Annotated in this window: 64 protein-coding genes and 1 pseudogene; 42 read left to right on the top strand and 23 right to left on the bottom strand. The window is 58.9% G+C overall.

Features of this window, described 5'->3' with window-relative positions; genetic code table 11:
- The coding region (locus RYC17_RS22685) for a hypothetical protein (protein WP_316904540.1) at nucleotides 1–193 on the top strand (193 nt) is incomplete at its 5' end.
- Nucleotides 130–333: pseudogene (locus RYC17_RS22680) on the top strand (hypothetical protein). The gene RYC17_RS22685 and the pseudogene RYC17_RS22680, both read left to right, overlap by 64 nt.
- A 283-nt stretch (nucleotides 334–616) precedes the next feature.
- Here RYC17_RS22680 and RYC17_RS22675 read toward each other — a convergent pair.
- The 3 genes from RYC17_RS22675 to RYC17_RS22665 all read right to left on the bottom strand — a co-directional run bounded on the left by RYC17_RS22675 (nucleotide 617) and on the right by RYC17_RS22665 (nucleotide 3,022).
- Nucleotides 617–1,516, bottom strand: coding sequence for a hydroxymethylglutaryl-CoA lyase (locus tag RYC17_RS22675; RefSeq protein ID WP_122259846.1), 900 nt, complete (start codon nucleotides 1,514–1,516; stop codon nucleotides 617–619).
- An 18-nt stretch (nucleotides 1,517–1,534) separates the two neighbouring features.
- The gene (locus RYC17_RS22670; RefSeq protein ID WP_005743596.1) at nucleotides 1,535–1,927 is read right to left on the bottom strand and encodes a MerR family transcriptional regulator; all 393 of its coding nucleotides are present in this window, start codon (nucleotides 1,925–1,927) and stop codon (nucleotides 1,535–1,537) included.
- A 165-nt stretch (nucleotides 1,928–2,092) separates the two neighbouring features.
- Nucleotides 2,093–3,022 (bottom strand): LysR family transcriptional regulator, encoded by a 930-nt coding sequence (locus RYC17_RS22665; RefSeq protein ID WP_058401486.1) that lies wholly within the window; start codon nucleotides 3,020–3,022, stop codon nucleotides 2,093–2,095.
- Nucleotides 3,023–3,205: 183 nt separating this feature from the next.
- On the opposite strand from RYC17_RS22665, the gene RYC17_RS22660 reads away from it, so the two are divergent.
- Nucleotides 3,206–4,435 (top strand): acyl-CoA dehydrogenase, encoded by a 1,230-nt coding sequence (locus RYC17_RS22660; protein WP_316904539.1) that lies wholly within the window; start codon nucleotides 3,206–3,208, stop codon nucleotides 4,433–4,435.
- Nucleotides 4,436–4,461: 26 nt separating this feature from the next.
- Here RYC17_RS22660 and RYC17_RS22655 read toward each other — a convergent pair whose 3' ends face one another.
- Together RYC17_RS22655 and xthA are read right to left on the bottom strand one after the other, a co-directional pair.
- Nucleotides 4,462–5,805: a substrate-binding domain-containing protein gene (locus RYC17_RS22655; RefSeq protein WP_316904538.1), complete on the bottom strand. Its 1,344-nt coding sequence runs from the start codon at nucleotides 5,803–5,805 to the stop codon at nucleotides 4,462–4,464.
- A 132-nt stretch (nucleotides 5,806–5,937) separates the two neighbouring features.
- Entirely contained in the window at nucleotides 5,938–6,750 is an 813-nt protein-coding gene (xthA, locus tag RYC17_RS22650) for an exodeoxyribonuclease III (protein WP_316904537.1), read from the bottom strand.
- Between the two features lie 191 nt (nucleotides 6,751–6,941).
- Here xthA and RYC17_RS22645 point away from each other — a divergent pair, with 191 nt between their 5' ends.
- From RYC17_RS22645 to RYC17_RS22595, 11 genes are all read left to right on the top strand, one after another.
- Nucleotides 6,942–7,613 (top strand): GNAT family N-acetyltransferase, encoded by a 672-nt coding sequence (locus RYC17_RS22645; RefSeq protein ID WP_002553676.1) that lies wholly within the window; start codon nucleotides 6,942–6,944, stop codon nucleotides 7,611–7,613.
- Between the two features lie 59 nt (nucleotides 7,614–7,672).
- Nucleotides 7,673–9,397, top strand: coding sequence for an autotransporter assembly complex protein TamA (locus RYC17_RS22640; RefSeq protein WP_122259848.1), 1,725 nt, complete (start codon nucleotides 7,673–7,675; stop codon nucleotides 9,395–9,397).
- A 5-nt stretch (nucleotides 9,398–9,402) separates the two neighbouring features.
- Nucleotides 9,403–13,083, top strand: a complete 3,681-nt coding sequence (locus tag RYC17_RS22635; RefSeq protein ID WP_316904536.1) for a translocation/assembly module TamB domain-containing protein — start codon at nucleotides 9,403–9,405, stop codon at nucleotides 13,081–13,083.
- A 105-nt stretch (nucleotides 13,084–13,188) separates the two neighbouring features.
- Nucleotides 13,189–14,106 (top strand): LysR family transcriptional regulator, encoded by a 918-nt coding sequence (locus RYC17_RS22630; RefSeq protein WP_244395312.1) that lies wholly within the window; start codon nucleotides 13,189–13,191, stop codon nucleotides 14,104–14,106.
- A 90-nt stretch (nucleotides 14,107–14,196) separates the two neighbouring features.
- Nucleotides 14,197–14,697 carry a thiol peroxidase gene (gene tpx / locus RYC17_RS22625; protein WP_005743607.1) on the top strand — a complete coding sequence of 167 codons (501 nt, stop codon included), beginning with the start codon at nucleotides 14,197–14,199 and terminating at the stop codon, nucleotides 14,695–14,697.
- A gap of 152 nt (nucleotides 14,698–14,849) precedes the next feature.
- A complete protein-coding gene (locus RYC17_RS22620; RefSeq protein ID WP_010202672.1) occupies nucleotides 14,850–16,151 on the top strand; it encodes an MdtA/MuxA family multidrug efflux RND transporter periplasmic adaptor subunit in 1,302 nt (433 codons plus the stop codon).
- Nucleotides 16,148–19,258, top strand: coding sequence for an MdtB/MuxB family multidrug efflux RND transporter permease subunit (locus RYC17_RS22615; protein WP_058401492.1), 3,111 nt, complete (start codon nucleotides 16,148–16,150; stop codon nucleotides 19,256–19,258). The genes RYC17_RS22620 and RYC17_RS22615 overlap by 4 nt, the downstream gene beginning before the upstream one ends.
- A complete protein-coding gene (locus RYC17_RS22610) occupies nucleotides 19,255–22,362 on the top strand; it encodes an efflux RND transporter permease subunit (protein WP_058401493.1) in 3,108 nt (1,035 codons plus the stop codon). Before RYC17_RS22615 ends, RYC17_RS22610 begins: the two co-directional genes overlap by 4 nt.
- On the top strand, nucleotides 22,359–23,828 hold the full coding sequence (locus tag RYC17_RS22605; RefSeq protein WP_058409371.1) for an efflux transporter outer membrane subunit: 1,470 nt from the start codon (nucleotides 22,359–22,361) through the stop codon (nucleotides 23,826–23,828). Before RYC17_RS22610 ends, RYC17_RS22605 begins: the two co-directional genes overlap by 4 nt.
- Nucleotides 23,829–23,996: 168 nt before the next feature.
- Nucleotides 23,997–26,108 carry a putative bifunctional diguanylate cyclase/phosphodiesterase gene (locus RYC17_RS22600; RefSeq protein WP_316904533.1) on the top strand — a complete coding sequence of 704 codons (2,112 nt, stop codon included), beginning with the start codon at nucleotides 23,997–23,999 and terminating at the stop codon, nucleotides 26,106–26,108.
- A 102-nt stretch (nucleotides 26,109–26,210) separates the two neighbouring features.
- Complete coding sequence (locus tag RYC17_RS22595) at nucleotides 26,211–26,957, top strand: SDR family oxidoreductase (RefSeq protein WP_057401370.1); 747 nt, start codon at nucleotides 26,211–26,213, stop codon at nucleotides 26,955–26,957.
- 48 nt (nucleotides 26,958–27,005) lie between these two features.
- Here the strand turns inward: RYC17_RS22595 and RYC17_RS22590 are convergent, their stop codons facing one another.
- Nucleotides 27,006–27,164: a hypothetical protein gene (locus RYC17_RS22590; protein WP_080396312.1), complete on the bottom strand. Its 159-nt coding sequence runs from the start codon at nucleotides 27,162–27,164 to the stop codon at nucleotides 27,006–27,008.
- Between the two features lie 293 nt (nucleotides 27,165–27,457).
- Here RYC17_RS22590 and RYC17_RS22585 point away from each other — a divergent pair, with 293 nt between their 5' ends.
- The 3 genes from RYC17_RS22585 to glgB are packed head-to-tail and all read left to right on the top strand — an operon-like array spanning nucleotide 27,458 to nucleotide 35,044.
- Nucleotides 27,458–29,476, top strand: a complete 2,019-nt coding sequence (locus tag RYC17_RS22585) for an alpha-1,4-glucan--maltose-1-phosphate maltosyltransferase (protein WP_316904531.1) — start codon at nucleotides 27,458–27,460, stop codon at nucleotides 29,474–29,476.
- Nucleotides 29,477–29,495: 19 nt separating this feature from the next.
- On the top strand, nucleotides 29,496–32,822 hold the full coding sequence (gene treS, locus RYC17_RS22580; RefSeq protein ID WP_316904530.1) for a maltose alpha-D-glucosyltransferase: 3,327 nt from the start codon (nucleotides 29,496–29,498) through the stop codon (nucleotides 32,820–32,822).
- Nucleotides 32,819–35,044 carry a 1,4-alpha-glucan branching protein GlgB gene (gene glgB, locus RYC17_RS22575; protein WP_316904527.1) on the top strand — a complete coding sequence of 742 codons (2,226 nt, stop codon included), beginning with the start codon at nucleotides 32,819–32,821 and terminating at the stop codon, nucleotides 35,042–35,044. The genes treS and glgB overlap by 4 nt, the downstream gene beginning before the upstream one ends.
- Nucleotides 35,045–35,074: 30 nt before the next feature.
- On the opposite strand, the gene RYC17_RS22570 is transcribed toward glgB, so the two are convergent.
- On the bottom strand, nucleotides 35,075–37,753 hold the full coding sequence (locus RYC17_RS22570; protein ID WP_316904525.1) for an autotransporter outer membrane beta-barrel domain-containing protein: 2,679 nt from the start codon (nucleotides 37,751–37,753) through the stop codon (nucleotides 35,075–35,077).
- Nucleotides 37,754–38,005: 252 nt separating this feature from the next.
- Complete coding sequence (locus tag RYC17_RS22565; RefSeq protein ID WP_316904523.1) at nucleotides 38,006–39,199, bottom strand: MFS transporter; 1,194 nt, start codon at nucleotides 39,197–39,199, stop codon at nucleotides 38,006–38,008.
- Between the two features lie 164 nt (nucleotides 39,200–39,363).
- Here RYC17_RS22565 and RYC17_RS22560 point away from each other — a divergent pair, with 164 nt between their 5' ends.
- On the top strand, nucleotides 39,364–40,497 hold the full coding sequence (locus RYC17_RS22560; protein ID WP_058401500.1) for a lactonase family protein: 1,134 nt from the start codon (nucleotides 39,364–39,366) through the stop codon (nucleotides 40,495–40,497).
- Between the two features lie 63 nt (nucleotides 40,498–40,560).
- On the opposite strand, the gene RYC17_RS22555 is transcribed toward RYC17_RS22560, so the two are convergent.
- The 3 genes from RYC17_RS22555 to RYC17_RS22545 all read right to left on the bottom strand — a co-directional run bounded on the left by RYC17_RS22555 (nucleotide 40,561) and on the right by RYC17_RS22545 (nucleotide 44,119).
- Complete coding sequence (locus RYC17_RS22555) at nucleotides 40,561–42,150, bottom strand: ABC-F family ATPase (RefSeq protein ID WP_002553692.1); 1,590 nt, start codon at nucleotides 42,148–42,150, stop codon at nucleotides 40,561–40,563.
- Nucleotides 42,151–42,548: 398 nt separating this feature from the next.
- The gene (locus RYC17_RS22550) at nucleotides 42,549–43,397 is read right to left on the bottom strand and encodes a lipopolysaccharide biosynthesis protein (RefSeq protein WP_122281411.1); all 849 of its coding nucleotides are present in this window, start codon (nucleotides 43,395–43,397) and stop codon (nucleotides 42,549–42,551) included.
- A 587-nt stretch (nucleotides 43,398–43,984) separates the two neighbouring features.
- Nucleotides 43,985–44,119, bottom strand: coding sequence for a hypothetical protein (locus RYC17_RS22545; RefSeq protein ID WP_264674894.1), 135 nt, complete (start codon nucleotides 44,117–44,119; stop codon nucleotides 43,985–43,987).
- A 137-nt stretch (nucleotides 44,120–44,256) separates the two neighbouring features.
- Here RYC17_RS22545 and RYC17_RS22540 point away from each other — a divergent pair, with 137 nt between their 5' ends.
- The 14 genes from RYC17_RS22540 (at nucleotide 44,257) to RYC17_RS22475 (ending at nucleotide 56,559) form a co-directional block, all read left to right on the top strand.
- The gene (locus RYC17_RS22540; RefSeq protein ID WP_005732846.1) at nucleotides 44,257–44,958 is read left to right on the top strand and encodes a DUF3053 domain-containing protein; all 702 of its coding nucleotides are present in this window, start codon (nucleotides 44,257–44,259) and stop codon (nucleotides 44,956–44,958) included.
- Between the two features lie 96 nt (nucleotides 44,959–45,054).
- On the top strand, nucleotides 45,055–45,621 hold the full coding sequence (locus RYC17_RS22535) for a GNAT family N-acetyltransferase (protein WP_316904519.1): 567 nt from the start codon (nucleotides 45,055–45,057) through the stop codon (nucleotides 45,619–45,621).
- A 119-nt stretch (nucleotides 45,622–45,740) separates the two neighbouring features.
- The gene (locus RYC17_RS22530) at nucleotides 45,741–46,166 is read left to right on the top strand and encodes a DUF3830 family protein (RefSeq protein WP_316904516.1); all 426 of its coding nucleotides are present in this window, start codon (nucleotides 45,741–45,743) and stop codon (nucleotides 46,164–46,166) included.
- A gap of 115 nt (nucleotides 46,167–46,281) precedes the next feature.
- Nucleotides 46,282–46,725, top strand: coding sequence for a hemerythrin domain-containing protein (locus RYC17_RS22525; RefSeq protein ID WP_005743629.1), 444 nt, complete (start codon nucleotides 46,282–46,284; stop codon nucleotides 46,723–46,725).
- A gap of 49 nt (nucleotides 46,726–46,774) precedes the next feature.
- Nucleotides 46,775–47,134: a hypothetical protein gene (locus RYC17_RS22520; protein ID WP_005743630.1), complete on the top strand. Its 360-nt coding sequence runs from the start codon at nucleotides 46,775–46,777 to the stop codon at nucleotides 47,132–47,134.
- Nucleotides 47,135–47,480: 346 nt separating this feature from the next.
- Complete coding sequence (locus RYC17_RS22515; RefSeq protein WP_316904514.1) at nucleotides 47,481–48,332, top strand: transporter substrate-binding domain-containing protein; 852 nt, start codon at nucleotides 47,481–47,483, stop codon at nucleotides 48,330–48,332.
- A 63-nt stretch (nucleotides 48,333–48,395) separates the two neighbouring features.
- A complete protein-coding gene (locus RYC17_RS22510; protein WP_002553700.1) occupies nucleotides 48,396–49,058 on the top strand; it encodes an amino acid ABC transporter permease in 663 nt (220 codons plus the stop codon).
- Between the two features lie 9 nt (nucleotides 49,059–49,067).
- Nucleotides 49,068–49,730 carry an amino acid ABC transporter permease gene (locus tag RYC17_RS22505; protein WP_004665521.1) on the top strand — a complete coding sequence of 221 codons (663 nt, stop codon included), beginning with the start codon at nucleotides 49,068–49,070 and terminating at the stop codon, nucleotides 49,728–49,730.
- Nucleotides 49,727–50,512, top strand: a complete 786-nt coding sequence (locus RYC17_RS22500) for an amino acid ABC transporter ATP-binding protein (RefSeq protein ID WP_219171562.1) — start codon at nucleotides 49,727–49,729, stop codon at nucleotides 50,510–50,512. Before RYC17_RS22505 ends, RYC17_RS22500 begins: the two co-directional genes overlap by 4 nt.
- Nucleotides 50,513–50,552: 40 nt before the next feature.
- Nucleotides 50,553–50,939 carry a RidA family protein gene (locus RYC17_RS22495; protein WP_002553703.1) on the top strand — a complete coding sequence of 129 codons (387 nt, stop codon included), beginning with the start codon at nucleotides 50,553–50,555 and terminating at the stop codon, nucleotides 50,937–50,939.
- A 59-nt stretch (nucleotides 50,940–50,998) separates the two neighbouring features.
- Nucleotides 50,999–51,763, top strand: a complete 765-nt coding sequence (locus tag RYC17_RS22490; protein WP_004658792.1) for an IclR family transcriptional regulator — start codon at nucleotides 50,999–51,001, stop codon at nucleotides 51,761–51,763.
- 16 nt (nucleotides 51,764–51,779) lie between these two features.
- Nucleotides 51,780–52,985: an amino acid deaminase gene (locus RYC17_RS22485; RefSeq protein WP_316904512.1), complete on the top strand. Its 1,206-nt coding sequence runs from the start codon at nucleotides 51,780–51,782 to the stop codon at nucleotides 52,983–52,985.
- A gap of 28 nt (nucleotides 52,986–53,013) precedes the next feature.
- Nucleotides 53,014–53,937: a sugar kinase gene (locus tag RYC17_RS22480; protein WP_230018581.1), complete on the top strand. Its 924-nt coding sequence runs from the start codon at nucleotides 53,014–53,016 to the stop codon at nucleotides 53,935–53,937.
- Between the two features lie 129 nt (nucleotides 53,938–54,066).
- A complete protein-coding gene (locus tag RYC17_RS22475; protein ID WP_316904511.1) occupies nucleotides 54,067–56,559 on the top strand; it encodes a UvrD-helicase domain-containing protein in 2,493 nt (830 codons plus the stop codon).
- A 10-nt stretch (nucleotides 56,560–56,569) separates the two neighbouring features.
- Here the strand turns inward: RYC17_RS22475 and RYC17_RS22470 are convergent, their stop codons facing one another.
- The gene (locus tag RYC17_RS22470; RefSeq protein WP_002553708.1) at nucleotides 56,570–56,836 is read right to left on the bottom strand and encodes a DUF1652 domain-containing protein; all 267 of its coding nucleotides are present in this window, start codon (nucleotides 56,834–56,836) and stop codon (nucleotides 56,570–56,572) included.
- 389 nt (nucleotides 56,837–57,225) lie between these two features.
- Between RYC17_RS22470 and RYC17_RS22465 the strand changes: the two genes are divergently transcribed.
- Entirely contained in the window at nucleotides 57,226–58,305 is a 1,080-nt protein-coding gene (locus tag RYC17_RS22465; protein ID WP_005777506.1) for a polyamine ABC transporter substrate-binding protein, read from the top strand.
- 19 nt (nucleotides 58,306–58,324) lie between these two features.
- Here RYC17_RS22465 and RYC17_RS22460 read toward each other — a convergent pair whose 3' ends face one another.
- From RYC17_RS22460 to RYC17_RS22445, 4 genes are read right to left on the bottom strand one after another with little or no spacing between them, the layout of a single operon-like run.
- Nucleotides 58,325–59,038: an ABC transporter ATP-binding protein gene (locus RYC17_RS22460; RefSeq protein WP_058401509.1), complete on the bottom strand. Its 714-nt coding sequence runs from the start codon at nucleotides 59,036–59,038 to the stop codon at nucleotides 58,325–58,327.
- A gap of 3 nt (nucleotides 59,039–59,041) precedes the next feature.
- On the bottom strand, nucleotides 59,042–59,890 hold the full coding sequence (locus RYC17_RS22455; RefSeq protein ID WP_122259860.1) for an ABC transporter permease: 849 nt from the start codon (nucleotides 59,888–59,890) through the stop codon (nucleotides 59,042–59,044).
- Complete coding sequence (locus tag RYC17_RS22450; protein ID WP_058401511.1) at nucleotides 59,887–60,897, bottom strand: aliphatic sulfonate ABC transporter substrate-binding protein; 1,011 nt, start codon at nucleotides 60,895–60,897, stop codon at nucleotides 59,887–59,889. Before RYC17_RS22450 ends, RYC17_RS22455 begins: the two co-directional genes overlap by 4 nt.
- Nucleotides 60,812–61,189, bottom strand: a complete 378-nt coding sequence (locus RYC17_RS22445; protein ID WP_162492556.1) for a hypothetical protein — start codon at nucleotides 61,187–61,189, stop codon at nucleotides 60,812–60,814. Before RYC17_RS22445 ends, RYC17_RS22450 begins: the two co-directional genes overlap by 86 nt.
- 209 nt (nucleotides 61,190–61,398) lie before the next feature.
- Between RYC17_RS22445 and RYC17_RS22440 the strand changes: the two genes are divergently transcribed.
- The gene (locus RYC17_RS22440; RefSeq protein ID WP_011168719.1) at nucleotides 61,399–62,085 is read left to right on the top strand and encodes a hypothetical protein; all 687 of its coding nucleotides are present in this window, start codon (nucleotides 61,399–61,401) and stop codon (nucleotides 62,083–62,085) included.
- 19 nt (nucleotides 62,086–62,104) lie between these two features.
- On the opposite strand, the gene RYC17_RS22435 is transcribed toward RYC17_RS22440, so the two are convergent.
- Nucleotides 62,105–63,100, bottom strand: a complete 996-nt coding sequence (locus RYC17_RS22435; protein ID WP_057401354.1) for an aldo/keto reductase — start codon at nucleotides 63,098–63,100, stop codon at nucleotides 62,105–62,107.
- 181 nt (nucleotides 63,101–63,281) lie between these two features.
- On the opposite strand from RYC17_RS22435, the gene lexA reads away from it, so the two are divergent.
- From lexA to RYC17_RS22410, 5 genes are read left to right on the top strand one after another with little or no spacing between them, the layout of a single operon-like run.
- Nucleotides 63,282–63,899 carry a transcriptional repressor LexA gene (gene lexA / locus RYC17_RS22430; RefSeq protein ID WP_057401353.1) on the top strand — a complete coding sequence of 206 codons (618 nt, stop codon included), beginning with the start codon at nucleotides 63,282–63,284 and terminating at the stop codon, nucleotides 63,897–63,899.
- Nucleotides 63,899–64,519 carry a translesion DNA synthesis-associated protein ImuA gene (imuA, locus tag RYC17_RS22425; protein ID WP_057401352.1) on the top strand — a complete coding sequence of 207 codons (621 nt, stop codon included), beginning with the start codon at nucleotides 63,899–63,901 and terminating at the stop codon, nucleotides 64,517–64,519. The genes lexA and imuA overlap by 1 nt, the downstream gene beginning before the upstream one ends.
- Before the next feature lie 7 nt (nucleotides 64,520–64,526).
- Entirely contained in the window at nucleotides 64,527–65,942 is a 1,416-nt protein-coding gene (locus tag RYC17_RS22420; RefSeq protein ID WP_058401513.1) for a Y-family DNA polymerase, read from the top strand.
- Complete coding sequence (locus tag RYC17_RS22415; RefSeq protein ID WP_058401514.1) at nucleotides 65,939–69,034, top strand: error-prone DNA polymerase; 3,096 nt, start codon at nucleotides 65,939–65,941, stop codon at nucleotides 69,032–69,034. Before RYC17_RS22420 ends, RYC17_RS22415 begins: the two co-directional genes overlap by 4 nt.
- A gap of 55 nt (nucleotides 69,035–69,089) precedes the next feature.
- Nucleotides 69,090–69,941, top strand: a complete 852-nt coding sequence (locus tag RYC17_RS22410; RefSeq protein ID WP_316904508.1) for an urea carboxylase-associated family protein — start codon at nucleotides 69,090–69,092, stop codon at nucleotides 69,939–69,941.
- Nucleotides 69,942–69,945: 4 nt separating this feature from the next.
- Here RYC17_RS22410 and RYC17_RS22405 read toward each other — a convergent pair whose 3' ends face one another.
- Together RYC17_RS22405 and RYC17_RS22400 are read right to left on the bottom strand one after the other, a co-directional pair.
- On the bottom strand, nucleotides 69,946–70,875 hold the full coding sequence (locus RYC17_RS22405) for a magnesium transporter CorA family protein (protein WP_057401348.1): 930 nt from the start codon (nucleotides 70,873–70,875) through the stop codon (nucleotides 69,946–69,948).
- 4 nt (nucleotides 70,876–70,879) lie between these two features.
- A complete protein-coding gene (locus tag RYC17_RS22400; RefSeq protein WP_057401347.1) occupies nucleotides 70,880–72,466 on the bottom strand; it encodes a RimK family protein in 1,587 nt (528 codons plus the stop codon).
- Between the two features lie 93 nt (nucleotides 72,467–72,559).
- On the opposite strand from RYC17_RS22400, the gene RYC17_RS22395 reads away from it, so the two are divergent.
- The gene (locus RYC17_RS22395) at nucleotides 72,560–73,720 is read left to right on the top strand and encodes a GNAT family N-acetyltransferase/peptidase C39 family protein (protein ID WP_057407948.1); all 1,161 of its coding nucleotides are present in this window, start codon (nucleotides 72,560–72,562) and stop codon (nucleotides 73,718–73,720) included.
- A complete protein-coding gene (locus RYC17_RS22390; RefSeq protein ID WP_316904506.1) occupies nucleotides 73,717–74,619 on the top strand; it encodes a polysaccharide deacetylase family protein in 903 nt (300 codons plus the stop codon). The genes RYC17_RS22395 and RYC17_RS22390 overlap by 4 nt, the downstream gene beginning before the upstream one ends.
- 7 nt (nucleotides 74,620–74,626) lie before the next feature.
- On the opposite strand, the gene RYC17_RS22385 is transcribed toward RYC17_RS22390, so the two are convergent.
- The 4 genes from RYC17_RS22385 to RYC17_RS22370 form a co-directional block, all read right to left on the bottom strand.
- Nucleotides 74,627–75,886: a metal-dependent hydrolase family protein gene (locus RYC17_RS22385; protein WP_057403019.1), complete on the bottom strand. Its 1,260-nt coding sequence runs from the start codon at nucleotides 75,884–75,886 to the stop codon at nucleotides 74,627–74,629.
- Entirely contained in the window at nucleotides 75,883–77,193 is a 1,311-nt protein-coding gene (locus tag RYC17_RS22380) for an MFS transporter (RefSeq protein ID WP_057403020.1), read from the bottom strand. The genes RYC17_RS22385 and RYC17_RS22380 overlap by 4 nt, the downstream gene beginning before the upstream one ends.
- A 188-nt stretch (nucleotides 77,194–77,381) precedes the next feature.
- On the bottom strand, nucleotides 77,382–78,293 hold the full coding sequence (locus RYC17_RS22375) for a LysR substrate-binding domain-containing protein (RefSeq protein WP_058401521.1): 912 nt from the start codon (nucleotides 78,291–78,293) through the stop codon (nucleotides 77,382–77,384).
- Between the two features lie 24 nt (nucleotides 78,294–78,317).
- The gene (locus tag RYC17_RS22370) at nucleotides 78,318–79,223 is read right to left on the bottom strand and encodes a LysR substrate-binding domain-containing protein (protein WP_080394721.1); all 906 of its coding nucleotides are present in this window, start codon (nucleotides 79,221–79,223) and stop codon (nucleotides 78,318–78,320) included.
- Between the two features lie 154 nt (nucleotides 79,224–79,377).
- Here RYC17_RS22370 and RYC17_RS22365 point away from each other — a divergent pair, with 154 nt between their 5' ends.
- Nucleotides 79,378–82,425 carry an FAD-binding and (Fe-S)-binding domain-containing protein gene (locus RYC17_RS22365; RefSeq protein ID WP_316889780.1) on the top strand — a complete coding sequence of 1,016 codons (3,048 nt, stop codon included), beginning with the start codon at nucleotides 79,378–79,380 and terminating at the stop codon, nucleotides 82,423–82,425.
- The last annotated feature ends 150 nt before the right edge of the window (nucleotides 82,426–82,575 follow it).

Genomic DNA, 82,575 nt, shown 5'->3' with positions numbered 1-82,575 from the left:
GAGGGTGGGGGAGGGTCGGGAGGCAAAAGCAAACGCTGGAAAGCACGAAGGGGAGCCTGGGCTCCCCTTCAAGGTATGTCTCTATGCTCTTTTTTGTTTTTCGGGTGGCCTGTTGTTGTTTTTGGCGACCTGGCCCTTCACTGCTTTTTTGAGCGGTCCGCATGCGGGACCAAGAGCAAACGTATTTTTTTGAGCGCTGATCAAGCTTTCATCATGTGATCCAACCAGTTCGGGAGCTGCCTCAGGGCAGTTTTGTTGTTCTCTGTCTGGCTGCAGAACGACTTGCAAGGCAAGCAGTTCAGAAAAGCTGTCCACTTCAAAAAAATCTGTTAGCTACGTCTCTGTCCGTGTTGTTCTTGTTATGTCAGAGCCGGTACGTGTTGTTTTTATTGGGTTGCTGCGTGTTTTTATTTTTGTTGTACAAGTGATATAGCAGGACCCGTGCCAGTTTTTTAAAAGCCCCGTAATACCGGGAGCTGAACGTCTTTTTCGGGCATCGGGCCATCTGATTCGGTTGTCGAGTGTTTCCGTGTTACCCGTTTGACTCGACTGGACGCGGGGCAGGGTAACACTGTGTGACAAGTTGTCGCACCCTGTTACCGACAGGTGACAGTCGTTAAGCAGACAACCGGGCCTTGGCCACGCGCGAGCCATTGCTGCGTTGCAGCACGTCGCAGATGCGCTGGCCTGCGGCAATGACCTGGTCCAGATCAACCCCGGTTTCAATGCCCATGCCCTGCAACATGTACAGCACGTCCTCGGTGGCAACATTGCCGCTGGCACCCTTGGCGTACGGGCAGCCGCCCAGGCCTGCCACGGAACTGTCGAAGACCTGGATACCTTCCTCCAGGCTGGCGTAGATATTCACCAGCGCCTGACCGTAAGTGTCGTGGAAGTGCCCGGCAAGCTTGCCTCGCGGGATCTGCGCTGAGACGGCGTTGAACAGCGCTCGCGTGGCCCCCGGCGTGCCGGTGCCGATGGTGTCGCCCAACGAAACTTCATAGCAACCCATCGTGTAGAGTTCATTGGCGACGGCTGCGACCTGCTGAGGCGAGACACTGCCCTCATAAGGACAGCCCAATACGCACGACACATAACCCCGAACCTGCACACCATGCATCTGCGCCGCCGCCATGATGGGCGCAAAGCGCTCCAGGCTTTCGCTGATCGAGCAATTGAGGTTACGCCGGGAAAACCCTTCGGTTGCCGCTGCAAACACCGCAACCTCCCTGACACCCGCCGCCAACGCATCTTCGAACCCGCGCAGGTTGGGTGCCAGGGCAGAGTAGATAACGCCTTCACGCCGCTGGATATTTTCGAACACCTGGGCGGAGCCAGCCATCTGCGGCACCCATTTGGCCGAGACAAAACTACCGACTTCAATGTGGCTCAGTCCGGCTGCCGTCAGGTCATCCACCAGGCGCACCTTGTCGCCGATACTGATCGGTTGTGCTTCATTCTGCAGGCCGTCACGCGGGCCTACTTCAACGATATTTACCTTTTGTGGAAGAGACATGGCAGCGCCTTGTGGTAGTCAGTGTGAAGTGGCAGCAGTTTTATCGAGCGCAGCCCGGCAACGCTCTTCGGCGGTGTCCAGCTCCAGTTGCATTTGCCGGATGTCCAGCAATTGTTGTTCGAGCTGTTCACGGCGCTCGGCGATCTTGCCGAGCATGGTCTGCAACTGCTTCTGGTTGTCACCGGCAGGGTCGTAGAGCGAGATCAGTTCCTTGCATTCAGCCAGCGAAAAACCGATGCGTTTGCCGCGCAGGATCAGTTTCAGAGTGACTTTGTCACGGGCCGTGTAGATGCGCTCCAGTCCTTTGCGTTCAGGGCTGAGCATGCCTTGCTCTTCGTAAAAGCGGATGGCGCGGGTGGTGATATCCAGCTCACGGGCGAGCTCGGAAATGCTGTAGGTCTGACTGCTCATGGTGTCGCTCGGCGAGGTATGCAGTACTCAACCTACGGCTTGCTTTACGTAAGCGTCAAGCAGAAGTCGTGTTGTCAGGGCGCGCCAAGACGCGCCCGCCAGGTTAGAAATGACTTTAATAATTTTATATATTTAATTTAAAAACAATTACTTACTGTATTTATCTCATGCTTTATCGAGGCTCTGTTCCTGCGCCACGACTCGCTGTGAAAGCTCGATGATCTGCTCGCGCATCCAGCGGTTGGCTGGGTCCTGATCAGTGCTTTCATGCCAGTACAGATGGGTTTCGACCGAAGGCACATCGTTGACCGGCAGGTAGACATAGTGCAGATCGTTACGGCGGGCGAAGCGTTCCGGTATGGTCATGACCATATCGGTCTGCTGCAGGACCTGTGTCGCCATCAGGTAATGCTGCGAGCGCAACGCAATCCTGCGCTGAATGCCCATCTTGCCCAGCGCCAGGTCCACATGCCCCAGTCCGCTACGCCGACTGGAAATATGGATGTGTGCCTGGCTCATGTAATCATCCAGCGTCAGCGTGGCCTTGTTCGCCAGCGGATGCGCCTTGCGCATGCCGCACACATAGCGGTCTTCCAGCAGCTTGACGTGGCGAACCTGCGGGTCGGTATTGAGCGGTGCATCCACGGCGAAGTCGAGGCGCCCGGCAGCCAGCTCCTTGGTGGTTTCCCGCCGCTTGGACAGAAAGCTCTCGATGGTCACGGCAGGCGCTAGGCGCCGCAGGCGCTGGAACAGCGTCGGCAGGATCACGGCCTCGGTCAGGTCGGTCATGCTGATGCGGTAGTTCTTGTTGGCCTGCAACGGGTTGAATATACGGCTTTCCTGCACCGAAACCCTGAGCAATGAGAGTGCATTGCGCACCGGGCCGATGATGTTCTGTGCCATCGGTGTCGGCACCATGCCTTGAGCCGTTCGCACAAACAGCGGGTCGTTGAAGGTCTCTCGCAGCCGCGCCAGGGCGTTGGACACCGCAGGCTGGGTAATGCCGACGATCTGCCCGGCCCGGGTCAGATTGGCTTCGGTGTAGATGGCGTCGAAGACAATGAAAAGATTGAGATCGACCTTGCTCAGGTTCATTGATGGGCGCCTCGTGCTGTTATTTTGATTCGCTGTTCGGCAGGCTGGGGACGCCGCAGCGGTGATGGATCATATATCGGTTATGAATGTTTATACACGCCGAGAATAGATTAGATAAATGTACGGCGTTTCTCTAGCATCAGGATCATGCATTCGACACCCTGATCGAGAAGGTAGTGGCCCATGGATTTCGCGTATTCCCCGAAGGTGCAGGCATTGCGTGAGCGCGTCACTGCGTTCATGGATGCATACGTTTATCCGGCCGAGCCGGTTTTCGAACAGCAAGTGGCCGAAGGCGACCGCTGGCAGCCCACCGCGATCATGGAAGAACTGAAAGCCCGTGCAAGAGCCGAGGGGTTGTGGAATCTGTTTTTGCCGGAGTCTGCGCTCGGTGCCGGCCTGAGCAATCTGGAATACGCGCCGCTGGCGGAAATCATGGGGCGCTCGATGCTGGGCCCCGAGCCGTTCAATTGCTCTGCGCCTGACACCGGCAATATGGAGGTGCTGGTTCGCTATGCCAGCGAGGAACAGAAAGCTCGCTGGCTGGAACCGTTGCTGCGCGGCGAAATTCGTTCTGCTTTTGCCATGACCGAGCCCGACGTGGCGTCATCGGACGCCACCAATATGGCCGCGTGCGCCGAGCGCGATGGTGATGAATGGGTAATTAACGGTCGAAAATGGTGGACTTCCGGTGCCTGCGACCCGCGCTGCAAAATCCTGATTTTCATGGGCCTGAGCAATCCTGACGGGCCGCGCCATCAGCAACACTCGATGATTCTGGTCCCGGTCGACACGCCGGGCGTGAAGATTGTCAGGCCGCTGCCTGTGTTCGGCTATGACGACGCGCCCCACGGGCATGCCGAAGTGGTCTTCGATAACGTCAGGGTGCCGTTTGAAAACGTCTTGCTGGGTGAGGGGCGCGGCTTTGAAATCGCCCAAGGCCGATTGGGGCCAGGCCGCATTCACCACTGCATGCGCTCCATCGGCATGGCCGAACGGGCACTTGAGTTGATGTGCAGGCGCTCCGTCGACCGGGTTGCCTTCGGCAAGCCGCTGGCCAGGCTGGGTGGCAACATCGACAGGATTGCCGATTCGCGTATGGAGATCGATATGGCCCGCCTGCTGACTCTGAAGGCGGCCTACATGATGGACACGGCAGGCAACAAGGTCGCCAGAAGTGAAATCGCGCAGATCAAGGTGGTAGCGCCGAACGTGGCGCTGAAGGTCATCGATCGGGCGATCCAGATGCACGGCGGGGCGGGTGTTTCCAATGATTTCCCCCTGGCCTATATGTACGCCATGCAGCGCACACTACGTCTGGCGGACGGTCCGGATGAGGTGCATCGCGCCGCTGTCGGCAAATATGAACTGGGCAAATATCTGCCGGCGGACAGGGAACGCAGCCAGTCCTGATCTGGTAGCCGATAACTGCGCCCAGGCTACTGCACCCAGACTTCGACCCGACGGTTCTTGATCCGGCCGTCATCGATGTCATTGGTAGCTACCGGCATCTCATCCCCCAGGCCAACGATGTCGCGAAATGTCACGCCGCTTTTCAGCAGCTCGCGGCGCACCGCCATGGCGCGCAGCCTTGAGAGCAGGGCTGCGCGAGCCGGATCGCTTTTGGCATCACCAAAGCCGACCAGCGTGACATGTTGATTGAGCTGGTTGCTGGTTTTCAGGTACTCCGCCACCCGCTTGAGGTCCTGCTGCGCCTTGTTATCCAGCTTCGCACTGCCCTGGGCAAAGCGAAAGTTGACCGACAGCCGTTCGGCCTTGCGCGCCAGTACCTGATACTCCACAGGCATCTGCGCGGTAGGCTGCACCTTGAGTGCCTGCACGGTCTGCGCGACAAAGCCGCTCTGCGCCACGATGGCCTGACCCTCGGCGCTTTGCGCGAAACGGACCAGCGCCTGCGCCCAGCGTTGATGAGCTGAGGTGGGCACATAAAAGTAGAGCCGTCGCGACAGAGGATAGTCTTCGGTGGCAATCAGACTGACAGTCGGGAGCATGGGTCTGGAATCACCATCGGCAATGGCCACCGCTTTGGCACGCCTGATGGACGGTAGCCCGATAAAACCTATGCCATTGATGTCCTTGCTGACCTCGTCGGAAAGCTGCTCGCTGGATTCAAAGCGTGCGGCTGTGCCGGACAGGTTCTTGCCGTACTTTGCAAGTATCAGGTCCTTGAATGTTTCGTAGGTGCCGGACTTCTCATCGCGAACATAAAGATGAATGGCGCCCGGATTTCCGCCCACTTCTGCCCAGTCCCTGACTTCCCCGCTGAAAATACGCGCAAGCTGCAGCGTATCCAGCTGTCTTACCGGGTTACCTGGATGCAGAATCACGGCAACGCCATCGATGGCAATGGTTTGCTCGCTAGCTGCGCTTTTCAGGTCGCCCAGGCTGCTCAGGTCCTTGGCTTCCTGATCCTTGATAGGTCGGGAAGAGGCGGCGATATCGGCGTTACCTGCTTTGAGCGCAGTAAAACCGGTGCCTGAACCATGTGCGGCGATTTCGATGCTGACCGTCTGCCCTGTGGCGTTAGTGCCGACGACGCGCTGTTCATTCATGGCATTGCCAGCAACAGTCTGCACCGATTGCAGGCCTTGCTTGCGCATCAATCCCTCAACCAGCGCGGGGCCCAATTGAGCATTGATGGTGTTTGAGCCTTGAATGCGCAAGGCAGGTATTTCGCCCACGGGCAGCGGCAGTGCTGCCAGCGCAAGGGCGGGCAGGGTGGCGCTCGACAGAGTCAGCGCCGTTAGCAAAGCGCGCAGCATCGGCGTCACCATGAGTCACGGGAGGGTGCCGGGAGAATAAGACAGAAAGATTTCCGGAATATGACGATTGCTCGACCACTGCGCGCACGACCTGTTTCTGCATAAAGCCGGGTCGCGCGCGAGGGCGCTTTGTCAGTTCAGTTCCAGCCAGATCGGCGCATGGTCCGACGGCTTTTCCATACCGCGCAAATCGTAGTCCACCTCGGCGGCCTTGATGCGTGGCTGCAGGCCGGTAGAGGTCATGATCAGGTCGATACGCAGACCGCGCTTGGGTTCGTCTTCAAAGCCACGGCTGCGATAGTCAAACCAGCTGAATCGGTCGATGACCTCCGGGTACAGATAGCGGAAGCTGTCCACCAGGCCCCAGTTTTTCAAGCGTTCCATCCACTCGCGCTCTTCGGGGAGAAAGCTGCACTTGCCGGTTTTCAGCCAGCGCTTGGCGTTGTCTGCGCCGATGCCGATGTCGCAGTCCTGCGGAGAAATGTTCACATCACCCATCACGATCAGCGGCTGTTCATTGCTGAAACGGCTCTCCAGCAGGGTCTGCAGGTTCTCGTAAAAACGCTGTTTGGCTGGAAACTTGGTCGGGTGATCACGGCTCTCGCCCTGCGGAAAGTAGCCATTCATGATGGTGACCGGCTGCCCATTGCTGTCGGCATAAGTGCCCCAGATGAAGCGCTTTTGCGAATCCTCGTCGTCGCTTTCAAAGCCCTTGTGCAGAGCCAGCGGAGGGTTGCGCGATAGCAGGGCAACGCCGTAATGGCCTTTCTGGCCGTGGAAATGCACGTGATAGCCCAGCGCTTCGACTTCCGCGTGGGGGAATTGCTCGTCCGAAACCTTGGTTTCCTGAAGGCCGATTACGTCAGGTTGGTGTTTGTCGATCAGCGCCGCCAACTGATGAGGTCGAGCGCGCAGACCATTGATGTTGAACGAGACGATTTTCATAAAACAGCGGTCCTGAGCAAAAACAAACAGCGATGCTAGCTGACCTGTGGTTGCAGGACCAGCACCGTGTCAGACACCTTGCAAGCAGAGGCCCGGACAAATCGTTGGAACTGTTATCAAGTGCCATCACTCGAAAGCCTGCTTGCCAAAACTGCTGCGCCAGACGCAGTTCCGTTAACACGAGGCTTTTTATGTCCCTACCTGCTGCCATCACGGGTGAAGTTCGTCAACTCGACAGTGGTTATTCCCGTGAAACCCGCTCCTTGCTGTTCAGGGCCTATCGGCACGATCCGACGTTTGCCTATCTGTTCAATGCCGAGCGTGAGGGATATGAGCAACGCGTGTTGGCGACCATTCGCCAACTGGTCAAACAACACTTCCTGCAAGACCAGCCTGCACTCGGTCTGTTTCTGCAGGATCGGCTGGTCGGCGTAGCGCTTATCGCGCCACCGCAACGTCGTCTGGGTGTCACTGAAAGCTGGGCGTGGCGTCTGCGCATGGTGATGGACACCGGCCTGGGGTGCACCCAGCGTTATCTGGCTTATTACAACGCGGTGCTGGCCTGTGTGCCGTCCGAAACCGTGCATGTGCTGCCGTTGATAGGCCTGGACCCGGAATTTCAGGGTCAGAAGCTGGGGCAGGATTTGAGCGAACAACTGCTTGGGGCGTTGCACGATTGGTGCGCGGTGGATGAGCACTCTCAGGGCATCGTGGTAGACACGGGAAACCCTCGTTATCTCGAGTTCTATAAGCGACAAGGCTATGAGGAAATCGGCGAGATTGCGGTAGGACCTGTCCGAGAGCATGTGTTTTTTCACCCCAACCCTCAGGTTTCACTGCCGGTCCCTGACGTAACGGTCTGAATCTCCGACAATTCGTGGGCTTCCAGTGCGGCCCGTCGATCGTGTTAGCATCTACGCCCATGAAGCTTTTCAGACTATTCAGCAGCCTGTTTCTGATGACCATGAGTGCAGCGGCGCTTGCCCAGGCCCGCCTTGACGTCAGGATCAAGCCCGCCAACCCGGAACTCAAGGCCAACGTCGAAGGGTATGTGGGGGATTTGGGCGAGCGTGACGTTAAGGCATTGCGCAACTTCAGCCTGGGTGCCGAACAGCAGGCAGAGAAAGCGGCTCAGGCGCTTGGTTATTATCAGGCGCAGATCGACAGCGAGATCAAGGACGAAGACCAGCCACGTCTGGTGATCAATATCCAGCCGGGCGAGCCTATTCACCTGCGCAATGTGGTAATTCGCGTCGAAGGTCCGGCAGCATCGCTGAAAGCCTTTCGGGTCCCCAAAAGCGACGCGCTGAAAACCGGCGCGGTGCTCAATCATGGCAATTATGAAGATGCCAAACGCCTGATCCAGAATCAGGCGTCGCGTTACGGTTTTTTCAGCGGCCACTTTACCAGCCAGCGCCTGGCTGTCGACCCGCGAGCCGGGGTTGCCGACATCGAGCTGGTCTATGAAAGTGGTCCGCGCTATTCGCTGGGCAAGGTCAAGTTCAGTGGCAATGCGCCCTTCGATGACGATTTGCTCAAGCGCATGGTGCCTTTCAAGGAAAATACCCCTTACGACTCACAACTGATCGCCGAATTGACCCAGGCCATGCAGGGCAGTGGCTATTTTGAAGGCGTGCGGGTCGATGCCGCGCCTACGGCAGCTGAACATCAGGTCATTCCGGTGACCGTTCAGCTTGAAACCCGCAAGCCCCGCACCATGGGCCTTGGCCTGGGCTACTCGACCGATGTCGGCCCGCGTGGCAAAGCCAACTGGACCCGGCACTGGGCCAATCCACAGGGCCACAGCTACGGGTTCGAATCGGAAATATCCGCGCCTCGGCAGAATGTCGGCCTGTGGTACGACGTGCCGCTCGATCCGCCGTTGACCGATAAACTGCGTTATGCCGGTGGCTATCAATACGAAGAGATTGCTGGAACCGACAGCCTCAGCAAGCTGCTGACTGCCGGGCCTGAATGGCATAGCAAACTGCCCAGCGGCTGGGAGCGGGTCATCTCGCTGAAATGGCAGCGTGAAGAATACCGGCTGGGCGACGATTCGGGCCTGAGCACGCTGTTGATGCCCGGTATCAGTTATTCGTACCTGCGCAGCGATAACAGCATCGACCCCCACCAGGGCTACCGTTTGCAATTCGACACCCAGGTGGCCAAGGAGGGCATGTTGTCGGATGCCAATCTGGTGCATGCCAATGTGCTGCTCAAAGGGCTGACGACAGTCGCGCAGAATCATCGCTTTCTCGGCCGCGTGCAGCTGGGTGGCAACCTTACTGACGGTTACACCTCGATACCGCCGTCGCTGCGTTTTTTTGCCGGTGGCGATCAAAGCGTACGGGGTTATGACTACCAGAAACTGTCACCGACCAACTCTGACGGCGACCGCATTGGTGGGCGTTACATGTTTGCCGGGAGCGTCGAGTATCAGTACTCGATTGCGGATAAATGGCGGCTCGCGACCTTCATCGATCAGGGAAACTCATTCAACAGTCTGGACAAGCCAGACCTGAAAACCGGCGTCGGTTTCGGGGTGCGCTGGGTATCTCCGGTGGGTCCGTTGCGTCTCGACCTGGCGCACGCGCTGGATGACGAGGGTGGCATCCGCCTGCACTTCTCGATGGGGCCGGAACTTTGAACAGGATGAACATCAAGCGTGGTGCAACGATTGCCGGACTGAGCGTGATCGCGTTATTGCTGCTGGTGATCGTCAGCGTCGGTGTACTGCTTGGGACCCAGGCAGGCAGCCAATGGGCGCTGGCCCGCGTGCCCGGCGTGCAACTGGAAAACTTTCAGGGCCGCCTGGGCGGGCAGTGGAGTGCCGAGCGCCTGGTGTGGCAGCAAGGCGCAGACCGTGTCGAGGTGCACTCTGTCGACTTCGCCTGGACGCCCGCCTGCCTGCTGAAGATGACCTTATGCATTGATCGCCTGCACGCGGGGCAGGTACTGCTGCGTTTTCCTCCGAGCGGTGCGCCGAGCAACGAAGAACCTTTAAGCCTGCCAGCCGTCAAGTTGCCGCTTGCCCTGCAACTGGGTGATATACAGCTGGGCAGCCTGCAACTGGATGGCGTCGAACAGTTGCGCGACCTCAAGCTGGCGGCGCACTGGACCGCCGAAGGCTTGCAAATCGACAGCGCGCACCTGCAACGTGATGCGCTGGTGCTGGACCTCAATGGTCTGCTGAAGCCCGAGGGCGACTGGCCATTGAGCGTAAAAGGCCAACTGCAACTGCCGCCACAGGACGGTAAGCCCTGGACGCTGGCGCTGGATATTCAAGGTGACGTGCTCAAGACCCTGCAACTCAAGGCTGACAGCAGCGGCTATCTACCAGGGCAACTGACCGGTGAGCTGCAACCTTTGGCTGAGCATGTGCCAGCACGATTGAAACTGACTGCAGAACATTTCAAACCCAGCGCAGCATTGCCCGATACCCTGCAACTCGACCAGCTGCTGTTGACGGCCGAAGGCGATCTCGACTCGGGTTACCAGATCAACGGCACTGCCAGCCTGCCCGCAGAAAAAGGCCCTGTGGCGTTGTCGTTGCAGGGGCGTGCGGATGCCAACGGGGCAACCATTGCAGCGCTTGATCTGGCCGCCAACGATCAACAGCGTCTGGCCATCAACGGCACGTTGAACTGGCAGAATGGTTTCTCGGCTGATGCGAGCATCGACTGGCTGGATTTCCCCTGGCAGCGTCTGTATCCGCTGGAGTCCGAACCGCAAGTATCGTTGCACGCCTTCAAAGGTGAGATTTCCTACACCGACGGCAATTATCTTGGCAATTTCAACGCCAGCCTCAAAGGACCTGCTGGCGCGTTCACGCTGATCAGTCCCTTCAGTGGCAATTTGCAGGAAGTCCATCTGCCGCAACTGGAGCTGGTCGCAGGGCAGGGCAAGGCCAGCGGTTTCCTGAACCTGCAATTTGCCAATGGCGTTGGCTGGGACACTGCACTGGACCTGAGCGCGCTGGACCCTTCATTCTGGGTTGCCGAACTGCCCGGCACGCTGGCAGGGCCATTGCGCAGCAAAGGTCAATTGGTCAACGAGCAGCTCGAACTTACCGCCGACCTGGACCTCAAGGGACGTCTGCGTGGCCAGCCCGCGCTGCTGCAAGCCAAGGCTGACGGTCGTGATCAGCAGTGGAATGTCAGCAACCTGAACATTCGATTGGGTGACAACCGGGTTCAGGGTAATGGCAGTTTGCAGGAACGTCTCAAAGGGCAGCTGGACCTTGACCTGCCGCGTCTGGCTCAATTGTGGCCGCGCTTGCAGGGGCAGGCCAAAGGCAGGCTCGACCTGACGGGAACACTTCAGGCACCGCAAGGGCAACTGGCGTTGCAGGGCAGTCAGCTCGCTTTGCAGGACAATCGCCTGCAAAACCTGACACTCAATGCCCGTCTGGATCAGTCGCAGCGCGCGACCATCAACCTCAAGGGCGTTGGCATTCAGGCCGGCGACACCGGGCTGGGGACGTTGCTGGTGGACGGTCAGGGTACGCTCAAGGCGCAACAATTGAAGCTGGACCTGCAAGGGCCGTTGCTCAAGCTTGCTATCGCACTGGACGGCGGCCTGGACAAGGGCGACTGGCGCGGTCGGCTGGCCAGCGGCACGGTACAGAGCGGCGGACAGAACTGGCGTTTGCAGCAACCGGCGAAGATCGAGCGTCTGGCCAACGGTCGGCTGAACTTCGGTGCGCATTGCTGGCTGTCCGGTGCCTCCAGCCTGTGCGGTGGCGATCAACGAATGATGCCGGAGCCACGTTTGCGCTATCAGCTGAAGAATTTCCCGCTCGACAGCCTGGCGCAATGGATGCCAAAGGATTTTGCCTGGAAGGGCGCGCTGAATGCCGACGTTCAGCTTGATCTTCCGGCAGCAGGCCCCACCGGCAAGGTTACGATTGATGCCGGAGGCGGCACATTGCGGGTGCGCAGCAATGACCAGTGGCTGGACTTCCCGTATCAGACACTCAAACTCGACACCACACTGGCACCCAGACGTATCGATACGCGGCTGGATTTCGAAGGCGGCAAGCTGGGCCGGTTGCTGGTCAATGCGCAGATCGATCCGCTGGCCAAAGACAAGCCTCTGTCAGGCGATTTCGGTCTCTCCGGGCTGGACATCTCGGTAGCACGACCCTTTGCGCCAATGGTGCAGAAACTCAATGGCCGCCTGAACGGCAATGGTCGATTGTCAGGCAGCTTGCTGGCACCTCTGGTCAACGGCAGCGTGACACTTGAAGGCGGTGAAGTGGCGGGTGCCGAGTTGCCGATGGAACTGCATGACCTCAAGGTGCAGGCGTTGATTGCCGGGGAGAGCGTACAGCTCACCGGTGGCTGGAAAAGTGGCAGCACCGGGCAGGGGAGCATAGGCGGTCAGGTGGCCTGGGGGCAGAATCTGAACGTTGATGTGAGCCTCAAGGGCGCGCGTCTGCCGATCAATGTCGAGCCCTACGTGGAAGTTGAGGTAGCGCCTGACCTGAAAATTTCCATGCAGGGTGAGCGGCTGGCCATTTCCGGCAAGGTGCTGGTGCCCAAGGGGACGATCACCGTGCGTGAGCTGCCGCCGTCCACGGTCAAGCTGTCGGGCGATACGGTGATCGTCGGGCAGCAGACCGAGGAGGGCGCGCCACCGCTGGCAGTGGCCATGGATATCGATGTGGAGGTTGGTCAGGAAAAGCTCGCCTTCAGCGGTTTTGGGCTTACTGCCAATCTGGTCGGAAGGGTGCACATTGGCGACAACCTGGACACCCGTGGTGAGCTGAACCTGAACGACGGCCGTTACCGTGCCTACGGGCAGCGGCTGACCATCCGCAAGGCGCGCCTGCTGTTTGCAGGCCCTGTGGACCAGCCCTATCTGGATATCGAGGCCATTCGCCAGACAGATGATGTGATAGCAGGCATTCGTCTGACCGGCAGTGCCGAGCAACCCACCACTGAAGTGTTTTCCGAACCCGCGATGAGCCAGGAGCAGGCGCTCTCCTATCTGGTCATGGGCAGACCGCTGAGTACCTCGGGCGAAGACAACAACATGGTCGCTCAGGCTGCACTGGCGCTAGGCGTTGCCGGGAGCTCGTCGACCACCGGCAAGCTCGCGGACAATCTGGGTATCAAGGACTTCGAACTGGACACCTCGGGAACCGGTGACAAGACCAATGTGGTTGCCAGCGGCAAGATCACCGAGAAGCTCAGCCTGCGTTATGGCGTCGGCGTGTTTGAACCGGCCAATACCATTGCGTTGCGCTATCTGCTCAGCAAGCGCGTGTACCTTGAGGCTGCAAGCGGTGTTGCCAGTTCGCTGGATATTTTCTATAAAAGAGACTTCTGAATACTGGCCAGCGGCTGTAATGGCACTGGCCTGCGTTCAACCGGTTTACCCTGTTAAAACAGTGTGACCCATCACACGCTCTCTCTATTCAGGCTGCCGGTAATCATGGATCGATTCAACGCCATGCGCGTATTCACCCGTATCGTCGAGCTGGGCGGTTTCGCCAGGGCGGCCGAGAGCCTGCACATGCCCCGTGCATCCGTGACGATTCTGATCAAACAACTGGAAGCTCACCTGGGTGTGCAGCTCTTGCAACGCACTACGCGTCAGGTCAGCACCACGCCTGACGGCAAGGCCTATTACCAGCGCTGCGTAAGCCTGCTGGCCGATCTGGACGACGCCGAAGCGTCCTTCTCAGCGGCGGGTGCCGAGCCCAAGGGGCTGCTGCGTGTCGACCTGCCGGTGAGCCTGGGGCGCATGGTCGTGATACCCGCGTTGCCTGAATTTGCCCGGCGCTACCCGCAGATCCGACTGGAAATCGGCATGAGCGACAGACCGGTCGACCTGATCCGCGAGGGCGTGGACTGTGTCTTGCGCGCCGGAGCAGCACTGGACGAAACGCTGGTCGCAAGGCCGCTGGGCAGCCTGACCCAGATCACTTGCGCCAGTCGCGAGTACCTGCAGCGATACGGTACGCCGCTGAACCTGCCGGACCTCGCGCAACATCAGGTAATCGAATATTTCTCGACCAGCACCGGCAAACGCTATGGTCTGGAGTTCATGGCCGATGGCGTGGAGGTCGATCAAGCGTTGGCCTGTTCTATTTCGGTCAACAGTGCCGACGGTTATGTAGCGGCTTGCGAGGCTGGTTTCGGCCTGATACAGGTACCGCGTTACCATGTCGCCGCACAGTTGCGCAGCGGCATATTGGTCGAGGTGCTGCGGTTGCATCGTCCGCCGCCGCTGGCGTTGACGGTGCTTTACCCACCTCATCGTCAGTTGTCACGACGGATCAGGGTATTCGTCGATTGGCTGGTGGAATTATGTGCCCACCCAGATATCAGGGACAGACTGGTTTCCTGAGAAAATTCGGAATTATCCTATATAGGACACGGCACACTTTCGTGTTTAACTTCCGGTTCTTTTATTCATCTCAAAAAAGGAATGTGTTTCATGGCTCAAGTAACCCTCAAAGGCGGCCCTGTTCAAGTCAATGGCAAGCTGCCTGAAGTCGGCAGCAAGGCACCTGCCTTCACGCTGGTGGGTGAAGGTCTTGCCGACAAGACCCTGGCTGACTTCGCTGGCAAGCGCAAGGTGCTGAACATTTTTCCGAGCGTCGATACACCGACCTGTGCAACGTCGGTACGCAAATTCAACGCCCAGGCAAACGAGCTGAGCAATGCCGTTGTTCTGTGTATCTCTGCTGACCTGCCGTTTGCCCAGTCCCGCTTCTGCGGCTCCGAAGGTCTGGAAAACGTCAAGAACCTGTCTTCTTTCCGCGCTGCCGATTTCAGCGAGCATTACGGCGTTGCAATTGCAGACGGTCCACTGAAAGGTCTGACCGCTCGTGCGGTGGTTGTTCTGGACGAAAACGACAAAGTGCTGCACAGCGAACTGGTAACAGAGATCGCTAACGAACCCGACTACGACGCTGCATTGGCTGTGCTTAAGTAACTTTCCGCAACACTTCGACGGCCTGAATCCGCTCAGGCCGTTTTTTTGTTTGTGCTTCATACGTTTATCGAAAGTAAGCGCTTGGTAAAGGCGCTTTGCTTGTAACGCATCTGTGCTTATTGTTCAGCCTTCTGAAGAAGCCCCCACCTGTAATGGTTGATTTATTCATGCAATCGTCTGGCTCTCGTAAATCCCGTCGCTGGTTGATCAGTTTGTTGATCCTGTTGGTCATTGTTGCCCTGTGCTGGTGGCTCTGGCCTGCCTCCACTCCCGGCAAAGGGGCCGAGAGCAAGAAGCATGGTGCAGGTGGCATGGCGCGGCCTGGCTTCGGTGCATCGGCTGTCGCTGTCCCGGTGCGGGTCGCCCCGGCAACCGAAGGCGATTTCCCTATCTACTACAAGGCGCTTGGCACGGTAACGGCGATGAATACCATCAATGTGCGCAGCCGGGTGGCGGGAGAGCTGGTCAAGCTTTATTTCCAGGAAGGGCAGATGGTCAAGGCGGGTGACCTGCTGGCGGAAATCGATCCGCGCAGCTATCAGGTGGCATTACAGCAGGCCGAAGGTACGCTGGCCACCAATCAGGCGCTGCTCAAGAATGCTCAGCTCGACGTACAGCGTTACCGTGGGCTTTTTGCCGAGGACAGCATTGCCAAACAGACCCTCGACACTGCCGAGTCGCTGGTCAATCAGTACAAAGGCACGATCAAGACCAATCAGGCGGCCGTGGCTGACGCGAAGCTGAGTCTGGACTTCACACGCATTCGTGCGCCGATTGCCGGTCGTGTCGGCCTCAAACAGCTGGATGTCGGCAACCTGGTTGCCGCCAACGACACCACTGCGCTGGTGGTGATTACCCAGACCCAGCCCATTTCGGTCGCCTTCACGCTCCCGGAAAAGGACCTGTCGAAAGTCATTTCCCGCTACCGCACCGGCGACAAGCTGCCCGTCGAAGCCTGGGACCGTGGCGATACGAAAATGCAGGCTTCCGGTGTACTCGCCAGCCTCGATAACCAGATCGATGTGACGACCGGCACACTGAAGTTCAAGGCCCGTTTCGATAACGGTGACGAGATCCTGTTCCCCAACCAGTTCGTCAATGTGCGTCTGCGCGCCGATACGTTGAAACAGGTGACACTGGTGCCAACGGCTGCCGTGCAGTTCGGCACCGACGGGACCTTTGTCTATGTCCTGGACGGTGACAAGAAGGTCAAACTCAAACTGTTGAAGACCGGCCCGAGCGACGAGACATCGACGGTGATCACCGAAGGTCTGGCAGCCGGAGAACGGGTCGTGCTCGAAGGCACCGACCGTCTGCGCGACGGCGCTGAAGTCGAGGTCGTCAACGACAGCAAGGATGTACCGGCGGGTCCGGTTCAGAAGCTGCAGGGCAAGCCTGACAGCAAGACAGACAAGTCGGCAGCACTCGGCAAGGTGGAAAAACCAAACGTATGAACATGTCGCGCCTGTTCATCCTGCGTCCGGTTGCCACCACGCTGAGTATGCTGGCAATCGTCCTGGCGGGTCTGATCGCCTACACCTTGCTGCCGGTGTCGGCGCTGCCTCAGGTCGACTATCCGACCATTCGTGTGATGACGCTGTATCCCGGTGCCAGCCCGCAGGTCATGACCAGCTCCGTCACTGCGCCTCTTGAGCGTCAATTCGGGCAGATGCCTGGTTTGACCCAGATGGCCTCGACCAGCTCGGGCGGCGCGTCGGTCATTACCTTGCGTTTCAGCCTCGAAATCAACATGGATGTGGCTGAGCAGCAGGTGCAGGCGGCGATCAACGCGGCCACCAACCTTCTGCCTACCGATCTTCCGGCACCGCCGGTCTATAACAAGGTCAACCCGGCAGACACGCCGGTTCTGACCCTGGCGATTACCTCGAAAACCATGCTGCTGCCCAAGCTCAATGATCTGGTTGATACACGCATGGCGCAGAAAATCTCGCAGATCAGCGGCGTCGGCATGGTCAGCATTGCCGGCGGGCAGCGTCAGGCTGTGCGGATCAAGGTCAACCCGGAGGCGCTGGCCGCCAACAGCCTGAACCTGTCTGATGTGCGGACCCTGATCGGCGCGTCCAACGTCAACCAGCCCAAGGGCAATTTCGATGGGCCGACCCGGGTTTCGATGCTCGATGCCAACGATCAGCTGAAGTCTCCCGAGGAGTACGCCAACCTGATTCTGGCCTATAAGGATGGCGCCCCCCTGCGCCTGAAGGATGTGGCCGAAATCGTCGATGGTGCCGAAAACGAACGTCTGGCGGCCTGGGCCAATCGGAGTCAGGCAGTGCTGCTGAACATTCAGCGCCAGCCGGGCGCCAACGTGATCGAGGTTGTCGACCGGATCAAGACACTGCTGCCGTCAATCACCGAGAACCTTCCGGCCGGCCTCGACGTCGTGGTCCTGACGGACCGCACACAGACGATTCGCGCGTCGGTAACCGATGTTCAGCACGAGTTGCTGATCGCGATCATTCTGGTGGTCCTGGTCACGTTCCTGTTCCTGCGTCGCTTCAGCGCGACGATCATTCCCTCCATCGCCGTTCCGCTGTCACTGGTAGGCACCTTCGGCGTCATGTACCTGGCGGGCTTCTCGGTCAACAACCTGACACTGATGGCCATGACCATCGCGACCGGTTTCGTTGTCGATGACGCCATCGTGATGCTGGAAAACATCTCCCGGCATATCGAGGAGGGCGAAACACCTCTGCAGGCCGCCCTGAAGGGCGCGAAGCAGATCGGTTTCACCCTGATTTCCCTGACCCTGTCGCTGATTGCAGTCCTGATCCCGCTGTTGTTCATGGCTGACGTGGTCGGGCGACTGTTCCGCGAGTTCGCGATCACCCTGGCGGTCGCCATCCTGATATCGCTGGTGGTATCGCTGACCCTGACGCCCATGATGTGCGCGCGGCTGCTCAAGCGCGAGCCAAAGGAAGAAGAGCAGAGCCGTTTCTATCGCGCCAGCGGTGCCTGGATCGACTGGCTGATCAATATCTACGCGGGCGGGTTGCGCTGGGTGCTCAGGCATCAGCCACTGACCCTGTTGGCGGCATTGGTCACTCTGGCACTGACTGTGCTGCTGTACATCGTTGTGCCCAAGGGCTTTTTTCCGGTGCAGGACACCGGCGTGATCCAGGGTATTTCGGAAGCGCCACAGTCGGTCTCCTTTGCTGCCATGAGCCAGCGTCAGCAGGCGCTGGCTGACATCATTCTCAAGGACCCTGCGGTGGTCAGTCTGTCTTCCTACATTGGTGTTGACGGTGATAACGCAACGCTCAACAGCGGGCGTCTGCTGATCAACCTCAAGCCCCACGCAGAGCGTGACCTCACCGCATCCGAGGTGATCCAGCGCCTGCAGCCGGAGGTAGACAAGCTTTCGGACATCCGTCTGTTCATGCAGCCGGTGCAGGACCTGACCATTGAAGACCGGGTCAGTCGTACTCAGTACCAGTTCAGCATGTCATCGCCCGACGCCGAGCTGCTGACGCTGTGGAGCGAAAGGCTGGTAAAGGCGCTCGGCAAACGGTCCGAGTTGACGGATGTGGCCAGCGACCTGCAGGACAAGGGCCTGCAGGTGTATCTGAACATCGATCGTGATGCGGCCAGTCGGGTAGGGGTCACCGTTGCGAATATTACCGATGCGCTGTACGACGCATTCGGTCAGCGACAGATTTCCACCATCTATACCCAGGCCAGCCAGTACCGCGTGGTGCTGCAAGCCGCGTCGGGCAGTGAGCTCGGCCCAGCCGCACTTGAGCAGATCCACGTCAAGACCACCGATGGCGCACAGGTAAAACTGTCGAGCCTGGCACGCGTCGAGCAGCGTCAGGCACAGTTGGCCATCGCTCACCTCGGGCAGTTTCCGGCAGTGATGATGTCGTTCAATCTTGCGCCCGGCGTCGCATTGGGCAAGGCGGTGCAGGTCATCGAGCAGGTTGAGCAGGACATCGGCATGCCGATTGGTGTGCAGACCCAGTTTCAGGGCGCTGCCGAGGCATTTCAGGCATCGTTGTCGAGCACGTTGCTGCTGATTCTGGCGGCTGTAGTGACCATGTACATCGTGCTGGGCGTGCTCTACGAGAGTTATATCCACCCGATCACCATCCTCTCGACACTGCCGTCGGCAGCAGTGGGCGCCTTGCTGGCCTTGCTGATCAGCGGCAATGACCTGGGGATGATCGCGATCATCGGTATCATTTTGCTGATCGGCATCGTCAAGAAGAACGCGATCATGATGATCGACTTCGCGCTCGACGCGGAGCGCAACCGGGGTGTTGCTCCGGAAACGGCGATCTACGAAGCGGCGCTGCTGCGTTTCCGGCCGATTCTCATGACCACCCTGGCGGCATTGTTCGGCGCCATTCCGCTGATGCTCGCCAGCGGCTCAGGCGCAGAGTTGCGCCAACCGCTGGGGCTGGTGATGGTCGGTGGTCTGCTGGTCAGCCAGGTACTCACGCTGTTTACCACGCCGGTCATCTACCTGTATTTCGACCGTCTTGGCCGTCGCTGGAGTCGCAGGCCTGCCGACCCGGACCGACTGGAACGGGCTGACGCATGAACCTGTCAGCGCCGTTTATCCGTCGCCCGGTCGCGACCGTATTGCTAAGCCTGGCGATCATGCTGCTGGGCGCGGTCAGCTTCCGCTTGCTGCCGGTCGCGCCATTGCCGAACATGGACTTCCCGGTAATTGTGGTGTCAGCCAGTCTGGCGGGTGCCAGCCCCGAGGTGATGGCCTCCACTGTGGCCACTCCGCTGGAGCGTTCGCTGGGCAGTATTGCCGGGGTCAATACCATGACCAGCAATTCAAGTCAGGGCACGACACGGATCATTCTGCAGTTCGATCTCAATCGCGACATCAATGGCGCGGCGCGGGAAGTGCAGGCGGCAATCAATGCTTCGCGCAACCTGCTGCCCAGCGGTATGCGCAGCATGCCGACCTACAAGAAGGTCAATCCGTCCCAGGCGCCGATCATGGTGTTGTCGATGACGTCGACGGTGCTGGAGAAAGGTCAGCTCTACGACCTGGCATCCACCATCCTGTCACAGAGCCTGTCGCAGGTTTCGGGGGTCGGCGAAGTACAGATCGGCGGCAGCTCTCTGCCAGCGGTGCGTATCGAGCTGGAGCCACAGATGCTCTCCCAGTACGGCGTATCGCTTGACGACGTGCGTACCGCGATAACCGGTGCGAACGTACGGCGGCCCAAGGGTTTTGTGGAGGATGACCTGCATAACTGGCAAGTGCAGGCCAACGACCAGCTGGAAACCGCCAAGGACTATGCGCCGCTGATCATTCGCTACAAGGACGGGGCGACCTTGCGCCTCAAGGACGTCGCGAAGGTCAGCGATGCCGTGGAGGATCGCTACAACAGCGGGTTTTATAACAATGACCGGGCGGTGTTACTGGTCGTCAACCGGCAGGCGGGCGCCAACATCATTGAAACCGTGGCGCAGATCAAGGCGCAATTGCCAGCCCTGCGGGCTGTGCTGCCCGCCAGCGTAAGCCTCAATGTCGCGATGGACCGCTCGCCGGTGATCAAGGCGACGCTGCACGAGGCAGAGATGACCCTGCTGATTGCCGTGGTTCTGGTAGTGATGGTGGTGTTTCTGTTTCTCGGCAGCTTTCGCGCATCGCTGATCCCCACTCTGGCGGTTCCGGTATCGCTGGTGGGCACCTTTGCGATCATGCACCTGTTAGGTTTTTCCCTGAACAATCTGTCGTTGATGGCCTTGATCCTCGCCACCGGGCTGGTAGTGGACGATGCAATCGTGGTGCTGGAAAACATTTCCCGGCACATTCACAACGGTCTCGACCCGATGAAGGCGGCATTTCTGGGTGCCAAAGAGGTGGGTTTCACCTTGCTGTCGATGAACGTCTCGCTGGTGGCGGTGTTCATTTCCATTCTGTTCATGGGCGGGCTGGTCGAAAGTCTGTTTCGCGAGTTTTCCATTACCTTGTCGGTGGCAATCGTCGTCTCGCTGATCGTGTCCCTGAGCCTGACGCCGATGTTGTGCGCGCGCTGGCTGAAACCCCACGAGCCTGGCAAGGACAATGCCTTTCAGCGCTGGAGCGAGCGGGTCAACGACCGCATGGTCGCCGGCTATGACCGCTCGCTCGGCTGGGTCATGCGGCATCGCAGGCTGACACTGCTCAGCCTGCTGATTACCGTTGTGGTGAATGTCGCGCTGTATGTGGTGGTGCCCAAGACTTTTCTACCACAGCAGGACACCGGGCAACTGATGGGGTTTGTACGCGGTGACGACGGTCTTTCGTTCTCGGTCATGCAGCCGAAAATGGAAATCTTCCGCCGTTCGATTCTGGCAGACCCGGCGGTGGAGAGCGTTGCCGGTTTTATCGGCGGCAGCGGTGGCACCAATAACGCCTTCATGATCGTACGCCTCAAGCCGATTACCGAGCGCAAGCTGTCTGCCGAAAAAGTGGTCGAGCGCCTGCGCAAGAATATGCCGCATGTGCCCGGCGGCAGGCTGTTCCTGGCGCCTGATCAGGACCTGCAACTGGGTGGTGGTCGCGAGCAGACCAGTTCGCAGTATCAGTACATTGTGCAAAGTGCAGACCTGAGCAGCCTGCGGCTGTGGTATCCGAAGATCGTTGCGGCGCTCAAATCGATTCCGGAGCTGACGGCCATTGACGCCAGGGAAGGGCGCGGGGCGCAGCAAGTGACCCTGGTGGTCAATCGTGATACGGCCAAACGGCTGGGCATCGATATGAACATGGTCACGGCGGTCCTCAACAACGCCTACAGCCAGCGTCAGGTGTCGACGATTTATGACAGCCTCAACCAGTACAAGGTGGTCATGGAGGTCAACCCCAAATACGCTCAGGACCCGGTGACGCTGGAGCAGGTTCAGGTGATTACTGCCGACGGGCAGCGCGTGCCGCTGTCGAGCATTGCTCATTACGAGCGCAGTCTGGCGAACGATCGGGTTTCGCATGACGGTCAGTTCGCTGCTGAAAACATTTCCTTTGATCTGGCCGAAGGCGCCAGCCTCGACAAGGCAACGGTGGCTATCGAGCGCGCAATTGCCGCCATCGGGCTGCCGTCCGACATCATTTCCAAGATGGCCGGGACCGCCAACGCCTTCGCCTCGACCCAGAAAAGCCAGCCCTGGATGATTCTCGGTGCGTTGCTGGCGGTGTATCTGGTGCTGGGGATTCTTTATGAAAGCTACATCCATCCATTGACGATCCTCTCGACGCTGCCATCGGCCGGTGTGGGCGCATTGCTGACGATCTACGTGCTGGGCAGCGAATTCAGCCTGATCTCCCTGTTGGGGCTGTTCCTGCTGATTGGCGTGGTGAAGAAGAACGCAATCATGATGATCGACCTGGCCCTGCACCTTGAACGTGATCAGGGAATGACGCCGCAAGATTCGATACGCAGTGCATGCCTGCAACGCCTGCGCCCCATTCTGATGACCACGATGGCCGCCATTCTGGGTGCATTGCCGTTGCTGCTGAGTACCGCGGAGGGCGCTGAAATGCGCAAGCCGCTGGGCCTGACCATTATTGGTGGGCTGATCTTCAGCCAGATCCTGACCCTCTACACCACCCCGGTGGTTTACCTTTATCTCGACCGTCTGCGCCATCGTTACAATAAATGGCGTGGCGTGCGTACCGATGCTGCTCTGGAAACCCCGCTATGACCGAACGCCTGGCCTTTATATCCCGCCCGACAGGGCTGATTCGTCCACTCGCGCTGGGGCTCTGCGTTGTGCTGCTCAGCGCTTGCGCTGTCGGTCCGGATTACCAGAAACCGTCGATGGCCGCGCCTGCGCAGTTCAAGGCCGCTGAAGGCTGGCGTGCAGCTACACCCAGTGATGCGATGGCCAAAGGTGCGTGGTGGGAGGTGTACAGGGATCCGCAACTGAATGCGCTGGTCGAACGGCTCAATACCTCCAACCAGACCGTCGCCCAGTACGATGCGCAGTACCGGCAGGCACAAGCACTGGTGCGCAGCTCCAGAGGCGCATTTCTGCCGACACTGGACCTGACCACCGGCAAGACCCGCTCGGGGCAGGGCACAGGTACATCGAATACCGGTACGAATACCAGCGCCTCGGGAATTCGCAACAGTTACAACGCGCAGCTGGGCGTCAGTTGGGAAGCCGATGTATGGGGCAAATTGCGTCGCGGGCTGGAGGCTGACACCGCCAGTGCGCAGGCAAGTCTTGCGGACCTGGCAGCGATGCGCCTTAGCCTGCAATCGGAGCTGGTGCAGAATTATCTGCAATTGCGGGTCATTGACGAACAGAAACGCCTGCTGGAATCCACTGTGGACACCTATCAGCGCTCTCTGACCCTCACCCAGAATCAATACCGTGCCGGTATTTCAGGAAGTGACGCTGTCGCCCAGGCGCAGACACAGTTGAAAAGCACTCAGGCCGACCTGATCGATCTGGCCTGGCAGCGTGCGCAATTCGAGAATGCCATTGCCGTGCTGATGGGCATGGCGCCCGCAGACTTCAATCTGCCGGCCAGCACTTCGATTCCGCAATTGCCGCAGATCCCGCCAGGGCTGCCGTCCCAGTTGCTTGAACGCCGACCGGACATCGCCGCAGCCGAACGCTCGGTGATGGGCGCCAATGCCAACATCGGCGTCGCAAAGGCCGCTTACTACCCAGACTTCACGCTGAGCATGAGCGGCGGTTACAGTAGCAGTACGTTCGCCAACTGGATCAGCCTGCCCAACCGCTTCTGGTCGGTAGGGCCGCAGCTGGCGCTGACGTTGTTCGACGGTGGCAGGCGGACGGCGGAGGTCGATCGTACCGAGGCCGTGTATGACCAGACCGTCGCCCAGTACCGGCAGACCGTCTTGAATGGTTTTCAGGAAGTCGAAAATTACCTGGTTCAGCTCAAGGTCTATGAGCAGGAGGCCGCCGTGCGCCAGGAAGCGCTGGTGTCGGCGCGTGACTCGCTGCGCCTGACCAACAACCAGTACAAGGCCGGGCTGATCGGCTATCTTGACGTCGTCAACGTACAGGCCACTGCTTTGAGCAATGAACGCAGCGTGCTGAACGTCCTGCAAAGTCGCTTGATTGCCAGCGTCCAGCTGATTGCCGCATTGGGTGGCGGCTGGAATGCTGAAACGGGTTTGACCCTCAGGGAGTAAGTGCTTCACGGGGCAAAGGCGGTTTTTCTTGAACTGTTCGTGATAAATGAAAAATTAATAGCTAGTTGCCATCTTTTCGACCAGATACCGCGACATTTGGCAGCGATTGCGTACAATCATCCCCCGCAGTATCGGCATGGACGCGCTCATTGGGCTCCAGGTGCGTTTATGTTGATTGGCAGCTATACCCCGTCGCTCGTCGTGGTCTCCGTTCTCGTCGCAATTGTTGCTGCGTACACTGCTCTCGATCTGGTTGGCCGTATTATTTCGGCCAGGGGCCGCGCCGTTTATGTATGGATTGCGGGCGGCGCATTCGCAATGGGCGTTGGCAGTTGGTCGACGCACTTCATCGGTATGCTGGCATTCGTCCTGCCTATCGACGTTGGCTATGATGTGCCGCTGGCGCTGTTGTCCTTGCTGATTGCAATACTGTCTTCCGGTTTCGCGCTGTGGCTGGCCGCCCGGCCGCTGTTATCCGCCGCACAGATTGGCCTGGGTGGATTGTTGCTGGGGCTTGGCATCAGCGCCATGCATTACACCGGCATGGCGGCAATGCGCATGCAACCCGGCATCGAATACACGCCCTGGTTGTTCGCGCTTTCCCTGGCTATCAGCATTGCTGCCTCTGCGGCGGCGTTATGGATAGCGTTTCGTCTTCGCCAGCAACGGCCCAGGGTATACCTGATGCGCGCGGTAGCGGCAATTCTGCTGGGTACGGCCATTATCGGTATGCATTACACCGGGATGGCGGCGGCCACCTTTGCCGATGGCAGCTTTTGTGGTGCGTTGCCCGAGGGGTTGAGCAGCAATGGACTGGACCGAATTGTTCTGGTCGCCAGTCTTTCGATACTGGGGATCGCGCTGCTCAGTTGTATTCTCGACTCCCACCTCGAGACACGTACCGCTGTCCTGGCCAATTCCCTGACTGAAGCCAATCAGGAGCTTACTCACCTGGCTCTGCATGACAACCTCACCGGGCTGCCGAACCGTGTGTTGTTGACGGATCGCATCGAGCAGGCGATGAAGAAAGTCAGCGAGAGCGGCGGTTGCTTTGCGTTGATGTTCATGGACCTTGATGGTTTCAAACCGGTGAATGATGCGTTCGGCCACCATACCGGGGACTTGCTGTTGCGGCAGGTCGCTCTGCGTCTTCGTCACAACCTGCACCGGCACGACACCCTGGCAAGGATCGGGGGGGATGAATTCGTGCTGCTAGTCGAGCTGCATGACCCGCAGGATGCGTTGGCTGTCGCAACACGCCAGGTCAATGAAATAGGCAATCCGTTTACCATCGGCGAGCATCAATTGCAGATTTCGCTGAGTATCGGCATCTGCATGTACCCCGGCAATGGCAATACCCAGCACGAACTTCTGATCAACGCCGATGCCGCCATGTATCACACCAAAGCGGCCGGCAAGAACGGCTACAGCTTTTTCGATGCATCGATGAACAGCAACGCACGCAATCAGTTGCAGATGTCTCAGGACTTGCGCAAGGCGATCAAACACAGGCAGTTCTGTATCTATTACCAGCCCAAGTTCGACGCCTTGACCGGACTGCCCCTTGGCGCAGAAGCGCTATTGCGCTGGAACCATCCGGAACAAGGCGTAATGGGCCCCGACCAGTTCATCGCCATGGCAGAGAAAACCGGCCTGATCGTTCAGATCGGCGAGTGGGTACTGGACGAGGCTTGCCGACAGATGCGTGAGTGGTACACCCAGGGCTACGCGCACTGGCGCATTGCGGTAAACCTGTCAGCGCTGCAGTTCTGCCATGCGGGGCTGGTCACTGCGGTGGCGGATACGCTGGCCAGGCATCAGCTCCCGGCCAACTGCCTTACCCTGGAAATCACCGAGACTACGGCCATGCATGATGCCGATGCCAGCCTGGCGGTATTGCAGAGGCTGTCGGAAATGGGTGTGGATCTATCGATTGACGATTTTGGCACCGGTTACTCCAGCCTGATGTACCTGAAGCGCCTGCCCGCCAATGAAATCAAGATTGATCGAGGTTTCGTGCGTGACCTGGAGCATGACACCGACGATGCCGCCATCGTGTCGGCCATCGTTGCGGTGGGGCAGGCGTTGAACCTGCGGATTGTCGCCGAAGGCGTGGAAACCGCGGTTCAGAAGCGCTTCCTGACTCACTTGGGATGCCACTCCCTGCAAGGCTTTCTGCTCGGTTATCCTTTGCCGGCCGAGCAATTTCTCGACGAAATCCGTGCCGCCGAAGCGAAAGCGGCAGTTGACGTGCCCGATGTTGGGCAACCGGCTTTCTGAAGCGCATGGATGGCGCTGGACGGCAAAGGCTGGCACGATCAGAACCGTTTGGCTAACCTGCGGGTGTTAGCTGCGCCTTGATGCTGGCTTCTGAGAAAAATCATGGAAAAAGTCCTCGTTATTACCGGTGGCTCGCGCGGAATCGGCGCAGCCACTGCGCGTCTGGCCGCTGTACAAGGCTATCGGATCTGTATCAATTATCTGTCTGATCATGCCGCAGCCGAAAAGACGGCAGTGCAGGTCAGGGCTCTGGGTGCTCAGGCGATCACCTTGCAGGCCGATGTCAGCAACGAAGACGAGATCATGCGCCTGTTCGCCAGGGTCGATTCGGAACTCGGTCGCGTTACTCATCTGGTCAACAATGCAGGCACGCTCGCTCAGGCTTCAAGAGTCGAAGACATGTCCGAATTCCGCATGCTCAAAATGATGATGACCAACGTCGTCGGGCCGATGCTGTGCAGCAAACATGCCTTGTTACGCATGCTGCCGAGTCACGGCGGGCACGGTGGCAGCATCGTCAACGTATCCTCGCTCGCGGCCCGTCTGGGCTCGGCAGGCGAATATGTGGACTACGCAGCTTCGAAAGGCGCGCTGGACACGTTCACCATCGGTCTTTCCAGGGAAGTGGCCGGGGAGAATATTCGCGTCAACGCGGTGCGGCCAGGGTTCATCTTCACCGACTTTCACGCCCTGAGCGGCGATCCGTTCCGCGTCAGCAAACTCGAGGGCGCACTGCCAATGGGCCGTGGCGGTACGGCGGAGGAAGTGGCCGAGGCCATTCTCTGGTTGCTGTCGGACAACGCGTCGTATGCCACTGGAACGTTCATCGATCTGGCGGGCGGGCGCTGAAGGCGTGCATGATCCGGCAACCGCCTTCAGACACCGCTTACTGATTCGTCACACCGTTACAGGTGGCGCATTGGCGGGCGGATCGACTATCGGCGTTTGATTGGGTGGCGGCGTTGAGGGCGGTGGCTCCTGTTCGGGTACGGGCTCGGGCAGAACAGGGTCGTCGATGTTTGGATCAGGTACTTCTACTGGATTGGGTAGAGTCATGGTTGCAGCCTCCTTGTTGACCCTTTTTACGACCCCCCGGCCTGATTGATGATTCAATTGATTTGAACTGGATAACCCTTGCCCGATTCTTCTGCCCTGCGTTTGGCTCATGTTTAATGCGCCCGCCTGACAACCTCAAAACCTTTGAACTTTACCTTCGTTGACCGCTCGGAACCTAGGCAGCTGAATTCGACGAGTCTTCTGCATGTTGCGATTTTCCGCTGCCATACCGTCAATTTTTCCATTGCATGGAATGCACAGGAGCGTCCCTGGGGCGTGAGGAGTGATGCTCGATGAGTGAACAGCCATACGGTCCGGATTCCCTGGCCACTGATGTACCGCACCCAACCCAACCCTTGTCACTGACCCAGGCGCTGCAATTGCCCCGCATCGTGATCGAAGACACGTTGCCAGTGATCGACGGTGGCCTGTTTGCGGCCAAGGCGATCATCGGGCAACCGGTCACCGTTACCAGCAAGGTCTACGCCGACGGGCACGACAAGATGGCGGTCAATATCCGCTGGCGTGCTGCCGATGAAGACACTTGGCACAGCGCGCCAATGCACGAACTGGGCAATGACAGCTGGGTCGGTGAGTTCACCCCGACTTCGGTCAGCCGCTATGTGTTTCGTCTTGAAGCCTGGATCGATCAGTTCGGCAGCTATCGTTATGAACTGGACAAGAAGTTCGGCGCTGGCGTGCCTGTCGACCTGGAACTGGAAGAAGGGCGCATTCATCTGGTGCATGCCGCTGAACGCAGCCAGCACGAGCAGCGCCAGCAGATTGAAGGCCTGCTAGGCCAGCTGGAGCAGGGCGATAAAGACGAGAAGGTCGCGTTGCTGTTGCACAGCGAAACCGCAAACCTGATGAAGCTGGCCGATAATCAGGCCTTCTTGAGCCGTAGCGTTGAATTTCCGCTGGATGTGGAGCGTGAGCTGGCGCAGTTTGCCAGCTGGTACGAGCTGTTTCCTCGCTCGATCACTGACGACCCGGCGCGCCACGGTACCTTCAACGATGTCCATTCGCGTCTGCCGATCATCCGCGACATGGGTTTCGACGTGTTGTACTTCCCGCCTATTCATCCTATCGGCCGTGCCCATCGCAAGGGGCCGAACAACTCTCTGACCGCAGGGCCGGATGATCCGGGCAGCCCGTACGCAATCGGCAGCGAAGATGGCGGCCATGAAGCCATCCATCCGGAGTTGGGCAGCCGTGAAGACTTCCGTAACCTGGTGAAGGCTGCGGCCGATCACGGGCTGGAAATCGCATTGGATTTCGCCATTCAATGTTCGCAGGACCATCCGTGGCTCAAGCAGCATCCGGGCTGGTTCTCATGGCGTCCGGACGGCACGATCCGTTATGCGGAAAACCCGCCGAAGAAGTATCAGGACATCGTTAACGTCGATTTCTACGCGCCTGATGCCATTCCTGGTCTGTGGCTGGAATTGCGTGACATCGTTCTGGGCTGGGTGAATGAAGGCGTGAAGATTTTCCGCGTCGATAATCCGCACACCAAGCCGCTGCCTTTCTGGCAGTGGATGATCGGCGAGGTGCGCAATCAGCACCCTGAGGTCATGTTCCTTGCCGAAGCGTTCACCAAGCCTGCCATGATGGCGCGGCTGGGCAAGGTCGGTTACAGCCAGAGTTACACGTATTTCACCTGGCGCAACACCAAGGCAGAGCTGTCCGAGTATTTCACCCAGCTCAACGAAGTGCCTTGGCGTGACTGCTATCGCCCGAACTTTTTCGTCAACACACCTGATATCAACCCGCGCTTCCTGCACGAGTCCGGCCGTCCTGGATTTCTGATCCGTGCAGCGCTGGCCACCATGGGCTCCGGGCTGTGGGGCATGTATTCGGGGTTTGAGTTGTGTGAAGCGGCACCGATTCCCGGCAAGGAAGAGTATCTGGACTCGGAAAAGTACGAGATTCGCGTTCGGGACTATGCCGCACCGGGCAACATCATTGCCGAGATCGCCCAGCTTAACCGCATTCGCAGGCAGAACCCCGCGCTGCAAACCCACTTGGGCTTGAAACTGTATAACGCGTGGAATGACAACATTCTGTACTTCGGCAAGCGTTCAGCGAATGGTAGCAACTTCATTCTGATTGCCGTCAACCTTGACCCCTTCAACGCACAGGAAGCAGATTTCGAGCTGCCGCTGTGGGAAATGGGCCTGTCGGATGATGCGGCGACGTCGGGTGAAGACCTGATGACTGGACACCGCTGGACCTGGTACGGCAAGTATCAGCACACGCGTCTTGATCCATCACAACCGTTTGGAATCTGGCGTATCCAGGCTGCGCAATAACACTCCCAAGGAGTCAGTAATGGCCAAGAAGCCCGGTGACGCGACATTCATCAAAGACCCGCTCTGGTACAAGGATGCGGTGATTTATCAGGTTCATGTGAAATCGTTCTTCGATTCCAATAACGACGGGATCGGCGATTTCGCGGGCTTGATAGAAAAGCTCGACTACATTGCCGCGCTGGGGGTCAACACCATCTGGTTGTTGCCGTTCTACCCGTCGCCGCGCCGGGACGATGGTTACGATATTTCCGAATACCGCGATGTGCACAGCGATTACGGCACCATGGCCGATGCCAAGCGCTTCATCGCTCAGGCGCACAAGCGTGGCCTGCGGGTGATCAGTGAGCTGGTTATCAACCATACGTCCGACCAGCACCCGTGGTTTCAGAAAGCGCGTCATGCCAAGCCCGGCTCCAAGGCACGGGATTTCTATGTCTGGTCGGATACCGACCAGAAATACGACGGCACGCGGATCATTTTTCTCGACACAGAAACGTCTAACTGGACTTGGGACCCGGTCGCCGGTCAATACTTCTGGCACCGTTTTTACTCCCACCAGCCGGATTTGAACTTTGATAACCCGCAGGTACTGGATGCAGTGCTTGAAGTCATGCGCTTCTGGCTTGATCTGGGCATCGACGGCTTGCGTCTGGACGCTATCCCGTACCTGATCGAACGCGACGGCACCAATAACGAGAACCTTCCGGAAACCCATCAGGTGCTCAAGCGTATTCGCGCCGAGATCGATGCGAACTACCCGGACCGCATGCTGCTGGCCGAGGCCAATCAGTGGCCGGAAGACACCCAGCTGTATTTCGGCGACAGCAAGGGGCCGGATGGCGACGAATGTCACATGGCGTTTCACTTTCCGCTGATGCCGCGCATGTACATGGCGCTGGCGCAGGAAGACCGTTTTCCGATCACCGATATTCTGCGCCAGACACCGGAAATTCCGGAGAATTGCCAATGGGCGATTTTCCTCCGTAACCACGACGAACTGACCCTGGAAATGGTGACGGATCGTGAGCGTGATTACCTCTGGAATTACTATGCCGCTGACCGCCGCGCGCGGATCAACCTGGGTATCCGTCGACGCCTGGCACCACTGGTTGATCGGGATCGCCGCCGGGTCGAACTGTTGAACAGTATGCTGTTGTCGATGCCCGGCACGCCGACGTTGTATTACGGCGATGAGATCGGCATGGGCGATAACATTTATCTGGGTGACCGGGATGGTGTGCGTACGCCGATGCAGTGGTCGATCGACCGCAACGGCGGCTTTTCGCGTGCCGACCCGGCCAGCCTGGTATTGCCGCCGATCATGGACCCGATGTACGGCTTCCAGTCGGTCAACGTCGAAATTCAGGAGCGTGATCCGCACTCGCTGCTGAACTGGAATCGACGCATGCTGGCGGTGCGCAAACAGCAGAAGGCATTCGGGCGTGGCACGCTGAAAATGCTCTCGCCGTCGAACCGCCGCATTCTTGCGTACACCCGCGAGTACACGGCACCTGATGGTCACAGTGAAGTGGTGTTGTGTGTTGCCAACGTTTCCAGCGCCGCTCAGGCTGCAGAGCTTGAGCTGTCGGCTTACGCAGGCACAGTGCCGGTGGAAATGCTCGGTGGCAGCGCATTTCCGCCTATCGGGCAGTTAAGCTATTTGCTGACGCTCCCGCCGTATGGTTTTTACTGGTTTTTACTGGCTTCGGAGAATCAAATGCCCAGTTGGCACGTTGAACCCGCGCAGAGCATGCCGGACTTCCCGACCCTGGTGCTCAAGAAGCGCCTTGAGGAGTTGCTCGAAGAGCCGCTGCGCAGCACCATGGAAAAAACCTCACTGGCTGTTTATTTGCCAAAACGCCGCTGGTTCGCAGGCAAGGGCAAGGACATAGAGCAGGTCAACATCGCGTATGCAGTGCGTTTCGGCGATGAGGCGCACCCGGTGTTGCTCAGCGAGATAGAAGTGACTGCAGATGGCCAGACCGATCGCTATCAGCTGCCATTCGGCTTGCTCGCCGAAGACGACATCAGCAGTGCATTGCCACAGCAACTGGCACTTGCCAGAGTGCGGCGTAATCGTGATGTCGGGCTGATCACCGATGCGTTTACTCTGGAAACCTTCATTCGTGCAGTGATTCAGGGCATGCAGTCGGATACGGTCATCCCCTGTGCCGACGGCGAGTTGCGTTTCGAGCAGAGTTCGCAGCTGGCACCGCTCGCCCTCACCGCAGAGTCGGAAGTGCGCTACCTGTCTGCCGAGCAGTCGAACAGCTCGGTGGTCGTCGGTGGCAGCCTGGTGCTCAAACTGATTCGTAAAGTCAGTGCCGGGACGCACCCGGAGCTGGAAATGGGTGCTTTCCTGACCAATGCCGGCTTCAAGAATATCTCGCCGTTGCTGGGTTCGCTGGTGCGTGTCGGCAAAGACGGAAAACCTAATCTGCTGATGATTGCCCAAGGCTACCTGAGCAATCAGGGTGACGCTTGGGAGTGGACGCAGAACAATCTGGAACGCGCAGTACGCGATGAGTTGGCGCATGGCGTGTCCGGTCAGGAACAGCATTACAATGCGTTGCTGGAACTTGCGGACTTTTCGCGCAGCCTTGGCCAGCGTCTCGGTGAGATGCACCAGATTCTGGCGTCGCCTACCGACAACGCAGACTTTGCTGTTGAAGTCACCAGCAGTCAGGACAGCAAGGCCTCCGGAACCAGCGTCAATGCTCAGCTTGAGCGCGCCTTGCAACTGCTTGAGCAGCGCAAGGGCGATCTGGAGCAGGACGATCAGCAACTGGTCAGCGATTTGCTGGCCCAGCGCAAGCAGATTCGTCAGCGCGTCGAAGGTCTGGCCAAGCGCTCGGCAGGTGGCCTGCGCATTCGCGTGCATGGTGACTTGCACCTCGGCCAGGTGCTGGTGGTCAAGGGCGATGCCTATCTGATCGATTTCGAGGGTGAACCGGCCCGCGCACTTGAAGAACGCCGTGCCAAGCACAGCCCGTTCAAGGATGTCAGCGGTGTTTTACGCTCGTTTGACTACGCTGCCGCCATGGCGGTACGCAGCGCGCAAAGCGTTGATACCTCGCCTGAGGCCGCCGGTGCTCGCAAACGTGTCGCCGAGACCTACCTGGCGCAGGCGCGGGAAGCCTTTATCGAAGGCTACCGTTCGGCAACAACCGGAATGGCCCATGCCTGGAAAGATGCAAAAGGGGAGGGCGCCGCACTGGAATTGTTCACCCTTGAAAAAGCTGCTTATGAAGTGATCTACGAAGCCGAGAATCGTCCAGCCTGGTTGGCCGTACCCTTGCAAGGCTTGCGTGGGTTGCTGCAACCGTCTGATGGAGAGCCAATATGAATGCGCCTCACAAAACCGGCACAGCCCGCCGCGCGATTCCCGCTGCTGTGGACCTCGATGCGCTGATCCGCGCTGAACACCGTGATCCTTTCTCGATCCTGGGGCCGCACGGTGATGGCGGCAGCGGGCAATACGTTCGTGCCTATCTGCCCGCAGCGTTGAGCGTGCGTCTGCTGGCCAAGGATGATGGCCGCGAGCTGGGCGAGATGGAAATGAGCGAGGTGCCGGGGTTTTTCGTCGGTCATCTCGAGCAACCCCAGCCTTACCTTCTGAAGGTCCAATGGGCTGGCGGTGAACAAATCACCGAGGACCCTTACAGTTTTGGCCCGCTGTTGGGCGAGATGGACCTTTATCTATTCGCCGAAGGTAACCACCGCGACCTGAGCAGTTGCCTTGGCGCGCAAGTGACCAACGTCAATGGCGTGGACGGGGTTCGTTTTGCGGTCTGGGCGCCGAATGCCCGCCGAGTGTCGGTGGTCGGCAGTTTCAACAGCTGGGATGGTCGTCGTCACCCGATGCGCCTGCGTCACCCGACCGGCGTATGGGAGATTTTCGTCCCGCGTCTGCAGCCTGGTGAGGTCTACAAGTACGAGATACTCGGTGCCCACGGGATTCTGCCGCTTAAAAGCGACCCGATGGCACTGGCCACCACGCTGCCGCCCGATACGGCGTCAAAAATCTCTGCGCCGCTGAAGTTCGAGTGGAACGACCAGGAGTGGCTGCAATCACGAACAGGGCGTCACGACGTTGCCGCACCGCTGTCGATCTACGAACTGCACGCAGGTTCGTGGCAGATGGAGCAGCACGAGGACGGTCAATGGCGACAGTACAACTGGCGCGAGCTGGCTGACCGACTGATTCCCTACGTCAAGGAACTGGGCTTCACCCACATCGAGCTGATGCCGATCATGGAGCACCCGTTCGGGGGCTCATGGGGCTATCAGTTACTGGCCCAGTTTGCACCGACCGCCCGTTACGGTTCGCCAGAAGATTTCGCTGCGTTCGTCGACGCCTGCCATCGGGCTGAAATCGGCGTGATTCTTGACTGGGTGCCTGCGCATTTCCCGACCGATACCCACGGGCTGGCGCAGTTCGACGGCACCGCGCTGTATGAGTACGCCGATCCCAAGGAAGGCTTCCATCAAGACTGGGACACGCTGATCTACAACCTGGGGCGCACCGAAGTTCATGGCTTCATGCTGGCTTCGGCGTTGCACTGGCTCAAGCATTACCACATCGACGGTCTGCGCGTGGATGCGGTGGCGTCAATGCTGTACCGCGACTATTCGCGTAAAGCGGGCGAATGGGTGCCGAATCGCTTTGGCGGACGCGAAAACCTCGAGGCAATCGACTTTCTGCGTCATTTGAACGACGTAGTTGCGCTGGAAGCCCCAGGGACCATGGTGATTGCGGAAGAGTCGACCGCGTGGCCGGGTGTCAGCGAGCCGACCCAGCAGGGTGGGCTGGGCTTCAACTACAAGTGGAACATGGGCTGGATGCATGATTCGCTGCAGTACATGATGAAGGATCCGTTACATCGCAGGCACCACCACGGCACCCTGACTTTCAGCCTGGTGTATGCGTGGTCCGAGCGTTTCGTATTGCCTATTTCCCACGATGAAGTGGTACACGGTAAACATTCGCTGATCGACAAAATGCCTGGCGACCGCTGGCAGAAATTCGCCAACCTGCGCGCCTACCTTTCATTCATGTGGACGCACCCTGGCAAGAAACTGCTTTTCATGGGCTGTGAGTTCGGCCAATGGCGCGAGTGGAATCATGACGAGCAACTGGACTGGTACTTGATGCAATACGCCGACCACGTTGGCGTAAAGAATCTGGTCGGCGATCTGAATCGCCTCTATCGTCAGGAAAAGGCGCTGCACCAGCGCGATGCCGATCCAGCCGGCTTCCAGTGGCTGATCGGCGACGACCAGGCCAACAGCGTGTTTGCCTACCTGCGCTGGAGCAATGATGGCGAGCCGCTGCTGGTGGTGGCCAACATGACGCCAGTGCCGCGCCTGGATTACCGTGTAGGCGCGCCCGTATCAGGGGCATGGACTGAGTTGCTGAATAGCGACGCGCAAACCTACGCAGGTTCCAACATGGGCAATGGTGGGGAAGTGAACACCGAAGGCGAGCCAGCACATGGGATGGAGGCTTCACTGAAACTGAACCTGCCGCCGCTTGCCGTGCTTATCCTCAAACCGAAGAAAGACTGACCAGGGCGCATCCCCGCGCTGACGGTCGCATTACCACACCAGCCTGAAACCCAGGCTGGTGTTTACTCCCTCCGTTCCTTGTTCGCCCAGATCACCAAGGTAATCAGCGCTCCAGTGCAGACTGGCCTTGCTGCTCAATGTCGCTATCATCCTGGCGCCGATACTGCCCGTCGTTGATCGATGCTCGGTTCTTATCTGCTCTGCATGATCGAATGTCAGCGTGTCATGGCCGTCCTTGGTGTGCCAGAGGTTGGCTCGTAGATAAGGCTCTATCGGTGCGCTACTGAATTGATAGCGCCCCTTGAAACGCACGCCGATGCGCCCTGTGGTGTAAGCCTGACTGTCGAATCCGAGATGGGCAATGCCGTCATGCTGATCCTGAAGGTCTATGCGTTGGTAGATGATCTGTAGCTGAGGCTCTGCAACCCAGCGCTGTGAGAGTGGCAGCGAATACCCGGCCTCTGCAGACAGGCTCATCACATGGCCTTCAATGTCGACACCTGTGCCCCTGACAGAGCGGCTGCGGCCGTCCAGGCGAGTGCCCATCGCTACGGCGTCAACGTACCCGCCACCGGGCGTCGTCAGCGTCCAATAGGCCCCCAGGCTTTGCCCGCTCAGTTTCAGGTGCCCTGTTTCGTAGTTTCTGAAACCCTCAGCAAAACCCTGCACCTTGCCATCCAGACGGTTATGCGCGACGAACAGCCCGACGCGCTGGCTCCGCCCGTTTTCCAAGTGCCAGGCATACAGATCATGGCCGATCTGGTAGCCCTTGAATGAAGCGTCCAGGCCTGGGCTCACGTCTCCAGACCAGCGTTGCCTGAGGTCGCTGCCAAACACACGTGCCCATCCGGCAGGCGCCATGCCGTATTCAGTCAGTAGCGCCTGATCACCCTGGCGCTCATGAAAGGTGCCCAGTGAACTCAGCGCCAGGACCGCAGCGCTTGGCGCTGCCACTGAATAGTTGGCGACCTCGGGGCGGTACAACGCGATGGGCGCGGCTCCGCGAACGAGTTCCGGCAGTGGCGGTGTTCCGATCGCGGGCACTGGCAGTGTGGCTGCCGGGAGGACCGGGGCCGGGGTGGTCGGCGCAGGCTCAGGGTTTGGGAGCGGGGCGGGCACAGGTTGCGGTGTTGGTGTCGGCTCGGGAGCAGGTTCAGGAGTCGGCTCAGGTGTCGGCTGGGGTGTTGGCTGGGGAGTTGGCTGTGCAGGTTCGGGGAGGGGCTCGACAGGGGGCGGCGCTGGCGTTGGCGGCGCAATCACCGCAGAGCGCAGGAACCAGCTGTTCTCAGAGCCGGCAGTGGCGCCGCCCTTGAACAGGTAATACTGATAAGCGCCTGCAGACAGCGGATTTTGCAACGAAAAGGCGCTGCTATCGCTGGTTGCACCGTTGACGGCTTGTACCACTTCAATGCCGTTGCCAAGGGTCAGGGCACCCAGCCCACCCGCATTGCTGACGATCATGCGCGTAGAACCACTGATCCTACCCTGTGCCACCACCAGTCGGTCGCTGGCGGATGCATCATCGCCCAGTGCCGAGAGCAACAGCAGCCGCCCGTTGTGGCCGGTGTAATTGCCGTTCACCGTCAATGTGCCAGTGAGCGCGCGGCCTGCATCGCTCACGTCCAGCGTTCCGGCATTCTCTAATGAAGCGAGGGATGCGGCGTGGAAGGGCGCAATGCTGCCCGAGTTCGAGATCAGCGTACTGGTGGAGTCAATGTTCAGAACGCCGGTGTTACTCACGCCGTCACCAAGGACCAGCTTACCGGCCAGATTCAGCTGCGAGCCGTTACTCACGTTGACCGTCTCCCAGTTGGCATAGCGACCCGGCTGCGACGATACAGTGTTGTCGAAGGTCAGCACGTCGTTGCCAGGGCCACCGTCGAGCAGCGGGTTGGCGCTCAGGTAATATTCGCTCAGTTTGTACAGTCGCGCCGTATCATCGCCTTCGGCCATCAACACACTGCTGCGGGCGTAGCCGCTGTTCAGCCAGTTGAAACTGTCATTACCGGTGCTGGCGCGAACTTCACCGCGTATATCGCCACCGCTGAGGGTGATCTGGTCGTCGCCACCGCTGACGCTGACATTGCCGCCCACGGAGCCGCCCGATAGGGTGATCGTATCCCTGCCAAAGCCGGTTACCAGGTTGTTGATGATTGTGCCGCCGGACATTTCGAACACATTGTTGTCCAGCTTCATGTCGACGCGGCCAATGCTGCCGCCGGTCATCACCGCGACGTCGCCGTCCTCGAACGCGCGAATGATGGTGCCTCCGCTCATCAGGAAGGTATCTCGCCCGTCGCCCTGAGCCAGCGAGCTCAGCGTACCGCCGCTCATGAAAAAGTTGTCGGGATCGTCGCCCTGGTTCAGGCTGCCGCTGATCTCGCCCGCCGACAACGTGAATGAGTCGACCCCGGCACCTTGGGTGACGTTGCCCAGAATACGGCCTGACTGCATATCAACGTTGTCGACTCCTGCCCCGTAGCTGATATCGCCGGAGACCGTGCCTGTTCCGCCTGTTGGAAATATCAGAATGTGATCGCCGCTAAGGCCGATAAATGAACCGCTGATGCCACTGTCGCAGACTTGAACGCCGGGCGATGCCGAGGCCCCAAGTGCGCAGGCTCCCTCTGCACAGGACGGGATAATGGCCAACATCATGACCGGCAGGACATTACGGGTGTGGTACAGATGAATACAACGAATTTTCATGACAGCTCTCCCGGCCAGGCAGGCAGCAGGGAGGCAATCGAAACGGATCAAGGTGCCAGACTGCCACGCTCAGTGACGTCGCACCAAGGCTGGCGACGGTCGCTTTGCAGGCCTGTTTTCAAGGCCCGCAGTACGAAGTCAAGAGGTCGCTGGCCGATGCGTCAAGAAGTTGACCGACCGGTGGCGGGATTTAAACACTTGCTACCAACTATTGGAATTACAAGCAAAAAACTTATGCACTAAAGGTAGTGTTCATGCCGGATATGTTTGGTCAGCGGTACGGCGTGATAACCAGATTGTCAGCGCCAGCGCGCACACCGACAGCAACGCCGCGTAAAAAAAGATCCAGTCATAGCCCTGACCCAAGGCGATAGCCCCCATTACAGGGCCGGCAATTGCCAGGGCAATATCGAAGAACACTGCGTAGGCACTCAGGCCTGCGCCTCGGCTGGGGGTAGGCACGCTTTTGATCGCTTCCACGCCCAGCGCCGGGTAGACCAGCGACAGCCCCACACCGGTCAGCCCGGCCCCTGCCAGAGCAATGCCGCTGCTCGGTGAAAGCCAGAGCATCAACAGCCCGCAGATCTCCACAGCCATACAGACGATGGCCGCGTTATAGCCGCCGAGCCGGTTGATGGCGCCGATGAACAGCAGGCGGGCGAGGATAAAGCACACGCCAAACATGCTCAGGCAATAGGCCGCGCCTTCCCAGCCACGGCTCAGATAAAACAGGGTGATGAACGTGGTCAGCGTGCCGTAGCCGATAGAGGACAGCGTCAGTCCCAGACCATAAGGCGCGATACGGCCGAACACTGACCAATAGGGCAGGCGCTCACCGGCTACGACCGGCACCGATGGCTTGTTGCGGATCAGCCACAGCGCCAGCCCGGCCATCACCATCAAGGCGACCCCCAGGCTGTTGAAGCCCACGGTATCTATGACTACCACGCCCAGCGGTGCACCAATGGCTATCGCACCATAGGACGCGATGCCGTTCCACGAAATTGATCGGGCCGTGTGTTCAGATCCGAGCTTGCCGATGCACCAACTGATGGTGCCAACCCCGATAAGCCCTTGGGAAACGCCGAGAAACAGTCGCGCAACGATCAGAATCGACAGGCTCAGCGTGGCAAACTCCTGAAGTAGCGTTGCCAGTAACGTCATGCTGCCACTGATGACGATGCCCCACAGTCCGAACACGATAGAGCGCTTGCTGCCCAGCGTATCGGTCGCCCGGCCGGCAAAAGGTCGACTCAGCAGCGTTGCCAGGTATTGCGAGGCAATGGTCAGGCCGGCAATCAACGGACTGAAACCCAACTGGTCGTGAACATAGCCGGGTAGCACCGCAATAGGCAGACCGATGCACAGGAAGGCGATGAAGGTGTAGAAAACGATGGAAACGATTTGCAGGGTAATCGTCATGGAACCGGAGTGTGCGGCAGGCATTGGGCTCTTCGCTGGCAGGCGGTGGGAGTGCCTCATCATGGCGTGCACTGTGACTAAAAGAAAGCAGGCTAACGGTTTTATGCGGGCGGATTATCAGGCAGTTGCTGTTCTGCAGATATGGTCATAGGATGACTGATCACGCCACAATAATAAAAAGGTTTGCCATGAGAAATATTCTGTTGCTGGCCGCTGCAGTCGGTTGTTCGTTTGGCCTGCCTGCCCAGGCAGCCACGTTTGCTTACATATCCAGTCCCACCGACGGCCTTATATCCCAATACCGTCTGGATGAGCAAAGCGGCGCGCTCAGCCTGGTCGAGCAGACCAAGGCCGGAGATCAGGTCAATCCGATGGCCATCTCACCGGACGGCAAAGCGTTATTTGCGGCGCTGCGTTCCAAGCCTTATCAAGTGCTGAGTTTCAGCATCGAGCCTGCAACAGGGCATCTCAAGCCGCTGAGCCAGGCACCATTGGCCGAGAGCCTGGCCTACCTGTCTACCGATCGCAGCGGGCGCTTCCTGTTCGGCGCGTCGTATGGTGCCGATTTGCTCAGCGTCCAGCCCATCGATGCGCAACACCGCCCAAGCGACAGTATCCAGACCTACAAGACCGGCATGCATGCGCATTCGGTGCGCACCGACCCGAGCAACCGTTTTGCATACGCCGGTAATCTTGGTGTTGATCGTGTTCTGCAATACCGGCTGGAGCCAAAGGACGGCAAGCTTGTGCCCATTGGCGAGGGCTATGTTGCTGTTACCGAGAATACCGGCCCACGCCACTTGGCATTTTCGTCCGATGGCAAATTTCTGTACGTGGTCGGCGAAATGAGTGGCACCGTCACTGCGTTCGCGATTAACCAGAAAACCGGTGCGTTGAAGCAGACAAGCACGGCGGACGGTATCCCGAAACGCTTGAACCTGGCGCCGGGGCAGGCCCGCGATGCGCGCAACAATGATCTCAAGGATGACCCCACCCCGCGTATCTGGGCGGCAGACATTCGCCTCGCGCCGAATGGCAGGTTGCTGTTTATCAGCGAGCGCACTACCAGCAGCGTGTCGGTGTTCAAGGTCGAGCCTGCCAGTGGCAAGGTGACGTTTGTCGAAAACTATCCGGTGCAGGAAAAACAGCCACGCAACATCGCAGTGTCACCCAATGGGCGCTGGTTGCTGGTGAGCGGTGAGAAAAGCGACAAGGTCGGCAGTTACGCCATTGCGGCGAACGGTGCCTTGCAGCGGGTCAGCGAAGCGCCCTCGGGCAAGGGTGCGCTGTGGATTGAAATGCTCAGCCAGCCGGGCCAGTAGCGGTTTTGAAAATAAAAAGCCCTGTCACAAGACAGGGCTTTTTGCTGTAGCAGCCTGACAGGCTTAGAACGAAACGCCCTGGCTGCGCAGGTAATCGTCGTAGGTGCCGCTGAAGTCGATCACGCCGCTTGGGCTGAGTTCGATGATGCGGGTTGCCAGCGAGGACACGAACTCGCGGTCGTGGCTGACGAAAATCAGGGTGCCCGGGTAGTTTTCCAGCGCAAGGTTCAGCGCTTCGATGGATTCCATGTCCAGGTGGTTGGTCGGTTCGTCCATCACCAGCACGTTCGGTTTTTGCAGGATCAGCTTGCCGAAGAGCATGCGGCCCTGTTCACCACCGGAAATCACTTTGACCGACTTGAGGATCTCGTCATTGGAGAACAGCATGCGGCCCAGAGTGCCACGTACCATTTGCTCGCCGCCTTGCGTCCACTGGCCCATCCAGTCGAAGAGGGTAGATTCGTCTTCGAAATCGTGAGCGTGGTCCTGAGCGTAGTAACCGATTTCTGCTGCTTCGGTCCACTTGACCGTGCCTGCATCGGGTTGCAACTCGTTGACCAGGGTGCGCAGCAGGGTGGTCTTGCCGATGCCGTTCGGACCGATGATTGCAACACGCTCGCCGGCTTCGACCTGGAAACTGAAGTCCTTGAACAGTGTCTTGCCGTCGAAGCCTTTGGCCATGCGATCGACAATGACTGCCTGACGGTGCAGCTTTTTGGTCTGTTCGAAACGAATGAACGGGCTGACACGGCTGGACGGCTTGACCTCGGCCAGCTGGATCTTGTCGATCGCCTTGGCTCGGGACGTGGCCTGCTTGGCTTTAGATGCGTTGGCCGAAAAGCGGCTGACGAACGATTGCAGCTCGGAGATCTGCGCTTTCTTCTTGGCGTTGTCGGACAGCAACTGCTCGCGGGACTGGGTCGCCACGGTCATGTACTCGTCATAGTTGCCCGGGAACAGGCGCAACTCGCCGTAATCCAGGTCGGCCATGTGCGTGCACACGCTGTTCAGGAAGTGACGGTCGTGGGAGATGATGATCATCAGGCTGTTGCGCTGGGTGAGGATGTTTTCCAGCCAGCGAATGGTGTTGATGTCCAGGTGGTTGGTTGGTTCGTCGAGCAGCAGCACTTCCGGATCGGAGAACAGTGCCTGCGCCAGCAGAACGCGCAGCTTCCATCCGGGCGACACTTCGCTCATCGGGCCGTTGTGCTGCTCGATGCCGATACCCAGGCCCAGCAGCAGTTCGCCGGCACGGGACTCGGCAGTGTAGCCGTCCATTTCCGCAAACTCGGTTTCCAGCTCGGCCACGGCCATGCCGTCGTCTTCGCTCATTTCCGGCAGCGAGTAGATGCGGTCGCGCTCGGCCTTGACCTTCCACAGCTCTTCATGACCCATGATCACGGTATCGAGCACCGTGAATTCTTCGTAGGCGAACTGATCCTGGCGCAGCTTACCCAGTCGTACGTTCGGCTCCAGCATCACCTGACCGCCCGAAGGCTCAAGGTCGCCACCGAGGATTTTCATGAAGGTGGATTTGCCGCAGCCGTTCGCGCCAATCAGGCCGTAACGGTTACCGGCGCCAAACTTGACCGAGACGTTCTCGAACAAGGGTTTGGGGCCGAACTGCATCGTGATGTTAGCTGTGGAGATCAATTACTTTACCTATCAATAACTTGGGCAATAACTGGGGAGCGCTGGTGTCAGCGGGTGTCGGGTTCTAGACCCGACCGGAGCTGTTCAGCCTGCTCCGCCTGAGCATGAGCTGATCCAACGGGCATACGTCTACAGCAACGGCAGCCTGCCATGGCCGCGTTGCCGGGATATGAATGTGGGGGTTCATGCCAGACATTGGCGCGCATTGTCGCATAGGTCGGGCGGCAGTGACATGGTGGACGGTGCCGGATTGCCGAGTTGTCTGCGTTGCGGTTCGCTCAGGTGCCTGTCGGGTAGCATTGCTCAAGGCGTTTGCGCAGGGCAGAGGCAGGTGCGATTTCAAAGGAAGTCGCAGAAGAAATAGACAGGGTCGTCAAGTTGCCTGATCGGGAGGTCGTTTACGTTCGGCTGGCGTTGTAATGGGCGACGCTTACTTTAAGCCGGGCTTCATCAATGCTCAACTTGGGAATGATTTCATCTGGAACTCGCGAGCTGTCGGACAAATTGAACACCTGAAAATCATCCCCGACTACCTGTTTCGACATAAGTTCCAGTGACGGGAGAATTCTTGATTCGTAGTGCTGGTCCAGTCCACAAGGCGAGCACACGTCTGTCGACGATTCATAGAACCGGCCTGCAGACTGATTCATATCAAAGCCTACGAGAAAGACGCTATCAAAACCAAGGTGATAGGACAATTGCAAGGCGAGATACATGACCGTGCGGGCGTCGAAAAAGCCCAGTTCCAGGTTTTTGCTGAAGCCGATATCCCTGCTTCTATGACTCCATAAAGACAGTTTTCTGACCAGCGCATCTTCTCGTGAACAGAGCGCTGCAACCGTCGACAACCTCGGTGATTTCTTCAGCGCATAGGCGTGCCCGGAAGGCCTGGGAATGCCGGAGTTGAACTGGTCTTCCCACAGGCCGACATTCTCGCTTTCGCGCATTGCCGCGGCGAACAGCTCGGGCTGCTGGTTGGGAAAGTCCCGGTCAGTACACACGTAGAACAATGGCTTGATGTTCGTTCCTGCAAACATCGAGAACGCCCCGTTCATGGTAATCATCGGGGTGTCCGAAAAGTCTCGGATCGGAAAGTTTCTGGCAGATTGACCTGAACCAATCAGCAGAACCGGGCCTTTTCTGGTGCCTCTGCATTTGCCGAAATCAAGTACGCGGGTCGGCTTCGGAATGTGATCTTCAGCTGACTTTCGAAGATAAACCGCCGCATTGATGGATTGACTAGTCATGACTACCTCATGAGCACTAGTGGCAAATTAGTTAGGGTATTTGGCGCGCAATGCTATTGGCTGCTGGCCATTAGTTCAATATCAAAGAGTTTCAATAGCGTATCAAACTGGAAACATTAAGCCACAGGTTGGTGATTAATTTTTGAAGATTTTTTCTTGCGTTAGAGAATTTTTAGGATGTAATGCACGACCTGCAGTATTATTTAATACTAAATAGCCAGTATCAAGCTCGCGGTTAATGCACCTGCCGCTAGATGCGCTTAGTGCAATATTGCTGAGCATACATACAGGCTTCGCGCTGTACGAGGGGAGGGAGGCGGGAGAGGGTGAGGCTGCAAGGCCCGGCTATCACCGGGCCTCCTTGTTGTGGCGAATTTATTGATAGCTAATCAGATTTCCGTTCCTGCCGTTTCCTCCTGAACCAGCTCCCCAGCGCGTGGAAAGGGTGAATGAACATCGCAATCGCTCCGAGCAGAAAGACGATGGAGACAAGGATCAGGCCCAGGCCCTCGTGTGCAAACATAGTGATTGACTCCTGTTGTTCACTTTGTCGGTGCGCTGAAGACTAGTCGCTGAAACGTTTCACCTCATGAAGAAATGTTAATGAACTTTCCTGAAAAGGCTGCCAGGCGAGCTTTTTGCAGTGCTGATGCTGCTGCGCCGACACTCTGAAGTACCTGCGTTTGCTGACTCAAATAGCCGAAGGGGAGCGGGTTTTCCATGCGCCGTTCTGGTGATGAGGCGTCGCAAAATTCATCCGCCGCGGAACTAGATGAAGTGATGACGAGACTATAAGCACGCTCGCGTTCGTCAGGCCATGCCGATGAGCGCGCATTCTCATCACCCGGAGGTTCCTGACATGAAGTCCCTTTTCCGTCCAGTCTTGCTGCTGGCTGTTGCTTTACCCCTGTTGCTGACCGGCTGCGGGGATAAGGAGCCCGAGCAACGCACTGCGTTCACTCAGTTCCTGCAAACCCGAATTATCGACAAGCCAGGTGTGCACGTTCCCAAACTGACGGACGATGAAAAGAAAGCCTTTGGTGACTACAGCTCGCACTATGCCGTTATTTCCGACTTCGGCGCGGGTATGGACACCGCTGTACAGCCTCTCGCCGGCTTGATGCAGAAAGGATCCTTTCGTTCAGTAAGCGATGTCATTCAACGTCGCGCAGACTTGGCTGCCGTGCAGACAGGTCTGGATGAAGTCGGCGAGAAGCTGACCATCGAGCAGGGCAAGGCCGATGCGGCACATGCCAAACTCAAGCAGCCCGATGACTTGAAAGTCGTTTATGACAAGGCGTATGACAGGACTGTGAGCGTACCCGCCAACACGTTCCGTGAAGTCTTGCCGCAAATAAAGGGCACGTTTTCGAGTGGCCTGAAGGTTGCCGATTATGTGGACGCGCACAAATCGCAAATCGATATCTCCGGTTCGGCGATAACCGTCAAGGATCCGGTCGTACAGGCTGAACTCAACAAGTTGCTGCAAGAGCTGAACGAGCAGGGCAAAAACGCTCAGCAGGCTCAGGCGCGCCTGCAATCGCTCATGACCGGTCGCTGAGACTGATCTGGCGGCTTGCCCCGGCCTTGTTGCCGGGCCAGGCCGTATGTCGGGTATGATTCGCGTGTCTGTTTGCCTGACCCAGGGTCTGCCTGTTTGATAATCAAACCTCTCTTATCGACGATTGCCCTGCGTGAAGCAGTGCCCGCTGACGCTATATGCCTGAGCGCGCTGGGCATGCAGGTCTTTCTCGACACCTACGCAACGCAGGGCATCCGTGAGTCCATCGCACGCGAAGCCCTCGACGCGTTCTCCCCGCAGGCGTTTGCGCATCTGCTTGGCAAACCGGAAGCGCTCATTATCGTGGCTGAATCTCTAGGGCATCTGATCGGCTTCGCTCAGGTAACGCTGTGCGTCGATCACCCGATGCTCGGTGTATCAACGGCTGCCGAGTTGCAACGCCTCTATGTGCAGGAACGTTTCACTGGATGTGGAGCAGGGCGACTGTTACTCGAAGCCGCCGAGCAGCGCGCTACGGCCAGAAAGGCCGCGTTGATGTGGGCGACTGTCTGGGTTGGCAACCCGCGCGCGTTGGGGTTTTACCCGCGGCAGGGTTATGAAGTGAAAGGTTCGCCACGTTATGAGTTTCAGGGCGAAACGCATGAGAATAGGCTATTCGCCAAACTGCTCGGCGGGTCAGATCCGGCGCGGACTTCTGTTTGATTAACGATTGCAGCTGCCTGCCTCCCTGTGAGCGCAGCGGAACTCCGTGACGCCTCACAAGGCTCGCGTTTATCCTTGCGCATCATTCTGAGCATTGTTGCCTTCAAGGAGTCGTTGCAGTGACCACCATCAAAATTACCGCGGGCGGATACGAGTTTCTGGCCGAAGCCAATCCGGATGCGCCGCAAACGGTGGAAGCATTTCTCAAGCTGCTGCCTTATCGGCAGAAATTCATCCATGTGCGCTGGAGTGGTGAGGGCTGCTGGGTGCCACTGGATGATTATCAATTGAAGCTGGATGGCACGTTGATCGGTTTCGAGAACGCGACCAGTCATCCTTCTGTGGGCGACATTCTGTTCTATCCGGGCGGTTACAGCGAAACCGAGATTATCCTGGCGTACGGTTCGTGCTGTTTCGCCAGCAAGATGGGCCAGCTGGCCGGCAATCATTTTCTGACCATTACTCAAGGCAAGGAAAACCTGCGCAAACTGGGCGTCAAGACGCTTTGGGAAGGCGCTCAGGATGTGGTTTTCGAGCTGGCCTGAGCCTGCGGTTAGCGCGCAGTAGTCATTTGCCAGCATTTCTCGGAACTGCTGATCTTCGCCAGGGGTCTAGTCCACAATGCTTCCAGCTCCCGGAAGCCGACCTGGAGACAAGACCTTGAATATCTTTGAAGCATTGCGTGAAAGCCATGATCGTCAGCGCGGTTACGCCGACGCACTGATCCAGACCAGCGGCGACAGTGTCGAACGAGAGAAAGCCTACAAACAGCTCAAGGATGAGCTTCAAGCTCATGAGACAGCCGAAGAACGGTTTTTCTATATTCCCCTGATGGCCCACGACAATGGCGTGGACCTCAGCCGCCATGCCATTTCCGAGCATCATGAAATGGACGAGATGATGGAAGAGCTCGATGAAACCGAGATGTCCAGCCCGGCCTGGTTGGCGACTGCGAAAAAGCTGTCGGAAAAAGTGCATCACCACTTGAAGGAAGAAGAGCAGAAGTTCTTTCAGATGGCAGGCAAGTTACTTGATGAAAAGCAGAAAGAGAGCCTGGCTGGTGAATACGTGAAGGAATACGAAGAGCAATTGGCTGAGGGGTAACAGGCCCGTGCAGTGCTAGAATCGGCTTTTTTATCAGCGAAGGCACGACATGAAGTTTCTGTTTTTGACGAGCGCAACGGTGATTGCGGCAACGGTTCTGGCCGGGTGCGCAGCGCCTTCAAACTCGGCACGTGCGGCAGGGCCATTCAAGGTCCTGTCGAGTGCCAAGCAGGATGCCGCCGTTGCCCAGTGCATTCAGGTGACCTGGCAGAACGAAGCGATGTTTGGCACATCGTCAGATGTGTTCCTGCATGATCTTTCCGGTGGCGGCTTCACCGTTTTCACTACCGAATCCAGGTATTTCGCAGACGTACACGCCAAAGGTCCTGCCACTGCTGTCGAGTTCTACGCCCCGCAGGGCGATACCCAGGCCGCCTTGCGATCTGCTGCGATTGCTACCTGCCTCTGACTGAATCTCTTGCCAATGCTCCCGCATTGGCAAGTAGTTCGTGGCGCTTTGCCTCCTATCTTCACTGCGGCGCGACCATTGCGCCTGCACCAGTACTGCGTACTCGATAGCGCGCGCGCACAAGAGTGGGGCCTTACCACTCAAACGTGACAAATGGTAGCGATGCGCTCAAGCCGTAATATCACCCAGCCATCAACTCCTTCATCTCCAGCCTTTTGATTTGCCTCGACATTTTTATGCGGTGTTTTTCGCAGGCCTCGTATGGCACACTTTCTGCTGTCTATTCCGTTGTTACATACCATTGTCCGCTATAGCGGAATAAAAATACTTCGGCGGAGTCTATGTCATGCATCGCGGACCTTCTTTTGTGAAAGCTTGTGCATTTGTCCTTGTAGCCTCATTCACGCTGGCCAACGCGGCTCAGGCCGCCGAAGGCAGCAAGCTGGATGCAGTATTGAAACGTGGCAATCTGGTGGTGGGCACAGGCAGTACCAATGCCCCGTGGCATTTTCAGGGAGCGGACGGCAAGTTGCAGGGTTTCGATATCGACATCGGCAGGATCATCGCCAAGGGCCTGTTCAATGACCCGAGCAAGGTCGAGTTTGTGGTGCAGTCATCGGATGCGCGAATTCCCAACTTGCTGACTGACAAGGTCGACATCAGTTGCCAGTTCATCACCGTTACCGCCAGTCGTGCACAGCAGGTGGCGTTCACCTTGCCGTACTACCGCGAAGGCGTAGCGTTGTTGCTGCCTGCCAACAGCAAATACAAGGAGATCGACGACCTTAAAGCCGCGGGCGACGGAGTGACCGTTGCCGTGCTGCAAAACGTATATGCCGAAGAGCTGGTGCATCAGGCGCTGCCCAAAGCCAAGGTCGATCAGTACGACAGCGTCGACCTGATGTACCAGGCGATCAACTCGGGGCGCGCCGACACGGCCGCCACCGACCAGTCTTCAGTGAAGTACCTGATGGTTCAGAACCCTGGCCGCTACCGCTCGCCGGCTTTTGCCTGGAGCCCGCAAACCTACGCTTGTGCCGTCAAACGTGGCGACCAGGACTGGTTGAACTTCGTCAACACCGCCTTGCATGAAGCCATGACCGGTGTCGAGTTCCCGGCTTACGCCGCCTCGTTCAAGCAATGGTTTGGTGTCGATCTGCCTGTGCCTGCAATCGGTTTCCCGATGGAATACAAATAAGTCCACTCTGACCTTCAAGGGCAGGGCAGGCCATCGGGCTTTCCCTGCCAGGTACGGGCAAGCATGAATTATCAATTGAATTTTGATGCCGTATGGCGCGACTTTCCCAGCTTGCTGGCGGGGTTGGGCCTGGGGCTGGAACTGGCCCTGATCTCGATCGCCATCGGCTGTGTGATCGGGTTGGCAAATGCATTTGCGCTGCTGTCACGTTACAAGGCACTGCGAATTGTCGCGTCGATCTACGTCACCGTGGTGCGCAACACGCCCATTCTGGTGTTGATCCTGCTGATCTACTTCGCCTTGCCCGGGCTGGGCATTCGCCTGGACAAGCTGGCGTCGTTCATTGTCACGCTGTCGCTGTACGCCGGTGCCTATCTGACCGAAGTCTTCCGTGCCGGTTTGCTGAGCATCCACAAAGGTCAGCGCGAAGCAGGGTTGGCCATCGGTCTGGGCGAGTGGCAGGTGAGGGCATACATCATCGTGCCGGTGATGTTGCGCAACGTGTTGCCAGCGCTATCCAACAATTTCATTTCGCTGTTCAAGGACACCTCGCTGGCAGCCGCCATTGCGGTGCCGGAGCTGACCTATTACGCGCGCAAGATCAACGTCGAAAGCTACCGGGTGATCGAAACCTGGCTGGTGACCACTGCACTCTACGTAGTGGCCTGCTATGTGATCGCCATGCTGTTGCGCACCCTCGAACAACGTCTGGCGATTCGCCGCTAGGAGGCTGTCATGTATCAACCCCCTGGCTGGTTGCAGGAATTGTGGACCGCGAGAGAAGTGCTCTGGTCCGGCTTTTTGACCAGTATCCAGTGCTCGGCGCTGGCGATTGCTGCGGGCACGTTGATCGGCATGCTGGCCGGTCTGGTGCTGACCTACGGCGGATTCTTCGCACGGTTGCCGATCCGGCTTTATGTGGATCTGATTCGCGGTACGCCGGTGTTCGTGCTGGTGCTGGCAGTCTTTTACATGGTGCCAGCGCTGGGCTGGCAGATCAGCGCGTTTCAGGCTGGCGCAATAGGCCTGACGTTGTTCTGCGGCTCTCACGTATCAGAAATCGTGCGCGGTGCCCTGCAGGCCATTCCCGCTGGCCAGCTGGAGGCTGGCAAGGCGATCGGGCTGCGTTTCAATCAGTCACTGCGCTACGTGTTGTTGCCGCAGGCCATGCGCCAGATCCTGCCGACCTGGGTCAACTCCTCGACCGAGATCGTCAAGGCGTCGACGCTGCTTTCGGTGATCGGTGTGGCTGAACTGCTGCTCAGCACCCAGCAGGTGATTGCGCGCACGTTCATGACCCTGGAGTTCTACCTGTTTGCAGGTTTCCTGTTCTTTCTCATCAACTACGCCATCGAGCTTCTTGGGCGGCAAATCGAAAAACGGGTGGCATTGCCATGACACAGACTCATAACCCCGGCCCGGCGCTGCTCAGCATCGAGGGCCTGCATAAATCCTACGGCGCAGTGGAGGTGCTAAAGGGTGTCGATCTGCGCATGCAGAAAGGCAATGTCGTGACCCTGATCGGTTCCAGCGGCTCGGGCAAGACCACCTTGCTGCGCTGCGTCAACCTGCTGGAAGAGTTTCAGGGCGGGCATATCCGTCTTGAGGGGCAGGATATCGGTTACAGCGACGTAGACGGCAAGCGTACCCGTCATCCGGAGCGGGTTATTGCACAGCACCGGGCAATGACTGGCATGGCGTTTCAGCAATTCAACCTGTTTCCGCACCTCAGCGCCTTGCAGAACGTGACCCTGGGTCTGCTCAAGGTCAAGAAGATGCCCAAGGATCAGGCCATTGCCCTGGCGGAAAAGTGGCTGGACCGGGTCGGGCTGCTGGAGCGCCGCAATCACTTTCCCGGCCAGTTGTCCGGTGGTCAGCAGCAGCGGGTCGCAATTGCCCGCGCCATTGCCATGAATCCCAGCCTGATGTTGTTCGATGAAGTCACTTCTGCGCTCGACCCGGAGTTGGTCGGCGAAGTGCTGAGCGTTATCAAGGACCTGGCCGAGGACGGCATGACCATGCTGCTGGTGACTCACGAAATGCGTTTCGCCTATGAGGTTTCAGACCAGATCGTATTCATGAATCAAGGGCGCATCGAGGAGCAGGGGCCACCCAAGACGCTGTTCGAGCAACCGAAATCGACGCGCTTGAGCGAATTTCTCAAGAACATCCGTTTTTAACGTTTCACGACGTCCAATGCTTCAAGACAAGGAAAAACTCATGACTATTACCCGTTATGGCGCAGGCAGCACCGCTGGGGGTGGCCAGCCACGTCCATTCGCCCGAGCAGTCGAGGCCGACGGCTGGCTGCACGTTTCCGGCCAGGTGCCTGCGCAGGATGGCGAGATTATCGTCGGCGGTATCGTCGAGCAGACGCACCAGACCATGCGCAACCTGATCGCGATCCTCGACGAAGCCGGTTATGCGCTCGAAGACGTAGTACGGGTCGGCGTGTGGCTGGAAGACCCACGGGACTTCTGGAGTTTCAACAAGGTGTTCGGTGAATACTTCAGCCCCGAGCATGCACCGGCGCGCGCTTGCGTGCAGGCCAGCATGATGGTCGACTGCAAGGTCGAAATCGACTGTATTGCTTATAGGCGCAAGTAGCAGCTTCAAGCCAGAAGCCTCGGTTTATATGGCTTACAGCTCTACTTAAGGAATGAGTCATGACTGAAGACACAATCAAGCGCCGGGCACGTGGACTGGACCGGGCGTTCGATATTCTGGATTTCCTCAAGGAAAAGGCCAGACCCATGCGTCCCAACGAAATTGCCAGCGGAATCGGCAGCCCCAAATCGACGGTTTATGAGCTGGTGGCGTCGCTGCTGGAGCGGCGTATTCTGGAAACGGTCGGCAAGGACGGGCATGTCTACCTTGGCCGTCAGTTGTACTTTCTCGGTCAGGCGCACTTGCGCCACTTCGATTTCACTCGCGAGGCGGAAGTCTGCCTGGGCGAGATCGTCAGCCAGACGCGGGAAACCGCGCAGATGTGCCTGCTCAATGGCCGAAAATACACCGTTGCGCTGATGAAAGAGGGTGAGCGGCATTTCAGGATTTCCTCGGATATCGGTGAAAACGCGCCCATCCCGTGGACTGCTTCCGGACGTCTGCTGCTCAGCCACCTGAGCGATCAGCAGATCATCGACCTGATTGATCCCGACGATTTCATCCTCCCGGGTGGCGAGCGTTTGCCGCTGGAAACCTTTTTGCGGGAGATCCGCAAGGCAGGCGAAGAGGGCTTTTTCTCCTTCGATAGCGTGGCCGACACCTTCACGCACTGTTTCGCCGCGCCGGTGAAAAACGAGCACGGTCAGTGCATCGCAACCCTGTGCATTGTCGCGCCGCGTGCCGATGCCAAGACCCATTACGACGATTATCGGCGGGTGCTGATCGACAGCGCCAACGGCCTGGCTCGTCGAATCAACGAATAACTGCAGGAGATTACTGATGAGCACCGCCGTAATGGACAAGGGTATTGCGCAACCGGGTGACAGCCTGGTCACTGATGTCAGCCTGCCTGCACTGGTCATCCATCGTAAGGCGCTGGATCACAATATTCGCTGGATGCAACGTTTTGTCACTGACAGCGGTGCAGAGCTTGCACCGCATGGCAAGACCAGCATGGTGCCAGCGCTGTTTCGGCGACAGCTGGACGCGGGCGCATGGGGCATGACCCTCGCCACGGCGGTCCAGACCCAGGCCGCTTATGCGCATGGTGTACGGCGGGTGTTAATGGCCAATCAGCTGGTCGGCGCGCCGAACATGGCGGTGATTGCCGATCTGTTGGCTGACCCGATGTTCGAGTTTCACTGCATGGTCGATCACCCGGACAATGTCGCTGCACTGGGCCAGTTTTTCGCGGCACGCGGCCTGCGTCTGAACGTGATGATCGAATATGGCGTGCCCGGTGGACGCTGCGGCTGTCGCAGCGAAGCGCAGGTGCTGGCCCTGGCTGACGCTGTTCAGGCCCAGCCGGCGCTGGCGTTGACGGGTATCGAGGGTTACGAAGGCGTCATCCACGGCGACCATGCCATCGACGGCATCAAGGCGTTTGCCGCGTCGCTGGTACGCCTGGCTGTCGACTTGCAGGACAAGGGTGCCTTCGCTTTGGATCGCCCGATTGTCACTGCATCCGGCTCGGCGTGGTACGACCTGATCGCTGAAGCATTCGATGCCCGGGCCGTTCGCGAACGGTTCCTCAGCGTGCTGCGCCCCGGCAGTTATGTGGTGCATGACCACGGTATCTACAAGGATGCGCAGTGCTGCGTGCTGGACCGACGTGCCGAGCTGAGCGAAGCGCTGCGTCCTGCGCTGGAGGTCTGGGCGCATGTGCAGTCCATGCCGGAGCCGGGTTTTGCGGTGATCGCCATGGGCAAGCGCGACGTTGCCTACGATGCAGGGCTGCCCAACCCGCTGCTGCGTTACAAAGCGGGCGTGCAGCCTGCATCAGGCGACGACGTCAGTGCCTGCAAAGTGACTGCCGTGATGGATCAGCACGCTTTCATGACCGTCGCGCCCGGGTGCGAGTTGAAGGTTGGCGACATCATTTCCTTCGGTACCTCACACCCGTGTCTGACCTTCGACAAGTGGCGTTCAGGTTGTCTGGTTGATAATGACATGCGAGTGATCGAGCCTTTCAGCACCTATTTCTAGTTCCGGTATTGGCAGGAGTAATCGTCTCATGAGCCTTCCACGGGTCGCCCTTATCGGCGAATGCATGATCGAGTTGCAGCAGCATGCCGACGGCAGCCTGCGTCAGAGCTTCGGCGGTGACACGCTCAATACGGCGGTTTACCTTGCCCGATTGTTGGGTGAGCGGGCCAAGGTGGATTACGTCACGGCGCTGGGTGATGACAGCTTCAGCGATGCAATGTGCCGGATCTGGGCCGATGAGGGCATTGGTCTGGGCAAGGTGCAGCGCCTGCCGGGGCGTTTGCCCGGGCTCTACTGCATCCAGACCGATGCCAATGGCGAGCGCCGTTTTCTCTACTGGCGCAACGAAGCCGCCGTACGGGACTGTTTCATGACGCCCGCGGCCGAGCCGATTCTCGCGGCGCTGGCCAGCTACGACGTGCTGTATTTCAGCGGTATCACCCTGGCGGTACTTGGCGAGCAGGGCCGCGCCCGATTGCTGGAAGCGCTGGGCCGTGCTCGCCAACGTGGGGTCAGGGTTGCCTTCGACAATAACTATCGGCCTCGGCTGTGGGCCAGCGTGGAGCAGGCCCGTGAGGCCTATCAGGCATGTCTGCAGCATGTGGATCTCGCGTTGCTCACCGAAGACGATGAGCAGGCGCTCTATGGTTATGCAGACAGTGAGCAATTGCTGGCGGCCTATCGGGGTCGTGGCATCGGTGAGATCGTCGTCAAGCGCGGCGCGCAAAGTTGTCTTGTGGAAGCCGGCGGCGAGCGTTTCGACATTGCGTCGCAAAAGGTCGAGCGCGTCGTCGATACCACAGCAGCGGGGGATTCGTTCAGCGCTGCCTATCTGGCCGCCCGGCTCACGGGGGAACAGCCGCGACAGGCTGCCGAAGCCGGTCATCGCCTGGCCAGTGTAGTGATTCAGCACCCGGGTGCACTGGTGCCAAAATCGGTCATGCCAGTCTGATAGCACCTGCGACGGAACATGCAGTTGATCGGCTAACGCACTGACAGACAAGCATTTCGCTGGAACCTGCGCGCAAATCCGGCCACCATAGGCGACCTTTTTGCCTGCAAGCCATCCACCGGAGTCTGCGTGCCTGACGACCTTCCTTCTGCGCTTCCTCATGACCTGGATGTCGATCTCATGCCGCCTCGGCAACTGCCGTTTTTCAGGCGTCTGTTATCGCGCCTGATCGGCCGCGGCCTCACAGGGCTGGGTTCGCAGCATATGCCGTCGTGGTTCCAGGGCCATGCCGATGGCTATCTGAACGGGCACATAGAGGGCGTACGCGAGGGTTATGCCGACGGCTACCTGGATGGTGAAGAAGCGGGGCGTCAGGTGCTTGTCATCAACGATACTCGACCTGTCCGACATCGCGGCCCCAAGGCTGACGACCATCTGTTCGACGACTGGCGGCTGGCGCTCACGCCCGAACTGAAAAAGCGCATCAAGGCCGATGTCGCCGAAAAGCTCCCTGCGCATGCTCAGCCCAGCACGGCGCAGTGGAAGATGATTTTCAGCGATACGCCGTCTACCTACGTCATTGCCGGGGCGGGCGCAGGCAAATCCACATCGCTGGTGCTGCGCATTCTGCTGTTGCATCACTACCTGGGCTTTGAACTGAACGCGATGACAGTCGTGACCTTCACCCGTGAGTCGCGCAAGGACTTCATCGGCAAGCTGATCGAAGTGATGGCCTTGTGGGGGCATGTGACGGGGCAGAAACAGGCTCGTGACCTGGTTCGCACCTTTCATTCGCGTATTCTGCCGCTGGTGCGCAGCCTGCCGGGTTTTGAGCAGCTCAGGGCGTTCGAGAACCTGAGCAGCCAGTCATCCGGCCTGGAAGAGGCGGACAGCAATCCTTTCGACCTGCGGATCAACGACGCGCAGCGTCAGCAACTCAATCTCTGCTACCGCGACCTGTACGCCGGCAATGAGCGTTTCCGCGAAGTCATGGCGCCGCTGTATCGCCATGCCTTGCAGCTCAAGGAACTGGATCGCGACCATCCTGACGTACAGAAGCGTGTCGCGGTGACCGAGCTATCCTCGAAACGGGATGAGGAGTGGTGTGACACCGTCGAGGACTTGTGGATTCGCGCAGGAGCATGGCCTATAAAGGGCATTGAGCCTATGCGCCAAGCTGTTGAAATAAATGGATTTTCCTTTTGTTTTCACGGCTATATTGCCGAGCTGGATGCCTGGGTTGTGCTGGGCCTGGACGCCAGTGAAGACCAGCAACTCAAGCGGCCGGGTGCCAAATTGCCAGTGTGGGCCGAGGGGGTCATAAAGCGCACCCTGTTTCAAGCTTTCTGCAGTAAGCCTTTGATCTGGCTGGATAACTATCAGTCTGCCAGCAAGCTATTGCAGTCATTGGCGGGCGACGCAGTTGCCGGGCCCGGATTCGACTATCGGGTGAAGGGTGAGCTCGGTGCTGCGCCGCTACTGGACTGTTTTGTCACCGCCGCCAGCTTCATCGAGAACCTCGGGCTGGACGTACCCAATGCCGTGTCCGAGATGAGCTTTGCCAGCGACGACCCGGATCGTTTCTTCTTCGAAGCGCTGAGTCTTTTCTGGAAAGCTTTCGAAACGCACCTGCTGGCTCAGTCGCCTCCGATCATGACCTATAACCGGATGTTTGCGTTGTTCGGTGAAACATCGCCGGAAAACCTCAAACACGTCAGCGACCAGATGCTCAGACCGCTGTCGCATTTGATGATCGACGAGTTCCAGGATGTGTCGCCGCAGATCGTCTCATGGATACGCGCCAGCCTGCGCGAAATTCGGCGTCGTGGTCCCGCTCTGCATACAGGCCGGATCGCTCAGCATTCATCACTGCTGTGTGTCGGCGATGACTGGCAATCGATCTACGGCTGGCGCGGCAGTTCACCGAAGTATTTCATGGAATTCGCCAGGGAGTTTTCGTCTCCGGCGACCACCAGAGTCATGCTCAGTGACAACTTCCGCAGCCATCAGCACATTATCGATGCCGCCGAGCATGTCGTCCGGGCAGCTCCGGCGATTGCGGGCAAGAAGGCTCGTGCCAGCGGCATGCCGCAAGAGCTGCTGCCGGTCACGGTGCTGGATCGTGACGAGGACGAACTGGCCGTGCGTGTAGCCGAGCACTACAACGACGGTGACTCGATTCTGCTGCTTTACCGTAAAGGCAGCGAGAAAGCCCGGTTCTCGGAACGTTTGCAGGCATTGATCGATGCTGACGCGGCGATGGGCGCACAAGGCCGTCGCATCAGGACGCTGACTTACCACAGTTCCAAAGGCTTGCAGGCGGATGCCGTGTTTTTGTTGGGCGACTGCCAGCATCTGACCGTCTCGCCTTACAAGAATCAGGTTTACCGTTTGGCAGGGCTGGGTGATGCGAGCGATCTTCAGCCCTTTGATACAGCGCAGAAGGATGAAGTCTTGCGCCTGGCTTATGTCGCCATTACTCGTGCGGCGCGGCATTGCTATTGGTACATCGATCAAGGCACCGGCGGCGGGGAAAATGCCCAGATGCCTAAAGCTTCAGACAGAATTGCCCAGGACAAGCCTTTCTTCGAAGACTTGCGCGGTAAAGTCCGAACAGGCTGAGGCTGTCATCTCAGGAAAAACCGGCAACCTGTTGCTGCGTATGAGTGCCGAACAATTCCAGCTCATCCTCGATGGCCTCGATGATGCGCTCTACATCAGCGGCATTCATCACCGTGGAACACGGCAGGCCGGCGATGGCGACGACTGTCTCACCGCTGGCGCGGTCGAAAAGTCGTGCAATCATGCTGCCGGGAGCATCCATCGAGGCTTCAAAGCCTACCGGATGGAAGTGCCAGCGCATCAGTTGGCATGCATTGGGGAATGTGACTTTGTTCATGACAATGGCCCACCTTAATCAATCGAGCATTTCCCTTGCTCCAATGGGTAGGCAGACAGCCAGAATTCGTCCGGTAAAGCCATGATGACGAGACGATAATCAGCGCAGCGGATTATCGGTCAGTCGGGTTGCTTTCCAGCAGGATCGCTGAGCGGTCTGACGAGTACTGAAAATAGCATCTGCCCGCACTGTTCTGGAAAAATTTTTTATGACGCAGCACAAAAAAATCAATTATATGGCTGTCATCATCACAAGGTATCAATGGCCACGTTCCATGCATATGTCATTCGCTCCGAAGAAGGCCCCGCGGTTAACCGAATTTGCTTGACGAAGGTGGTTTTCATGCCCGGTCTGGGGCAAGCTATCGTTATTGACCCGAGGAGCTGAAAATGCTGAGAAAATCCCTTGCTGCACTGATGTTGCTGGCCTCGACCAGCCATGCGGCGGAGACGGTCAATATCTACAACTGGACGGATTATATCGCCCCGGACACTCTGAAAAACTTTGAAGCGGCCACCGGTTTCAAGACCTCTTACGAGACTTTCGAAACCAACGAGACGCTGAACACAAAGCTGATTGCTGGCCATTCCGGCTACGACCTAGTCTTTCCCTCCATTCATTTCATGGGCCGACAGATCGAGAACGGTTTGCTCAAGACCCTCGACAAACGGCAGCTTCCCAACTGGAAAAATCTCAACCCGGTCCTGCTCAAGGCACTGGAGGGCAGTGATCCGGGCAACCAGCACGGGTTTCCCTACCTGTGGGGCAGCACCGGGATTGGCTATGACATGGCGAAGGTCAAGGCCATTCTTGGCAAGGACACTCCGCTTGACTCATGGGATCTGGTGCTCAAGCCGGAAAACATGAAAAAGCTCGCCCAGTGTGGTGTCGCTTTTCTGGACAGCGCACCGGCGCTGATCCCTATCGCTCTGAACTACCTCGGCCTGCCACCGCACAGCGAGGTGCCGGACGACTACAAAAAGGCCAAGGCGCTGCTGGATGAGGTACGGCCGTATGTGCGCAATTTCAGTTCAGCCGACTATATTGGCGATCTCGCTACGGGCAAGATCTGTGTGGCAGTAGGCTACTCAGGGGATATTTCCCTGGCGCAGGAGCAGGCCCAAAAAGCGGGCAACAACATCACCATCAGCTATGTGGTTCCAAAGGAGGGCGCGCCAATGTGGTTTGACATGATCGCCATCCCGGCTGATGCCCCTGATGTCAAAGGTGCCTACGCGTTCATGAACTACCTGCTGCGCCCGGAAGTGATCGCCAACATTACCAATACGGTGCATTACGCCAACGGTAACGAAAAGGCCGACGCCCTGATCAATCCCGGCCTGTGGACGGATACCACTGTCTATCCAGACGCCGACATGCTGAGCCGCTTGTTCGTGATGTCTCAGGTCCCCGTTAATATCGAGGCGTTGCGCCAGGGACTCTGGAAAGAGTTCAAGGCCGACAAGTAAGGCTGCGAGGCGACCGACGTCAAATGATGTGGGCCTGATGCAGCTCGGTCAGTGCCTGAGCCTTCAGCCTGGCCAGTAGCGGATCGCGGCGATCTCTTGGTGTTTGCAGCCCGACCGGCAGTTGCTGGGTAATCGTACCGGGGCGGCTTCCCATCACTAATACCCGGTCGCTCAGGTACAGCGCCTCGTCGACATCGTGAGTCACCAGCAACAGGGTGATAGCGTGACGCTCGGCCAGTTGCAGCAGCAGGTCCTGAAGCTTCATTCGGGTAAACGCGTCCACTGCGCTGAAAGGCTCATCCAGCAGCAATACGGCAGGGTGCGAGTACAGACCGCGAGCGATGGCCACGCGTTGCGCCATGCCTCCGGACAACGCTTTTGGCAGAGCATCGGCGAAACCGGACAGGCCCACTTCATCGATCAATTGACCGACCCATCTACGGTCGTAGCCAGCATCGTCGCTGAAGCCGATATTCTGTTCGACGGTCAGCCAGGGCATCAGGCGCGGTTCCTGAAACACAAACGCGACTTCTCCCTCAATGTTGTCCACCGAGCCACGAAAGTCCTGCTCCAGCCCGGCGACAATTCTGAGCAGCGTGCTTTTACCGCAACCGCTTGGCCCCAGCAGGCTGACGATTTCACCTGACTGTAACGACAGATCGATGTCATGCAGTACGGTATTGCCAGCGAATGCCTTGCGGTCGACGCGTATGTTCATCAACGATTCCGACATTTATCAACCCTCGCGGCTTTGGCCGGTGAATGTGTCCCGCCAGGCCAGAAAGCGTTTTTCCAGGCCTGCCAACAGGCCATCGCTCAACTTGCCCAGTGTTGCCAGAACGATGATGGCCGCCAGCACGATGTCCGGGCGCGAGGTTTCGCGTCCGTCACTGAGCAGGTAGCCCAGGCCTTTGGTGGCCGCGATCAGCTCGGCGGCCACCAGAAACATCCATGACAGGCTCATGCCGCTGCGCAAACCGGTAAACAGGCCGGGCAGGGCGGCGGGCAGAAGAATACGCCGGGTCAGGCGATAGCGGCTGAAGCCATACATCTGGCCGACTTCCACCAGCTTTCGGTCAATGCCCCGAATTGCGGCCACGCCGTTGAGGTAGACCGGAAAAAACGCACCGATGGCAATCAGCACAATCTTGGATGTCTCGCCAATGCCCAGCCACAGCAACAGAAGCGGCACCCAGGCCAGGCTCGGGATGGAACGGAGCCCGGCGAGCGTCGGCTCCAGATACGCCTCCGCCTCACGACTGAGCCCCACCCACGCGGCAAATACCAAGGCCAGGCTTGCGCCGATCACAAAGCCGCTGAGCACACGCAACAGGCTGGCACTGATGTGTTTCCACAACGCACCATCGGCCAGATCGCGCAGTGTCAGCACGATCTCGCTGGGTGCTGGCATCTGGTAGGAGGGCAGCCAGCCGATGCGCACGATAATTTCCAGCAAAACAATGATTACAGCGGGGACTACCAGGCCTTTGAGCGGCGTTTTGTAGCGCTGCCAAAACGTGCGCTGCGCCTTGTCAGGCAAGGCCGCCTGCGCACAGGCAGGCAGTGACTTGTCTGGGCTGGTCATGGCGTTGCGATCACGGCTTTGGAAAACTCTGGCGTGATCAACTGATCGATCACTTGTTCGACGTTCACGCCTTTGCGCACCAGGTCCTCGGACACCAGAATCGGTGCTGCAGACTTGGATGCTTCTACATCTTTTTCGCTCAGTTGCGGGTTGCTCAGGTCTGTACGGGTCAATTGCAACCTGGCGACTTCCAGCGGCAGGCCTGACTCGGTCGCCAGCAGCCTGGCCAGCTCATCAGGATTTTTTACTGCCCATTCCCGAGCCTGCTCATAAGCGCTCAATACTGTTCTGATCGCCTGTGGATGCTCCTTGGCGTAGGTTTCCGTGACGCTCAGTACGCCATAGCTGTTGAAGTCCTTGTTGCGGTAAAGCAGGCGCGAGCCGGACTGTATTTCACTGGCCGCCATGTGCGGGTCAAGCCCTGCCCAGGCATCTACGTCGCCTTTTTCGAGGGCGGTGCGTCCATCGGGATGCTGCAGGTGCAGCAACTCGACATCATCCTTTTTCAGCCCGGCCTTCTGCAGCGCGCGCAAGGTGAACAGGTAAGGATCAGTGCCCTTGGTGGCGGCGATTTTCTTGCCTTTGAGTTCGGCAACCGATTGCAGGGGAGAATCCTTGCGCACCACCAGAGCCGTCCATTCTGCCCGGCTGTAGACATACACCGATTTGATCGGGCTGCCGTTGGCCCGGGCCAGCACCGCAGACAGGCTGGCCGACGAAGCAAAGTCGACGCTGCCACTGTTCAGGTATTCCAGCGAGCGGTTGCTGCCCTGGCTCAACACCCAGGTGACTTTCGCCTCCGGCAGGGCTTTCTCCAGCCAGCCAAAATGCTTGAGCGCCAGGCTGACCGGCGAATAATAGGCGTAATCCAGGCGGACTTCGGCAGGCGCGGTTTCAGCGGCCTGTGCTATTCCCTGCAGGCTAATCGCCAATGTGCAGGTCGTTAGCATCCAGCGAATCAGGGCTCGCGGCGTTTGCAACCAAAAAGAAATAGGGGGTTGTGGCATAGTGAGCGTCCAGATCGGGGAGACAAGGGCTGCAAGACTGGTTTGCATATTTCAAAAACAGCAGTCCAGAGAGCATGAAATTCACAAATGGAATATTGCATGCTCTGTGCCAAGGGTCCGGGTGCTTGAACAGCAAGGTATCAGGGCAATTTTCCAGTGTGAGTGATGTTGATCTGGCAGCAAGGTGTTGAACTGTTGTTGCCTGGTAAACAGTAAGGCTCACGGCCTGTTTTTCGACGATTTTCTGACAGTTTTTCTGCTTTTCGGGTGATTTTTTTCGCCAGGTTTGCAACAGAATCGTTTTTTGACACTCCTAATCGTCCACATTCTTAATTTCGAAACATGTGAGCACTAAGATTCGCGCGTGATCCATGAGTGTGCGCCCACTGCGCCCTTGTTTGACTGATCCGCAGAAATTCTTGGGGCGAGCTGCATAAGCCTGCGTATTCGCACCAGCCAGATGGCTGATCCCTTTCAAATGCGCACCGGACTCAGAAAATAATGAATATGCCGAAAATGCCTTCGATCACCCGACTCCAGCGCCGCATCGCATGGTGCTTCTTCCCATCATTACTGGTGGCTTCTGCCCTGGCCCTGTTCACCATGGGCAAGGGGGTTCATGCCGAGCCCAAGAACGGCACGCAGACACTGGTATTTCTTCGTCATGCCGAAAAACCGGCCATGGGGCTGGGGCAACTGAACTGCCAAGGGCTCAACCGGGCCATCGAACTGTCGGAGGTCTTGCCCAGGGAATTCGGCAAAGCTGACTTTATCTTCGCCGCCAACCCCAGCCGACACGTGGAGGAGGGTGAGGGCGACCTGTCCTACAGCTACGTGCGTCCGCTGATGACGGTAGGGCCCAGCGCAATCAAACTGGGTCTGCCCGTCAACCTCGACTTTGGTGCCAACGACACCGCAGACCTGGCCGATGAGCTGATGCGGGACAAGTACCACAACGCAGTTATCTACACCGCCTGGTCGCATGGCTACCTGCCGGAGCTGATCAACAAGGTTGCTGAAGAAGCGTCCGGCAAGAGCACTAACCTGCTGGATGACTGGACGAACGATGATTTCGACTCAGTGATTGTCGTCACCCTGAAATGGGTCGATGGCAAGGCCACGCTCGATTACAAGAATCAAAAACAGGGCCTCAACAACGGCACCGAGACCTGCCCTGAGGCGACCTGATCTCGAACCACAAACGTTTTCAGCCGTTGAGCGACTTCATCGACTCCGGGCTGTAACGCTCGCCCGACACGGCCCCTTGCGCCGGGAAGATCGCATCCAGTTGAGCCAGCTCATCGGTACTCAGCGTCAATGAAGCCGCTGCCACGTTGCTTTCCAGGTACTTGCGCTGTTTGGTGCCCGGGATCGGAACGATGTCGTCGCCTTGAGCAAGTACCCAGGCCAGCGCCAGTTGCGACGCGCTGACGCCTTTGGCCGCAGCCAGTGCCTTGACCTTTTCTACCAGTGCCAGATTGCGTTTGAAATTTTCGCCCTGAAAGCGCGGGCTGAAACGACGATAGTCATCGGCAGCGAAATCGTCCGGCGTGCGCAAGGCGCCAGTCAGAAAGCCACGGCCCAGCGGGCTGTAAGCCACGAAAGCAATACCCAGGCGACGGCAAGTGGCGAGCACATTGTCGTGCTCCGGATCGCGAGACCATAACGAATATTCACTTTGCACGGCCGCCAGCGGATGCACGTTGTGGGCTCTTTCGATGGTCGCTGCGCTGGCTTCGCAGATACCTATATGGCGAACCTTCCCAGCCTTGACCAGCTCGGCCATGGCACCGATGGTGTCCTCGATGGGCACATTGGGGTCGACACGGTGCTGATAGTAGAGATCAAGATAATCGGTATTCAGCCGTTTCAGGCTGGCATCGATGGACTGGTGAATGTACGCCGGGCTGCCATTCACGCCACGCGCATGCGGGTCATCGCCACGCACGATGCCGAACTTGCTGGCCAGGTAAATACCTTCACGCTTGCCTTCGAGAGCCCGGCCGAGCAACGTCTCGTTGGTATGCGGGCCATACATGTCAGCGGTATCAAAAAAAGTGATACCCAGTTCCAGCGCGCGGTGCAAGGTGGCGATGGATTCCTTTTCGTCGATGCCGGTGGTGTAGAAGTCCGACATTCCCATGCAGCCCAGTCCGATGGCAGAAACCTGCGGACCGTGGTGACCCAGTTGGCGCGTGATCACAATGAACTCTCCTGATCGTTGAAAGAGCCATCAAGTCTCTACGCTTTGGCTGGCGCAATAAACCGGGTGTTTCTTATTTCACTGTTGTGAAAATCCGAATAATCGACGTCTACGAAGCGCGAGAGCGTGCGGCGTCAATCCGACAAACCGTACTAGTCACAAAATCACCAGTGGAGTACAAATGTACTCCATGAGCACATTATCTCCCCGCCGCAGCGCAATCCTTACCTTCATCCGCGATCGCATCGCGCAGCAAGGGCAATCGCCGAGCCTGGCAGAAATTTCCGAGGCTTTTGGTTTTGCTTCGCGCAGCGTGGCGCGCAAGCACATTGTGGCCCTCACTGAAGCCGGTCTGATCGAGGTCGTAGCGCATCAGGCCCGTGGTATTCGCCTGCTCAACAGCGAGCCGCGGCCCGAATTGCTTGAACTTCCGGTATTGGGGCGCGTAGCTGCGGGCGCACCTATCGGGCCGGACCTCGATATTCACACCACACTGCATCTGGACCGCAGCACGTTTACCCGTGTGCCGGACTACCTGCTGCGCGTGCAGGGCGACTCGATGATCGAAGACGGTATTCTCGATGGCGATCTGGTCGGCGTGCACCGTAACCCGCAGGCCAGTGACGGGCAGATCGTCGTTGCCCGCCTGGACGGCGAAGTTACCATCAAGCGCTTGCAACGCAGTGCCGATCAGGTGCGCCTGTTGCCGCGCAACCCGGCCTACGAACCGATCATTGTCACGCCTGATCAGGACTTCGCCATCGAAGGCGTGTTCTGCGGGCTGGTCCGGCGCGAATGATGGGCGCGGTGGTCAGCCTTGACGCCTTGCTGGATGAGCGCAGGGTCTGGAAAGGCCGTCAGCAGAGCGCGCCGCAGGTCAGCCCGCACCCCAGTGGCCATGCATTGCTGGACAGCGCCTTGCCCACTGGCGGCTGGCCTGCTGCCGCCCTGACTGAAATCCTCATCCCGGCCAATGGCAGTGGGGAGTTGCGTCTGCTGTGGCCAAGCCTGGCGAGGTTGTCTGCGATCGCTGAGCGCATTGTGCTGGTTGCACCGCCCTACATTCCGTACCCGCAAGCCTGGCTGGCCGCCGGGGTCGATCTGCGCCAGCTGGTTGTCATCGAGGCAGGCCCGCGCGATGCCCTGTGGGCTGCCGAACAGTGCCTGCGTTCCGGCAGTTGTGGCGCGGTCGTGTGCTGGCCCGGCATGGTCGATGACCGTGCGCTGCGACGTTTGCAGGTGGCTGCCGAAACCGGGCAGACCCTGGCGTTTGCCTGCCGCCCGCAGCAGGCCGCCGCCAACCCGTCACCGGCGGCCCTGCGCATCGCTGTCGACACCCGACCCGCACAATTGCGGGTGCTCAAGTGCCGTGGCGGGCTTGCGCCGCCTTTCCCCATTCCATTTTCGACCGACGCTTGAGGTTCTTATGCTCTGGGCCTGTGTCTTGCTGCCGCAACTGGCGCTCGACGGCGTCATGCGTCGTCGTAACGATCCCGATGAGCCTCTGGCGCTGATCAGCGGCAGTGCTCAACGTCGCGTGTTGCAAGCCGTCAACCCGGCGGCGCGTGCGTTGGGTTTGAAAGCCGGGCAGTCGCTGACGGCCGCTCAGGCGCTGGTGTCGAACTTCTCCATGGTCGAGCATGACCCGGCCGACATCGAGCGCTTGCAGCAACTGCTCGCGGCCTGGGCATACGGTTTCAGCTCCAATGTCAGCCTCAAGTACCCCCGAGTGCTGCTGATGGAAATCGAGTCCAGCCTCAAGCTGTTCGGCCCCTGGCCGGTGTTCGAGGCACGCTTGCGTGAAGAGTTGACTGCGCAGGGTTTCCGGCATCGCATCGTGGTTGCGCCCAACCCGATAGCCGCACGGATGCTGGCCAACATGCATGACGGGCTGAGCATTGATTGCCCGCAGGCGTTGCGCCGCAGCCTGGAGCATATGCCGCTGGAACGCATCGGTCTGAGTCGTGAAACCGCCACGGCCCTGACACGCATGGGGCTGCGCTCTGTGCGGCAGGTGCTGGCCCTGCCGCGCGATACACTGGCGCGGCGGTTTCCGGCCAGCGTGCTGCAGCATCTCGACACATTGCTTGGCGAACGACCGGTGGCACTGGAGTGCTACACACCGCCGGACTTCTTCGATGTACGCATCGAGCTGAATTTCGACGTCGAGTCGCATCAGGCCCTGTTGTTTCCTCTCAAGCGGCTGATCGCCGATCTGGCTTTGTTTCTGGCTGGACGCGACAGCGGTGTGCAGCGATTTTCTCTGCATCTGGAGCACGTTGAAGGTCCGGAGACTGTGGTGCCAGTCGGGCTGCTGAGTGCCGAGCGCGATGCTTCGATGCTGTTCGAACTGGCCCGCGGCAGGCTGGAGCAAGTGCTGGTGGCGTCGCCGGTACGTGCCGTGCGCTTGCTGGCGCAGGATTTGCCGGATTTTGTTCCGGCGCACCGCCAGTTGCTCGATGAGCGCGTGCAACAGACCCTGCCCTGGGAGCAACTGCGCGAACGCCTGCGTGCGCGACTGGGCGACGAGTCTGTAAATGGCTTGCGCGCTCAGGCCGATCACCGCCCTGAATGCGCCTGGCAACCGCACAGCACAAGCAAAGCGGTCTTGCCAGCCAAAGGTTGTATGCGCCCGGGCTGGTTGCTGCGAGAACCCCAGCCGCTGCCACTTCATGCCACGCGCATCGTGGCCGGGCCCGAGCGAATCGAATCAGGCTGGTGGGACGGCGGCGATGTACGTCGCGACTACTATCTGGTCGAAACCTCCAACGGCCAGCGCGCCTGGGCCTATCGCAGCGTGGGCGAGCAGGGTGAACTGCTGCTGCATGGCTGGTTCGCATGACAAGCGAATACGCCGAGCTGCATTGCCTGTCCAACTTCAGTTTTCAGCGCGGTGCCTCAAGCGCCCGTGAGCTGTTCGAACGTGCCTCGCGCCACGGCTATCAGGCGCTGGCCATCACTGACGAGTGCACGCTGGCCGGTATCGTACGTGCCTGGCAGGCGTCCATCAGCACCGGCCTGCCATTGATCATCGGCAGCGAAATGCACATCGAGAACGGGCCGAAAGCCGTGCTGCTGGTAGAAAACCAGGCAGGCTATGAGGCGCTGTGCAAATTGATCACGGTGGCACGCCGCAGAGCCAGAAAAGGTGAATACCGGTTGTTGCGTGAAGACTTCGAGCCTTCGCCGGAAGGGTTGCTGGCCATCTGGCTGCCGGATATCGAAGGCGACGCGCAAGCCTGTCTGGCGCATGGACGCTGGTTGCGTGAGCGCTTTGCCGAGCGCCTCTGGCTCGGCGTGGAGTTACATCGCGGCGCGGATGACGAGCAGCGTCTGGCCGACTTGCTGGCGCTGGCTCAATCATTGGGTATCCCGGCAGTAGGCAGTGGTGATGTGCACATGCACGCACGCGGCCGGCGTGCCCTGCAGGACACCATGACTGCCATTCGCCATCACACGACCGTGGCCGAAGCAGGGCACCTGTTGTTTGCCAACGGCGAGCGCCATTTACGGCCACTGGATGCGCTTGCCGAGCATTACCCGGACTGGCTGCTGGCCGAATCGGTGCGTATTGCCCGGCGCTGCACGTTCGATCTCAAACAATTGAAATATGAATACCCGCACGAGCTGGTCCCCAAAGGCCAGACACCCACGTCGTGGCTGCGTGAACTGACCGAGCGCGGTGCCCGCAAACGCTGGCCGAAGGGGCTGACGCCAGCTACCCGTGCGCAGGTCGAGAAGGAACTGGCCCTGATCACGGAAAAGAAGTTCGACAGCTACTTTCTGACCGTGCATGACATCGTCGAGTTTGCCCGCAGCCAGCATATCCTTTGCCAGGGGCGTGGCTCGGCGGCCAACTCGGCAGTGTGTTATGCGCTGGGGATCACCGAGCTGAACCCGGAAAAGAGCAACCTGCTGTTCGAGCGCTTCATCTCCAAAGAGCGCAACGAGCCACCGGACATCGATGTGGATTTCGAGCATGACCGCCGCGAAGAAGTCATTCAGTACATATTCAGGCGTTATGGTCGGGGCAGGGCGGCGCTGACGGCGGTGGCCAGCACCTATCACGGCTCGGGCGCAGTGCGTGATGTGGCCAAGGTGCTGGGTCTGCCGCCTGACCAGATCAACGCCCTGGCCGATGCCTTCAGCCGCTGGAGCGATTCGCTGCCGTCGCCCGAACGCCTGCGCGAATACGGCTTCGATGCCGACATGCCAATCCTCAAGCGCGTGCTGGCACTGACCGGCGAGCTGATCGGCTTTCCCCGGCACCTGTCGCAACACCCGGGTGGCTTCGTGATTTCCGAACACCCACTGGAGACCTTGGTGCCGGTGGAGAACGCCGCGATGGCCGACCGCACCATCATCCAGTGGGACAAGGACGACCTGGACCTGGTCGGCCTGCTGAAAGTCGACATTCTTGCTCTGGGCATGCTCAGTGCCTTGCGCCGCACGTTCGATCTGGTGCATCTGCACCGTGGCCAACGATGGACTCTGGCAAGTCTGCCGGGCGACGACCGGAAAACCTACGAAATGATCAGCCGCGCCGACACCATCGGTGTGTTTCAGATCGAGTCCCGCGCGCAGATGGCCATGCTGCCGCGCCTGCGGCCGGAAAAATTCTATGACCTGGTCATCGAAGTCGCCATCGTCCGGCCGGGGCCGATCCAGGGCGACATGGTTCATCCGTATCTGCGGCGGCGCAATGGCGAAGAGGCGGTCACTTATCCGCCTAAACTAAAAAGCGTCTTTGAGCGCACCTTGGGCGTGCCGCTGTTCCAGGAGCAGGTCATGGAAGTTGCGATCATCGCTGCCGACTACACGCCGGGCGAGGCGGACGAGTTGCGCCGCGCGATGGCTGCGTGGAAACGCCACGGCGGGCTGGAGCCGCATCGCGAACGGCTGCGCACGGGCATGCTGAAAAACGGCTACGAAGCGGACTTTGCCGACCGGATTTTCGAACAGATCAAGGGTTTTGGCAGTTATGGTTTCCCCGAGTCTCACGCCGCCAGTTTCGCCTTGCTGACCTACGCCAGTTGCTGGCTCAAATGCCACGAACCGGCAGCGTTCACCTGTGCGCTGATCAACAGCTGGCCGATGGGGTTTTACAGCCCGGATCAATTGTTACAGGACGCACGTCGCCACCACATTGAAATCCGCCCGGTGGATGTGCGCTACAGCGACTGGGATTGTTCGCTGGAGCCGCTCGATCATCCCGACAGCACGCGCAATCTGGCGATTCGCCTCGGGCTGCGCATGGTGCGCAGCTTTCGCGAGGAAGATGCCCGGCGCATCGAAACGGCGCGCTCGAAGCGGCCATTCGCCGATGCCACCGACCTGACTCAGCGTGCCGGTCTGGACGCTCGCGCCGCCGAGGCACTGGCGGATTCCGGGGCTTTGCGTGGCCTGATTGGTCATCGGCACCGGGCGCGCTGGGAAGTCGCCGGGGTCGAGGCCCAGCGCCCGCTGTTCGACGACCTGCCCAGCGACGAAACCCAGGTGACGCTGCCGCTGCCGACGGTGGCCGAGGACCTGGTGGCCGACTACACAACGCTGGGCACTACCCTGGGCCCACACCCGCTGGCCTTGCTGCGCAGGCAACTGGCTGCCAAACGCTTTCGCAGCTCACAAGACTTGCTGAGCCTGGAAAACGACCGAACCCTCAGCGTGGCGGGGCTGGTCATCGGCCGCCAACGACCGGGCACCGCCAGTGGCGTGACCTTCGTGACGCTGGAAGACGAATTCGGCATGGTCAACGTCGTGGTCTGGCGCGACCTTGCCGAACGTCAGCGCAAGGTGCTGGTGGGCTCGCAATTGCTGCAGGTGTTCGGGCGCCTGGAATCAAAAAGCGGCGTACGGCACCTGATTGCCCAGCGTCTGTACGACCTGACGCCGTTGCTCACCGGGCTGGATGTGCGCAGTCGGGACTTCCAGTAATCGGGCCTGTAATTTGCAGTAGCAATCGGTACATCCTGCCACCGAGAAGCCCTGTATGTACAAAGACTATCCAGCCGCTTACCAGGTCAGCAAAGGCGCGGCGCTGCAAGTGGACACTGCCTTTTATGAGCGCATCCGCACGAATGCGCAGCAACGCACCCTCGTCGAACAGTTCGAAGTGCCGATTCGTACCGGGCGGGCCTGGAAGGTCAAGGCCGGTCAGGTGTTTCGGGTCACCACACCGGTGGGCCCGCAGGTGGGTGATTTCAATGTCTGGAACGCCAACGACCCCCGCGAGCGCCTGTGGGCTGCGCGCACGCGTCAGTTGCAGGGCGCGCATGTCAGCACCCATGACCGGCTGTGGTCGAACCTGCCGTTTTTACGGCCGCTGGTCACCATCACCGATGACAGCCTGGCCAGCTACGGGATCGACGAACATGGTGGCCGCCTGCACGATTTGCTCGGCACGCGCTGTGATCCCTACGTCAACAAGATGCTGACCGGCGAAGACTTTCATCATCACTGCCATTCGAACCTGACCCGCGCAGTGTTGCCGCACGGGCTGACCGAATTCGATGTGCATGACGTGTTGAATATCTTCCAGTGCACCGGCCTGAACCATGACGACATGTACTTCATGAAAGCCTGTCCGGCGCAAAAGGGCGATTACCTGGAGTTCTTTGCTGAAATCGACCTGCTGTGCGCCTTGTCGACCTGTCCGGGTGGCGACCTGTCACTGCCGATGTGGGGGCCTGACGCGCAGGACCCGTTAAGCGTTTGCCGTCCGCTGGGCGTCGAAATCTACGATCTCGACGCTGCGTTGCTGGAGGGTTGGCAGTCTCCCGAACGTGCAGCTTATAACGGTCAGCATGGCTTGCAGATTGCCAAGGCTGAATGGGAGAAATAACCGCTCAGGCCGCGCGAGCCATCTTGCGCAGTCCCCAGACCATCACCGCCCCCATCCCGAGCATCGCCAGCAGCAGTGCCGGGTAAGCCACCCACCAGTGCAGCGGGGCGGTCATCATGCTGAATTCGGACATACCGCCGATCCCGGCAATCAGGTTCAGGGGTAGAAACACCACATTGATCAAGGTCAGTTTGCGCAGCAGGGTGTTGGTGCTGTTGTTGACCAGATTGCCGCGCGCATCCATCAACCCGGCGAACACCGTGGAATAGATCTCGGCCTGTTTGTAACACTGGTCGTTCTCGATGATCATGTCATCGATCAGCGCCAGGCTGGCAGCCCCGTATTGCTTGCCTTGTGCGTGATTGCGCAGGCGCGTCAGGACCGCGCCGTTGCTGTGGATGGCGTTGATGTAATACACCAGACTTTCGCTGAGGTTGAACATCTGCAGCAAATGACGGTTTTCCAGTGACGAGTTGAATTTCTGCTGCAATTCCCGGGCGACCATCTTGATGACTTTCAAATGGCCCAGATAGTGATGAATATTGTTGAACAGCAGCTCCAGAAGGATATCCAGCGGCTGGTCCAACGGGCGGTGAGCCCCCAGCGCGCTCAAGGGTTGCTCGTCATCGCAGATCAGCACCAGCTGGTCCCGGCTCAACAGCACGCCAAAGGACGAAACGTCGAACGAGAAGCTGTCCTTGCCCGAATAGTTCTCGGGACGTTTCCAGATGACGAACAACGCATCAGGGTGAAACTCGATGCGCGAAATTTCGTCCGGGTCGAGTGCCGAGGCAACGGCATGCTCATCAAGGTGAAATCGCTCCAGCAATAATCTGCGTTCACCTGCATCAGGTTTGCTGAACCACAGCACCTGAGCTTTTTGCGGATCACATACAAGCAAACGGCTGTCATCGAGTTTCAGGCCCTGGATCATCGTCTCACCATGCCTGGCCGAGGCGTTTGAGCTCCAGGCGGCGGACGAACTCTTCCAGCACCAGGCTGTACAGGTCATCCTGCAGATAAGCGTCTTCGATGCCGGCATCCAGGTTCGGGTTGTCGTTGACCTCAATCACCACCACTTGATCGCCTGACTGTTTCAAGTCCACGCCATATAACCCGTCACCAATCAGATTGGCAGTCTTGAGTGCCAGCTCGACCACGGCGCGCGGCGCTTCATGCACCGCCAGCGTGCGGCATTCGCCAATGACCTCGGCACCGATTGCCTTGTGGTTGTAGATCTGCCAATGCCCCTTGGACATGAAGTACTGGCAGGCGAATATCGGTTTGCGGTTGAGAATGCCAATGCGCCAGTCGTACTCGGTGTAGAAAAACTCCTGAGCCAGCAACAACACCGAATGCTCGAACAATTGGGCTGTCGCCGTATGCATTTCCTCGGGCGTACTGACTTTGATCACGCCTCTGGAAAAACAGCCATCGGGAATCTTCAATACCAGCGGGAAACCCAGGCGTGTGGCCACGTGCTGCAGTTCTTCCGGGCGGTCCTTGTAGAGGATTTCCGTTCGAGGCATGCCCAGATCATGGCTTTTGAGCAGGTCGGTCAGGTAAACCTTGTTGGTGCAGCGCAGGATCGAGGTGGAGTCATCCATGACTACCAGCCCCTCGCTTTCGGCTTTCTTGGCAAAGCGATAGGTGTGGTTGTCAACGCTGGTGGTTTCGCGAATCAGCAGCGCGTCGTACTCGGCCAGTCGGGCATAGTCTTTCTTTTCGATCAGCTCGACATCGATGCCCAGGCGCTGACCGACGCGGATGAAATTGGCAAGCGCCTCAGGGTTGGACGGCGGCAGCTGTTCCTGCGGATCATGCAGAATCGCCAGGTCGTAGCGGGCCATGCGCCGCGAGCTGGGCTGGCGCCAGACGTTGCGGCTGAAGCCTTCCAGCGCCATGGCGAACTCATCCTGCTGATCATCGCGCAGGCGCGGCAGAGCACCGGCCTTGATACCGGCAATGTGCCAATTGTCGCGCTTGCGAAACTCCACCATCAGGATCGGGCAGGGGAAGACTTCAAACAATTGACGGGCGAGATCTTTCAACGGCTCAAGTGTGGTCTGGCCGAAGTAAAGTGTCAGGGTAAACCCTTCGGTGTCGTCATAGGGATGATCCTGGAGTGCGGTGTCCAGCAACTTGTCCAGGTCATCAAGGGCCAGGCCGTAGAGTGACTTGCGGGTCAACTCGCTGATGGTTTTTACCGAGGGAATGACATTGTGCTGGCGCGCTTCGGCCAGCAGGGAACAGTAATAACCGTGGCCCAGGTATTTGTAGCTGCGGCACAGATTGATGACTTGCACACGCTTGCCTGCCGTGGCTTTCAGCGGCTTTTCCAGATACTCCTGGGCGCTGATCAGGTTTTCGCTGGGGAAGTACGATGCCCAGTCTTCAAGCCGTTCGACAATAATCACCAGTTGCCTCTGTGCTGCAAAAAGCGTTGTGGGGTCTGCACGTCTGGTTGTTGCTGAAAGCGCAAGTTGCGCAGATACTTCGTTCATCTTCACCTGTGCCGCTGACATGTGTAATCGATCCGATGGGAAACAAGTCCTTTCTATTAAGCATGTGCTTTTTGAAATGTCCCGTTTCGTTACACAACTTTTACGGCGGTGCAGATGGACTTTATATTTCGCGATGCAGTTGAAACCGATGTCGACGACTTGCTGCTTCTGGAGAACCAGTGCTTTGACGGCGACCGTCTGACCGCGCGCAGCTTTCACTGGATGATTCGCCGCGCCAATGCCAGCCTGATCGTCGCCGAGCAGGCCGGACAGCTCACCGGCTATGCGCTGGTGCTGTTTCATCGGGGCACCTCGCTGGGGCGTTTGTATTCGCTGGCGATTGCCGATGCGGCGCGGGGCAAGGGGCTGGGCAAGCAGTTGTTGCAATGTGCCGAGCAGCAGGCCGTGGGCCGCGACTGCGCTTACCTGCGCCTTGAGGTGCGCCCTGATAACCACGCGGCTATCGGGCTGTACGAACGCAACGGCTACCGGCGCTTCGCTCAGGTCGACGACTATTACCAGGACCATGCCCCGGCGCTGCGTTACGAGAAGCGCATCGTCGAGCATGCCCGGCTGGACAGTCGTTCAGTGCCTTACTACCAGCAGACCCTGGAGTTCACCTGTGGTCCTGCCTGCCTGTTGATGGCGATGAAGGCTCTACATCCTGCGCGTTTGATGGATCGCGCCGAAGAACTGCAGATCTGGCGCGAGGCGACCACGGTGTTCATGACCTCCGGCCACGGTGGATGCAGCCCTCAAGGGCTGGCGCTGGCTGCCCGGCGACGGGGCTTCGCCGTAAAGTTGCTGGTGTCGGTGGCAGGCCCGCTGTTTCTGGGCGGCGTGCGCAGCGACAACAAGAAACAGGTGATTCGCCTGGTTCATGAGCAGTTCTGTCATGAGCTGCGTATCTGCGGTGTAGAGACGCTGCCCAACCGCTCATTGAACCTGCCTCGCGTACTGGCCGAGGGCGGCAAGCCGCTGGTGCTGATCAGCAGCTATCGCCTGACACGCTCCAAGGCACCGCACTGGGTGATGGTCACCGATTGCGACAGCGATTTCGTCTATCTGCACGATCCTGATATTGATCACAGCCTGCATCGGCAGGCCATCGACTGCCAGCATTTGCCGGTAAGCCATGCTGATTTCAATCGCATGAGTTGTTTCGGCACCGATAAACTGCGCGCCGCAGTGATTGTGTTTGCCGCGCCTGTGGATGATCATGCGTGCGCTTCCCAAGCGGCTTCAGCAGCCCGGCCACAGGATCCCGTACATTGATCAAGTCAGCCCTCAAGGCCCTTTGCGCACTGGCCATCGTCGCGAGCCTGTCGGCCTGCATCAGCGCGCCAGCCCCTTTGACGCCAAAAACTGCCGAACAGTTGCGGCAGCAGCCACCAGTGCGGTTCCTGCTGAGCTTTGATGACGGCCCCAGTGCGTCGACTTTTTACAACCCCAGTATCACCGTACTCGACAGCCTGGCCGACAATCCGTTGCAGCCGAACATCAAGGCCGTGTTCTTCGTGCAGACCGGCGCCACAGGCGCAGGCAACAGTGATCAGGGGCGGGCGATCATGCACCGTCAGCATGCAGAGGGGCATTTGCTCGGCTTTCATACCGCCACGCCGCACCACACCAATCATCGTTCGTTGACCGATGAGGAACTGGAGCAGTCCCTGACCCAGGGCTGCGCCATCATCGCCTCGATTACCGGTGTGCCGACCACGTTGTTGCGCCCGCCGTTCTGGAACTACGACAAACGCACGTTCAGCGCCTACCAGCGTCATGACCTGCATGTATTACTGACTGACCTGAGCGCCAATGACGGCAAGATCTGGGGCTATAACTTCAGCCTGCGCCGCCGTTCGAACATGGTCAGTCAGCTCTCGCAAGTACGTGAACGCATCGCCGCCGGAGAGCTGCCTGCAGTGGACGGGGTGATTCCGGTGGTGGTGACCTTTCACGACCTGAACCGCTACACCGCGCGGCATGCGCGGGAGTACCTGCAGATTCTGGTCGACAGCGCTCATCAGACCGGCGTGCGGCTTGCCGACAAGCCGTTCTACGACGACAGCGCGCAGTTACAGCGCGCTGCTCTGGCGCGCACGGTCAAGGACGCGAGTCAGCCTGTCAGTCTGCCCGGTGCATGGAACTGGATCTGGGACCATAACGCTCACTGACGCCCGGTCAGACCAAGGTGTTCTTGCGCACATGGCCACCCTGAACAATCATCGCCAGATGTTCGCCCTGACCGACCAGACAACCGATATCGCTCAGCGGGTCGCCATCCACCACCAGCAGATCGGCTATCGCACCGGCGCTGATGCAACCCAGTTCACCCTCGCGCTGGAGTATCTGCGCCGCAACACTTGTTGCACTGCGTAACGCCGCCAGATTACCGAGCAATTCGGCGCGAATCTTCAGTTCGTGGGTCTGGTACTCGTGCATTTCCCCCAGTAGATCCGAGCCATAGCCCATCGGTACGCCCGCTTCGGCGAACAGCAGCAGCGCGTTGCGCCCGGCCTGGCGCACATCTTCGATTTTGGCCACCGAGTCCGCTGGCAGGCCGAAGCGCTCGCCGTACTCGGCAAGCATTTCATAGGTGACCTGAGTCGGCACCGCAAATGCGCCTTTTTCGGCCATCAGTCGGGCGGTGTCGGCATCCACCAGATTGCCGTGTTCGATGGTTCTTACGCCGCATTCGATGGCACGGCGAATCGCCCGAGCGGTATAGGCATGGGCCATCACGTAGGTGTTCGCAGCGGCGGCTTCGTCAACGATGGCGCGGATTTCAGCTTCGCTGTATTGGGTGTTGGCAATTGGATCGGTCGGTGACGAGACGCCGCCCGACGCCATTATCTTGATCTGGTTGGCACCCTGTTGCAGCTCTTCGCGCACGGCCAGACGCACGTTATCGACGCCGTCCACTACGCGGGCAATGGCTCCTGCCCGAAAGCAGCACGAGCAAGGTTCGTTGAGCAGCAATTCGCCCCGTGCGCGCATGTCGCCATGGCCGCCGGTCTGCGACAACGCCTTGCCCGACGCGAAGATCCGCGGCCCGGGAATCAGCCCCATCTGGATCGAACGCGCCAGCGCCCAGTCGGCGCCCCCGGCATCGCGCACAGTGGTAAAGCCGCGGTTGAGCATTGCAGCAAGAATCGGCAATGCGCGGTACATGATGATTGCGTTGGGTTGCAGGGCATTCATGCCCAGGTTGGCGTTGGAAGCCAGCACATGCACATGGCAGTCGATCAGGCCGGGCATCAGGGTTCTGCCGCCCAGATCGATAATCTGAGCGCCAACCGCGGCAGGTTCGCCTTCGGCACGTACTTCGACAATGCGCTCACCCTCGATCACGACTTCCTGGCCGGAAATCAATTGCCCTTTTTGCAGGTCCAGCAGGCGGCCGTTGCGCAGGATCAGGCGTGTAGGATCAGCAATACTCATTGGAAAGCTCCAGACAGGGGACGATGGGCAGCAGGCGCACGGTCGCGATACAGCAGCGCACCAATGCCGCTGACGACGGCCGCGAACATGATGTAGAAAGCGGGTGCCAGGTTGCTGCCGGTCGAGGCAATCAGCCAGGTGATGGTGAAGGTGGCAAAGCCGCCGAAAATGGTGACGGCAAAGTTGTAGGCCACCGAAAGCCCGGTGGACAGCACGTGGGTGGGCAGTAATTCGCCAAAGGCCGCAAGGATCGAACCGATGTAACCGGAAATCAGCAGGCCGAGTACCAGCTCAAAGACCAGCAGCGAAAACAGTCCCGGCATCTGGTTGATGAACAGGAACATCGGGTAGGCGCTGAAGAAAATGGCAATTGCCGAGCCCAGCAACCACGGGCGATGCCCGCTGCGGTCTGCCAGGGCGCCGACAATCGGTGTGGCGACGATCAGTACTGCACCACCCATCATTCCCGCACTGAAGCCCATCCATGACGGCAGGCCAAGCACGCGTTGGGCGTAGGACGGAATGTAGAACAGAATCGCGTAGGTGCAGACCGTCCACAGTACCACCAGCGAAAAGCTGATCAGGGTCTGGCGCGGGTAGGTCTTGATGACTTCGCGCAGAGGCGACTCGACTGGTTTTGCGGCCTTGTAGGCAGGCGTCTCATCCACCCGGCTGCGAATATAAAAGCCGACCGGCCCGATCAGCGTGCCAATCAGAAACGGCACCCTCCAGCCCCAGCTTTCGAGCTGTGCCTGGGTCAGGTAACTGGACAGAATGGCACCCAGCGCAGAGCCGAGCAGCACCGCGACGCCGATGCTGGCCTGAATCCAGCTGGAGTAGAAGGCTTTCTTGCCGGACGGGGCATGCTCGGTCAGAAAGGCGGTGGCACTGCCCATCTCGCCACCGGCAGAGAACCCTTGCAGCAGTCGCGCCAGAACAATCAGCAGCGGTGCCAGATAGCCAATTTGCGCGAAGCTGGGCGTCAGTCCGATGATCAGCGTCCCCAGCGCCATTAGCAGGATGGTCAGGGATAAAGCCGCCTTGCGCCCGCGCTTGTCACTGTAGATTCCCAGAACAATACCGCCCACCGGACGCATGAAGAAGCCGACCCCGAAGGTCGCCAGCGCCAACAGGTAAGAGGTCAGCTCGCTGCCGGTGGGGAAGAACACTTTGGCAATGATCACCGAGAAGAAGCTGTAGACCGTGAAGTCAAACCATTCCAGGCCATTGCCGATAACCGTAGCGGTCACCGCGCGGCGTGCCTTTTGTTCATGGGTGCGTGAAGCAGAGGATCGTAATGTGCTCACTGGATAGGCTCCTGCATGCGATACACGCAGGGAGGCCCCCTGCAGTGGCTGCATTGATTGAGGGGCAGGGTTGATGTAAGTGCGGCTGAGTCAGGTCTTTTTGCCCGTTTCAGTCGAGAGTAGGTGCTGGGCCGATTTTAAGAAAACGCTTATTGCGCAGGTTTGCATGCGCCAGATGCATGCAAGCGTCAGGGGCGAGGTGTCAGCGTGGCTATTTCATCTGTCAGCCATTTCTCGAAGGCTCGCGCAGCGCGCCGGGGCGTCTTGCCGCTGGGGGTCAGCAGGTAATAGCCGCCTATTGCACCGACGCTTTTCTGGCAGGCCGGCACCAGCGCACCGGATTGCACGTGACGGTCAATCATCGGTTGCCAGCCAAGTACGATGCCGTGCCCGGCGACAGCCAGGTCGACCAGCACGGGGTACAGGTTAACGGTCATGCGCTTGCGGATCAGCGACGCATCAACGCCCTGACGGCCGAACCAGTCTCCCCAGGACAGCCACTGACGTTGCCCGTCTTCCAGCATCAGCAGGCAGTGGTCCAGCAACTGTGCAGGTTCCAGCAGTTTGCCGTCCAGGTAGTCTGGCGAGCAGTAGGCATTTACCGATTCGGCGAACAGCAAACGACTGTCTAGGCCCGTCGGTGATGTTTCGCGCAAAAAATACAACGCCAGATCGAATTCCGCGCGAATCAGAGAATCCAGCCCGTCGACCACTCGCAGGCGGATATCCACGGCGGGGAAGGCATCGCGATAGCGTCCCAGCAAAGGGCCCAGCCACAGTGCGGCCACGCCGCTGGAACAAGCCAGGGTCAGTTGTTGTTCGCCGCTATGGGTAATGACTTGTGCCGTGGCCTCTGCACACAGGGTCAGCACACGCTGGATCTGCTCGGCGTAAACCTGCCCGGCCACCGTCAGATGAATACGCTTGTGCTCGCGACGAAACAGCGCGCGGCCGAGAAATTCCTCCAGTTGCGCGACCTGACGGCTGATCGCGCTCTGGGTGAGGTTCAGTTCGCTGGCGGCACGGGTAAAACTAGCGTGCCGAACGGCGGCTTCGAAGGCGATCAGGTTCTGCAAGGGTGGAAGGGGCTCGATACGCACAGCGGCTCCTGTTGCGGGCAGGTTTTACAAAGGGTCGGGAAACGGTGTCGATAGCAGCCAGTCCCTGAACACGCACAGCGATGGCAGGTTCTGAAAGCGCGTCGCGTACGCCAGGTAGTAATTGCGCCCACTGTCCAGCGGCTCGAACAGGGTGACCAGTTCGCCGCTGTTGATTTCGTCCTGCACCAGAATGCGCGGTACCAGTGCGATACCGATGCCCGCCGCCACAGCCTGGATCAGGTGCGAGGTCAGTTCGAAACTCGGGCCGGGGCGCATGATGTGGTGGTCCAGCCGATTACTGTCGAACCAGTCTGACCAGGCATTGGGCCGTGACACCACGCTCAGCAACGAATGCTGGGCGACCTGCGTCGGAGTCATCGCTTGGTAGCCGGCAAGCGCGGCAGGGCTGGCAATGACCACCAGTTTTTCGCTGACCAGCGGGTGGGCGATGTAACCGGGCCAGTTACCGTTGCCGGCACAGATGATCGCGTTCATTTCGCTTGCAGCAGGCGTCAGGTCGGCATGCACGATGCGTGAGTGAATATGCACCACATAGCCCGGATGCCGGGTGTAAAAGTCATTCATCCGCGGCAGCAGCCATTTGGAGCCGAAGGTGGGCAGCACGGCCAGATGCAGCGTGCCGCCCTCGGCCTTGTGCGCGATGGTTTGCAGGGTTGCACTGCGAATGCGGCCCAGCGCGGCGGCCAGCTCATGCTGGTACAACGCACCGGCAGTGGTCAGTTCGATACGCCTGCCATCACGCTTGAACAGCTCGACTTCCAGTTGGGCTTCCAGCGCCTGCACCTGGCGGCTGACGGCGCTCTGGGTCAAGGCCAGTTCGTCTGCGGCTTTGGTGAAGCTGCCATGCCGCGCGGCCGCCTCGAAAGCGAGCAACAACGACATGGAGGGCGTCAGTCTTCTGGTGTTCATTCATAAAACTCATGGAAAAACGGCGTCTTTTACGTTTGCACTGAAGCATGACACGCCGGAGAATCACGATAACCGTTGATAACGCCATGCATACGAGCGTTTCGAAGCATACGTGCTTTGCATATAAAACGCCTAGCCAGCCAGGAAGACCACCATGATTGCGCTGTTGAAACCGACCTCCGAGCAGGTCGGTCACTATGACCGTTTCCTCAATGCCTTGGTGGAGGGCGGCTTTCGCGGCGAAATAGCCAGGGACCTCGGCTCGCGTACTGTGCTGGCCACTGACAACTCCATCTACCAGCGCCTGCCGCAGGCTGCGGTGTTCCCGATGGACAGCCATGATGTGGCAATTGTCGCCCGCCTGGCAGCGCGGCCCGAGCACAAGCAGGTGGTGCTGACCCCGCGTGGCGGAGGCACAGGGACCAATGGACAGTCGTTGACCAACGGCGTGGTGGTCGACCTGTCGCGGCACATGAACAATATCCTTGAAATCAACGTCGAGGAACGCTGGGTGCGGGTGCAGACCGGCGTGGTCAAGGACCAGCTCAACGCAGCGCTGAAGCCGCACGGGCTGTTTTTCGCGCCGGAACTGTCGACCTCCAACCGCGCCACGATTGGCGGCATGATCAACACCGACGCCAGCGGGCAGGGCAGTTGCACCTACGGCAAGACCCGTGACCATGTGCTGGAACTGACGACCGTGCTGCTCGGTGGTTCCTACGTCAACAGTCAGGCATTCAGCGCTGAGCAGCTGGCCAGCGAGCAAGCGCGTGTTGACCGTGCTGGCGATGTGTATCGCTGTGCGCAGCAGATCGCCGATACGCAGGCGCAATTGATCAAGGACGTTTTTCCGCCGCTCAACCGTTGCCTGACCGGTTACGATCTGGCGCACCTGCGTGAGGAAGACGGGCGTTTCAACCTCAACAGCGTGCTGTGCGGTTCCGAGGGGTCGCTGGGTTTTATCGTCGAGGCCCGACTCAACGTCCTGCCAATCCCCAAACATTCGATTCTGGTCAACGTTCGTTATGCCGGTTTCATGGACGCTCTGCGGGATGCCAAGGCGTTGATGGCGCACAAGCCGCTGTCCATCGAGACCGTGGACTCCAAAGTGCTGATGCTGGCCATGCAGGATATCGTCTGGCACGGCGTGGCCGAGTATTTCCCGCAGGACCCGGCGACGCCGACTCTGGGCATCAACCTGATCGAGTTCAGTGGTGATGAGCTGGACGAAGTGGAACAGCGCGTCCATGCATTCGTCGCTCACCTGCAAAAAGACACCTCGGTGGTGCGCCTAGGTCATACCCTGGCAACCGGCAGCGCTGCGGTAAACCGCGTCTACGCCATGCGCAAGCGTTCGGTAGGGCTGCTCGGCAACGTCAAGGGTGAAGCGCGGCCGCAGCCGTTTGTTGAAGACACGGCTGTGCCACCGGAAAACCTTGCCGATTACATTCAGGAGTTTCGTGCGCTGCTGGACAGCTACGGCCTGCAATACGGCATGTTTGGCCATGTTGATGCAGGCGTGCTGCACGTACGACCGATTCTGGACATGAAAGACCCTGCGCAGGCTGCGTTGATTCGGCCGATATCCGACGCCGTCGCCGCGCTGACCAAGCGCTACGGCGGGCTGCTGTGGGGCGAGCATGGCAAGGGCCTGCGCTCGCAATACGTGCCCGAATATTTCGGCGAGTTGTACCCTGCGTTGCAGGCGCTCAAGGCCGCGTGCGACCCGTTCAACCAGCTGAACCCCGGCAAGATCGCCACGCCTGCGACGGTGCCGGAATCACGCTTGACGCTGGTGGATGAAGTGACGTTGCGCGGTGATCTGGATCGCACTATCGATGAACGGGTCTGGCAGAGCTACGACAGCGCGCTGCACTGTAATGGCAACGGTGCCTGTTACAACTACGACACCGACGATGCCATGTGTCCGTCATGGAAAGCCACGCGTGACCGCATTCACTCACCCAAGGGCCGCGCTTCGCTGGTCCGGGAATGGCTGCGTCTGCAAGGCGAGCAGGATGTCGACGTCCTGACCGCCAGCGCCAGGGCGCGGAATGCCAATGTGCTGAAAAGTCTTGCCGAGCGAACTGTCAACAGCGTGGCCAGAGTAGCAGGGCAGAAGGATTTCTCTCATGAAGTCTACGATGCCATGGCCGGTTGTCTGGCCTGCAAGTCCTGCGCGGGGCAGTGCCCGGTCAAGGTCAACGTGCCTGAGTTCCGTTCGCGTTTTCTCGAGCTGTACCACAGCCGTTACCTGCGTCCGATCAAGGATTACCTGATTGGCTCGCTGGAGTTCAGCATTCCGCACCTGGCGCGCTTTCCCCGGTTGTACAACGCGATCATGGGCGCAAAACCGGTGCGTTACCTGCTTGAGCACGTCGCCGGTATGGTCGACAGCCCATTGCTCAGCCTGATGGACTTTCGCGCGGCCTGCGCCCGCTGGAATGTCGGCATTGCCACGCCGCAGCGTCTGGCCGCGTTGAGCGAGCAGGAGCGCAAACGTACGGTGGTGCTGGTTCAGGATGCGTTCACCCGATACTTTGAAACCCCGCTGGCAGCAGACTGGCTGGAGCTGATCTCGCGCATGGGTTATCAGGTTTATCTCGCACCGTTCGCACCCAACGGCAAGCCGCTGCACGTGCAGGGTTTTCTGGCTGCGTTCGAGAAGGCTGCCAGTTTCAACAGCCAGTCGCTTGGCAAGCTGGCAGGGTACGGCATTCCGCTGATCGGTCTGGACCCGGCCATGACCCTGGTCTATCGCCAGGAGTACAGCAAGACGCTGGGCAGCGAGAGCGTACCGACCGTCATGCTGCCGCAGGAATGGCTGGCTTCTGCGCTTGAGGAACAGTGTGGTGCTCCGTCAGGTGAGACGTATTACTTCCTGCCGCATTGCACTGAAAAGACCAACGAGCCCGCCAGTGTCGGCCTTTGGCAGAAAGCCTTCGCTCGCGCCGGGCTCAGGCTTGATGTGCTGGCCAGCGGTTGCTGTGGCATGTCCGGCACTTATGGGCATGAAACCCGAAACGCGAAAACCAGCGACACCATCTATCGTCAGTCCTGGCAGCCGCTGGTGGCCCGGCATGGCGTTGAAGGTCGACTGGTCGCCGATGGCTACTCATGCCGCAGCCAGGTCAAGCGCCAGGATGGCAAAGTGGTGCAGCATCCACTACAGGTACTGCTGGAACGGGTGAGGGCGCTATAGAGAGGACGCAGAGCGTCCAGAACGGCATGCCCACGCGGAGCATGGGCACGATAGTTACAAAACGATCGTTCCTCACGCTCTGGTATGACCCCCGAAGGTTGGACAATTATCCACCTACGCTGCCTTGGCGGCCTGCATTCTGTATTCCAC

Source organism: Pseudomonas syringae group sp. J248-6, assembly GCF_032586995.1.
GTDB classification, from domain to species: Bacteria; Pseudomonadota; Gammaproteobacteria; order Pseudomonadales; family Pseudomonadaceae; genus Aquipseudomonas; species Aquipseudomonas amygdali.
This window is presented reverse-complemented; position numbering and strand designations above follow the sequence as displayed.

Bases quoted from the DNA above. Each gene is read 5' to 3' on its own strand.
- RYC17_RS22675 (WP_122259846.1), bottom strand. From the start codon at position 1,516: ATGTCTCTTCCACAAAAGGTAAATATCGTTGAAGTAGGCCCGCGTGAC.
- RYC17_RS22670 (WP_005743596.1), bottom strand. From the start codon at position 1,927: ATGAGCAGTCAGACCTACAGCATTTCCGAGCTCGCCCGTGAGCTGGAT.
- RYC17_RS22665 (WP_058401486.1), bottom strand. From the start codon at position 3,022: ATGAACCTGAGCAAGGTCGATCTCAATCTTTTCATTGTCTTCGACGCC.
- RYC17_RS22660 (WP_316904539.1), top strand. From the start codon at position 3,206: ATGGATTTCGCGTATTCCCCGAAGGTGCAGGCATTGCGTGAGCGCGTC.
- RYC17_RS22655 (WP_316904538.1), bottom strand. From the start codon at position 5,805: ATGCTGCGCGCTTTGCTAACGGCGCTGACTCTGTCGAGCGCCACCCTG.
- xthA (WP_316904537.1), bottom strand. From the start codon at position 6,750: ATGAAAATCGTCTCGTTCAACATCAATGGTCTGCGCGCTCGACCTCAT.
- RYC17_RS22645 (WP_002553676.1), top strand. From the start codon at position 6,942: ATGTCCCTACCTGCTGCCATCACGGGTGAAGTTCGTCAACTCGACAGT.
- RYC17_RS22640 (WP_122259848.1), top strand. From the start codon at position 7,673: ATGAAGCTTTTCAGACTATTCAGCAGCCTGTTTCTGATGACCATGAGT.
- RYC17_RS22635 (WP_316904536.1), top strand. From the start codon at position 9,403: ATGAACATCAAGCGTGGTGCAACGATTGCCGGACTGAGCGTGATCGCG.
- RYC17_RS22630 (WP_244395312.1), top strand. From the start codon at position 13,189: ATGGATCGATTCAACGCCATGCGCGTATTCACCCGTATCGTCGAGCTG.
- tpx (WP_005743607.1), top strand. From the start codon at position 14,197: ATGGCTCAAGTAACCCTCAAAGGCGGCCCTGTTCAAGTCAATGGCAAG.
- RYC17_RS22620 (WP_010202672.1), top strand. From the start codon at position 14,850: ATGGTTGATTTATTCATGCAATCGTCTGGCTCTCGTAAATCCCGTCGC.
- RYC17_RS22615 (WP_058401492.1), top strand. From the start codon at position 16,148: ATGAACATGTCGCGCCTGTTCATCCTGCGTCCGGTTGCCACCACGCTG.
- RYC17_RS22610 (WP_058401493.1), top strand. From the start codon at position 19,255: ATGAACCTGTCAGCGCCGTTTATCCGTCGCCCGGTCGCGACCGTATTG.
- RYC17_RS22605 (WP_058409371.1), top strand. From the start codon at position 22,359: ATGACCGAACGCCTGGCCTTTATATCCCGCCCGACAGGGCTGATTCGT.
- RYC17_RS22600 (WP_316904533.1), top strand. From the start codon at position 23,997: ATGTTGATTGGCAGCTATACCCCGTCGCTCGTCGTGGTCTCCGTTCTC.
- RYC17_RS22595 (WP_057401370.1), top strand. From the start codon at position 26,211: ATGGAAAAAGTCCTCGTTATTACCGGTGGCTCGCGCGGAATCGGCGCA.
- RYC17_RS22590 (WP_080396312.1), bottom strand. From the start codon at position 27,164: ATGACTCTACCCAATCCAGTAGAAGTACCTGATCCAAACATCGACGAC.
- RYC17_RS22585 (WP_316904531.1), top strand. From the start codon at position 27,458: ATGAGTGAACAGCCATACGGTCCGGATTCCCTGGCCACTGATGTACCG.
- treS (WP_316904530.1), top strand. From the start codon at position 29,496: ATGGCCAAGAAGCCCGGTGACGCGACATTCATCAAAGACCCGCTCTGG.
- glgB (WP_316904527.1), top strand. From the start codon at position 32,819: ATGAATGCGCCTCACAAAACCGGCACAGCCCGCCGCGCGATTCCCGCT.
- RYC17_RS22570 (WP_316904525.1), bottom strand. From the start codon at position 37,753: ATGAAAATTCGTTGTATTCATCTGTACCACACCCGTAATGTCCTGCCG.
- RYC17_RS22565 (WP_316904523.1), bottom strand. From the start codon at position 39,199: ATGCCTGCCGCACACTCCGGTTCCATGACGATTACCCTGCAAATCGTT.
- RYC17_RS22560 (WP_058401500.1), top strand. From the start codon at position 39,364: ATGAGAAATATTCTGTTGCTGGCCGCTGCAGTCGGTTGTTCGTTTGGC.
- RYC17_RS22550 (WP_122281411.1), bottom strand. From the start codon at position 43,397: ATGACTAGTCAATCCATCAATGCGGCGGTTTATCTTCGAAAGTCAGCT.
- RYC17_RS22545 (WP_264674894.1), bottom strand. From the start codon at position 44,119: ATGGAAAACCCGCTCCCCTTCGGCTATTTGAGTCAGCAAACGCAGGTA.
- RYC17_RS22540 (WP_005732846.1), top strand. From the start codon at position 44,257: ATGAAGTCCCTTTTCCGTCCAGTCTTGCTGCTGGCTGTTGCTTTACCC.
- RYC17_RS22520 (WP_005743630.1), top strand. From the start codon at position 46,775: ATGAAGTTTCTGTTTTTGACGAGCGCAACGGTGATTGCGGCAACGGTT.
- RYC17_RS22515 (WP_316904514.1), top strand. From the start codon at position 47,481: ATGCATCGCGGACCTTCTTTTGTGAAAGCTTGTGCATTTGTCCTTGTA.
- RYC17_RS22510 (WP_002553700.1), top strand. From the start codon at position 48,396: ATGAATTATCAATTGAATTTTGATGCCGTATGGCGCGACTTTCCCAGC.
- RYC17_RS22505 (WP_004665521.1), top strand. From the start codon at position 49,068: ATGTATCAACCCCCTGGCTGGTTGCAGGAATTGTGGACCGCGAGAGAA.
- RYC17_RS22500 (WP_219171562.1), top strand. From the start codon at position 49,727: ATGACACAGACTCATAACCCCGGCCCGGCGCTGCTCAGCATCGAGGGC.
- RYC17_RS22495 (WP_002553703.1), top strand. From the start codon at position 50,553: ATGACTATTACCCGTTATGGCGCAGGCAGCACCGCTGGGGGTGGCCAG.
- RYC17_RS22490 (WP_004658792.1), top strand. From the start codon at position 50,999: ATGACTGAAGACACAATCAAGCGCCGGGCACGTGGACTGGACCGGGCG.
- RYC17_RS22485 (WP_316904512.1), top strand. From the start codon at position 51,780: ATGAGCACCGCCGTAATGGACAAGGGTATTGCGCAACCGGGTGACAGC.
- RYC17_RS22480 (WP_230018581.1), top strand. From the start codon at position 53,014: ATGAGCCTTCCACGGGTCGCCCTTATCGGCGAATGCATGATCGAGTTG.
- RYC17_RS22470 (WP_002553708.1), bottom strand. From the start codon at position 56,836: ATGAACAAAGTCACATTCCCCAATGCATGCCAACTGATGCGCTGGCAC.
- RYC17_RS22465 (WP_005777506.1), top strand. From the start codon at position 57,226: ATGCTGAGAAAATCCCTTGCTGCACTGATGTTGCTGGCCTCGACCAGC.
- RYC17_RS22460 (WP_058401509.1), bottom strand. From the start codon at position 59,038: ATGTCGGAATCGTTGATGAACATACGCGTCGACCGCAAGGCATTCGCT.
- RYC17_RS22455 (WP_122259860.1), bottom strand. From the start codon at position 59,890: ATGACCAGCCCAGACAAGTCACTGCCTGCCTGTGCGCAGGCGGCCTTG.
- RYC17_RS22450 (WP_058401511.1), bottom strand. From the start codon at position 60,897: ATGCCACAACCCCCTATTTCTTTTTGGTTGCAAACGCCGCGAGCCCTG.
- RYC17_RS22440 (WP_011168719.1), top strand. From the start codon at position 61,399: ATGAATATGCCGAAAATGCCTTCGATCACCCGACTCCAGCGCCGCATC.
- lexA (WP_057401353.1), top strand. From the start codon at position 63,282: ATGTACTCCATGAGCACATTATCTCCCCGCCGCAGCGCAATCCTTACC.
- imuA (WP_057401352.1), top strand. From the start codon at position 63,899: ATGGGCGCGGTGGTCAGCCTTGACGCCTTGCTGGATGAGCGCAGGGTC.
- RYC17_RS22420 (WP_058401513.1), top strand. From the start codon at position 64,527: ATGCTCTGGGCCTGTGTCTTGCTGCCGCAACTGGCGCTCGACGGCGTC.
- RYC17_RS22415 (WP_058401514.1), top strand. From the start codon at position 65,939: ATGACAAGCGAATACGCCGAGCTGCATTGCCTGTCCAACTTCAGTTTT.
- RYC17_RS22410 (WP_316904508.1), top strand. From the start codon at position 69,090: ATGTACAAAGACTATCCAGCCGCTTACCAGGTCAGCAAAGGCGCGGCG.
- RYC17_RS22405 (WP_057401348.1), bottom strand. From the start codon at position 70,875: ATGATCCAGGGCCTGAAACTCGATGACAGCCGTTTGCTTGTATGTGAT.
- RYC17_RS22400 (WP_057401347.1), bottom strand. From the start codon at position 72,466: ATGTCAGCGGCACAGGTGAAGATGAACGAAGTATCTGCGCAACTTGCG.
- RYC17_RS22395 (WP_057407948.1), top strand. From the start codon at position 72,560: ATGGACTTTATATTTCGCGATGCAGTTGAAACCGATGTCGACGACTTG.
- RYC17_RS22385 (WP_057403019.1), bottom strand. From the start codon at position 75,886: ATGAGTATTGCTGATCCTACACGCCTGATCCTGCGCAACGGCCGCCTG.
- RYC17_RS22370 (WP_080394721.1), bottom strand. From the start codon at position 79,223: ATGAACACCAGAAGACTGACGCCCTCCATGTCGTTGTTGCTCGCTTTC.
- RYC17_RS22365 (WP_316889780.1), top strand. From the start codon at position 79,378: ATGATTGCGCTGTTGAAACCGACCTCCGAGCAGGTCGGTCACTATGAC.